This window comes from Arenimonas daejeonensis (assembly GCF_007993735.1).
Taxonomy (GTDB): Bacteria; Pseudomonadota; Gammaproteobacteria; order Xanthomonadales; family Xanthomonadaceae; genus Arenimonas; species Arenimonas daejeonensis.
In genome coordinates this window covers 226,642-339,065 of record NZ_CP042453.1, presented here as the reverse complement: position 1 = coordinate 339,065, position 112,424 = coordinate 226,642, and the positions used below count along the sequence as shown (strand labels likewise).

Annotated in this window: 101 protein-coding genes, 2 tRNA genes and 14 pseudogenes; 58 read left to right on the top strand and 59 right to left on the bottom strand. The window is 68.5% G+C overall.

Annotation, left to right across the window (positions count from 1 at the left end; translation table 11 throughout):
• Positions 1-786 precede the first annotated feature (786 nt).
• Both FRZ33_RS01670 and FRZ33_RS01665 read left to right on the top strand, forming a co-directional pair.
• A complete protein-coding gene (locus tag FRZ33_RS01670) occupies positions 787-1,587 on the top strand; it encodes a sulfite exporter TauE/SafE family protein (protein ID WP_146907197.1) in 801 nt (266 codons plus the stop codon).
• Positions 1,588-1,717: 130 nt separating this feature from the next.
• Positions 1,718-4,615, top strand: coding sequence for a TonB-dependent receptor (locus FRZ33_RS01665; protein ID WP_146907195.1), 2,898 nt, complete (start codon positions 1,718-1,720; stop codon positions 4,613-4,615).
• 400 nt (positions 4,616-5,015) lie between these two features.
• Here the strand turns inward: FRZ33_RS01665 and FRZ33_RS01660 are convergent.
• From FRZ33_RS01660 to FRZ33_RS01650, 3 genes and pseudogenes are all read right to left on the bottom strand, one after another.
• Positions 5,016-5,731, bottom strand: a pseudogene (locus FRZ33_RS01660) (endonuclease/exonuclease/phosphatase family protein).
• 120 nt (positions 5,732-5,851) lie between these two features.
• Positions 5,852-6,688, bottom strand: a complete 837-nt coding sequence (locus FRZ33_RS01655) for a thiol:disulfide interchange protein DsbA/DsbL (protein ID WP_146907193.1) — start codon at positions 6,686-6,688, stop codon at positions 5,852-5,854.
• A gap of 112 nt (positions 6,689-6,800) precedes the next feature.
• Positions 6,801-7,631 (bottom strand): c-type cytochrome, encoded by an 831-nt coding sequence (locus FRZ33_RS01650; protein ID WP_146907191.1) that lies wholly within the window; start codon positions 7,629-7,631, stop codon positions 6,801-6,803.
• A 193-nt stretch (positions 7,632-7,824) separates the two neighbouring features.
• On the opposite strand from FRZ33_RS01650, the gene yihA reads away from it, so the two are divergent.
• Positions 7,825-8,409: a ribosome biogenesis GTP-binding protein YihA/YsxC gene (yihA, locus tag FRZ33_RS01645; protein ID WP_227978236.1), complete on the top strand. Its 585-nt coding sequence runs from the start codon at positions 7,825-7,827 to the stop codon at positions 8,407-8,409.
• A 64-nt stretch (positions 8,410-8,473) separates the two neighbouring features.
• On the opposite strand, the gene FRZ33_RS01640 is transcribed toward yihA, so the two are convergent.
• Both FRZ33_RS01640 and FRZ33_RS01635 read right to left on the bottom strand, forming a co-directional pair.
• On the bottom strand, positions 8,474-9,424 hold the full coding sequence (locus FRZ33_RS01640; protein ID WP_146907189.1) for an ABC transporter permease: 951 nt from the start codon (positions 9,422-9,424) through the stop codon (positions 8,474-8,476).
• Positions 9,421-10,770 (bottom strand): peptide ABC transporter substrate-binding protein, encoded by a 1,350-nt coding sequence (locus tag FRZ33_RS01635; RefSeq protein WP_227977999.1) that lies wholly within the window; start codon positions 10,768-10,770, stop codon positions 9,421-9,423. Before FRZ33_RS01635 ends, FRZ33_RS01640 begins: the two co-directional genes overlap by 4 nt.
• A 294-nt stretch (positions 10,771-11,064) precedes the next feature.
• On the opposite strand from FRZ33_RS01635, the gene FRZ33_RS01630 reads away from it, so the two are divergent.
• The 3 genes from FRZ33_RS01630 (at position 11,065) to ppc (ending at position 16,495) form a co-directional block, all read left to right on the top strand.
• Positions 11,065-12,429: a glutamate--cysteine ligase gene (locus FRZ33_RS01630; protein WP_146907185.1), complete on the top strand. Its 1,365-nt coding sequence runs from the start codon at positions 11,065-11,067 to the stop codon at positions 12,427-12,429.
• A 1-nt stretch (position 12,430) separates the two neighbouring features.
• Entirely contained in the window at positions 12,431-13,153 is a 723-nt protein-coding gene (locus FRZ33_RS01625) for a UPF0149 family protein (RefSeq protein ID WP_146910542.1), read from the top strand.
• 594 nt (positions 13,154-13,747) lie between these two features.
• Complete coding sequence (gene ppc / locus FRZ33_RS01620) at positions 13,748-16,495, top strand: phosphoenolpyruvate carboxylase (protein WP_146907183.1); 2,748 nt, start codon at positions 13,748-13,750, stop codon at positions 16,493-16,495.
• Positions 16,496-16,511: 16 nt separating this feature from the next.
• On the opposite strand, the gene FRZ33_RS01615 is transcribed toward ppc, so the two are convergent.
• From FRZ33_RS01615 to FRZ33_RS01605, 3 genes are read right to left on the bottom strand one after another with little or no spacing between them, the layout of a single operon-like run.
• The gene (locus tag FRZ33_RS01615) at positions 16,512-16,748 is read right to left on the bottom strand and encodes a hypothetical protein (protein ID WP_146907181.1); all 237 of its coding nucleotides are present in this window, start codon (positions 16,746-16,748) and stop codon (positions 16,512-16,514) included.
• Positions 16,749-16,762: 14 nt separating this feature from the next.
• A complete protein-coding gene (locus tag FRZ33_RS01610; RefSeq protein WP_146907180.1) occupies positions 16,763-17,254 on the bottom strand; it encodes a tetratricopeptide repeat protein in 492 nt (163 codons plus the stop codon).
• Between the two features lie 53 nt (positions 17,255-17,307).
• Entirely contained in the window at positions 17,308-17,652 is a 345-nt protein-coding gene (locus tag FRZ33_RS01605; protein WP_146907178.1) for a hypothetical protein, read from the bottom strand.
• Positions 17,653-17,728: 76 nt separating this feature from the next.
• Between FRZ33_RS01605 and FRZ33_RS16650 the strand changes: the two genes are divergently transcribed.
• From FRZ33_RS16650 to FRZ33_RS01590, 5 genes are all read left to right on the top strand, one after another.
• Entirely contained in the window at positions 17,729-17,863 is a 135-nt protein-coding gene (locus FRZ33_RS16650; protein WP_265468662.1) for a hypothetical protein, read from the top strand.
• Positions 17,824-18,327, top strand: coding sequence for an amidohydrolase family protein (locus FRZ33_RS15760; RefSeq protein WP_227977997.1), 504 nt, complete (start codon positions 17,824-17,826; stop codon positions 18,325-18,327). The genes FRZ33_RS16650 and FRZ33_RS15760 overlap by 40 nt, the downstream gene beginning before the upstream one ends.
• Positions 18,255-19,064 (top strand): amidohydrolase family protein, encoded by an 810-nt coding sequence (locus FRZ33_RS15755; protein WP_227977994.1) that lies wholly within the window; start codon positions 18,255-18,257, stop codon positions 19,062-19,064. Before FRZ33_RS15760 ends, FRZ33_RS15755 begins: the two co-directional genes overlap by 73 nt.
• A gap of 88 nt (positions 19,065-19,152) precedes the next feature.
• The gene (locus tag FRZ33_RS15750; protein WP_146907176.1) at positions 19,153-19,572 is read left to right on the top strand and encodes a hypothetical protein; all 420 of its coding nucleotides are present in this window, start codon (positions 19,153-19,155) and stop codon (positions 19,570-19,572) included.
• The gene (locus tag FRZ33_RS01590) at positions 19,491-20,075 is read left to right on the top strand and encodes a GGDEF domain-containing protein (protein ID WP_146907174.1); all 585 of its coding nucleotides are present in this window, start codon (positions 19,491-19,493) and stop codon (positions 20,073-20,075) included. Before FRZ33_RS15750 ends, FRZ33_RS01590 begins: the two co-directional genes overlap by 82 nt.
• 124 nt (positions 20,076-20,199) lie before the next feature.
• Here FRZ33_RS01590 and FRZ33_RS01585 read toward each other — a convergent pair.
• Positions 20,200-21,467 (bottom strand): annotated as a pseudogene (locus FRZ33_RS01585) (amidohydrolase family protein).
• Positions 21,464-22,832: pseudogene (locus FRZ33_RS01580) on the bottom strand (amidohydrolase). Before FRZ33_RS01580 ends, FRZ33_RS01585 begins: the two co-directional pseudogenes overlap by 4 nt.
• Positions 22,833-22,964: 132 nt before the next feature.
• Between FRZ33_RS01580 and FRZ33_RS01575 the strand changes: the two are divergent.
• Positions 22,965-23,741: an AMP nucleosidase gene (locus FRZ33_RS01575; RefSeq protein ID WP_146907172.1), complete on the top strand. Its 777-nt coding sequence runs from the start codon at positions 22,965-22,967 to the stop codon at positions 23,739-23,741.
• Between the two features lie 24 nt (positions 23,742-23,765).
• Here the strand turns inward: FRZ33_RS01575 and FRZ33_RS01570 are convergent.
• The 5 genes and pseudogenes from FRZ33_RS01570 to FRZ33_RS01550 form a co-directional block, all read right to left on the bottom strand.
• A pseudogene (locus FRZ33_RS01570) lies at positions 23,766-24,703 on the bottom strand (cation diffusion facilitator family transporter).
• A gap of 126 nt (positions 24,704-24,829) precedes the next feature.
• Positions 24,830-25,162, bottom strand: coding sequence for a hypothetical protein (locus FRZ33_RS01565; RefSeq protein WP_146907170.1), 333 nt, complete (start codon positions 25,160-25,162; stop codon positions 24,830-24,832).
• A gap of 132 nt (positions 25,163-25,294) precedes the next feature.
• Positions 25,295-26,223 (bottom strand): annotated as a pseudogene (gene grxD / locus FRZ33_RS01560) (Grx4 family monothiol glutaredoxin).
• A 142-nt stretch (positions 26,224-26,365) separates the two neighbouring features.
• Positions 26,366-27,001 (bottom strand): SGNH/GDSL hydrolase family protein, encoded by a 636-nt coding sequence (locus tag FRZ33_RS01555; protein ID WP_146907168.1) that lies wholly within the window; start codon positions 26,999-27,001, stop codon positions 26,366-26,368.
• Positions 27,002-27,014: 13 nt separating this feature from the next.
• The gene (locus FRZ33_RS01550) at positions 27,015-28,259 is read right to left on the bottom strand and encodes an aminotransferase class I/II-fold pyridoxal phosphate-dependent enzyme (protein WP_146907166.1); all 1,245 of its coding nucleotides are present in this window, start codon (positions 28,257-28,259) and stop codon (positions 27,015-27,017) included.
• A gap of 96 nt (positions 28,260-28,355) precedes the next feature.
• On the opposite strand from FRZ33_RS01550, the pseudogene rsgA reads away from it, so the two are divergent.
• Together rsgA and FRZ33_RS01540 are read left to right on the top strand one after the other, a co-directional pair.
• Positions 28,356-29,431, top strand: a pseudogene (gene rsgA, locus FRZ33_RS01545) (ribosome small subunit-dependent GTPase A).
• A pseudogene (locus FRZ33_RS01540) lies at positions 29,428-30,689 on the top strand (peptidase MATCAP family protein). The pseudogenes rsgA and FRZ33_RS01540 overlap by 4 nt, the downstream one beginning before the upstream one ends.
• Here FRZ33_RS01540 and FRZ33_RS01535 read toward each other — a convergent pair.
• From FRZ33_RS01535 to FRZ33_RS15740, 8 genes and pseudogenes are all read right to left on the bottom strand, one after another.
• Complete coding sequence (locus FRZ33_RS01535; protein ID WP_146907165.1) at positions 30,686-31,564, bottom strand: alpha/beta fold hydrolase; 879 nt, start codon at positions 31,562-31,564, stop codon at positions 30,686-30,688. The pseudogene FRZ33_RS01540 and the gene FRZ33_RS01535 overlap by 4 nt on opposite strands.
• Positions 31,561-31,983, bottom strand: a complete 423-nt coding sequence (locus tag FRZ33_RS01530) for a glutaredoxin family protein (protein WP_146907163.1) — start codon at positions 31,981-31,983, stop codon at positions 31,561-31,563. Before FRZ33_RS01530 ends, FRZ33_RS01535 begins: the two co-directional genes overlap by 4 nt.
• Before the next feature lie 71 nt (positions 31,984-32,054).
• Positions 32,055-33,049: pseudogene (locus FRZ33_RS01525) on the bottom strand (PLP-dependent cysteine synthase family protein); the annotation flags it as partial.
• Positions 33,050-33,117: 68 nt separating this feature from the next.
• A complete protein-coding gene (gene mddA / locus FRZ33_RS01520) occupies positions 33,118-33,876 on the bottom strand; it encodes a methanethiol S-methyltransferase (protein ID WP_146907161.1) in 759 nt (252 codons plus the stop codon).
• Between the two features lie 16 nt (positions 33,877-33,892).
• Positions 33,893-34,486, bottom strand: coding sequence for a GNAT family N-acetyltransferase (locus FRZ33_RS01515; protein ID WP_158637045.1), 594 nt, complete (start codon positions 34,484-34,486; stop codon positions 33,893-33,895).
• A gap of 162 nt (positions 34,487-34,648) precedes the next feature.
• Complete coding sequence (locus FRZ33_RS01510) at positions 34,649-35,233, bottom strand: hypothetical protein (RefSeq protein WP_146907158.1); 585 nt, start codon at positions 35,231-35,233, stop codon at positions 34,649-34,651.
• The gene (locus FRZ33_RS15745) at positions 35,176-36,051 is read right to left on the bottom strand and encodes a tetratricopeptide repeat protein (RefSeq protein ID WP_343195854.1); all 876 of its coding nucleotides are present in this window, start codon (positions 36,049-36,051) and stop codon (positions 35,176-35,178) included. The genes FRZ33_RS01510 and FRZ33_RS15745 overlap by 58 nt, the downstream gene beginning before the upstream one ends.
• Positions 36,052-36,422: 371 nt before the next feature.
• On the bottom strand, positions 36,423-37,088 hold the full coding sequence (locus FRZ33_RS15740) for a winged helix-turn-helix domain-containing protein (RefSeq protein ID WP_227977992.1): 666 nt from the start codon (positions 37,086-37,088) through the stop codon (positions 36,423-36,425).
• Between the two features lie 167 nt (positions 37,089-37,255).
• Here FRZ33_RS15740 and FRZ33_RS01495 point away from each other — a divergent pair.
• Positions 37,256-39,549 (top strand): annotated as a pseudogene (locus tag FRZ33_RS01495) (NADP-dependent malic enzyme).
• Positions 39,550-39,552: 3 nt separating this feature from the next.
• Positions 39,553-40,167 (top strand): annotated as a pseudogene (locus FRZ33_RS15735) (glycosyltransferase family 2 protein); the annotation flags it as partial.
• A 422-nt stretch (positions 40,168-40,589) separates the two neighbouring features.
• Here FRZ33_RS15735 and FRZ33_RS01485 read toward each other — a convergent pair.
• The 3 genes from FRZ33_RS01485 to FRZ33_RS01475 form a co-directional block, all read right to left on the bottom strand.
• Positions 40,590-42,449, bottom strand: a complete 1,860-nt coding sequence (locus tag FRZ33_RS01485) for a SpoIIE family protein phosphatase (RefSeq protein WP_146907150.1) — start codon at positions 42,447-42,449, stop codon at positions 40,590-40,592.
• 110 nt (positions 42,450-42,559) lie between these two features.
• Entirely contained in the window at positions 42,560-42,946 is a 387-nt protein-coding gene (locus FRZ33_RS01480) for an STAS domain-containing protein (RefSeq protein WP_146907148.1), read from the bottom strand.
• Positions 42,943-44,961 carry a SpoIIE family protein phosphatase gene (locus FRZ33_RS01475; RefSeq protein WP_227977991.1) on the bottom strand — a complete coding sequence of 673 codons (2,019 nt, stop codon included), beginning with the start codon at positions 44,959-44,961 and terminating at the stop codon, positions 42,943-42,945. Before FRZ33_RS01475 ends, FRZ33_RS01480 begins: the two co-directional genes overlap by 4 nt.
• A 23-nt stretch (positions 44,962-44,984) precedes the next feature.
• Here FRZ33_RS01475 and FRZ33_RS15730 point away from each other — a divergent pair, with 23 nt between their 5' ends.
• The 4 genes from FRZ33_RS15730 (at position 44,985) to nadS (ending at position 49,163) form a co-directional block, all read left to right on the top strand.
• Complete coding sequence (locus FRZ33_RS15730) at positions 44,985-45,251, top strand: hypothetical protein (RefSeq protein ID WP_227977986.1); 267 nt, start codon at positions 44,985-44,987, stop codon at positions 45,249-45,251.
• Between the two features lie 319 nt (positions 45,252-45,570).
• The gene (aceE, locus tag FRZ33_RS01470; RefSeq protein ID WP_146907146.1) at positions 45,571-48,246 is read left to right on the top strand and encodes a pyruvate dehydrogenase (acetyl-transferring), homodimeric type; all 2,676 of its coding nucleotides are present in this window, start codon (positions 45,571-45,573) and stop codon (positions 48,244-48,246) included.
• 303 nt (positions 48,247-48,549) lie between these two features.
• Positions 48,550-48,864 (top strand): type II toxin-antitoxin system RelE/ParE family toxin, encoded by a 315-nt coding sequence (locus FRZ33_RS01465; protein WP_146907144.1) that lies wholly within the window; start codon positions 48,550-48,552, stop codon positions 48,862-48,864.
• Positions 48,864-49,163 (top strand): NadS family protein, encoded by a 300-nt coding sequence (gene nadS / locus FRZ33_RS01460; protein WP_146907143.1) that lies wholly within the window; start codon positions 48,864-48,866, stop codon positions 49,161-49,163. The genes FRZ33_RS01465 and nadS overlap by 1 nt, the downstream gene beginning before the upstream one ends.
• Positions 49,164-49,304: 141 nt before the next feature.
• Here the strand turns inward: nadS and FRZ33_RS01455 are convergent, their stop codons facing one another.
• The 4 genes from FRZ33_RS01455 to FRZ33_RS01440 form a co-directional block, all read right to left on the bottom strand.
• Positions 49,305-50,666, bottom strand: a complete 1,362-nt coding sequence (locus FRZ33_RS01455; protein WP_146907141.1) for a transposase — start codon at positions 50,664-50,666, stop codon at positions 49,305-49,307.
• A 119-nt stretch (positions 50,667-50,785) separates the two neighbouring features.
• The gene (locus tag FRZ33_RS15725) at positions 50,786-51,001 is read right to left on the bottom strand and encodes a GDCCVxC domain-containing (seleno)protein (RefSeq protein WP_146907140.1); all 216 of its coding nucleotides are present in this window, start codon (positions 50,999-51,001) and stop codon (positions 50,786-50,788) included.
• Positions 50,991-51,281, bottom strand: a complete 291-nt coding sequence (locus FRZ33_RS01445; protein ID WP_146907139.1) for a heavy-metal-associated domain-containing protein — start codon at positions 51,279-51,281, stop codon at positions 50,991-50,993. Before FRZ33_RS01445 ends, FRZ33_RS15725 begins: the two co-directional genes overlap by 11 nt.
• A gap of 10 nt (positions 51,282-51,291) precedes the next feature.
• A complete protein-coding gene (locus tag FRZ33_RS01440; RefSeq protein WP_146907137.1) occupies positions 51,292-51,648 on the bottom strand; it encodes a mercuric transporter MerT family protein in 357 nt (118 codons plus the stop codon).
• A gap of 42 nt (positions 51,649-51,690) precedes the next feature.
• Here FRZ33_RS01440 and FRZ33_RS01435 point away from each other — a divergent pair, with 42 nt between their 5' ends.
• From FRZ33_RS01435 to FRZ33_RS17190, 5 genes are all read left to right on the top strand, one after another.
• Positions 51,691-52,140 carry a MerR family transcriptional regulator gene (locus FRZ33_RS01435; protein WP_146907135.1) on the top strand — a complete coding sequence of 150 codons (450 nt, stop codon included), beginning with the start codon at positions 51,691-51,693 and terminating at the stop codon, positions 52,138-52,140.
• A gap of 516 nt (positions 52,141-52,656) precedes the next feature.
• Complete coding sequence (locus FRZ33_RS17510; RefSeq protein ID WP_425480607.1) at positions 52,657-53,157, top strand: PGN_0703 family putative restriction endonuclease; 501 nt, start codon at positions 52,657-52,659, stop codon at positions 53,155-53,157.
• 241 nt (positions 53,158-53,398) lie between these two features.
• Positions 53,399-54,103 carry a UDP-2,3-diacylglucosamine diphosphatase gene (locus tag FRZ33_RS01430; protein WP_227977983.1) on the top strand — a complete coding sequence of 235 codons (705 nt, stop codon included), beginning with the start codon at positions 53,399-53,401 and terminating at the stop codon, positions 54,101-54,103.
• Entirely contained in the window at positions 54,100-54,300 is a 201-nt protein-coding gene (locus tag FRZ33_RS15720; RefSeq protein ID WP_227977982.1) for a hypothetical protein, read from the top strand. The genes FRZ33_RS01430 and FRZ33_RS15720 overlap by 4 nt, the downstream gene beginning before the upstream one ends.
• Entirely contained in the window at positions 54,297-55,319 is a 1,023-nt protein-coding gene (locus FRZ33_RS17190; RefSeq protein WP_146907134.1) for a glycosyltransferase, read from the top strand. Before FRZ33_RS15720 ends, FRZ33_RS17190 begins: the two co-directional genes overlap by 4 nt.
• On the opposite strand, the gene FRZ33_RS01420 is transcribed toward FRZ33_RS17190, so the two are convergent.
• Entirely contained in the window at positions 55,304-55,495 is a 192-nt protein-coding gene (locus tag FRZ33_RS01420) for a hypothetical protein (RefSeq protein WP_146907132.1), read from the bottom strand. The genes FRZ33_RS17190 and FRZ33_RS01420 overlap by 16 nt on opposite strands.
• Before the next feature lie 314 nt (positions 55,496-55,809).
• On the opposite strand from FRZ33_RS01420, the gene FRZ33_RS15705 reads away from it, so the two are divergent.
• The 3 genes from FRZ33_RS15705 to FRZ33_RS01405 all read left to right on the top strand — a co-directional run bounded on the left by FRZ33_RS15705 (position 55,810) and on the right by FRZ33_RS01405 (position 57,557).
• Positions 55,810-56,001, top strand: a complete 192-nt coding sequence (locus FRZ33_RS15705) for a hypothetical protein (protein ID WP_227977980.1) — start codon at positions 55,810-55,812, stop codon at positions 55,999-56,001.
• A gap of 36 nt (positions 56,002-56,037) precedes the next feature.
• Entirely contained in the window at positions 56,038-56,706 is a 669-nt protein-coding gene (locus tag FRZ33_RS01410) for a nitroreductase family protein (protein WP_146907131.1), read from the top strand.
• Positions 56,707-56,825: 119 nt separating this feature from the next.
• Positions 56,826-57,557 (top strand): hypothetical protein, encoded by a 732-nt coding sequence (locus FRZ33_RS01405; RefSeq protein WP_146907129.1) that lies wholly within the window; start codon positions 56,826-56,828, stop codon positions 57,555-57,557.
• Positions 57,558-57,590: 33 nt separating this feature from the next.
• Here FRZ33_RS01405 and FRZ33_RS01400 read toward each other — a convergent pair whose 3' ends face one another.
• Together FRZ33_RS01400 and FRZ33_RS01395 are read right to left on the bottom strand one after the other, a co-directional pair.
• Positions 57,591-57,926 (bottom strand): helix-turn-helix domain-containing protein, encoded by a 336-nt coding sequence (locus FRZ33_RS01400; RefSeq protein WP_146907128.1) that lies wholly within the window; start codon positions 57,924-57,926, stop codon positions 57,591-57,593.
• Positions 57,892-58,227 carry a type II toxin-antitoxin system RelE/ParE family toxin gene (locus tag FRZ33_RS01395; RefSeq protein WP_265468661.1) on the bottom strand — a complete coding sequence of 112 codons (336 nt, stop codon included), beginning with the start codon at positions 58,225-58,227 and terminating at the stop codon, positions 57,892-57,894. Before FRZ33_RS01395 ends, FRZ33_RS01400 begins: the two co-directional genes overlap by 35 nt.
• A gap of 215 nt (positions 58,228-58,442) precedes the next feature.
• Here FRZ33_RS01395 and FRZ33_RS01390 point away from each other — a divergent pair, with 215 nt between their 5' ends.
• Entirely contained in the window at positions 58,443-59,420 is a 978-nt protein-coding gene (locus tag FRZ33_RS01390; RefSeq protein WP_146907126.1) for an HNH endonuclease, read from the top strand.
• A gap of 137 nt (positions 59,421-59,557) precedes the next feature.
• Here FRZ33_RS01390 and FRZ33_RS17505 read toward each other — a convergent pair whose 3' ends face one another.
• The 3 genes from FRZ33_RS17505 to FRZ33_RS01370 all read right to left on the bottom strand — a co-directional run bounded on the left by FRZ33_RS17505 (position 59,558) and on the right by FRZ33_RS01370 (position 62,030).
• Complete coding sequence (locus FRZ33_RS17505; protein ID WP_265468660.1) at positions 59,558-60,754, bottom strand: hypothetical protein; 1,197 nt, start codon at positions 60,752-60,754, stop codon at positions 59,558-59,560.
• 42 nt (positions 60,755-60,796) lie between these two features.
• Entirely contained in the window at positions 60,797-60,919 is a 123-nt protein-coding gene (locus FRZ33_RS16640; protein ID WP_265468659.1) for a hypothetical protein, read from the bottom strand.
• Positions 60,920-61,181: 262 nt separating this feature from the next.
• Positions 61,182-62,030 carry an AraC family transcriptional regulator gene (locus tag FRZ33_RS01370; protein WP_322619006.1) on the bottom strand — a complete coding sequence of 283 codons (849 nt, stop codon included), beginning with the start codon at positions 62,028-62,030 and terminating at the stop codon, positions 61,182-61,184.
• A 280-nt stretch (positions 62,031-62,310) separates the two neighbouring features.
• Here FRZ33_RS01370 and FRZ33_RS01365 point away from each other — a divergent pair, with 280 nt between their 5' ends.
• Entirely contained in the window at positions 62,311-62,685 is a 375-nt protein-coding gene (locus FRZ33_RS01365) for a carboxymuconolactone decarboxylase family protein (protein ID WP_265468658.1), read from the top strand.
• A gap of 64 nt (positions 62,686-62,749) precedes the next feature.
• Here the strand turns inward: FRZ33_RS01365 and FRZ33_RS01360 are convergent, their stop codons facing one another.
• Positions 62,750-63,190, bottom strand: coding sequence for a DUF2383 domain-containing protein (locus FRZ33_RS01360; protein WP_146907121.1), 441 nt, complete (start codon positions 63,188-63,190; stop codon positions 62,750-62,752).
• 185 nt (positions 63,191-63,375) lie between these two features.
• Here FRZ33_RS01360 and FRZ33_RS01355 point away from each other — a divergent pair, with 185 nt between their 5' ends.
• Genes FRZ33_RS01355 through FRZ33_RS01345 form a run of 3 tightly spaced genes read left to right on the top strand, consistent with a single transcriptional unit; the run spans position 63,376 to position 65,244 of the window.
• Complete coding sequence (locus tag FRZ33_RS01355) at positions 63,376-64,758, top strand: sigma-54-dependent transcriptional regulator (RefSeq protein ID WP_146907120.1); 1,383 nt, start codon at positions 63,376-63,378, stop codon at positions 64,756-64,758.
• A gap of 25 nt (positions 64,759-64,783) precedes the next feature.
• Positions 64,784-65,050: a hypothetical protein gene (locus tag FRZ33_RS01350; RefSeq protein ID WP_158637044.1), complete on the top strand. Its 267-nt coding sequence runs from the start codon at positions 64,784-64,786 to the stop codon at positions 65,048-65,050.
• Positions 65,047-65,244 carry a hypothetical protein gene (locus FRZ33_RS01345; RefSeq protein WP_146907118.1) on the top strand — a complete coding sequence of 66 codons (198 nt, stop codon included), beginning with the start codon at positions 65,047-65,049 and terminating at the stop codon, positions 65,242-65,244. Before FRZ33_RS01350 ends, FRZ33_RS01345 begins: the two co-directional genes overlap by 4 nt.
• Before the next feature lie 9 nt (positions 65,245-65,253).
• Here FRZ33_RS01345 and FRZ33_RS01340 read toward each other — a convergent pair whose 3' ends face one another.
• Positions 65,254-66,255 carry an RES family NAD+ phosphorylase gene (locus FRZ33_RS01340; RefSeq protein WP_158637043.1) on the bottom strand — a complete coding sequence of 334 codons (1,002 nt, stop codon included), beginning with the start codon at positions 66,253-66,255 and terminating at the stop codon, positions 65,254-65,256.
• A 242-nt stretch (positions 66,256-66,497) separates the two neighbouring features.
• Here FRZ33_RS01340 and FRZ33_RS01335 point away from each other — a divergent pair, with 242 nt between their 5' ends.
• A complete protein-coding gene (locus tag FRZ33_RS01335) occupies positions 66,498-67,631 on the top strand; it encodes an alpha/beta hydrolase family protein (protein WP_146907116.1) in 1,134 nt (377 codons plus the stop codon).
• A gap of 23 nt (positions 67,632-67,654) precedes the next feature.
• On the opposite strand, the gene FRZ33_RS01330 is transcribed toward FRZ33_RS01335, so the two are convergent.
• The gene (locus FRZ33_RS01330; protein WP_158637042.1) at positions 67,655-68,680 is read right to left on the bottom strand and encodes a serine hydrolase domain-containing protein; all 1,026 of its coding nucleotides are present in this window, start codon (positions 68,678-68,680) and stop codon (positions 67,655-67,657) included.
• Between the two features lie 192 nt (positions 68,681-68,872).
• On the opposite strand from FRZ33_RS01330, the gene FRZ33_RS17500 reads away from it, so the two are divergent.
• Both FRZ33_RS17500 and FRZ33_RS01320 read left to right on the top strand, forming a co-directional pair.
• A complete protein-coding gene (locus tag FRZ33_RS17500) occupies positions 68,873-69,067 on the top strand; it encodes a type II toxin-antitoxin system HicA family toxin (protein ID WP_146907114.1) in 195 nt (64 codons plus the stop codon).
• 5 nt (positions 69,068-69,072) lie between these two features.
• Positions 69,073-69,285 carry a type II toxin-antitoxin system HicB family antitoxin gene (locus FRZ33_RS01320; protein WP_146907113.1) on the top strand — a complete coding sequence of 71 codons (213 nt, stop codon included), beginning with the start codon at positions 69,073-69,075 and terminating at the stop codon, positions 69,283-69,285.
• A 1-nt stretch (position 69,286) separates the two neighbouring features.
• Here FRZ33_RS01320 and FRZ33_RS01315 read toward each other — a convergent pair whose 3' ends face one another.
• Together FRZ33_RS01315 and FRZ33_RS01310 are read right to left on the bottom strand one after the other, a co-directional pair.
• Positions 69,287-69,877 carry an acyl carrier protein phosphodiesterase gene (locus FRZ33_RS01315; protein ID WP_146907112.1) on the bottom strand — a complete coding sequence of 197 codons (591 nt, stop codon included), beginning with the start codon at positions 69,875-69,877 and terminating at the stop codon, positions 69,287-69,289.
• Entirely contained in the window at positions 69,874-70,842 is a 969-nt protein-coding gene (locus tag FRZ33_RS01310; RefSeq protein WP_146907111.1) for a helix-turn-helix transcriptional regulator, read from the bottom strand. The genes FRZ33_RS01315 and FRZ33_RS01310 overlap by 4 nt, the downstream gene beginning before the upstream one ends.
• 76 nt (positions 70,843-70,918) lie before the next feature.
• On the opposite strand from FRZ33_RS01310, the gene FRZ33_RS01305 reads away from it, so the two are divergent.
• On the top strand, positions 70,919-71,545 hold the full coding sequence (locus tag FRZ33_RS01305; RefSeq protein ID WP_146907110.1) for a glutathione S-transferase family protein: 627 nt from the start codon (positions 70,919-70,921) through the stop codon (positions 71,543-71,545).
• A 71-nt stretch (positions 71,546-71,616) separates the two neighbouring features.
• Positions 71,617-73,239: a long-chain-fatty-acid--CoA ligase gene (locus tag FRZ33_RS01300; protein WP_146907109.1), complete on the top strand. Its 1,623-nt coding sequence runs from the start codon at positions 71,617-71,619 to the stop codon at positions 73,237-73,239.
• Between the two features lie 10 nt (positions 73,240-73,249).
• On the opposite strand, the gene FRZ33_RS01295 is transcribed toward FRZ33_RS01300, so the two are convergent.
• On the bottom strand, positions 73,250-73,726 hold the full coding sequence (locus FRZ33_RS01295) for a YehS family protein (protein WP_146907108.1): 477 nt from the start codon (positions 73,724-73,726) through the stop codon (positions 73,250-73,252).
• Between the two features lie 165 nt (positions 73,727-73,891).
• On the opposite strand from FRZ33_RS01295, the gene FRZ33_RS01290 reads away from it, so the two are divergent.
• The gene (locus tag FRZ33_RS01290) at positions 73,892-75,364 is read left to right on the top strand and encodes a protein adenylyltransferase SelO (RefSeq protein WP_146907107.1); all 1,473 of its coding nucleotides are present in this window, start codon (positions 73,892-73,894) and stop codon (positions 75,362-75,364) included.
• A gap of 24 nt (positions 75,365-75,388) precedes the next feature.
• Here the strand turns inward: FRZ33_RS01290 and FRZ33_RS01285 are convergent, their stop codons facing one another.
• From FRZ33_RS01285 to FRZ33_RS15695, 6 genes and pseudogenes are all read right to left on the bottom strand, one after another.
• Positions 75,389-77,056 (bottom strand): mechanosensitive ion channel family protein, encoded by a 1,668-nt coding sequence (locus FRZ33_RS01285; RefSeq protein WP_146907106.1) that lies wholly within the window; start codon positions 77,054-77,056, stop codon positions 75,389-75,391.
• Between the two features lie 15 nt (positions 77,057-77,071).
• Positions 77,072-78,595 (bottom strand): phospholipase D family protein, encoded by a 1,524-nt coding sequence (locus tag FRZ33_RS01280; RefSeq protein ID WP_146907105.1) that lies wholly within the window; start codon positions 78,593-78,595, stop codon positions 77,072-77,074.
• A gap of 101 nt (positions 78,596-78,696) precedes the next feature.
• The gene (locus FRZ33_RS01275; protein ID WP_146907104.1) at positions 78,697-79,458 is read right to left on the bottom strand and encodes an ABC transporter permease; all 762 of its coding nucleotides are present in this window, start codon (positions 79,456-79,458) and stop codon (positions 78,697-78,699) included.
• On the bottom strand, positions 79,455-80,390 hold the full coding sequence (locus FRZ33_RS01270) for an ABC transporter ATP-binding protein (RefSeq protein ID WP_146907103.1): 936 nt from the start codon (positions 80,388-80,390) through the stop codon (positions 79,455-79,457). The genes FRZ33_RS01275 and FRZ33_RS01270 overlap by 4 nt, the downstream gene beginning before the upstream one ends.
• 150 nt (positions 80,391-80,540) lie before the next feature.
• A pseudogene (locus tag FRZ33_RS15700) lies at positions 80,541-82,336 on the bottom strand (phytase).
• Positions 82,306-82,455 (bottom strand): hypothetical protein, encoded by a 150-nt coding sequence (locus tag FRZ33_RS15695; protein ID WP_227977974.1) that lies wholly within the window; start codon positions 82,453-82,455, stop codon positions 82,306-82,308. The pseudogene FRZ33_RS15700 and the gene FRZ33_RS15695 overlap by 31 nt, the downstream one beginning before the upstream one ends.
• Positions 82,456-82,847: 392 nt before the next feature.
• Here FRZ33_RS15695 and FRZ33_RS01255 point away from each other — a divergent pair, with 392 nt between their 5' ends.
• Positions 82,848-85,241 carry a TonB-dependent receptor plug domain-containing protein gene (locus FRZ33_RS01255; protein WP_146907100.1) on the top strand — a complete coding sequence of 798 codons (2,394 nt, stop codon included), beginning with the start codon at positions 82,848-82,850 and terminating at the stop codon, positions 85,239-85,241.
• 853 nt (positions 85,242-86,094) lie between these two features.
• On the opposite strand, the gene iolG (FRZ33_RS01250) is transcribed toward FRZ33_RS01255, so the two are convergent.
• Both iolG (FRZ33_RS01250) and iolG (FRZ33_RS01245) read right to left on the bottom strand, forming a co-directional pair.
• Positions 86,095-87,072 carry an inositol 2-dehydrogenase gene (iolG, locus tag FRZ33_RS01250; RefSeq protein ID WP_146907099.1) on the bottom strand — a complete coding sequence of 326 codons (978 nt, stop codon included), beginning with the start codon at positions 87,070-87,072 and terminating at the stop codon, positions 86,095-86,097.
• A gap of 10 nt (positions 87,073-87,082) precedes the next feature.
• On the bottom strand, positions 87,083-88,069 hold the full coding sequence (gene iolG, locus FRZ33_RS01245; protein ID WP_227977972.1) for an inositol 2-dehydrogenase: 987 nt from the start codon (positions 88,067-88,069) through the stop codon (positions 87,083-87,085).
• 125 nt (positions 88,070-88,194) lie between these two features.
• On the opposite strand from iolG (FRZ33_RS01245), the gene FRZ33_RS01240 reads away from it, so the two are divergent.
• The 9 genes and pseudogenes from FRZ33_RS01240 (at position 88,195) to FRZ33_RS01200 (ending at position 99,795) form a co-directional block, all read left to right on the top strand.
• Positions 88,195-89,232 (top strand): MurR/RpiR family transcriptional regulator, encoded by a 1,038-nt coding sequence (locus FRZ33_RS01240; RefSeq protein ID WP_227977971.1) that lies wholly within the window; start codon positions 88,195-88,197, stop codon positions 89,230-89,232.
• Entirely contained in the window at positions 89,165-91,099 is a 1,935-nt protein-coding gene (locus FRZ33_RS01235; protein ID WP_146907097.1) for a bifunctional 5-dehydro-2-deoxygluconokinase/5-dehydro-2-deoxyphosphogluconate aldolase, read from the top strand. The genes FRZ33_RS01240 and FRZ33_RS01235 overlap by 68 nt, the downstream gene beginning before the upstream one ends.
• Before the next feature lies 1 nt (position 91,100).
• On the top strand, positions 91,101-92,945 hold the full coding sequence (iolD, locus tag FRZ33_RS01230; RefSeq protein ID WP_146907096.1) for a 3D-(3,5/4)-trihydroxycyclohexane-1,2-dione acylhydrolase (decyclizing): 1,845 nt from the start codon (positions 91,101-91,103) through the stop codon (positions 92,943-92,945).
• Positions 92,942-93,832, top strand: coding sequence for a myo-inosose-2 dehydratase (iolE, locus tag FRZ33_RS01225; RefSeq protein WP_146907095.1), 891 nt, complete (start codon positions 92,942-92,944; stop codon positions 93,830-93,832). Before iolD ends, iolE begins: the two co-directional genes overlap by 4 nt.
• A complete protein-coding gene (gene iolB / locus FRZ33_RS01220) occupies positions 93,832-94,644 on the top strand; it encodes a 5-deoxy-glucuronate isomerase (protein WP_146907094.1) in 813 nt (270 codons plus the stop codon). Before iolE ends, iolB begins: the two co-directional genes overlap by 1 nt.
• 2 nt (positions 94,645-94,646) lie before the next feature.
• A pseudogene (locus FRZ33_RS01215) lies at positions 94,647-96,145 on the top strand (CoA-acylating methylmalonate-semialdehyde dehydrogenase).
• A 30-nt stretch (positions 96,146-96,175) separates the two neighbouring features.
• On the top strand, positions 96,176-97,522 hold the full coding sequence (locus FRZ33_RS01210) for an MFS transporter (RefSeq protein ID WP_146907093.1): 1,347 nt from the start codon (positions 96,176-96,178) through the stop codon (positions 97,520-97,522).
• A gap of 3 nt (positions 97,523-97,525) precedes the next feature.
• A complete protein-coding gene (locus FRZ33_RS01205; RefSeq protein ID WP_146907092.1) occupies positions 97,526-98,338 on the top strand; it encodes an inositol monophosphatase family protein in 813 nt (270 codons plus the stop codon).
• Complete coding sequence (locus tag FRZ33_RS01200) at positions 98,338-99,795, top strand: alkaline phosphatase D family protein (protein WP_146907091.1); 1,458 nt, start codon at positions 98,338-98,340, stop codon at positions 99,793-99,795. Before FRZ33_RS01205 ends, FRZ33_RS01200 begins: the two co-directional genes overlap by 1 nt.
• Here FRZ33_RS01200 and FRZ33_RS01195 read toward each other — a convergent pair.
• Positions 99,767-101,812: a TonB-dependent receptor plug domain-containing protein gene (locus tag FRZ33_RS01195; RefSeq protein ID WP_146907090.1), complete on the bottom strand. Its 2,046-nt coding sequence runs from the start codon at positions 101,810-101,812 to the stop codon at positions 99,767-99,769. The two genes, FRZ33_RS01200 and FRZ33_RS01195, sit on opposite strands and share 29 nt — an antisense overlap.
• A 107-nt stretch (positions 101,813-101,919) precedes the next feature.
• Between FRZ33_RS01195 and FRZ33_RS01190 the strand changes: the two genes are divergently transcribed.
• The 9 genes and pseudogenes from FRZ33_RS01190 (at position 101,920) to FRZ33_RS01160 (ending at position 106,826) form a co-directional block, all read left to right on the top strand.
• Positions 101,920-102,246: a PepSY domain-containing protein gene (locus tag FRZ33_RS01190; protein ID WP_146907089.1), complete on the top strand. Its 327-nt coding sequence runs from the start codon at positions 101,920-101,922 to the stop codon at positions 102,244-102,246.
• Positions 102,246-102,908, top strand: a complete 663-nt coding sequence (locus FRZ33_RS01185; protein ID WP_146907088.1) for a response regulator transcription factor — start codon at positions 102,246-102,248, stop codon at positions 102,906-102,908. The genes FRZ33_RS01190 and FRZ33_RS01185 overlap by 1 nt, the downstream gene beginning before the upstream one ends.
• Positions 102,874-103,650, top strand: coding sequence for a hypothetical protein (locus FRZ33_RS15690; protein ID WP_227977970.1), 777 nt, complete (start codon positions 102,874-102,876; stop codon positions 103,648-103,650). The genes FRZ33_RS01185 and FRZ33_RS15690 overlap by 35 nt, the downstream gene beginning before the upstream one ends.
• A 74-nt stretch (positions 103,651-103,724) precedes the next feature.
• Entirely contained in the window at positions 103,725-104,249 is a 525-nt protein-coding gene (locus FRZ33_RS17185) for an ATP-binding protein (protein WP_322619027.1), read from the top strand.
• Positions 104,250-104,469: 220 nt separating this feature from the next.
• Complete coding sequence (locus FRZ33_RS01175; protein ID WP_265468657.1) at positions 104,470-104,928, top strand: NADPH-dependent FMN reductase; 459 nt, start codon at positions 104,470-104,472, stop codon at positions 104,926-104,928.
• Between the two features lie 145 nt (positions 104,929-105,073).
• A complete protein-coding gene (locus FRZ33_RS01170; RefSeq protein WP_146907086.1) occupies positions 105,074-105,604 on the top strand; it encodes a GAF domain-containing protein in 531 nt (176 codons plus the stop codon).
• Positions 105,601-105,690, top strand: a pseudogene (locus tag FRZ33_RS17495) (hypothetical protein); the annotation flags it as partial. The gene FRZ33_RS01170 and the pseudogene FRZ33_RS17495, both read left to right, overlap by 4 nt.
• 82 nt (positions 105,691-105,772) lie before the next feature.
• Positions 105,773-106,129: a diguanylate cyclase domain-containing protein gene (locus FRZ33_RS16630; protein ID WP_322619026.1), complete on the top strand. Its 357-nt coding sequence runs from the start codon at positions 105,773-105,775 to the stop codon at positions 106,127-106,129.
• A 247-nt stretch (positions 106,130-106,376) separates the two neighbouring features.
• Complete coding sequence (locus tag FRZ33_RS01160; protein ID WP_146907084.1) at positions 106,377-106,826, top strand: fasciclin domain-containing protein; 450 nt, start codon at positions 106,377-106,379, stop codon at positions 106,824-106,826.
• Positions 106,827-106,897: 71 nt separating this feature from the next.
• On the opposite strand, the gene FRZ33_RS16625 is transcribed toward FRZ33_RS01160, so the two are convergent.
• From FRZ33_RS16625 to FRZ33_RS01125, 8 genes and pseudogenes are all read right to left on the bottom strand, one after another.
• A complete protein-coding gene (locus FRZ33_RS16625) occupies positions 106,898-107,029 on the bottom strand; it encodes a hypothetical protein (RefSeq protein WP_265468656.1) in 132 nt (43 codons plus the stop codon).
• Between the two features lie 64 nt (positions 107,030-107,093).
• Positions 107,094-107,291: pseudogene (locus tag FRZ33_RS01155) on the bottom strand (DoxX family protein); the annotation flags it as partial.
• Between the two features lie 45 nt (positions 107,292-107,336).
• Positions 107,337-107,573 carry a DUF3297 family protein gene (locus tag FRZ33_RS01150; protein WP_146907083.1) on the bottom strand — a complete coding sequence of 79 codons (237 nt, stop codon included), beginning with the start codon at positions 107,571-107,573 and terminating at the stop codon, positions 107,337-107,339.
• Positions 107,574-107,685: 112 nt separating this feature from the next.
• Positions 107,686-109,149 carry a hypothetical protein gene (locus FRZ33_RS01145; RefSeq protein WP_146907082.1) on the bottom strand — a complete coding sequence of 488 codons (1,464 nt, stop codon included), beginning with the start codon at positions 109,147-109,149 and terminating at the stop codon, positions 107,686-107,688.
• Positions 109,150-109,237: 88 nt separating this feature from the next.
• Entirely contained in the window at positions 109,238-110,458 is a 1,221-nt protein-coding gene (locus tag FRZ33_RS01140) for an RtcB family protein (RefSeq protein WP_146907081.1), read from the bottom strand.
• Positions 110,459-110,514: 56 nt separating this feature from the next.
• Complete coding sequence (locus tag FRZ33_RS01135; RefSeq protein WP_146907080.1) at positions 110,515-111,633, bottom strand: slipin family protein; 1,119 nt, start codon at positions 111,631-111,633, stop codon at positions 110,515-110,517.
• Between the two features lie 360 nt (positions 111,634-111,993).
• A tRNA-His gene (locus tag FRZ33_RS01130) sits at positions 111,994-112,068 on the bottom strand.
• Positions 112,068-112,139 (bottom strand) — tRNA-OTHER (locus FRZ33_RS01125). Before FRZ33_RS01125 ends, FRZ33_RS01130 begins: the two co-directional genes overlap by 1 nt.
• Between the last annotated feature and the right edge of the window lie 285 nt (positions 112,140-112,424).

Below are 112,424 nucleotides of genomic sequence, written 5' to 3'. Positions count from 1 at the left end.
GCCAGGCCTTCGGCGGCCACCGCGCGGCTGCGCGCGTCCTTCGGCCAGCCCGAGGCGCGCGCATGCGGCGCATCAATGAAGTCGGCGTAGTCGCGCGCGCGGGCCGCCTCGGCGGTGGACAGGCCAGCGGCGAGGAAACGCATCAGCCCGGTCTGGCCCTCGGCCGCGGCGAGATCGATGCGCTGCCAGCGCAGGTCGTGTCCCAGCTTGCCCAGCCCTTCGAGCGACTTGAACGGCAGGTCGCAACTTGCCGGCAGCGCGCGCGGGCTGAGCCACAGCGCCTGGCCGTCGGCGATCCAGCCGGCATCGGTGGCGCCGGTGGCCAGGCGCGCGGCCAGGTCGGCGCAGCGCAGTTCCGGTGATTCGCCGCCGCGGTAGTCGGCGCGGAAATTGACCCAGTCGCGGCGCTTGGCCAGCTCCAGCAGCCAGGCCTCGCGCAGCCAGTCGGCGGCGGGCTCGCCGTCGTGGGCCTTCAGTACGTCGCGCACCTCGCGCACGCTGGCGGCGGCAAGGCGTCGGCGCAGCGCCGAGGCTTCGACCCAGCCGAGCAAGGGGTGGTCGGCGATGCGTGCGCGGTCCTGTACGCTCAAGGGGCCGTGCTCGGCGACGCGGAAGGCTTCCAGTATCGCCGTGCGCTGCCGCGACAGATCCGGGGGCGCGGGGTCGGCGCCGCTGGCGGACGACGACCCCAGCAACAGCAGCGAGGTGGTGAGGATGCGCAGCGACATGGCCCGGAGTTTAGCCCATGGCGATTGAGCCACCGGTCGGATATCGGCGGGGAAGGACATGAGCCTGGCCTGGGGCCTTTATCTCGCACTGGGCGCGGTGGCCGGGGTGCTGGCGGGACTGCTGGGCATCGGCGGCGGGCTGATCCTGGTGGCAGCGCTGGTCTGGCTGCTGCCCACGCAGGGCGTGCCGGCCGAGCTGGCGGTGCATGTCGCGTTGGCCACCGCGCTCGCCAGCATCATCCTGACCGGCCTGTCCTCGGCGCGCGCACACCATCAGCGCGGCGGCGTGCTGTGGCCGACCGTGGCCTGGCTGGTGCCGGGCCTGTTGCTGGGCGGCTGGTTGGGCAGCCTGGTGGCGACGCGGCTGGACGGGGAGTGGCTGCGGGGTTTCATCGCGGCTTATTGCTATCTGGCGGCGCTGCAGCTGGGGCTGGACTGGCCGAAAGCAAAACAGGAGCGTCCGGATGCGCCGCGGGGCCCCGGATATACGGCATCCGGCGGGTTCATCGGTGCGATTTCGGCGCTTGTTGGCATAGGCGGCGGCAGCATGACGGTGCCCTTGCTGGTCTGGCGCGGTGTCCGGCCGGTGCGTGCGGTCGGCACGTCCAGCGCCTGCGGCGTCGCCATCGCCCTGGCCAGCGCGGCGGGTTATGCCGCCCATGGCCCGGCCCCGGGCAGCCTGCCGGCCGGCAGTTGGGGCTATGTGTTCGTGCCGGCGGCGGTGGGCATCGCCCTGGCCTCGGTGTTGACCGCGCCCCTGGGCACCCGGTTGGCGCATCGGCTCAGCGGGCTGGCCCTCAGGCGGCTGTTCGCGGCCTTTCTGGTTCTGGTCGGTACCAGCCTCTGGATCGGAAACTGAACGAGGCGACCTAACTCGCTAACGGGGTTAGGAATTCCGACACTTGTCGGCTTTTGACGAATTCTTTACAACTGGCCTCAACCGGCGCATTGGGGGCAAGGCGCCGGCCCAATCAACCATGGGGAACGTCATGAAGACCATCCGTACCTCCCGCCTGAGCCAGGCGGTTCGAAGTGCTTTGCTGCTGGCCATGCTGCCGGCGGCCGTTTCGGCCCAGGAAGCTTCCGACGAAGGCATCACCACCCTCGATCGCATCGAGGTCACCGGCACCCGCATCAAGACCTCCGAGGCCGAAGGCCTGGTCCCGGTGCAGCGCATCACCCGCGAAGACATCGACCGCAGCGGCCTGACCTCGGTCGCCGATGTCGTGCAGGCGCTCTCCGGTTCGGGTTCGGCGCTCAACACCAAGTTCAACTCCAGCGGCAACTTCGGCTTCCCGCCGGACGGCAGTGGCGTTGGCGCGGGTTCCGCGCAGGCCGACCTGCGCCACCTCGGTGCCAAGCGCGTGCTGGTGCTGGTGGACGGCATCCGCTGGGTCAACGAGGCCTCGGCTTCGGGCGTCGGCGCGGCCACCGACCTCAATACCATCCCGCTGGCGATCATCGAGCGCATCGAGGTGCTGGAAGACGGCGCCTCCTCGCTTTACGGCTCCGACGCCATCGCCGGCGTGATCAACATCATCACCCGCAAGGATTTCGACGGCATCTCGATCAATGCCCAGTACGGCGAGTACGGCGAGGGCGACGGCGCCACCAGCACCATCGACTTCGCCTGGGGCGGCGGCAACGACCGCGTCAACTACTTCCTCGGCCTGAGCTACACCGACCAGGACGTGATCTATTCGCGCGACCGCGAGCAGTCCAGCTTCCCGGTGCCGGGTACCGGCGTGGCCTTCGGCAGCTCGGGCACGCCGACCGGCCGTTTCATCATCACCGATCCGAACACCGGCGTGACCTTCGACATCACGCCCAACGATGGCGCCAACGACCCCGTTTACGACCCGACCCAGACCGGCTGTGTGCGCACCGACGACTACCACTGCTTCGCCACCGCCGACCGCTTCAACTTCTCGCAGTACAACCTGCTGCTGACGCCGTCCGAACGCATGGGCGCCTTCGGCCAGGTGCGCTTCAACTTCACCGACACCGTCACCGGTTATGCCAAGGTGCTCTACAACAAGCGCGAGTCCACCAACCAGGCCGCGCCGGAACCGCTGTTCTTCGGTCCCGAGGCCGGCACCGGCAATCCGCAGGCCGACGGCATCTTCATCTCGGCGCTGAACCCGTTCAACCCGTTCGGTTTCGACCTGGTGTCGGCCGATGACCCGAATACGCCGGAGAACGAACTCACCCTGCTGCTGATCGGCCGTCGTCCGGTCGAGGGCGGTCCGCGCGTGTTCGAACAGGAAGTGGACACCTGGTACGTCGGCGGCGGCCTGGAAGGCGTGTTCGACGCGGGCAACAAGTCGCTGTTCTGGGACGTCAACGTCGCCTTCAGCGAAAACGAAGCCGAGCAGACCAACTACGGCAGCTACAACATCCGCAACATCGCCCTGGCCCTCGGTGACCCCGCGGCCTGTGCGGCGGTGGCCGGCTGCACGCCGCTCAACATCTTCGGCGGCCCGGGCACCATCACGCCGGAGATGCTGGCCTTCATCAGTCCGGTCGTGCGCGACCGCAGCCAGAACAAGCTGTCGCTGATCACCGCCAACCTCTCCGGCAGCCTGTTCGATATGCCGGCCGGTTCGGTCGATTTCGCCACCGGCCTGGAGTACCGCGAACTGGAAGGCTGGTACCAGCCCGACCCGATCACGGTCGCCGGCGACTACAACGGCGTGCCCTCGCTGCCGACGGCGGGCGAATACGACGTGACCGAGGCCTACTTCGAGGTCAATTTCCCGCTGATGGCCGACTCGGCCTGGGGCAAGAAGCTCGACTTCACCGTGGCCGGCCGTTATTCCGACTACAGCACCGGCATCGATGAGTTCACGCCGAAGTACGGCCTGCGCTGGCAGGTGGTGGACGAACTGGTGCTCCGCACCAGTTATGCCGAAGGTTTCCGCGCGCCGTCCATCGGCGAACTGTTCGGGTCCGACAGCCGCTTCGACGCCCAGCTTGACGACCCCTGCTCGACGCCGGTTGATCCGGCGCTGACCGGCAACTGCGCCGCGCTCGGTGTCCCGCCGGGTTATTCCCAGCCCAACCCGCAGATCTCGGTCACCACCGGCGGCAACGACCAGCTGGAACCGGAGTTCTCCGAGAGCTGGTCCACCGGCTTCATCTGGAGCCCGTCCTTCATGGAGAACACGGACATCGCCGACCGTGTCGACTTCGAAGTGACCTACTACCAGCATGAGATCGAGGGCGCCATCCAGGCCATCGACGCCCAGACCCAGCTGGACCTGTGCGTGGAGACGCTGGACCCGCTGTATTGCAGCGGCATCACCCGTGCGCCCACCGGCGGCATCAACGGCTTCAACAACCGGCTGACCAACCTGGGCGTCATCAACACCAGCGGCTGGGACGTGGACCTGTTCTGGAACTTCCCGGAAACCAAGGTCGGCCAGTTCGGTGTCTCCTGGCGCAACACGTTCGTGACCGAGTACGAGGCCTTCGGTGCGGCCGGCCAGCAGCAACCGCAGGGCCCGGGCATCGAGGTGGTGGACAGCGCGATCCCGGAGTGGACCTCGAACTTCACCACCGACTGGAGCCTGGGTGGCTGGACGGCGGCGTGGACGATGCGCCACATCAGTGAGCTGCGCGAGGACTGCGGCAATGCGGTGTCGTTCCCGGTCTGCAGCAATCCGGCCACGAGCACGAACATCCTCGAGGCCATCACGTACCACGATCTGCAGGTGTCGTACCGCTTCGCCGACCTCCACGACCTGCGCCTGACGCTGGGCGTGAACAACGTGGCCGACGAGGATCCGCCGATCTGCCTGTCGTGCTCGCTCAACGGTTACGACGCGTCCACATACGACATCCCGGGTGGCCGTTTCTTCTACCTGCGTGCGGACATGCGTTTCTAAGGGGAGCGCGTTTGCGCATCACCGGGGCCGGCGGGAAACCGCCGGCCCTTTTTCTTTGTCGAGATTGGCGGGGTCCGGTGCCGGGATCGTTCTTGGCGGTAGGCCGCCGTACGTGAGGTCGCTTTCCGGGGACGCCGTGAATCCATCCATGGAGTCTCTTCGAAAACGTCCATGTTTTCGAAGCCCCGGAAAGCGACCTCACGCACGACGACCTGCAGACCACCCGGGCCGGGATGTCGATTTGGGGCAAGAGCTCGCTCGGCCCAGCTTCTGGCAGGCGTTCAGTCCGGCAATGGACCTGGAATCACGCAGGGCGCGAAGCAACGGTCCCGGCACACGCCAAACCACCCGAATACGAGCAAGACAGTCCTTCTTGCGCCCCGAAGGGAGCGCAAGTCGATCAGGTGGGAGCGAGCTCGACGGAGACGGCCATGTGGTCGGAGCCGGCGGCCGGCAGCGCGTGGTACTGCAGTACTTCGAAACCGCCGACCAGCACATGGTCCAGGCAACGCTGCGGCGCCCAGCTGGGGAACGTGCAGATGCGCTCGGGCGGCGGCACCAGCGTCGTCTGCCGGTACAGCGGCCGCATTTCCGGCGCGTCCGAATCGCAGTTGAAGTCGCCCATCAGCACCAGCCGCGGGAATTCCGACAACAGGTCCGCCAGGAAACCGATCTGCAGCTGGCGCGACTTCGCCCCCAGCGACAGGTGCGTGATCGCCAGCTGCCACGCCTTCCTGCCCGTGCCGAAATGCGCCAGCAGCACCCGCGCCCGGCGATGCGGCCGGGCAGGGCGTAGTCCAGCGTTTCCGTCGGCTCCAGCCGGCTCAGCAGCGCATTGCCGCTGCCGGCGATGCGCGAGATGCGCCGGTTCGGCTGGTGGCTCCAGAACGGGAAATGCGCGCGCTCGGCCAGATAGTCGGCCTGGTTGGTGAAACCCGAGCGCAGGCTGCCGGGATCGCTTTCCTGCAGGCCGACCACGTCGTAGGGCTGCGCCAGCGTCGCCAGGCTGTCGAGGTTCAGGCGCTTGCCGTTGGGCAGCACGTGCGACCAGCTGCGCGTGACGTAGTCGCGGTAGGCGCGCGTGCTGGAGCCGGCCTGGATGTTGGCGCTCAGCAGGCGCAGGCGGTCGGGGGCGGTGACATGCAGGCATGGTGCGACCGGCGCGTGGCGTCGGCAAGGCTTGAAAATGAACGGGGCCGCCGAAGCGGCCCCGCGGTTCATGCGTGGAGGCGGCGATTACGGCGCGGCGGCCGCGGCGCGCTCGCGAGCGACCAGCCAGTCCACCGTGCGCAGCAGGCCTTCGGCTCCGCCGCCCTGGGTGGCCACGGCGCTGTACTTGCCGTTGATGATCATGGTCGGCGTGGAGTTCACGCCGGTGCGCAGCGAGAACTGGCGGGCGCGGTTGATCTTGGCGTTCACCGAGAAGCTCTGCATGGTCGACAGGAAGGCGTCGCGGTCGGCACCGTGGGTGGCGTAGAAATCGGCGATCTCCTCGACCGAACCGGTCTGGAACCTGCGCTCGATCAGCACCGCCTTGAAGGCATCGTCATGGGTCTTGTCCAGCAGGCCCATGGCCTCGGCGGCATAGAAGCCGCGGGCGAAGTTGTCGCTGACGCCGCCAAACGCACCCGGCACGTAGACGAAGCGCACGTCCGAGGGCAGGGCCGCCTTCCAGGTGTTGAGCAGCGGCTGCAGGTTGGCGCAGTGGATGCAGGTGTAGGCGAACACCTCGGCCACTTCGATGCCGCCCTGGCCATAGGTCGGCTGCGGCGTCGCCAGCACGGTGTAGTCGATGCCTTCGCGCGGGGCGTTGGCCATGTCCACGGCGGGGTCGGGCGTGGGCGCCGGGGCGGGCGCTTCCGGAGCGGCCGGGGCCGGGGTTTCGCCCTCGGCCGGGGTCTCGGCGCCGGCTTCGGTGCTGGCGGCTTCGACCGGTGCGTTTTCAACCGCTTCCGGGGCCGGGGTTTCGGTGTCGGGCGCGGCGGCAGGCGCCGGTTCGGCCGCCGGGGCCGGGGCGGTCGCGGTGCTGTCGGCCGGGGTCTCGCCGCAGGCGGCAAGGCCAAGGACCAGCATCAGGGGGAAAGACGCTTCATCGGGGACCGGCTCCTGGAAATTGACTGCAAGCCAGCTGGACAACATCCGGCCTGGAAGGTTCAACGCGGCGGCCGGCAGCCGCCGCGGGCGATCAGCCCTGCGGGGCGGTTTCTTCGGCGGCCGGCGGGGTTTCCACCGCCGGGGCGGCCGCGGCGGCTTCGGCCACGGCTTCGTCGGACGGCGCGTCGGCGACGTTGTGCAGGCCTTCGATGTAGGTGGCCAGGGCCTGGATCTCTTCGTCGCTCAGCTGTGCGGCGACACCGGCCATGATGGCGTTGGCATTGGCGTCCTTGCCCCAGACCTTGCCGTCACGGAAGGCGGTGAGCTGGGTCGCGGTGTAACCGGCGTGCTGGCCACCCACGGACGGCCAGGCCGGACCCGGGTTGCCGGCGCCGGCCGGGCCGTGGCAGGCCTGGCAGGCCGGCACGCTGCCGTCGGACTTGCCGGCGCGGAACAGCTTCTCGCCCACTTGGTAGAACTTGCGGCCCTGGTTCGGGCCTTCGGCGATCAGGCTGTCGTCGGCGACGCCCGGCACGACCTTCTGGCTGGCGAAATAGGCGCCGATGTCGCGCATGTCCTGCGCGCTCAGGGTGGCGGCGAAGCCCAGCATGATCGGGTTCTCGCGCTCGCCGCTCTTGTACAGCGCCAGCTGGCGCGCGATGTAGCGCTCGTGCTGGCCGGCCAGCTTCGGGTACTGCGGGTCGGACGAATTGCCGTCCAGGCCATGGCAGGCGGCGCAGGCGGCGGCCTTGCCGGCGCCGGCGGTGGCGTCGCCCCAGGTGGCCGGGGTGTTGTCGGCTTCCAGGGTGACGACCGGGGCCGGGGCCTGCTCGGGGGCGGGCGTCACGGTGGCGGCTTCCTGGGCCAGGGCCGTGACCGCGGCCAGCGCGGCGGCGACACCAAGGATGCGCGTGAACTTCATGGGCTGCTCCGGAACGCTGAAATCGAAGGGAATGGGGCCGGCGCGAGGGACGCGCGGGAAGGCGCGGATTATCCCAGCCGGCGCCCGGAACGGTCAATTGAAGTGGCGTCCGCAGGCCCCGATGCTGGTCAGGGCGGCCCGGGCAGGCCAAGCTAGGCGCCTTTCCCGCCCCGGCCGACCCGATGTCCAACCCCTGGCCCGCGCCAAATACACCTTTTCCGCCCATGCCCTGAAGCAGCTGCCGGCCGACACCTGCCGCGAGGTGGCCTTCGCCGGCCGCTCCAACGCCGGCAAGTCCAGCGCGCTCAACGCCATGACCAACCAGCATGGCCTGGCCCGTGTCTCCAAGACCCCGGGCCGCACCCAGGCGCTGAACTATTTCGAGGTCGCCCCCGACCGCCACCTGGTCGACCTGCCCGGCTACGGCTACGCCAAGGTGCCCGAGGAGATGCGCGAACGCTGGAAGCAGGTGATCAACACCTACTTCCACACCCGCGAATCCCTGGTCGGCCTGGTGGTGGTGATGGACATCCGCCATCCGCTGCGCGAATACGACCTGCAGATGCTCAACTACGCCTTCGAACGCAGCCTGCCCGCACACTGCCTGCTGACCAAGGCCGACAAGCTGGGCCGCGGCGAGCAGGGCAATACGCTGCTCAAGGTGCGCAAGGAACTGGGTGAGCGCGCGAGCGTGCAGGTTTTCTCCGCCGATGCGAAAACCGGCGTCGAAGAAGCCCGCGGCGTCGTCGCCAGGTGGCTCGAGCTCCGCCCCTTGTAGGAGGGACTTCAGTCCCGACCGCTTTCAAGGAAAAACCTCGGGACTGAAGTCCCTCCCACAGGGATCAGTCGGGACTGAAGTCCTTCCCACACGGATCAGGCGGTGTCGCGAAGGCGGGGTCCATCCAGGCGCGGGCCGCGTCCACCAGCGCATTGATCAGCACGATTGCCGCGCCGACCACCAGCACCACGCCCAGCACCAGGGTGTAGTCGCGGTTGAGCGCGCCCTGGACGAAATAACGGCCGATGCCGGGGATGCCGAACACCTGTTCGACCACGGCCGAGCCGCTGACCACGTTGATCAGCGCGGGGCTCAGCCAGGCCACCACCGGCAGCAGGCCCGGGCGCAGCGCGTGGAAAAACAGCAGCCGCCATTCCGACAGACCACGGCCGCGCGCCGCGCGCAGGTAGTCGGCGCCCAGCACCTCCAGCAGCGAGGCGCGCGTGAGTCGCGCGCAGTACGCCAGGTTCGGCAGGGCCAGCGCGACGATCGGCAGCACCGCGCTGCGCCAGCCACCGTCCCAGCCGCCGGCCGGCAGCCACTGCAGCATCACCGCGAACAGCAGGATCAGCAGCGGCGCCGCCACGAATTTCGGAATCGCCAGTCCCAGGCCCGCGACGAACATCAGCACACGATCCGTCCATCGCCCGGCCCGCAAGGCCGCCCACACACCCAGCGGAATGCCGATGCCCAGCGCCAGCAGCAGCGCCAGCCCACCGTTCACCAGCGAAATCGGCAGGCTCGCAGCCAGCAGCTGGTTCACGGTGTAGTCCGGGTACTGGAACGAGGGCCCGAGGTCGCCGCGCAGCACATCGCCCAGCCAGTGGCCGTACTGCGAGATCAGCGGCTGGTCGAGCCGGTATTGCGCCGCCAGCGCGGCCTCGACTTCCGGCGGCGCGGTCTTTTCGCTGTCGAACGGACCACCCGGCGCCGCGCGCAACAGCACGAAACACAGCGTGGCCAGCAGCCACAACGTCAACAGCGCCTCGAGGCCACGTCCGAGCCAGCGTTTCATCGCGCCGGCTCCAGGCGCAGGAACCGGCTGGGGTGGCGGTCGAGCGGGTTGGCCTCGAAGCCCTGCACCTCGGGCCGCACCAGGTGTTTGGAGGTGTAGAAATAGATCGGCAGGATGGCGTGCGCCGACAGCAGGTGGGCTTCGGCTTCGCGCAATTTCACGGAACGTTCGTCCAGGGTCGGCGCCTGATCGGCGGCATCCAGCAGCGCCTCGAAACGGACATCCGAGTAGCCGGTCCAGTTCGCCGGACTCTCCGTCCGGAAGTTGTCGAGGAAGTTGCGCGCATCGTCCACGTCGGCGATCCAGCCGCCGCGGAACACCTGGGTGATCACCCGCTGCCGCCGGTTGCCGACGAACACCTTCCATTCCTCGTTGCGCAGCCGAACCTTCGCGCCCAGCACTTCGCGCCACATCGCCGCCACCGCCAGCGCCAGGCGCCGGTGCGGGGTCGAGGTGTTGTAGCGCAGCTCGATCTCCACCGGATTCGTGGCCGAATAACCGGCCTCGGCATAACGGCGCTTGGCCAGCGCCTCGCGCTGGAACTGCTGCGCGCGGGCCCAGCCCAGCGTCGCCGGCGTGTAGTCGGCCACCCCCGGCGGCACCAAACCGAAGGCCGGTTGCTCGCCCAGTGCGGTCACATGCCGCGTCAGGATCCCGCGATCGATCGCCAGCGACAGCGCCTCGCGCAGCTTGGCGTCGTCCTTGAACGGCGGCTTCGTGAGATTGAATCCCAGCCAGAAGCTGCCCAGGTAGGGGCTGATGCGCAGCTGGTCACCGAAACGTTCGCGCAGTTGCGGCAGCGGCTGCGGCGGCACGGTTTCGGTGATGTGCAGCCCACCGGCCTCGTAACGCTTGAGTTCGCTGCTGGCGTCCTCGGTCACGTGGAAACGCACGCGCGGAATCGGCGCGATCGCACGGAAATACGGATTGCGTTCAAGCGTGATCACCGCCTGCGGCAGCCAGCCCGACAGCTGATAGGCGCCATTGCCCACCAGCTTGCCGGGTCGCGTGTGCTGCGCGCCGTGTTCGGCCAGGCCCGGCAGATGGACGGGGTAGGCGGTGGGCAGGGTGAGCAGGCGCGGCAGGTCCACGCTACGGGTCATGCGGAAGATGACCGTGCGCGCGTCGGGTGCCGTCACGCCCAGTGCCGCGGGCGGCTGCTCGCCCCGCTGCACGGCGGTGGCGTTCTCGATCGCATCGAAGTGGCCGGCGAAGGGCGCCGCCGTCGCCGGCGTGAACGCGCGCCTGAAACTGGCGACCACCTGCGCCGCGTCGAGACGCTCGCCATTGGACCACCGCAGGCCCGGGCGCAATACGAAGGTCCAGGTCTTTCCATCCCCCGACACCCCCACCGCTCGGCCATGCCCGGAATCAGTCCACCCTTCGCGTCTTCCGCCACCAGGCCTTCGTACAGGTCGCGCAGCACATTGGCGCAGGCCACTTCCGGGCAGCGGTGGGCATCCAGGGTCGAGGGTTCCGGGCCGTTGCCGCGCTCCAGGACCTGGGCACTGGCCAGGCCGGAACAGAGCAACCCCGCCAGCAGGACGCCGAACCTCACGGGGCAGGGGCTAAGATTCGCATCCTTGCGATCTTAAGCCAGCGGCCACAGATCGTTGCCACCCCTTCTCAAGGCGCCACCCGTGTCCGGACCCAGCAACGTCAAGGAAAGCCCGATCCAGGATCGGCATGAGCTGGTCGAGTACCTGGCCTCGGGCGCGCGCCCGGAAGCCGAATGGACCATCGGCACCGAACACGAGAAGTTCGGCTTCCGCCTCGACGACCTGCGCCCGCCCACCTGGGACGGCCCGCAGGGCATCGAGGCGATGCTGCGCGGCCTGACCCGCTTCGGCTGGGAGCCGTTCGAGGAGAAGGGAAAGCTCATCGCGCTGACCAAGGCCGGCGCTTCGGTGACGCTGGAACCCGCCGGCCAGCTGGAACTCTCGGGCGCCATGCTGGAGAACATCCACCAGACCTGCCGCGAGACCAACCAGCACCTGCGCGAGGTCAAGGCGGTCAGCGAAGAACTCGGGCTCGGTTTTATGGGCATGGGCTTCCAGCCCAAGTGGCGCCGCGACGAGATGCCGTGGATGCCCAAGGGCCGCTACAAGATCATGCGCGACTACATGCCCAAGCGCGGCAACCTGGGCCTGGACATGATGACGCGCACCTGCACGGTGCAGGTGAACCTTGACTTCGCCGACGAGGCGGACATGGTGAAGAAGTTCCGCGTCTCGCTGGCGCTGCAGCCGATCGCCACCGCGCTGTTCGCCGACTCGCCCTTCACCGAGGGCAAGCCCAACGGATACCTGAGCTACCGTTCGCACATCTGGACCGACACCGACCCCGACCGCACCGGCATGCTCGACTTCGTGTTCGAGGACGGTTTCGGCTTCGAGCGTTACGTGGACTACCTGCTCGACGTGCCGATGTACTTCAGTTACCGCGACGGCGAGTACGTGGACCTCAGCGGCCGCAGCTTCCGCAAGTTCCTGCGCGGCGAACTGGCCGAACTGCCGGGCGGGAAGCCGACCATGAAGGACTGGGCCGACCACATGACCACGGCCTTCCCGGAAGTGCGGCTGAAGAAATACCTGGAGATGCGCGGCGCCGACGGCGGCCCCTGGAACCGCCTGTGCGCGCTGCCGGCGTTCTGGGTCGGGCTGCTCTACGACAGCACAGCGCTCGACGCCGCCTGGGACCTGGTCAAGGACTTCAGCATGGAAGAACGCCACGCCCTGCGCGACGGCGTGCCCAGGCACGCACTCAAGCTGCCGTTCCGCGACGGCACCGTGCGCGACCTGGCGCTGGAGGCACTGAAGATCGCCGGCCAGGGCCTGGCCCGCCGCAATCGCCTGAACGCCGGCGGCGCCAGCGAGGCGGTGTTCCTCGAGCCACTGATCGAATTCGCGATGGCCAACGAGACCCCGGCCGAACGCAAGCTGGCGCTTTACCACGGGGCCTGGAAGGGCAGCGTGGATCCGGTCTTCCGCGAGTTCGCGTACTGACATGGGCACCGTCAAGACCGACTGGTTCCGCAGCGACGACGAGCGCATAGACGCACTCGACCGCCTGCTCGAACAACGCGCCGCGCCTTTCGGCGGCCTGGGCCTGGAGCCGCTGGACGGTTACCTGACGGCGCTGGTGCTGAGCCCGGGCGAAACGATCGAACCCGAAACCTGGATGCCACGTGTCTGGGGCAAGGCGCCGCCGCGCTGGGAAAGCGCCGCCGATGAAGCCAATGCCTGCGAGCTGTTGATGCTGGCCTGGCACACGGCCGCGCGCCGGGTGCGTTTCAACAGTGACGAGCTGACGGTGGACGGGGCGCTGTTCTGGTGGCTGCCGGACGACCCGGACGCCGAACACGGCGACGAGGTGGACATAGGTGCGGCCTGGGCGGGCGGTTTCCTCGAAGGCATGGACCTGCGCAGCGAGGCCTGGGACGAGTGGATCGCCAAGGACGACTGGATCGGCGAGGTCGAGGCCTACATCGAGGCCCTGGCCATCGGCAGTTATCCGCCGGAGGAAGAGGGCGGGGCACCGGTGCCCTTGACCTACCAGGAGCGGCTGGAAATCCACGCCGGTCTGCCGGACATGCTGCACGACCTGCACTGCCACCGCATCGAATCGCTGACCCCGCGCGAGCCGGTCCGCCGCGCCGCCACGCCCGAACGCAACGACCCGTGCCCCTGCGGCTCCGGCCGCAAATTCAAGAAGTGCTGCGGCGCCTGAACCGCGCTTGCTTGCGCAAGTAGATCAAGTGCTCGTGTTTGGTTGATCTGTTAAGCGCCGGGGTCGTTCATGGCGATAGGCCGCCGCACGAGGGAACTTTCCCGGACACGCCGCGAGTACGTCCATGTAGGCTCTTCAGCGACGTCCGTGTCGCTGAAGGTCCGGAAAAGTCCCCTCGCACGACGGCCTGTGGTCGATCGGGGCCGGACCATCGAATTCGAAGAGCCGCGCGAGCCCGTCGTTCCGCTGCCACTGTGCGCCGCTCCGGTGAATTCCTGCCAGAAGCCAAGGCAAGCGAGCTCTTGCCCCAAAACGACATCCCGGCCCGGGTGGTTCGCAGGTCGTCGTGCGTGAGGTCTCTTTCCGGGGCTTCGAAAACATGGACGTTTTCGAAGAGCCTCCATGGATGGATTCACGGCGTCCCCGGAAAGAGACCTCACGTACGGCGGCCTATCGCCAAAACCGATCCCGGCACACGCCAAGCCAGCCGAACATGAGCAAGACAGTCCTTCTTGCGCAGCAAGCCAGAAGATGTCCCGCAAGACAGCGCAAGGCGGGATCGCGGGAAGCGTTGGCACGCGCTAGGCTTGGGGCATGACCACGCCCAGCCCCGCCCGCGAGCCCGCGACCTTCGAGACCCTGCGCGACATCGACCTGCCGCCCACCGACGCCCTGCTGCGCGAAGACGTCAAACGCCTCGGTGCCCTGGTCGGCGAAATCCTGGCCGAACAGGTCTCGCCGGATTTCCTGGCCGAAGTCGAAGCCCTGCGCATCGCCGCCATCCGCCGCCGCGAAGCCGGCGCCCCGATCGAAGACCTGTCGCATCGCCTCGACGGCCTGCCGCTGGACCGCGCCGAACTGCTCGTGCGCGCCTTCGCCAGTTACTTCCAGGCCGTCAACCTGGCCGAACGCGTGCACCGCATCCGCCGCCGCCGCGACTACCAGCGCCTGGGCGAAGCGCCGCAGCCGGGTGGGCTGGAGGATTCGCTGCGCCAGCTGCGCGACGCCGGCGTCGATGCCGCCACGGTGTCGGCGCTGATCGCCCGCCTGCGCATCGAACCCGTGTTCACCGCCCACCCCACCGAAGCCGTGCGCCGCGCCCTGCTGGAGAAGGAAAGCGAAGTCGTGCGTTGCCTGGTCGAGGACATCGACCGCGGCCTGACCCCGCAGGAACGCCGCGCCGACATCGAACGCATGCGCCTGGCGCTCACGGCGAGCTGGCAGACCGACGAGACGCCGCCGGAAAAACCCAGCGTCGCCGACGAGTTCGAACACGTCGCCTTCTATCTTTCCGACGTACTCTACCGCGTGCTTCCGGTGTTCCACGAAGTGTTCGAGGACGCGCTGCAGGCCGTTTACGGCGACCAGGCGCCGCCGTTGCCGCCGCTGCTGGGTTTCGGCTCCTGGGTCGGTGGTGACATGGACGGCAATCCGAACGTGGGCGCCGCGACCATCGCTGCGACGCTGGCCGGCCAGCGCGCGCTGGCACTGCAGAACTACCGCCGGGACCTGGCGAAGCTGGGCGAGGTGCTCAGCCAGTCGTCCGGGCGCGTGCAGGTCTCGCCCGAGCTGCTGCGCCGCACCGACGACTACGCGCGACGCATTCCCAAGGCGGCGGAAAAGCTCAAGGCGCGCCACGCCGACATGCCCTATCGACGGTTCACCACGATGGTGTCGGCGCGGCTGGCCTCCACCGCGCAGGACAAGCGCGAAGGTTATGGCGACGCTTCCGAATTCGTCGCCGACCTGCGCCTGGTCGAAACCAGCCTGGCCGCGAACCGCGGCGAACATGCCGGCGGGTTCGCGGCGCGGCGCCTGCGTCGGCGCGCCGAGGCCTTCGGTTTCCACCTGGCCACGCTCGACCTGCGCCAGGAGTCCACGCGGCACGATGCCGCGCTGGCGGCCCTGCTGGGTGACACCGACTGGCCGGCCCGGCCCTGGCCCGAGCGTGCCGAACGCCTGCGCGACCTGATTTCCGGCGCCGATCCGGTGCCGGCGCCGTCGGCGGCGGACGCCGTGCCGGTGCTGGAAGTGTTCCGCACCGTCGCCACGGCGCTGCCGCTGTACGGCGCCCGCGCCTTCGGGCCCTACATCATCAGCATGAGCCGCAGCGCCGCCGATGCGCTGGCGGTGCTGGCGCTGGCGCGGTTCGCGGCCTGCACCGACGGCAACGGCGCGGTGCCGCTGGATGTCGCGCCGCTGTTCGAGACCGTGGACGACCTGCAGGCGGCCGCCGACACGCTGCGTTCGCTGTTCGCCGACCCGGTGTACCGCGAACACCTGCGCGAACGCGGCGACCGCCAGGTGGTGATGCTGGGTTATTCCGACAGCGCCAAGGACGGCGGCCTGGTCGCCTCGCGCTGGGCGCTGCAGCAGACCCAGGTGCAGCTGACCGCGCTGGCGGCCGAGGCCGGCGTGCGCATCGCGTTTTTCCACGGCCGCGGCGGTTCGCTGTCGCGCGGCGGCGGCAAGACCGAACGTGCCGTCATCGCCGCGCCGCGCGGTTCGGTGGACGGCTCGCTGCGCCTGACCGAACAGGGCGAGGTGATCCACCGAAAGTACGGCATCCGCGCCATCGCCCTGCGCAACCTCGAACAGATGACCGGTGCCGTGCTGCGCGCCAGCCTGCGGCCGCGGCCGCCGGAACCGCGCGAGGCGCACTGGCGCGAGATGGCGGCACACATCGCCGCCACCGCGCGCGCCCACTATCGCGGGCTGGTCTACGACACGCCGGGATTCGTGGACTATTTCCGCGCCGCCACGCCGATCGACGTGATCGAACGCCTGCGCATCGGCTCGCGCCCCAGCAAGCGCGGCAATGCCGGCGGCGTGTCCTCGCTGCGTGCCATTCCCTGGGTGTTCGCCTGGTCGCAGAACCGCTGCGGCCTGACCGCGTGGCTGGGCGTCGGCACCGGCCTGGCGCACGGCATCGAAAAATACGGCCACGCGGCGGTGGCGGAGATGGCGCGCGACTGGCCGTTCTTCGCGACCCTGGTGGACGATGTGGAGATGGTGCTGGCCAAGTCGGACCTGGGCATCTTCGAGCAGTACTCGAAGCTGGCGGGCGAGGCGCATCCGGTGTTTTTCCCCGGCATCGCCGCCGAATTCCAGCGCACCCGCGACGGCATCCTTGCGCTCAAGGGCAACGACGACCTGCTGGCGGGCGACTTCCGGCTGCGCCAGTCCATCCGCCTGCGCAATCCCTACGTGGACCCGATCAGCCTGCTGCAGGTGGACCTGCTGGCGCGCTGGCGCGCGGCGGACCGGCCCGAGGATGCGACCTTCCACGCGCTGGTGACCACGGTGAACGGCATCGCAGCGGGCATCCAGAACACCGGCTGATGCAAGGCCGGCGCGTTCAGCCGCGGTCGACCTTCTGCAGCAGCGCGATCCATTCGCGCTCGTTGCTGCGGGTGTGCGCGGGCAGGCGCTGGGAGTCGCGCAGGGTCTCGGCGGCCAGTTTCTGCGCGCTTTCGGTATCGCCCCATTCCTGCAGCAGGGCGGCGTAACGCGCGCGTGCCTCCAGGCCGGGGTAATAACCGGTCAGCACGCCGAACTCTTCGTGCGCCTTTTCGCGGTCGCCGCAGGCGGCCACGGCGCGGGCATAGGTCAGGTGCGCGGGGGCGACTTGAACTTCGGGTGTTCGGCGATCACGCGGTCCAGCAGGTCGCGGGCGTCGGCGGCGCGACCACTTTCCAGCAGCGCCTTGGCCAGGCGCGACTGGATGTCGGGGTCGCCGGCGTAAAGGCCCTGCAGCGCCAGCTGGTAATGCGCCACGGCCTCGCCGGGACGGCCGGCCTCCAGCAGGGCCTCGGCCAGGCGCAGCTGGTTGCCGACCGAGGGCGACAGTTCGTTCGCCTCGGTGGCCTCGCGCAGTTCGCGGCCCGGGTCGAGCAGCAGCTTGACCTTGGCGCCGGCGCGGCGCACGCCGCGGTGCGAACGCATCTCCGGTAACCAGACGGCGACGCCGTAAACCACGCTGCCCAGGCCGGGGAACAGGAACAGGATGAACAGCCAGTACAGCGGCTGCTGGGTGCGCACGGCATGGACCGCGAAAAAGATCGCGGCCAGCACATGAAGGCCGATTCCGAAGACGTACATGCGGGCTCCCGTCAGGTCGTCCGGATTATCGCGGAGTGCGGGCCATAGGGGAATCAGGCGCTCTTGATGTCGTGCAACTGCCAGTGCGTGCCGGCCAGCCAGCGCAGCCGCTGCTTGAACACACCGCCGGGCACCGAGGTGGTGGCCACCAGCAGCACGTCCAGATCGCTCTGTTCGCCGCTGACCGTGGCGGCGGGATCGGTGGCGCCCAGCGCCGGGTCCACTTCGTCCGGGTCTTCCTGCAGTGCCTTCCAGCGCTCGAACAGCGCCGGTGTACGCAGCGCGGCCTGCAGCTCCTCGGCGAAACCTTCGGCGCTTTCGGACCGGAATGACAGGCTGGGCTCGTTGCCGCGGGCCAGGGCGGGGTCGGGCAGGCGCAGGTAATAGCGGGTCGGCATCACGGTTTCTCCCGGGGGCGGTTCGGCGGCGGCGTGGCCACGCTACCATCGGCGGACCTTGGGAGAGAGTAGGCCGATGAAGATGAAGCAGACGTGGCTGGCGTTGGCGATCCTCGTGGCAGTGTCCCCGGCGGCCGGCGCGGCGAAGCTGGCGCTGGTGGGCGGCACCTGGTGGACGGCACGCTGCACGAACCGATCAGGGACAGCGTGATCCTGGTGGACGGCGAGCGCATCGTCGCGGTCGGCACCGTGGACACGCTGCCGGTGCCCGCGGGCACCGAGGTGATCTCGACCGAAGGCATGACCGTGATGCCTGGGCTGTGGGACATGCACGTGCACCTGATGATCAACGGCCACGCCGACTACGCCTACTGGGACAAGACCTACCTGCCGCAGCTGCGCGACGTGATCATGCCGGCCTCGGCCGAACAACTGCTGATGGCCGGCATCACCAGTGCGCGCGACCTGGGTGCACCGCTGGAGGACAGCATCGCGGTGCGCGACGCCATCAACGCCGGCAGGATCCCGGGCCCCACGATGTACATGTCGGGCCCCTTCATCCAGAAAAACCCTACCCGGGCACCGAAGCCTTCCGCTGGGGCGTGGATTCGCCCGCCGACGCCCGCGCGAAGATCCGCCGCCTGGCCGAGGCCGGCGTGGACGTGGTCAAGCTGATCGACCAGGACCAGATGAGCGAGGCCGAGATCGCCGCCATCGTGGACGAGGCGCACAAGCACAAGCTGCCGGTGATCGCCCACGCGCACCGGCCCGAGGAAGTGCGGCGCGGCCTGCGCCACGGCGTGGACGGCTTCGAGCACACCGGATTCGCCGCGGCGCCGGAATTCCCGGAGGACGTGATGGACCTGCTGGCCGAACGCACTGCCAACATGGCCGCCGGCCCGCTGTTCTGGACGCCGACCATCGAGGGCCTCTACAACTTCCCGTACACCGTGCGGAACCACGAGTTCATCGATTCCGACTCCTGGCACCGCGGGCTGACGCCGGCGATCGTCGCCGACATCCGCCAGTCGCTGGAACATCCCGAACACATCGGCTACTTCCAGCAGACGCCGCAGCGGCAGCCGACGCTGCGACGCAAGTTCGAGCAGCTGCGCCAGTCCGGCGTGGTGCTGCTGGTCGGCACCGACTCGGGCATCCCGATGAAGTTCCACAGCCAGAGCACCTGGAACGAACTGGACGTGTGGGTGAACCAGTTCGGCGTGCCGGCCGTGGACGCCATCCGCGCCGCCACCTACTGGCCGGCGGTGGCGATGAAGGTGGACAAGGACTACGGCACGGTCACCGAGGGCAAATACGCCGACATCGTGGCGGTGCGCGGCGACGCCCTGAAGCAGGTGGCCCTGCTGCAGCGCATCGACCTGGTGGTCAAACACGGCCGCCGGGTGAAATAAACCGGCAAAAAGCGTGAGCCGCTTGGCTAATACAAAGTCAGTGGCTGCAATTACTTGCAGCGACCCCGGGGTGCCGGAGAGTAGCCCGATGCCACGCACCCGCCCGCTGACGATCCGGATACTGGCCCTGGCGGCCACGGGCGCCAGTGCGCCGGTTTGCGCCGCCACCGGCCCGGGCCTGGCCCAGGGTGCGCTGTGGTTCACCCTGGGCGCGGCGGTGGCGGTGGCGGCGGTGATGCTGGTGTCGTCGCGGGTGCTGCGCGAGCGCGTGGCACCACGGTCGTCCTGGTTGCCGTACGCGGGCATCGCCGGCCTGGTGGTGATCGTGGGCGCGGCCCTGTCCTGTTCTCGCCCTGGCTGGGCCTGGCCCTGGCCTTGCCGGTGGCCGGCTGGGGCCTGTGGCTGGTGGACCACCTGGCGCGCCGCATGCGCCGCCTGCTTGATGAACGCGACCATGCCCGCGCCGAAGCCAAACGTGCGCAGCAGGATTCCGAACGCGACCCGCTGACCGGCGTGCTCAACCGCGGCGCCTGGCGCCGGCGCCTCGAGCAGCTGACCGAGAATCACCGCGAGGACAACGGCGTGGCCAAGCCGCTGTCGGTGCTGTTCTTCGACATCGACCTTTTCAAGCTGATCAACGACAGCCTGGGCCACGGTGTCGGCGACGACTGCCTGAAGGCGGTCGCGCGCACCGTCGCCGAGGAATTGCGCGGCGGCGACGTACTGGGCCGGGTCGGCGGCGAGGAGTTCGCCGTCGTGCTGCCGGGCGCGCGCCGCATCCACGCCATCGCGGTGGCCGAACGCATCCGCACCGCGGTGCAGACACGTTGCCAGACGGTGGGCGAGGAAGTGGTGGAACTGACCGTCAGCCTCGGCGCCGCCGAATATCTGGGCGGCGAAGAGTCGCTGGACGCGCTGGTCGAACGCGCCGACCGTTCGATGTACCAGGCCAAGGATTCCGGCCGGAACATGGTGGTGGCGGACGCCGCGGTGCCGGCCGCCGCGAACTGATCCGCCTGTCTCCCTCCCCTGCTCGCAGGGGAGGGCCGGGGTGGGGTAAGCCCTTGCCCGGAAGCCTCGGGCTTCGAAGTTCCACCCCTCCCAGCCTCCCCCTGCAAGCAGGGGAGGAGCCTGATCAGCGGCCGGTGTAGGCGCGCGGCAACGACCCGGCCGGCGCCAGGTAACGGTCGCGCAGTTCGGTCTGGCGTGAGCGCATGGATGCGGGTTTGCCGGCGAACCACACCTGCTCGGCCACCGTGTTCACTTCCAGCGGATCGCCGCTCCACAGCACCAGGTCGGCGACCTGGCCGACGTCGATGCGGCCGCGCTGCGCCGACAGGCCGAACACCTGCGCCGGCACCGAGGTCAGCCCGGCCAGGCCCGCTTCCCAGGGCAGCCCGTAGGACACCGCATTGCCCGCGACCTGGCGGATCTTGCGCGCGTTGTGGGTGGCGTCGCCGCCCTGCGAGAAGCCGACCGTGACGCCCGCCCGGTGCAGGCGCGCGGCGTTTTCCAGGCTGGAACCCAGCGCGTCGAACGAGGACGGCAGGCTGGCCAGCGTGTCCAGCAGCACCGGCGCGTTCGCCGCCTTCAGCTCGGCCGCCACGCGCCAGGCTTCGGCACCACCGACGATCACCGGCTTCATGCCGTGTTTTTCGCGAAGGCCAGCGCCTGGCGGATGTCGGCGGCCCGGTCGGCCTGGAACACCACGCGGCCGCCGGCCAGATAGGCCGACAGCGCCGAACGTCCCGCCCGCGTCAGCAGCTCGCCGCTGCCGGCGCGCGCTTCCGACACCGCCTGTTCCAGCAGCATCCACTGTCCGGCGCGGCTGCCGCCGGAAAGCGGCGACTGTGCGCCGCCCAGGTTCACGAACAGGCTGCGGCTGCCGGGCAGCACCGCGTCGTAGCTGCCGTCCAGTCGCACCGCGCTGCCCTGGCCGGCGACGAAACTGCCGCCGGGCAGGCTGCCGGGCGACAGCACCGTGTGCGTGAAGCCTTCGACCCGGGTGACGCCGATGACCGACGAATGCGGATTGAAGGCGACGTCCACGTCGAACTCGGGGCGCCACACCACGTGGTCCTGCGCTGGAACCATCGCGCCCAGCGCCAGGTTGGCGTCGGCGGTGGTCGGCTCGGCCGAGACCTCCTCGATGCCCAGGTGCGTGAGGCCGGCGAACAGGCCCGGCGTCAGCGGCCGGCCCTTGGCCTCGATCACGGTGGCCCCGGCCGGTGCGGCCAGGTCGGGCGCGATGGCGCGAACCACGCCGCCCTGCACCAGCACGTCGTGGTCCTTCAGGGTGCCGCGGGCGCCGGCGGTGTGCACCGTGGCGTCCTTGATCAGCACGTCCTGCGCGGCGGCCGGCAGTGCGGCGGCGAGTGCGAAAGCCAGGAGAAGGCGCTTCACGGCGACACCTCCTGGCCGAGCATGAAGTCGCTGACCGGCTGCCTCGACGGATCGGCGCGGTCGTAGAGAAGCGCACCGTCCACCCAGACTTTTTCGGCCTTGGCGTAGACGCTGAAGGGATTGCCGTTCCACAGCACCACGTCGGCCATCTTGCCTTCCTCGAGTGAACCGGTCTGTCCGTCGATGCCGATCGCACGCGCGGCGTTGGTGGTGAGCCAGCGGATCGCGTGTTCCGGTGGCAGCGACAGGCCGGCGCGCTCGCCGCGCACCATCACCTTGGCCGCTTCCTTGGTTCAGGCGCTGGATGCCTTCGGCGGAATCGGAGTGCACGATGGCACAGCTGTTCTTCGGGCGATCCACCAGGGCGATGTTTTCCTGGATGCCGTCGTAGGCCTCCATCTTGAAGCCCCACCAGTCGGCCCACAGCGCGCCGCACACGCCTTCTTCGGCCAGGCGGTCGGCCAGCTTGTAGGCCTCCACGCCGTGGTGGAAGGCGGCGATCCGGAAGTCGAACTCCTTGGCCAGGTCGAGCATCAGCGCCATCTCGTCGGCGCGGTAGCAGTGGATCTGCACGGTGATGTCGCCGCGCAGCACGCCGGCCAGGGTGTCCAGGCGCAGGTCGCGCGCGGGCGCATCGCCGGCGCCTTTCCTGCTGTCCTTGCCCGCTTCGTACTTGTCCCAGGCCGCGCGGTACTTCTGCGCTTCGGCGAAGGCGGCGCGGTAACCGGCGATATTGCCCATGCGAGTCATCGGCGCCTGGCCGCGGCCGCCGTACACGCGTTTGGGGTTTTCGCCGCAGGCCATCTTCAGGCCGTGCGGGGCGTCGGGGAACTTCATCTCCTGCATGGTGGTGGCGGCGACGTTCTTCAGCACCACGCCACGGCCACCGATCAGGTTGGCTGAACCGGGCAGGATCATCATCGAGGTCACGCCACCGGCGAGCGCCGCGCCGAAGCCCGGGTCCTGCGGCCAGACGCCGTGTTCGGCCCAGACCTGGGCAGTGACCGGCGCGGTCATCTCGTTGCCGTCGTTGTGCGCATTGGCACCCGGGCTCGGGTACACGCCCAGGTGCGAATGCACGTCGATGATGCCGGGCGTGACCCATTTGCCGCTGCCGTCGACCACGGCGGCATTGCCAGCGTCCAGGCCGCTGCCGACCGCGACGATGCGGCCATCGCGCATCAGCACGTCGGCGCCGTCCAGGCGCTGGCCGGTGCCGGTCAGCACGGTGGCATTGCGTACCAGCACCGGGCCGGAAGCGACCGGCGCGTAGGTGCTGGCATAGGCCGGTTCCGCCGCCGGCGCCAGGGCCGGCAGGGCGAACAGGGCGGCGACCAGCAGGCTGGCCTTCACGGGTATTGGCATGGTGGTTTTCCCCTGGAGAGCGCCAACCCTAGCCGCGGCCACGGGGATTGCCAAGTGCGCCGGTCACGGTTCACGGGTCGCGTGGCAGAATGCCCGGGCAAGGCTGAGAAAAACAAAAACAAAGGAAAAACGATGAAAGACAAGAACGAGATCGTCAGCAACTGGCTTCCGCGATACACCGGCGTGCCCCCGGAGGCCTTCGGCGAGCACGTGCTGCTCACCAACTTCGGCGGTTACCTCAACACCTTCTCCCGCCTCACGGGTGCGCCCATCGTCGGCCTGGACCGGCCGATGCCCAGCGCCACCGCCGACGGCATCACCCTGATCAACTTCGGCATGGGCAGCGCCAACGCCGCCACGGTGATGGACCTGCTGTCGGCCATCGGCCCCAAGGCGGTGCTGTTCCTGGGCAAGTGTGGCGGCCTGAAGAAAAAGAACGAGCTGGGCGACCTGGTGCTGCCGATCGCCGCCATCCGCGGCGAGGGCACCAGCAACGACTACCTGCTGCCCGAGGTCCCCGCCCTGCCGGCCTTCGCCCTGCAGCGCGCGGTGTCCACCATGATCCGCGACCTCGGCCACGACTACTGGACCGGCACGGTGTACACCACCAACCGCCGCGTCTGGGAACACGACGAGGCTTTCAAGGACTACCTGCGCAAGCTGCGCTGCATGGCCATCGACATGGAGACGGCGACGGTGTTCGCGGCAGGTTTCGCCAACTCGATCCCGTCCGGTGCGCTGCTGCTGGTCTCGGACCAGCCGATGATCCCGGAAGGCATCAAGACCGAGGCATCCGACAGGAAGGTGTCGGAGAACTTCGTCGAACGCCACATCCAGATCGGCATCGAGGCCCTGCGCCTGATCCGCCGCCACGGCAAGTCGGTGAAGCACCTGCGCTTCGACGAGTAGGCACGGGGCCGCTTCCCGGCCCGGTCAGTCGTGCAGATGCCGCGGATCGTGGCCGGGCGGATGCTCGTGCGCGGGGCCACAGGGGGCGTGGCACACGGCGCGGACTCCATTTGCAGGGTCGAATGATGGATGCCGAAGCGTTGATCGAGCATGCCGGCGACGCGCACGCACAGCGCATCGGTGTCGCCGCCCGGTATCACCACCACGTGCGCGCTCAACAGCGGCTGCCGGCTGCTGAGCGACCACAGGTGCAGGTCATGCACCGAGTCCACGCCGGCTTCGGTCTCGATCGCGGCGCGCACCTGCGCCAGCTCGAGCCCACGCGGCACGCCTTCCAGCAGCAGGTGCACGGCTTCGCGCAGCAGCCGCCAGGTGCGCGGCAGCACCCACAGGCCGATGCCCACCGCCAGCAGCGGATCTATCAGCGTCCAGCCGGTCAGCAGCATGATTCCCGCGCCAACCAGCACCGCCACCGAGCCCAGCATGTCGCTCCAGACCTCCAGGTAGGCGCCCTTCATGTTCAGGCTCTCGCCGCTGCCGGCCTTCAGCAGGCGCATCGCGATCAGGTTCACGATCAAGCCGGCGGTCGCGACGACCATCATCGTGGTCGTGGCGACTTCCGGCGGCTGGCGGAAACGCTGCACGGCTTCGAACAGGATCCAGGCCGCAAGCAGGACCAGCAGGCTGCCGTTGAACAGCGCGCCCAGCGCTTCCATGCGTGCGTAACCGTAGGTGCGGCGGGCATCGGGCGGGCGCCGCGCCAGGTGCACCGCGGCCAGCGCGACCGCCAGCGCGAAGGTGTCGGTGGCCATGTGCGCGGCGTCGGACAACAGCGCCAGACTGTTGCTGAGCCACGCGCCCACCAGTTCGATCGCGAGGAAAACGACCGTCAGCGCCAGCGCCCAGCGCAGCGGACGCTCGTGCCGGATCGTGTCCAGGGCGTGGTCGTGGTCGTGGGACATCGGGGCGCTCGCGGCAGGGGGCGTGGCCAGCCTAGCGAGGCGATGCGGCGATACACAATTGCAGCGGGCGGGTCCGGTGTGGCCGTGCCCGGAAACGAAGCGGGCGGCCCTGGGCCGCCCGCGGAATCACCAGTTGAAGACGAAGCCGACCACGTCGGGTGCTGGCTTGCCGTCGCTGAAACGCACCGTGCATTCGACGATCTGCTTGACCTCGGAGGTCAGGCCGGGCTCGATCACGATCGGTGCGGTCAGGAATTTTTCGCCGTTCGGGGCGTCTTTCATGCTGGCGCCGAGCGCGGCCAGGTCCAGCGTGTAGAGCTTGCCTTCCAGCCGCGACTTGGCGGCGGCTTCGCAGGCCTGTGCGGCCAGGTCGTTGGGTGTTCCGCCACCACCGGCTTCACCGCTGCCACCACAGGCGGACAGGGCCAGGGCCATCGACACCACGAGCCAGTTGCGCATTCCGTCCCCTCCTCGGTCGCGGCCTGGCCCGTTCGGAGGGGTCATCCGGCCGGGCGGGGCCTGATGCCGACAAATTAGCGTAATTGCTCTATCGGCGCCAATGGCGCTTACCGCCCGGGATGGGGTAGGGGTTCAGTAACGCGGCACCGAAGCATCGATTTCCGTGGACCAGGCATCGATTCCGCCCTCGACGTTGTACAGGTCGTGGAATCCCAGGCCGCGGAAATATTCGGCCGCCTGCCGGCTGGAGTTGCCGTGGTGGCAGAGGAAGGCCAGCGGCACGTCGTGCGGAAGGGCTTCCAGGCGTTCGCGGCTGTCCTCGTCCAGTACTTCGTGCGGGTGCGGGAACGGCGCCAGGGCACGGGCATGCGCCGGGCGCACGTCCACCACGTCGATGGTGCCGGCGATGATGTGGTCGTGCAGCTGCTGCACGGTCATGGACTTCACCGCGGCCGGCGCGTTCGGGTTGTGGATGGCCAGGCCGGCGCCGCGGCCGTCCTCGACCCAGTCGATGCGCAGGCCGCGGGCGCGCGGCACGCTGGCCAGGTCCAGGTGGATGCGGATGCCGGCCGCTTCGGCCACCACTTCCTGGCCGCTGGCCGGTTTGAGTTCGAAGCGGGCGTTGAAGCGCGGGTCCACGCCCAGGTGCAGCACGTAGCCCGCCTCGGCATTGTCCAGGGCGTTGTTGATGGCCTGGGCGGCGCGTTCGCTGATCTCGATCTGCGGCGGGGTGCGGTCCGGCGCGGGCAGGCCCAGGGCTTCGTGCAGTTCGCCGCTGTTGAGCATCTGTTCGATGATGTCGCTGCCGCCCAGCAGTTCGCCGCCGACATAGAGCTGGGGGATGGTCGGCCACTGGCCGTAGAGCTTGATGCCTTCGCGGATCTCGGGGTCGGCCAGCACGTCCACGTGGCCGAAGCCCGGCGCCAGGCCGTTGAGGATGCCGGCGGCCTTGGCGGAGAAGCCGCACTGGGGGCGTCGGGGTTGCCCTTCATGAACAGGACGACTTTGTGGGCGCCTAGGATCTGTTCGATGCGCGTACGGGTTTCAGGGGTGAGGGACATGGGCGGCTCCTGGGGATGGCGGCATTTTACGCCTCCGCGGTGGACTTAATCCTGCCCTTGGCTGAAGCGCCTTGCTTCGCAAGCAGGGCGCGGGTCTGGCGCTGATGGCGGCCTATCGCCAGTAACGCTCCCGGCAAAAGAACTACTTGCGAAGCAAGCGCTCGGCGACGGGCAGGGCGAGGGCGGTCCAGTCGGTGTAGGCGAGGGCCGAGGGGTGCAGGCCGTCTTCGGCGATGCGGTCTGGTTGCGAACCGGGCGAACGGCTGGCCGCCGTGATGTCCACGAAGGCCACGCCCCGCACCGAACATTCCTCCGCCGCGGCGGCGTTGTAGGCGTCGAGCTCGCGCGCGATCTGCGCCGTGTCGCGGCCACTGCCCTGGCCGAAGGGCGTCACGCCCCAGTCGGGGATCGACAGCACCAGCACCCGGTCCTCGCGGCCGGCGACCAGGCCGATGGCGCGGTCGAGCAGGGTGGCGAACTCCGCGCGGTAGTTGTCGACATCGCGGCCGCGGTACTGGTTGTTCACGCCGATCAGAAGGGACGCGAAAGCAAACGTGCCGATCGGCTCCGCCGCATCCATCGCCGCCGAAAGCTCGTCCGTGGTCCAGCCGGTGGTGGCGATGATGCGCGGGTCGGCGATCGCGATGCCGCGTGCGCGCAGGGCGGCCGCCAACTGCATCGGCCAGCGCCCGGCTTCGGGCACGGCCTCGCCGATGGTGTAGGAATCACCGAGCGCGAGATAACCCAGCGGTTCGCCGGAACCGGTGCCCACCGTCATCGCCCGCCGTCGCTCAGGCCACGTGCCGCGAGCGCGCCTGCGCCGCGTGCCGGCCCAGGGCGCGTTCGATGCGCACGAACACTTCCCGGATCAGGCCCGCCTCCGGCAGCAGCGTGATGCGGAAGTGGCGCGAGTCCGGCACGTTGAAGCCGCTGCCCGGCACCACCAGCACGTCCTCGGTCTCCAGCAGCTCCAGCGCGAAGGCCTGGTCGTCGAAGCCCTTGGCGGCGTCGCCGATCACGCGCGGGAAGGCGTACAGCGCGCCCGACGGCGCCACCAGGTCCAGGTGTTCGCTGGCGGCGCAGCTTTCGATCACCGCGCGGCGCGATTCGTGCAGGCGGCCGCCCGGGTCGGTGAGTTCGCGGATGGTTTCCGGGCCGGTCAGCGCCGCCGGCACCGCGAACTGCGCCGGCACGTTCGCGCACAGGCGCAGCGCGCTCAGCAGGTCCATCGCGTGGTGGTAGTCGCCGACCTTCACCGGATCGCCCGACAGCACCGCCCAGCCCACGCGCCAGCCGCAGGCGCGCCAGACCTTCGACAGGCCGCCGAAGCTCAGGCAGGGCACGTCGCCGGCCAGCGGCGCCAGCGGGGTGAACACCGCCTCGTCGTAGAGGATGCCGTCGTAGATCTCGTCGGCCATCAACAGCAGCTTGTGTTTCGCGGCCAGCTGGACCAGCTGCTGCAGCAGCTCGCGCGGATAGTTCGCGCCGGTCGGGTTGTTCGGGTTGATCACCACCAGCGCGCGGGTGCGCGGCGTGATCAGCTTTTCGATCTGCTCGGGATCGGGCAGGAAACCATCCTCCGGCGCGCAGCGGTAATACACCGGCCGGCCCTGGTTGAGGATGGTGGCGGCGCTCCACAGCGGATAGTCGGGCGAGGGCAGCAGCACTTCCTCGCCGGGATTGAGCAGGGCGCGCAGGGCGATGTCGATCAGCTCGCTGACGCCGTTGCCGACGAACACGCGTTCGGCGGTGGCGTTCGGCGTGCCGCGGTGGCGGTGGAATTCGGCGATGGCCTCGCGCGCCAGCGGCAGGCCCTGCTGGTGCGTGTAGGGGTCGGACTCGTGCACGTTGCCGGCGATCGCGGCCTGCAGGTGGTCCGGGGCGCGGAAACCGAAGGCGCCGGGGTTGCCGATGTTCAGGCGGATCAGGTGGCGGCCCTGGCCCTCCAGCTCGCGGGCGCGACGGGAAAGCTCACCGCGGATGTCGTAACGGACCTCGCGCAGGCTTTCGCGGGTCGGCAGGGGCGTATGGGGCATGTCGCAGTGGCTCGAAACAGGGGTCTGGCCCGAGATTAACGGAACTTTGACGGGCTTTCAGCCGAATTCTCCAGCCGGGCGCTATCATCCGGCCCAATGCAGCCCACACCCGAAGCCCTCGACCGCCTGCGCGCCATCGGTTGGCCCGACGACGACGCCTGGCGCGAGGCCCTGGCCGCGGCCGAGGGCGCCCGCCTGGCCCGCGTGGTCGGCCAGCACCGCAGCGCCTACGACGTCGCCACCCAGGCCGACGAGATCCTGAAGGTGCAGCCACCCCTGCCCTGGACCCGCCCGCGTTTCCCGCCGGAACAGCGCGCCGCGGTCGGCGACTGGGTCACCTGGACGCCGCCGGCAGGAACATCCTGGCCCTGCTGCCGCGCCGCTCCATCCTCAAACGCGGCGCTGCCGGCGAGCACCACCGCCAGCAGCTGATCGCCGCGAATGTTGATCATGTGCTGGTGGTCGTCGGCCTGGACCAGGACTTCAACCCGCGCCGGATCGAACGTTACCTGGTGCTGATCCGCGCCAGCGGCGCCGACCCGGTGCTGGTGCTGACCAAGGCCGACGAGTGCGAAATCGTGCAGGACTGCATTGACCTGCTGCTGGAAGTGGAAGAGAGCGGCGTGCCGATCCATGCGATCAACGCCAAGGACAAGGCCTCGGTGGCGGAACTGGCGCCCTACCTCGGGCCGGGCCACACGGTGGTGCTGGTCGGCAGTTCGGGTGCGGGCAAGTCCACGCTCACCAATACGCTGCTGGGCCGCGAGAAGATGAAGACCAATACCGTGCGCAGCAACGATTCGCGCGGCCGCCACACCACCACCAGCCGCGTGCTGACGCCGCTGCCGCAGGGCGGCTGCCTGATCGACACGCCGGGCATGCGCGAAGTGAAGTTCAGCGGCGACGAGGACATCGTCGATGCCTTCGAGGACATCGAAGCCCTGGCCACCGGCTGCCGCTTCCGCGACTGCGTGCACGGCAACGAACCGGGCTGTGCGGTGCAGGCCGCGATCGAAGAAGGCACGCTGGACGAAGCGCGCTTCATGCATTTCGTGAAACTGCGCGACGAACTCGAGGCCGCCGCCGTGACCCAGGCCCAGCGGCGCGCCGAGGAAGCGCTGCTGCAGAAGGCCGCGCACAAGCGCAACAAGGACAAACTGGGCCGGCGATGAAGGGCAACGCCGACCCGTCCCTGGCCCACCACGCCGCGCTCGACGCCCGCCTGGTTGTCGCGGTCCGCAACCTGCGCCTGCTGCAGTCGGTCAGCTGGCCGCAGCACCTGCAACAGGAATTCCTGTCCGCCTGGCACAGCGGCCGCGCCGCACTGCCGGTGGTCGACTACGCGATCCAGGACCTGTCCGGCGTGCGCCGCGAACTGGAGGCGATCACCGCCGCGGCCGATGCGGCGCACCCGATCGGCATCTACCTGCAGCGCACCGCCGAAAGCTGGATCGTCGCCACCCAGCTGCTCGAAACGCTGGGCACGCCGGCGGTGACCGAACATTCGGTGCGCCTGTTCGGCCGCCCCGGCGAAGCCTTGCCTGGCGGCGGCACCAGCAACCTCGACGCCGCACGCCACTTCATCGATCTGGCCGACGAACTCGACCAGGAGCTCTCGCACGAGGCCGACTACGTGCTGTCGGCGCAGACCGTGCAGGAAGAACTGCAGCTCGCGCTCGACCGTTTTTCACCGGCCACAAGGTCACGGTCGAACTCGACCCGGAACTGATTGCCAAGGCCGCCGCCGGCCCGACCCGCATCCGACTGCGCAGCAGCACCGGCTTCAGCGAGTACGACCGCCACCAGCTGCTCGAACACGAAGCCTTCGTGCACACGCTGACCGCGCTGAACGGCCGCGAGCAGCCACATTTCAAGTCGCTGGCACGCAATTCGCCGCGGGTCACCGCCACCCAGGAGGGGCTGGCCACCTTCGCCGAACTGATCACCGGCTCGATCGACATCGAGCGCATGAAGCGCATCAGCCTGCGCATCGTCGCCATCCACATGGCCCTGCATGGCGCGGATTTCATCGAGGTGTTCCGTTACTTCCTGGCGTCCGGGCAGACCGAGATCGAGAGCTTCGCCTCGACCCAGCGCGTGTTCCGCGGCGTGCCGGTCACCGGCGGCGCCGCCTTCACCAAGGACACCGTTTACCTGCACGGCCTGCTGAGCGTGCACACCTTCTTCCGCTGGTGCCTGCGCCACCGCCGGCTGCGGCTGACCCGGCTGCTGTTCGCCGGCAAGATGACTCTGCAGGACGCGTTCGCGTTCGAACCGCTGTTCGACCAGGGCCTGCTGGCCGAGCCGCTGTACCAGCCGCCCTGGATCCAGCGCGCCAACGGCCTGGCCGGCATGCTGGCGTTTTCGCTGTTCGCCAACCGCATCCACCTCGACCGCGTGGACGCCGACGACCTGGTGCTGGGCCTCTAGCCGGCACGTCCGCAGAGGAAGTCCACGACTTCACGCACGACCCCGGTTTCGGTAAGTGCGCGGTTGTGGCGCAGTCCGCGGGTGATCAGCAGGCGTGAGCCCGGCAGGGCGCGCGACAGGCGCACCGCTTCACCGACGGGCACCACGCGGTCGTCGCTGTCGTGCACCAGCAGTGCAGTGGCCGCCAGCCCCTGCACACGCCGCGCCACGTCCACCTGCTGAGCCGGCACGCCCAGGCGCTGGTCCACCAGGCGCCGGAAGCGGCGGTAGGCGCGCCGCGACAACTGCAGTCCGCGCGAGCTGCGGTTCAGCGCCCCGGCCAGGGCCGAAGGTGCCGCCAGCGTGGCCACCCGCTGCGCGGCCAGGCCTTCGTGCATCGCCATCAGCGCCGCCGCGCCGCCCATCGAATGACCGACCACGGCCTCGACGCCGCGCAGTTCCGCGGCGGCCTCCAGCAGCGCCTGCTTGAACTGCAGCACGTTCGAATCGCCGCCACTGCCCGGCAGGTGCGCCGGGGCATAGAGCGCGATCACCTGCCGCCCCGACCGCAACAGCTCCGGCAGCAGTCGCGCGAACTGGCTGGGGCGTCCTTCCCAGCCGTGCATCGCCAGCACCACCGGGCCCGAGTGGCCCCAGCGCAGCGCACGCTGGCCGAACCGGAAGGTGATCGGCTCGGCGCAGGCCAGCGCCGCCTTTTCCCAGTCCTGCGGCGCGGGCGGCTGCGGCCACAGCACCAGCCGTCGTGCCAGGCGTGCACTCAGCGCCGGCACCACGTGTCCCAGCCACCGGTGCAGGGTGGGAAGGGCGGCCCAGCGGCGCCACCACGCGGGCGCCGACGGGAAGTGCCCGGACGCTCCGGTCAGGGACGCGTTCATGCCGCGGATCCCGCCGGCTGCCGCCAGCGTGGCAACAGGCTTCCGGCGTCGAGCACCGGCCACTGCGCCGTCACCAGTCCGGCCTGCGCCATCTGCTGCGCCAGCCTGCCTTCGGTGTAGGCCTGCAGCGTTTCGCTGCAGCCACCGATGTGTTCGCCAGCGACGAACACCTGCGGCACCGTGGCCTGGCCGATGCGCGCGCGCATCGCGGCACGCACCCGGTTGCCCAGGTCGCCGGCCTGCAGTGCGGGCGTGTCCAGGTCGATACGGCGTACCGGCACGTCGAGGCGTTCGAACAGCCGGCTCAGCGTCCAGGTGAACTCGCACCAGGCCAGCCCCAGCATCACGACCGGCGTTTCCGGGTCGGCCAGCGCCGCCGACAGCCAGGCCTCGGCTTCGACGTCCACCGCCGCCGGCACGGGCGTCGCCGGCGGCGGTGCCGCGGGGGCGGTGCATCGAAGCGCGCGGTGGGCGAGGAACGCGAGATGTCCCATTCCTGCGCATCCATGTCCTGGCCGATGCCCTCGAACAGCGGCGTGCTCAGGTAGCGCTCGCCGGTGTCGGGCAGCAGGCACAGCACGTGCGCGCCGGGGTGTTCGCGCAGCAGCTGAAGCGCGCCCGCGACCGTGGCGCCGCTGGTGATGCCGGCCAGCACACCCTCGCGGCGCGCCAGTTCACGCGCGCAGCGGATCGCCTCGTCGCCGGACACCGGCAGCACGCGGTCCAGCGAACCTTCGCTGCGTGCCAGCTCGGTGTGCAGCGCGATGAAATCGGGCGTCCAGCCCTGCATCGGATGCGGGCGGAAGTCCGGATGACTGTCGCGTGCGCTGCCATCTTCGGCGCGGTCCTGGTGACGGCCGGCCGCCAGCAGCGGCGCGTTGTCGGGTTCGCAGACCACCAGGCGCGTGTCCGGGCGGAACTTGCGCAGCACCGGGCCGATGCCGCGCAGCGTGCCGCCGGTGCCGGCGCCCAGCACCACGAAGTCCAGCGGCTTGCCGTTGAAGGCCTCGACGATCTCGGGCCCGGTCGTGCGCGCGTGCGCCTGGGCATTGGCCTCGTTCTCGAACTGCCGGCACCAGAACCAGCCGTGCCGCTGCGCCAGTTCGCGCGCCTTCGCGACCATGCCGCTGCCCTTGAGGTGGGCCGGCGTCAGCACCACGCGCGCGCCGAGGAAACGCATCAGCCGCCGGCGTTCGACGCTGAACTGCTCGGCCATCACGATCACCAGCGGATAGCCCTTGGCGGCGCACACCATCGCCAGCGCGATGCCGGTGTTGCCGCTGCTGGCCTCGACCACCGTCTGGCCGGGGCGCAGTTCGCCGCTGCGTTCGGCGGCTTCGATCATGGCCAGGGCCATGCGGTCCTGACCGAACCGCCGGGGTTGGCGGATTCGAGTTTGGCGTAAAGCGAACCGCCGACGGGGGCGAGGCGGTTCAGGCGCAGCACGGGCGTGCCGCCTATCAGATCGGTTACAGAATCGAACATGGGGAACTCCGGGAATCAGGGGAACGCGGCGGTGCCTCGCACCGCCGCGTGGATCGTCCGTCCCACCTTCAGGTGTGGGACGTCGCCGGGCGGCGGGACTTGCCGGACAGCCGCGGCAGGATCATCGGCACGCGTTTGCGGTAGTCCTCGTACTCGGGCAGTGCGTCCACCAGATCGCGTTCCTCGAACTGGATCGCCACGAAGATGTAGGCCGTGGTCATCAGTGCGAACACCATAAGGTGCGCCACCGTCATGGTCGGCGTGGCCCAGAACGCGAACAGCCAACCCAGGTACAGCGGATGCCGCACCAGCCGGTACGGGCCGGGCGTGCCGAACTTCAGCGGCTTGTAGGGGATGCCGCGGAAGTTCAGCCAGACCTGGCGCAGGCCGAACAGGTCGAAGTGGTTGATCAGGAAGGTGCTGACCAGCACCAGCAGCCAGCCGAACGCGAACAGGCCGTGCATCACGCCACGCGCGAACGGTTCGTCGATGTCCCAGACCACGCCGCCCATCGGCTGCCAGAACCAGAACAGCGCGATCAGCGCCAGGCTCGAGAACAGCACATAGGTGCTGCGCTCCGCCGCCTCGGGCACGAACTGCGTCCACCAGCGCTTGAACGCCGGCCGCGCCATCACGCTGTGCTGCACGGCGAACGCGGCCAGCAGGCCCAGGTTCACCAGCAGCGCCTGGCCCAGCGGCACGATCGCCGCCGAGTCCATCGAACGCGGCACGAAAAGGTTGCCGACGAAACCGGCGGCATAGCAGAAGGTCGCGAAGAAGATGGCGTAGCTCACCACGCCGTAAAGCAGGATCAGGAAACGTTGCATGAAGGTTCTCCTCGGGTCAGCCCAGGTCGAGCGACAGGGACAGGTAATGGCGGTCGATCTCCGCCGGGCGTTCGCGGTAGGACGGCACGGTGCGGAAGCCGGCCAGGCGGTACAGGCGCAGCGCGTCGCCCATGCGTTCGCTGGTTTCCAGGCGGATTTCGCGATAGCCCAGGCGCCGGGCATCGCCGATCGCGCGCGCCAGCAGCTGGCGGGCGAAACCTTCGCCGCGGAATCCGCGGTGCACGTACAGCCGCTTGAGTTCGGCCGTGTCCGGCATGCCAGGCAGTGCCTGGATGCCGACGATGCCGATCGGCTGGCCCAGGCAGCGTGCCAGCAGCAGGGCGCCGTCCGGGTCGCGGTATTCAGGCAAGACGGCGCCGTCGGCGTTTCCCCAGCTGTCCGTGCGCAGGATCTGCGCCGCCAACCCGGGGACGTCGGCGAACAGCGTGGCCAGGCCACGGGCGAAGTCGCCCAGCAGGTGGTCGGCGGCCATCAGGGCCGCGCCGCCGGTGACGACTTCGATCAGCGCGCCCCGGCGGTCAGGGGCGACCGTGCCGAAGCGGGAAAGGGGCCGGCGCTCGGACACGCGGGGCCGGACTGCGGTGAACATGAGGAGGACTCCAGGACTGACGCGGGACATTCCGCGGGGCGCAGTCTCGGGAGTGGCCCGGCGGCGGTCTTGACCGCGCGCGGACCGGTTTCTGACCAGTTTGTGACCCGGGCCGGGCCGGTCTGGAAATCCTGCAGGATCAGCGGGTTGGAGACTCCGCTTTCAGCGCGTGGCGGCCTTGCGGGCGTCCAGCCGGGCCTGGTCGCTGGCCTGCCAGCGCTGTCCGGAGGCGATCCGGCCGGCTTCTTCGCGTGCCAGGGCGCCGGCGGCATCGCCGCGTGCGGCCAGCAGCGCCGCCTCGACCTGGAACTGCAGCGGGTCGCCCGCCAGTTCCGGGGCCGACAGCGCCAGCTCGCGCTCCGCCGCCGCCAGGTCGCCGCTGTCCACCCAGGTCTGGGCCAGCCAGGCGTGCAGCTGGGCGCTGCGGCGCGGGTCGTCCATGGCCTGCGCCACGGCCAGCGCCTGTTCGAACCAGGCCCGGGCCCCGGCGGCGTCGCCGGCTTCCAGCCGGAACATGCCCAGGTTGCGCATCACGTCCAGCCGCATCGTGTCCGAGCCTTCCGGCGGGATCGAAGCCAGCAGCGCCTTCGCTTCCCGTTCGGCGCGCGGCCGGTCGCCTTCGGCCGCGGCCAGGCGCGCCAGCCACAGGCGCTGGCGCTGCACGCCGATCGGGTCCTCGCTTACCGCCATCAGTTCCATGGCCTGCGTGAGGTAACGCCGCGCATCCGCATGGCGGCCCAGGTCCACGCTGTATTGCCCCAGCAGCGACGCGGCGGACGCCTGCCGCGGTCCTGCTTGAGCTCCGTGGCCAGCGCCAGTGCTTCGCGCGCCGTCTCCGAAGCGGTTTCCAGGTCGCCCAGCTGCGCCTGCGACGTGGACAGCGCGATCAGCGCGGCCACTTCGCTGGTCGGGTTCCGCAGCGCGCGGTGCAGGCTCACCGTTTCCTGCGCCAGGTCGCGCGCTTCCTCGAACCAGCCCTGGCGCCGCCGCAGGTTGGCCAGCGAATTTAGCGCCACCGCTTCGCTGCGGCGGTTGCCCTGCAGCCGGAACCCGGCCACCGCCGCTTCGATGTGCGCACTGGCGCTGACCAGGTCACCCTCGCGCAGGGCCAGCTGGCCCTGCGAATGGCGCAGTTCCGGCGACGGCGTCTCCATGCCGGTGCGCCGCTGCACTTCGATCGCAGCCGTCAGGTGTCCGCGCGCCGCGGCGAAACTTTCCGAGTACGTTTCCAGGATGCCCAGGCGCGACAGCACCGACACTTCGGCATCCGGGTCGCCCAGTTCGCGCGCCAGCGCCAGGGCCTGTTCCAGCAGCGGGCGTGCCAGTGCGTTGTCGCCGGCGCGCCAGTGCAGCGTGGCCAGCTGGTTGCGCGCCGACAGCCGCTGCAGCGTGTCGCCGCCCTGGTCGGCTTCCGCCAGCAGCATTTCCAGCTGTTCGCGCGCGGTCGCGATGTCGCCCAGTTCCAGCAGGCCGTTGGCCAGCTGCAGCCGTGGCCAGAACGCGTCCGGTGCCTGTTCCAGCGCCAGCTGGAAATAACGCTGCGCGCCGGGCATGTCGCCCTGCATCCGCAGCGCCAGCCCGCGCAAGTAGGCCTCGTTGGCGAAGCTGTCCTCGATCAGCGGCGCGGTGTCGCCGGACTGTCCCAGGCTCACCCCGAGGTCGGCCGCCGCCGCGCGCGCCAGCGCCGGCACGTCCGGTGCCACCACGCGGCGCCGGCGCAGCGTGCCTTCGGGTCCGGCGACGTCGAAGTCCAGCCGCAGCTGGCCGGGGCCGCGCGACAGGCTTGCCGACACGAGGTGGGTGGCGCCGTGGGCCTGGCGCAGGCGTGCGTTGCGTTCGTCCGGCGGCAGCGCCTGCAGCGCTTCGGTCAGGTCGAACACATCGCCGGGCGGCACCACCGGGACCTGGCTGCGCAGGGTCTCGGTCAGCGCCTCCATCAGGCCCAGCCGGGCCCAGTCGTAGCGTGATTCGCCGGTGGCGTTTTCGACCGGCAGTACCGCCACCCGGACCGGCCCGTCGGGCAGCGCGCTGTGCTCGGCCCGCTGCTGCATCCACCAGCCGCCGGCCAGCGCCAGCAGCAGCGCGGCCAGGCCGGCCAGCAGCCAGGTGCGGGCCCGCCGCCCGGACGATGCTGGCGGCAGGTCGGCGGGCGGGGGCGAATCCACGGGCTGCAGCGGCGGTTCGGGTGCTTCGGCTGCGGGCCTTGCGGGGTGTCGTCTGCCGCCGGTTCGCCGGCCTCGGGTTCCGGTGCGCTCCGGGCCGCGCCGCGGCGTTCCAGGATCGGTTCCACCGCGGCGATGAAGCGGTAGCCGCGGCCGTGCACGGTCAGGATCACCGCCGGGTCGTCGGCTTCGTCGTCCACCGCGCGCCGTGCCTTCATCACGCAGCGGCTCAGCGCCGCTTCGGTGACCACCTGGCGCGGCCACACCGCGTCCAGCAGCTCGTTCTTTTCCACCGCGCGACCGCGGTGCGCCAGCAGGTAGGCGATGAAGTCGAAGACCTTGGCCTGCAGTTCCACCGGCTGGCCGTCGCGCAGCAGCAGGCGCGCGGCCGGGTGCAGTTCGAAGCGGCCGAAGCGGAAGGCGCCGGTCGGGTCGGGCACCGGGGAATCGCTGGAGCCTGAGCCTGCGTTCATCTGGGGGCATCAAACGGCCATGGCCGGGGACGAGGATAACGCAAGCCCGGTACCCGTACGGCCGCGTCCGGCGGCCGGGGCCGCTACAATCGGGCTCCCTCCAGCCGGCCCTGCGCCGGTGACGAATCGAGCCCATGTCCGAACAAGAAGACTTCAACAAGGCCGCCCTCGACTACCACCGCCAGGCGCCCGCGGGAAAGATCCGCGTGATGCCGACCAAGGCGATGGTCACCCAGCGCGACCTGGCCCTGGCCTACTCGCCGGGTGTCGCCGCCGCCTGCGAGGCCATCGTCGCCGACCCGGGCGAGGTCAGCGCGCTCACGGCGCGCGGCAACCTCGTCGGCGTGATCACCAACGGCACCGCGGTGCTGGGCCTGGGCAACATCGGCCCGCTGGCGGGCAAACCGGTCATGGAAGGCAAGGGCGTACTGTTCCAGAAGTTCGCCGGCATCGACGTGTTCGACATCGAGATCAACGAAACCGACCCGGACAAGCTGGTCGAAATCATCGCCTCGCTCGAACCGACCTTCGGCGGCATCAACCTCGAGGACATCAAGGCGCCCGAGTGTTTCGTGGTCGAGAAGAAGCTGCGCGAGCGGCTGAAGATCCCCGTCTTCCACGACGACCAGCACGGCACCGCCATCATCGTCGGCGCCGGCGTGCTCAACGCGCTGCAGGTGGTGGGCAAGAAGATCGACGAAGTGAAGCTGGCCGTCAGCGGCGCCGGCGCCGCCGGCATCGCCTGCCTGGACATGCTGGTGGCGCTGGGCGTGAAGCCGGACAACATCCTGGTCAGCGACAAGGACGGCGTGCTGCACACCGGCCGCGCCGACCTGCAGCCCGGCGGCACCAATGCCGGCATCGTGCGCTACGCGCGCGACACCACGGCGCGGACGCTGGCCGAGATCGTCGCCGGCGCCGACGTTTTCGTCGGTGTGTCCGCGGGCGGCGTGCTCAAGCCCGAGATGGTCAAGACGATGGCCGACAAGCCCGTCATCTTCGCGCTGGCCAACCCGACCCCGGAGATATCGCCCGAACTGGCCAAGGCCGCGCGCCCGGACGCGATCATCGCCACCGGCCGCAGCGACTTCCCGAACCAGGTCAACAATGCCCTGTGTTTCCCGTACATCTTCCGCGGCGCACTGGACGTGGGCGCGACCACCATCAACGAAGAGATGAAGCTGGCCTGCGTGCGCGCCATCGCCGAGCTGGCGCGGCGCGAGGCCACCGACCTGGGCACCGCCTATGCCGGCGAGACCCCGCGTTTCGGCCCCGAATACCTGATCCCGCGCCCGTTCGATCCGCGCCTGCTGGTGTCGCTGGCCCCGGCCGTGGCGAAAGCGGCGATGGAGTCGGGCGTGGCCACGCGGCCGCTGGCCGACATCGCCGCCTACCGCGACCACCTGATCAGCTGGGTGTTCCGCACCGGCCTGCTGATGAAGCCGGTGTTCGACCGCGCCCGCGCCGACCGCAAGCGCGTGGTCTATGCCGAAGGCGAGGAAGAGCGGGTGCTGCGCGCGGTGCAGACCGTGGTGGACGAAGGCCTGGCGCGCCCGATCCTGATCGGCCGCCCGGCGGTGATCGAACGCCGCATCTCGCGCCTGAACCTGCGCCTGCGCATCGGCGTGGACGTGGACGTCACCAACATCGACGACGACCCGCGTTACAACGACTACTGGCAGCTTTACCACGAGATCATGCAGCGCAAGGGCATCACGCCGTCGGCGGCCAAGGCGCTGGTGCGTTCGCGCGACGTGGTCATCGCCGCGCTGATGGTGCGCCGGGGCGAGGCCGATGCGATGCTGTGCGGCCTGGTCGGGCGTTTCGTGCGCAACCTCAAGTACGTGCGCGAGATCCTGGGCCTGGAAAGCGAGTGCAAGCGCGTGTCGGCATTGAGCGCAGTGCTGAACGACAGCGGCGTGCTGTTCTTCACCGACACCCACGTCAATGTCGAGCCGACCGCGGCCGAGGTCGCCGAGTCGGTGGTGCAGGCGGCGTTCCGGCTCAAGCTGTTCGGCATCGTGCCCAAGGCGGCCCTGGTCAGCCATTCCAACTTCGGGTCCAGCGAATCGCTGAGCTCGCGCAAGATGCGCGACGCGCTGCAGCTGCTGCACGAACGCGCCCCCAGCTCGAGGTCGAAGGCGAGATGCACGCCGACCTGGCGCTCAACGAATCCGCGCGCAGGCTCATCTTCCCGAACTCCAGGCTTTCCGGCCGCGCCAACCTGCTGGTGTTCGCCAACCTGGACGCGGCCAACGCCGGCTACAACCTGGTGCGGTCCGTCACCGACGGCGTCGGCATCGGCCCGATCCTGATGGGCCTGGCCGCGTCGGCGCACGTGCTGACGCCCTCGGCCACCGTGCGGCGCGTGGTCAACATGACCGCGATCGCCGCCGTGGACGCCCAGATCCGGGCCGCGCGGGCCTGAAGCATGGCCACCACCGCCGTCGTCCAGCCCACGTTGTTCGGGTCGGTGGCGGTGGCGGATGTTCCACCGGTGGCCACGATCCTGCTGCTGGCCTACCGGATGCAGGACACGATCGTCGAATCGCTGCAGTCGGCGCTGGCCCAGACCGTGCCCTGCGAGATCATCGTTTCCGACGACTGTTCGGGTGACGAATCGCTGCAGCGCATCGCGCCGCTGGTGCGTGACTACCGCGGTCCGCACCGCATCCGCGTGCGCAGCACGGCGCAGAATCGCGGCCTGTGCGCCCACCTGGCCGAGCTCGCACCGTTGGCGGGCACCGGCATCCTGGTCTTCCAGGCCGGCGACGACATCGCCTATCCGCACCGGGTCGAGCGGCTGGTCGGACACCTGCGCCGGCATCCGCAGGCGATGATCGTCGGTTCCTCGGTGAACGACATCGATGCGCACGGCGAGATCATCAAGCCACGCAACCGCGGCCAGCAGGCGGTGCTGACCCAGCAGGCGCTGCGCCGCGCCGGCCGCATGATCACCGTGCTCGGCGCCTCGATGGCGGTGCGGCGCGAACTTTTCACCGGTTTCCCGCCGCTGCAGGGCCGGGTCGAGGACAACGCCCTGCAGCTGCGCGCCGTCCTGGTCGGTGAATGCCACTGCATTCCGGAGCCGCTGCTGGGTTACCGCCGGCACGCGGACAGCCTCGGCAACTGGGTGTTCGACCGCAGCGGCAATGACGCCGCCACCTGGGAGCGGCGCCAGCAACGCGTCGCGCAGATGTACCACGAGGTCGCCGACGACCAGGAGCGCTGCATCGCCGCCCGCCCCGACCTGCCGGCCGACCGCCGCGAGCAGGGCCGCGGACTGGCGACGATGTACCGCCTGGAAGCACGCATGCGCGAAGCCCTGCTCGAACCCGACCGGCGCAAGTGGCTGGCCCCGCTCTGGGCCGGCCTGAACTACCCCGGCCTGCGCCGCAAGGCCGCCGAACGTTCGCTCAAGCTGCTGCTGCCCGCCGCTGGATCCGCGGCTAGGCGCCAGGCCGCGCGTCAGCCGCGGCGTTCGAGCCTGAGCGTCAGCACCGTGATGTCGTCCGACTGCGGCGCCGTGCCGGCGAAGGCATGCGCGGCCGCGACCAGCGCTTCGGCCTGGGTGCGCGCATCCCGCCGTGGATCGAGCGTCTCGAGCAGACGCTGCTCGCCGAAGGGCTGATTGTCGGGGTCGAAGGCTTCGGTCACGCCGTCGGTGTAGAGCACCAAAGTGTCGCCCACGGCCAGGCGACCGGTCCACAGCGGGAACTCGCCCTCGGCCTCGAACCCCAGCGGCCCGCCGCCGGCAAAAGCCAGCAGTTCGCGCCGGCCGTCGGCCCGCAGCAGCACCGGCGGATCATGCCCGGCGCTGGCCAGCCACAGGTTGCCATTGCCCAGGTCCACGCGGCCGCACAGCACGGTGGCGAACATGCAGGTGTCGTTGCCGTCCACCAGGTGCCGCGCCGCTTCCGCCAGCGCCAGTTCGGGCGAACCGGCCCACTGCGCCGCCGCCTCCAGCACCGTCATCGTGCGTGCCATGAACAGCGCCGCCGGCACGCCCTTGTCCGACACGTCGCCGATCAGGAACCACAACCGGCCATCCCCCTGGTCGAAGTGGTTGTAGAAATCGCCGCCCACCGCCTTGGCCGGCTCCAGCGTGGCGTGCACGGCGGCACGCAGCCCCAGGCCGTCGTAGCTGCGGTCCGGCGGCAGCATGGCGCGCTGGATGTCGCGGGCGATGTCGAGTTCGCTCTCCAGCTTCTGGCGTTCGCTGGCAAGGGTGGCGATCTCGTCCAGCTGGAACCGGATCGAATCGCGTGCCCGTTCCGGCGCCCGCGCCATCACGCCGACCTCGTCGCCACGGGTGTCGTGCGGCACCGGCCAGTCGAACTCGCCGATGGCGAAATGGCCGGCCGAACCGGTGAGTTCACTCAGCGGCACCGTGATCCGGCGCGCCAGCCGCTGCACCAGCACCGCCACCACCAGGGTCGCCAGCAGGCCGCCCAGCGCCAGCCACAACGCCTGGCGGCGCAGCTCGCCCAGCACGATGTTGTGCGACAGCGCCAGCTGCAGGGTCCAGCCCGAACCGCCGATCGGCGCCAACACCGAGAACCGGCGCTCGCCGTTGGCCGGCACCACATGCGTCAGCTCGATCCGCTCGCCACGCGCACGCGCCGCTTCGATCGGCCGCAGGTCGCCGCGGCCCTCGGCCTCGATGTATTCGGCCAGCGTGTACTTGAGCGCCATGCCCGGGTCCGGATGTACCGCCAGCGTGCCTTCCGGCGCGATCAGCGTGGCGCGCTGGCCGGGAACCTGGCGCAGATTGTCCAGCAGCTCCGACAGGCGCCGCACCGGCACGTCCAGGCTGACCATGCCGATCGCGGTGCCGGCGTCGTTCCGCAGCGGCAGGTTCAGCGTCACCATCCAGACGCCGCCGGCGGTTTCGTTGAAGTACGGCTCCGACCACCACGGCGCGCTTGCGGCCAGCGTGCGCTGGTACCGGGGCTGGGCATGGGCGTCGTAATCCTCGGCCATCAGGTCGAGGTCGCGGCCTCCGCGTTTGGCCACGCCGACGTAATAGGCCATCGGCTTGCTGTCGGCCAGCACGTACGGTTCCAGCGCCACCAGCCCGCCGACCGCGTTGGCGTCGGCCTCCAGCAGGGTCCGCAGCGCCTGCACCAGGCCTTCGCGTTCCAGGCCCAGGTCATTGAACAGCCCCACCAGGCCTTCGCCGGTGATGCGCACCGAGCCCATCGCCGCTTCCAGCCGTTCGGCGGCCTGGCGCACTTCGAACCGCGTGCGGGCCTCGGCCTCGAAGCTCATCTGCCGCTGCACCACGAAATAGGCAAGGCCGAAGCCGGTCAGCAGCAGCCCTGCCACCGGGTGCCGAACCACAGCATCAGGCGCGTGCGCAGGCTGTTCCGCCAGGGAACCTGCAGCGCGTCGGACGGGTGGGGGCCGTTCATGGGCGGGGCGCGGCGGCGCCCGGCTCAGTCGTCGTCGTCGTTGCCGCGAAGCACCTTCTTCTGCATCGCGTCCAGGTAGGCGTCGGCTTCCTGCACCGAGGAGAAGATCTCGTCCAGCGGCACCGCCTTCACCACGTCGAACACCTTCTGGATCTGCGGCTTCGGGTTCACCACGACGACTTTGCCGCCGCGCGCGGACAGCGCCTTGCGCGCCTTGAAGATGGAACGCACGCCGGCCGAGCTGATGTAGTCCAGGCCGGCCAGGTCCAGCACCAGCGACTGGATGGACGACCCCAGCACCGGCGCCAGCTGCTGGTCCAGGTCTCCATAGGTATGCGTGTCCAGCCGGCCGGCCAGGGCCACGCGCTGGTTGCCGTTGCTGGCGGGGGCGATCTCGATGCTCAGGCTCATGCGGACGACTCCGGATAGGGGATGTGCAGGACGATGCGCAGGACGTTGTGGTGGTCGTCGCGAGTGTAGGCCACTTGTTCGGCCAGTTCCTTGATCAGGTGCACGCCCAGGCCGCCGATCGGGCGGTCGTCGATGTCGGCGTCCAGGTCGGGCGGCGGCTGCGACAGCGGGTCGTAGGCATGGCAGTTGTCGCGGAACTCGAGAGCCAGCCGGTTGCCCTCGACCGAGGCCAGCAGTTCCAGTGCCGGCTCGTGGCCGTCGGCGCAGCCGTGGCTGAGCACGTTGCAGGCCACTTCCTCGACCACCAGGTGCACGTCGTGCATCACGGTGGCCGGCAGGCCGTGCCCGGCCAGGCCGGCGTCGACCTGGGCGATCAGGTCGCGGACCGCATGTTCGGGCAGGGGCGGCTGCAGCTGCGCCTTCACCGCGAAACGCTCACGGGTGCGGGCATCGCGCTTGTAGCGGATGGCCAGCACGGTGATGTCGTCGGACTGCGGGGCGCCGTCCGCGAAGGCGTGCACGTGCCGCACCATCGACTGGCACTGGGCCCGCGTGTCCAGGTCGGGGTCGAGCGCGGCCAGCAGGCGGTCGGAGCCGAAGGGATTGTTGTCACGGTCGAAGGCCTCGGTGATGCCGTCGGTGTAGGTGAACAACGTATCGCCCGGCATCAGTCGGCCACGCCATGCCGGGTAACCCTCGGCCACGTCCACGCCCAGCGGGCCTTCGGTGGGCACCGGCACGAACTCGCGGCGGCCGTCGGCGCGCAGCAGCACCGGCGGCTCGTGGCCGGCGCTGGCCAGGGCCAGGGCACCGGTGCGCAGTTCGATCACGCCGCACAGCACGGTGGCGAACATGCAGGTGTCGTTGCCTTCCACGAGGTGCTTGGCGGCTTCCTGCAGCGCCTTGCCCGGCGAACCGCCCAGCTGCGCCGCCACTTCCAGCACCGTCATCGTGCGCGCCATGAACAGCGCCGCCGGCACACCCTTGTCCGACACGTCGCCGATCACGAACCACAGCGAATCGCCGTCGCGCTCGAACAGGTTGTAGAAATCGCCGCCCACCGCCTTCGCCGGCTCCAGCAGGCCGTGGAACTCCAGGTGCACCTCGCCGGCGTCGAACTGCGCGCCGGTCGGCAGCATCGCCTGCTGGATGTCGGCGGCGATGTTGAGTTCGCCCTCCAGCCGCGCCCGCGCCGCGCCCATGTCGGCGATCTCGCTCATCTGCCGCTTGATCGAACCGCGGGCGCTGTCGAAGGTGCGCGCCATCACGCCCACCTCGTCCTCGCGCTCGGTGTGGCTGATCGGGTAGTCGAACTCGCCGGCGGCGAAATGCCGCGCCGATTCGGTCAGGTCCTCGATCGGCTTGGCGATCAGCCCGGAATAGCGCCGCACCGCGCCCACGCACAGCGCCACGCCCAGCAGGCCACCCAGCAGGCCCCACAGGGTGATGCGGTTGAGCTGGGCCAGGATGTAGCGTTCGTCCACCGACAGGGTGAAGGTCCAGCCGGTGGTGCCGATCGGTTCGCCGAAGGTGTAGCGCACCATGCCGTCGCCCACGCCCGGGCCGTCGCCGACCACGACATGGCGCAGCTCGATCTTCTCGCGCCGCTTGATCTTGTCGGCCAGCGGCACCAGGTCGCTGCGGCCGTGTTTTTCGATCAGCGATTCCACGGTTTCCTTCATCATGAAGCGTGGGTCGGAATGCACCACCAGCCGGTACTCCGGTGAAATCAGCACCGGCACGATCTCCGGGTGGCCGGGCAGTTCGCCCAGGAGCGAGCGCAGGCGCTGCACGGGCACGTCCACGCTGACCATGCCGATCACCGCACCGTCCGGCCCGTCGCCGGTACGGCGCAGCGGCAGGTTGTAGGTGGTGAAGTACTGGTTGGCGGTGGCCTCGTTCACATAGGGCTCCGACCACCGGGGCGCCACGCCGGTGGCCGTGGTGCGCACGTACCAGGGCATGACCCGGTAGTCGTAGCCCAGGTCCTCGACCGACTGTTCGACAAAACCCATCGTGCCGCGGCGGATGTACCAAGGTGAAACCCGGGTCGTCCGGCGCCAGCCGGCCCGGTTCGATGATCAGCATGGCGCCGGCGATGTCCGGGTCGGACACCACGGTGGACATCAGCAGCGAACGCAGCGTGACCGGTGCACGCCCCACGGCGGTGGCGTTGCCGGCCAGGGTCTGGCCGCTGACCTGCACGCTGTCCAGGGTGGCCAGCAGGCCGCGTGAGGTCTGCTGGGTCAGGTTGCGGACTTCGGTCTTGGCGTTTTCGATCAGCACGCCGCGGATGGCCGCGTAGAACACCGCCGCCACGCCCAGCAGCAGCAGGATGCTGGTCAGGGACGACCAGAACATCAGCCGCGTGCGCAGGCTGTGGCGCCAGCCGAGGCGTCGCGCGGTGGATCCGGCGGTGGCGGTACGGATCGAGTCCATGGCTCCCCGGGGACAGGCCGGGACAAGGCCCGCCGGCCCCCAGCATAGCCTTGCCGGGCCCGGTTCCGTGAACACGTACGGGGGGCGTCGGGCCGGCCCCCTGCGTTAAACTCCGGGGCCTGCGCCATAAACAACAAGGGTCCGCCGGATCGCCGGGGGCGCCTCACGGAAGGGAAGGTTATGAACTGGCTCACCGACGTCCTGGAAACGATCTCGACCCCACCGAGACCCGCGAGTGGATCGAATCGCTCAAGGCCGTGCTCGACACCGACGGTCCCGAACGCGCCCACCAGCTGCTCGAGCGCATGGTCGAACTGACGCGCCGTGCCGGTGCCCACCTGCCGTTCCAGCCGACCACCGAATACATCAACACCATCCCGGCGCACCTGGAAGCCAAGTCCGACGGCGACGCCGACCTCGAGTGGCGCATCCGCAGCATCATCCGCTGGAACGCGATGGCGATGGTGGTGCGCGCCAACCGCAAGCCGGGCGACCTGGGCGGCCACATCGCCAGCTTCGCTTCGGGCGCCACGCTGTATGACGTGGGCTTCAACCACTTCTGGCGCGCGCCGAGTGAATCGCACCCGGGCGACATCCTCTACATCCAGGGCCACAGCTCGCCGGGCATCTACGCGCGCAGCTTCCTGGAAGGCCGCATCAGCGAAAACCAGCTCGACAACTTCCGCATGGAAGTCGACGGCAAGGGCATCTCCAGCTACCCGCACCCGTGGCTGATGCCGGACTACTGGCAGACCCCGACCGTTTCCATGGGCCTGGGCCCGATCAGCGCCATCTACCAGGCGCGCTTCCTGAAGTACCTTGAACACCGCGGCCTGATCGAACCCAGCGACCGCAAGGTCTGGTGCTTCCTGGGCGACGGCGAGACGGACGAGCCCGAGAGCCTGGGCGCGATCGGCGTCGCCGGCCGCGAAGGCCTGGACAACCTGGTCTTCGTCATCAACTGCAACCTGCAGCGCCTGGACGGCCCGGTGCGCGGCAACGGCAAGATCATCCAGGAACTGGAAGGCAGCTTCCGTGGCGCCGGCTGGAACGTGCTCAAGCTCGTCTGGGGCAGCTACTGGGATCCGCTGCTGGCCCGCGACACCGACGGCAGCCTGAAGAAGCTGATGATGGAAACCGTGGACGGCGAATACCAGAACTGCAAGGCCTTCGGCGGCGCCTACACGCGCGAGAACTTCTTCGGCAAATACCCGCAGACCAAGCAGCTGGTCAGCAGCCTGAGCGACCAGGACATCGCCCGCCTGAACCGCGGCGGCCACGACCCGCACAAGGTCTACGCCGCCTACCACCAGGCCGTGAACCACAAGGGCCAGCCCACCGTGATCCTGGCCAAGACGGTGAAGGGTTACGGCATGGGCAGCTGGGGCGAGAGCCTGAACCCCACCCACCAGACCAAGAAGCTGGACGACAGCGCGGTGAAGGCTTTCCGCGACCGCTTCCAGATCCCGGTCAGCGACGACAAGCTGGCCGAGGTGCCGTTCTACCACCCGGGCGAAAAGAGCCCGGAAGTGGAATACCTGCGCAGCCGCCGCGAGAAGCTGGGCGGGTTCCTGCCGCAGCGCCGCCGCAAGACGTCGCACGAACTCAAGGCGCCGAAGCTCGAAGTGTTCGACCGCCTGCTGAAATCAACGGGCGACCGCGAGAACAGCACCACCATGAGCTTCGTGCAGGCCCTGAACATCGTGCTGCGCGACAAGCAGGTGGGCCCGCGCTGCGTGCCGATCGTCGCCGACGAGGCGCGCACCTTCGGCATGGAAGGCCTGTTCCGCCAGATCGGCATCTACGCGCCGCACGGCCAGAAGTACAAGCCGGTCGACGCCGACCAGCTGATGTACTACCGCGAAGACATCACCGGCCAGGTGCTGGAAGAGGGCATCACCGAAGCCGGCGCCTTCAGCAGCTGGATGGCCGCGGCCACCAGCTACAGCAGCTCCGACCAGCCGATGCTGCCGTTCTACATCTACTACTCGATGTTCGGCTTCCAGCGCATCGGCGACAGCGCCTGGCAGGCGGCCGACATGCGCGCGCGCGGCTTCCTGCTGGGCGCCACCGCGGGCCGCACCACGCTCAACGGCGAAGGCCTGCAGCACGAAGACGGCCACAGCCACCTGCTGGCCGGCGCCATCCCCAACTGCAAGGCCTACGACCCGACCTTCGGCTTCGAAGTGGCGGTCATCCTGCAGCACGGCATGCAGCGCATGCTCGAAGACCAGGTGGACGAGTACTACTACCTGACCCTGATGAACGAAAGCTACACCCACCCGGACATGCCGGAAGGCGCGGCCGAGGGCATCCTCAAGGGCATGTACCTGCTCAAGGACGCCGGCAAGCCCAAGAAGGGCGAACTGCGCGTGCAGCTGCTGGGCAGCGGCACCATCCTGCGCGAGGCCATCGCCGCGGCCGAACTGCTGGACAAGGACTTCGGCGTCAGCGCCGACATCTGGAGCTGCCCCAGCTTCACCGAACTGCGCCGCGACGGCTTCGAGGCCGAACGCTGGAACCGCTTCCACCCGGAAGACAAGCCCAAGCAGGCCTACGTCACCACCTGCCTGGAAGGCCGCCAGGGCCCGGCCATCGCCGCCACCGACTACGTGCGCGCCTTCGCCGACCAGATCCGTGCGTTCGTGCCGATGAAGTACACCGTGCTGGGTACCGACGGCTTCGGCCGGTCCGATACCCGCGCCAATCTGCGCAGGTTCTTTGAGGTCGACCGGTACTACATCGCCCACGCGGCGATTGCGGCGCTGGCGGCGGAGGGGAAGATGAATGGGAAGGATGTGGCGCGGGCGATCAAGCAGTACAAGATCGACGTGGAGAAGGTGAATCCAGTTCTTGTTTGACTTCCCCGGAAGCAGGGCAAGAGGGGCGGCTTATGGCCGCCCCTTTTCTTTTGAGCTGCGAGATTTCCTGCCCCTGTTGGTGCCGCTTGGCTCGACGTTGGCAGCAGAACTCCTATGTGGAGGCCGGGGCAGATAGGACATTCCGCTGTGCGTTCCTGGCGCATGGTGCTGGCTTGGCGATACCCGTCCAGCAAGTCGCCGCCAGTGCCCGGAACGAAGATCCAGGATGCCTGCAATCAAGCCGAACCCCACGTCGGAAATGGGCGCCATTGACGCCTATCCGCATCAGGCGTAGATTCCCCGGTGATCTTCATCGAGACCAGCGTTTTCACGCAGGCCGTCGAGGTCCTTCTGGACGACGATGCCTACGCCCTGCTGCAGCAGCACCTGACCGAGTTCCCGGAAGCGGGCGACCTGCTGAAGAACACGGGCGGGTTGCGCAAGATCAGGTGGTCTTCCGGCGGCAAGGGAAAACGGAGCGGAGTACGGGTGATCTACTACCACCTCAGTTCCGACTTCCAGATCCGCATGCTGTTGATCTACCGCAAAGGCATCCAGGACAAACTCACGCCAAGGCAGGCCGCCTTGCTCCGGAAAATCAACGAGGAGTGGCAGTGATGGACAAGCGGCTGTTCAAGAAGCTGGCCGCCAGCATGCGGGAAATGGGCGAGATCACCCGCGGCGAGCGCGCGCCTTCGCGCCGGTTCGAGATCACCGCTATGGACGTGCAGGAGATCCGCAAGTCCACCGGCCTGTCGCAGGCGAACTTCGCGCGCATCATCCACGTGCAGCTGGGCACCCTGAAGAACTGGGAACAGGGCCGCCGCGACCCGACGGGGCCCGCCAAGGCCCTGCTGCAGGTCATCCGCAAGGACCCCGCGCACGTGCTGAAGGCACTGTCGGACGCCGACGGCTAAGCTAGTTCGGTGCGTCCGCTTTCGAACTATTCCGTTGAAAAACTCGCTTTCTGACTGGCGGCTGGGTCTGGCGGTTTGACCGGATCAGTGATTACTTCGCCAGGGGAGACGGAAAAATGGGCGCGCAAGCGCCCATAGTCCTCAAAGGGCCGTTGCCATTGCCGCTTCGGGGCTTTTCGGCATCAACCATGCTGCCATTCTTCGTAAATTCTGCGCCGTGGCGGCCAGCAGGAACTCATCTCGAGCACCCTTCAGGCCGCGCAGTCGTAACCGGTCCAACTTCAAGATGCGTTTCAGGTGCGCGAACAGCATCTCGACCTTCTTCCGGTGCCGCCGTGATTGTTCGTATCGTTTCGTCTTTGCCAGCTGGCGCGCCACGTCTCGCGCGGCCTCGTTCACCTGGCGAGCGATCTTCCGGTGCGTCGTGTTGGGGCAGCACCTCGACTTCAGTTCGCAGCCGGCGCATTCGTGAACATTGCTGCGATAGATCAGCGTGTTGTCCGCGGTTGGATTGCCGCTGGATCGCAGCGGCTTACCTTGAGGGCAGTGATATTCGGCCGCGGCCGCGTCCCAAGTGAAGTCGGATCGCCCCAGCGTCCCATCCTTGCGCTCAGCTTTGTCCCAGACCGGCACGTGGGGCTCGATATTCTTCTCATCCACCATCCAGCCCAGCATTTCCGAGGTGCCGTAGGCGGTGTCGCCGATCAGCCGGTTCGGCTTGATGTCGAAGCGCTCCTCGACCCGATCGACCATCGTCCGGGTGGCTTCAACCTCGTCGCTTCGGTAGGCCGGCGTCGCTTCCACATCGACGATGACGCCGGCTTTGACGTCGATCAGGTAGTTGGTCGAGTAGGCGTAGAAGGCCGGGCCACCCGGCGCCGCTGTCCACTGCGCCGCGGGGTCGGTGAGCGACACGTTCTTGGGTGGCGTGCGCGGCGCCTCCGCGTCGTCCAGCGCCTCCAGGTACTCGCGGACCGGGCGCGTGAGCGGCGACTCCCGGTCCCAGGCCGCGTCGGCGCCAGGCACGCCCTTCTGCCGATTGGCATCTGCCTTGATCACGCTGGCGTCGATAGCGAAACCCTCGCCGCCGACAAGACCTTCGGCCAGGCAGCGCTCGAGCACCTTCTCGAACACGAAGCGCAGAGTGTCGTTGTCCCGGAAGCGACCGTGGCGGTTCTTGGAGAACGTCGAGTGGTCCGGCACGGCATCTTCCAAGCCCAGCCGGCAGAACCACCGATAGGCCAGGTTCAAGTGGACCTCTTCGCACAGCCGACGCTCGGAGCGGATGCCGAAGCAGTAACCGACGATCAGCATCCGGATCAGCAAGGCCGGATCAATCGAGGGGCGCCCGGTGTGGCTGTAGTGCGGGGCCAGGTGCTGGTGCAGCTCACCCAGGTCCAGGAACTGGTCTATGCCGCGGAGTAGGTGGTTCGCAGGGACGTGGTCTTCGAGGTTGAAGGCGTAGAACAGGGGCGCTTGCCCGGCTTCCTGACGTCCCATCATCGCTGCGATTTCCGCTGGATCGATGGGAAATTATTTGATCACTCCAGAAGCGCGTCATCAATAGCTTCGCGGAGCTACTGGCTAAGTACGGAGGCTGTCATATCAGTGCGTTTGACACGCTAGCTGCAGCAAGACTTTTGTTCCTGGATCGGCGGGCAGGCGACCGTGCCGTACGAGCAAAACACACAGCAGTCCCCCGACTTTGGGCGCAGCAGTTCACTGCAGCCTAGGCACTCGTAAAAGTACTGGCAGGCGTTGGTCGGCATCGTCTCTGTCGCCTGATGGCCACAATGGGGGCAGGTCAACGTACTTTCCAGCTGCAGCTCAGCCGCCATCTGCGCGCACCTTGGCGGGGAAGCCCGCGTCGGTAATCGCCTGGATTACCGTCTCCACCGAAGTGCTGCCCGGATCGAAGACGACCGTCACCGTCGCCGCCTTGGCATCCACTTGCTTGCCTTGTACGCCGGGCACTTTGTCGAGTGCCTTGCCGATGGTGATGCTGCACGCGGCACACGTCAGGTTCTCCACATCAAGCACCACTTCCTTCGGCGCCACTGCGGTTGCCAGGCCCGCGGACAACGCAAAGAGGAGGCCAGTCATCCATTTGATGCTCATACGCTCTCTCCTAGAAGAACCAGCCGACGTAGTACGGAAACAACAACAGTATTGCGATGCCGATGGTGGCCAGCCACAACCAGCGCCGCCGGCGAGCGAGCGTATTGGGGCTGATGCAGACACCGTCACTCCGGCATCGCGACGAGGGGCCGTAGACAGTCCAGAACGCCACCGCCAAGCACAGGAGCGTCGCGGCACTGAACCAGGGCCGCCAGGCGTCCAATGCCGTCAGGTTTGCAATCCACGCGCCGCTTATGCCCATCAAGACCAGCGCCAACGGCACCACGCAGCATATCGAAGCGCCTATGGCCGCCAGGGAGGCGAGGAGGATGGACGGCGTGGTCAGCTTGGTGGGTTGGGCAGCCATGGGCGCATACTACCTTCCGTACCCGGGTACGGAGTCAAGTCGATGGAAGAGCATGACCTCACGATCGGCCAGCTGGCCGCCTCGGCCGAAGTGAACGTAGAGACGGTGCGCTACTACCAACGGCGCGGGCTGTTGTCCGAGCCCGAACGTCCTGTTGGCGGCATCCGGCGTTATGCGTCAGCCGACCTCGCCCGCCTCCGGTACATCCGCCGAGCACAATCGATGGGATTCAGCCTCGATGAGATTATTGGCTTGCTGGAGCTCAAGGGCGGACGCGCTTGCGCGGAAACCAGAACACTCACCGAACACAAGCTGCTGGAGGTTCGAAAGCGGCTCAGCGCACTGCGCAGGTTGGAGCGGGAGCTTTTGCGCCTGGTCGCAAGCTGCGGCCAAGCCCGTGCAGGTGCATGTTGCCCCACGCTTGAGCTACTTGAGCACGGCGAGTCCAAGCCGCTGCGGCGGTCGCGGTCCAAAAAAGCTGCTTCGAACTGAATTCACGCCCCTACAATGAGGCGTTTTTCAACGGAATAGAACCAAAGCGGTCGTTCTGTAGTGCCAAGTTCTGGCCTCAGGGAACTCAAATCACCTGGAATTGATCGGCCCATCGTTGTCCGGACTTGCTAGGGGTTGTTCAACGGACAGTTGCCCCCTGGACTCGCATTGATTCGATCAGTTGCGACCGCAAGGAGGTTTCGTGGCCCTTAAGCCAATACTCCAACAACAACGCGAATGGGCCCAAAGCCAATGGCCCGGACACAATTCTGTTTGCGCTCCGAGCATAGACGCGAATCTGTTTCGCCCGCTCCAAGGCGCTGCATGGAAGGAGTTCGCAGAAGCGAGTGGGAATGAACTCGGATTGGGCGGCGGCACGCCCAAGATGAGCTCCTTACGATCATCATCTGCGCTCGCCTACAACGTGTTTCACGCGTGGCGGAATGAAGGATTAGCCTCGCTGGCCAAAGGCCTTTCGCTAAAAGGCGCATTCTCTGCGTTGCGCTTCGAAGAAAAGTGCCCACACGGTTTGGGGAGCTTCCTCCCAACCTTGATGTGGTCCTGTGCTCAAGCAAAGGTACGGTGGGCATTGAAAGCAAATTCACGGAGCCTTATGGGAATAAGAAGAATCACCCGCCCCTGGATCATAAGTATTTTGAGAACCACCCTGGAAGATGGAAGGAGTGGCAGTTAACGATCTGCCAAGAGATCGCAGAGTCGGTCGAGCATGGCCGCTATAAACGCCTTGCCGTGGGCCAACTCCTGAAGCACGTCTTGGGCCTGGCGCACCTACATAACTCAGGGAAAGGTCTTTGCCTTCTCTACATTTGGTACGACGCCGGCACTTCGGAGGCCGACGAGCATCGTGACGAGGTGGTGCGTTTCAGTGCTGCCCTTGGGCAAGAAATAGATTTCCGATCTATGACGTATCAAGACCTCTACCAAAGACTGCGTAATGAGCCTGAGCCAATGGAGGGCTATCTTGCCTACTTGGGGAGCAGATACTTTTCGAACTAACAAGTAATTCAACTCTATTGCCGGGCCCGGGCCAATAGCTTCCAACCACTCTCGTCCGGCCGCGAGTTAATTCCAGAGTTGAATGATCGCCATTGGCCGAAAGCGGACCCCAATAGCCGTCCTGTCTTGGCCGCAATCTAAACAAGCGCCCTGCGGAGAGCCGCACCCAGCCATCGTCCCGGTTCGATCGAACGGAACTTCATCGTCCTGTCATCTCCCACGTCAAAACTGTCTTCCCAGCATGAACGCCCCGCTGCTGCCGCCGCGCGCTTCGCTGGTTGTTCCGTCGCTTCCGGGCGATGGGGCGGACGATCCGCCGTCGAATCGGCACCGGACGATCTGGATCTCCGACGTGCACCTGGGCACGTCCGGCTGCAAGGCGGCCTTCCTGCTGGACTTCCTGAAATGGAATGACGCCGACACCCTCTACCTGGTCGGCGACATCGTGGACGGCTGGCGGCTGCGCAAGGGCTGGCACTGGCCGCAGGCGCACAACGACGTGGTGCAGAAGCTGCTGCGCAAGGCGCGCAAGGGCACGCGGGTGGTGTATGTGCCGGGCAACCACGACGAGTTCGCGCGCGACTTCTTCGGCCATGCCTTCGGTGGCATCGAGCTGGTGCCCGAGGCCGTGCACCGCACCGCCGATGGCCGCCGGCTGCTGGTGACGCACGGCGACCTGTTCGACGCGGTGGTGCAGCACGCGCGCTGGCTGGCCGTGCTCGGCGACACGATGTACACGGTGATCCTGGCGCTGAACCATCAGTTCAACCGGGTCCGGGCGCGGCTGGGTTTCGGCTACTGGTCGCTGTCGCAGTACCTCAAGCACCGCGCCAAGGCAGCGCGCGCCTTCATCACCGACTTCGAAATGGCGCTGGCGCGCGCGCGCGCGAGCGCGGCCTGGACGGGGTCGTCTGCGGGCACATCCACAAGGCGGAGATACGCATGATCGACGGCATCCTGTACTGCAACGACGGCGACTGGGTGGAAAGCCTGACGGCCCTGGTCGAAGACGAACACGGGCAGCTGCGGCTGGTGCAGTGGAGCGAGATCCGGGCGGATGAGACGCCGTTGCTGGCCGGTCCGCCTTCGGATGCGAAGCCGCTGGCGCTGGCCGCGCCACCCGTCGCCGGGGTGGGCGGATGAAGATCCTGATCGTCACCGACGCCTGGGACCCCCAGGTCAACGGCGTCGTGCGCACGCTCAAGTCGACCAAGCGCGAATTGGAGCGGATGGGCCACACGGTCAACTTCCTTACCCCGCTGGAATTCCGCACCATGCCGTGCCCGACCTACCCGGACATCCGGCTGTCGCTGCTGCCCGGCCGCAAGGTGCGCGAGCGCATTGACGAATTCGCGCCGCAGGCGCTGCATATCGCCACCGAGGGGCCGCTGGGTATGGCGGCGCGTTCGTATGCGCTGCGGCACAAGTTGCCGTACACCACGGCTTACCACACCCGTTTCCCCGAATATGTTCGCGCACGAACGGCCTTGCCGCTGTCCGTGACCTACCGGTTTCTCCTTTGGTTCCATGGTCCCGCCGAAGCCGTGATGGTGCCGACGGAAGTCGTGCGCCGCGACCTGGTGGCCGCCGGTTTCGCGCCGGACAAGGTGGTGCTGTGGTCCCGCGGCGTGGACCTGGACGTGTTCAAACCCGGCCCGCCGATGCCGCACGACCTGGCCAAGCCCATCTTCCTCTGCGTTGGCCGCGTCGCCGTCGAGAAGAACATCGAAGCCTTCCTGCGCCTGGACCTGCCCGGCACCCAATGGGTGGCCGGCGACGGCCCGGCGCTGGCCAAGCTCAAGGCGCAGTTCCCCGAGGCCCATTTCACCGGTGTGCTGACCCAGCCCGAGCTGGCCACGCTGTACAACGCCGCCGACGTCTTCGTCTTCCCCAGCCTCACCGACACCTTCGGCCTGGTGCTGCTGGAGGCCATGGCCTGCGGCTGCCCGGTGGCGGCCTATCCGGTCACCGGCCCGGTGGACGTGATCGGTGATTCGCCGGCCGGCGCGCTGGACGAGGACCTGCGCGCGGCGGCGCTGCGTGCGCTGCACATCCCGCGCGACGTCGCCCGCGCGCATGCCGAGCGCTATTCGTGGGAAGCCTGCACCCGTCAGTTCCTGTCCTACCTGCAGCCGATCGGCGGCCTTCAGCAGTTTCCGTAACTGTCGCCGTGACTGAGGTGTGCGTCCGCGGCCGAGCTGGGCACTTCCATGGTCCGCTTGCCCTTGTGGCAGACCAGCACCGTGTCGCCGCCGGCCTTGGTGCCGTAACCGTCGTAATTGAAGACACCGCAGCCACTGAGCGAAAGCGTGAAGAGAAGGGCGATGACGAGTTTCATTGCGGCTCCCTGCGTGCATGTGATGTCCGGCGGTACCGGGCTTTCGCACCGGACGGGACCAGGCCAAGTTAGGCGCGCCCGGGCGGGGATGCAAGCCCGGCGGGGCCCGCCGGCCATGCGCTACCATGGCCTTCCATCCCGCTTCCGGAGCGCCCCATGAACCTCGGAAACTTCTCCATCAGCCTGGCCGTCAAGGACATCAAGGCCTCGCGCGCGTTCTACGAAGCGCTGGGTTTCACCGCCTTCCACGACCAGATGCAGCACAACTGGCTGATCATGAAAAACGGCGACACGGTGATCGGCCTGTTCCAGGCATGTTCGACAAGAACATCCTCACCTTCAATCCGGGCTGGGACAACAACGGCCAGAACGTGGACCCCTTCACCGACGTGCGCGAGATCCAGCGCCGGCTCAAGGCCCAGGCATCACCCCGGTCACCGAAGTGGACGAATCCGGCACCGGCATCGGCCATTTCGTCGTCGTCGATCCCGATGGCAATCCGGTGATGATGGACCAGCACCGCTGACGGAAGTGGATCCGCGATGAACGACCACGACACCGTGCCCTTTCCGGCACAGCCCACCCTGTCCGACGACGGCCGCCTGGCGCAGGCGCGCGCATTCGCGGAACAGATGGCGCGCCGCCGCACGGTGCGCGATTTTGCGCCCACGCCGGTGCCGCGCGCGGTCATCGAAGCCTGCCTGCAGGCCGCGGGCACCGCGCCCAGCGGCGCCAACCAGCAGCCCTGGCACTTCGTGGCGGTTTCCGATCCGGTACTCAAGCAGCGCATCCGCATTGCCGCAGAAGCCGAAGAAAAAGAGTTCTACACACGCCGCGCCCCCGACGAATGGCTGCAGGCTTTGGCGCCGCTGGGGACCGATGCCCAAAAGCCCTTCCTCGAAACCGCGCCCTGGCTGATCGCCGTCTTCTACGAACGCACCGGGCCGGAAGTGGAAGGCCGCAAGGCCAAGCGTTATTACCCGCACGAATCCACCGGCATCGCCTGCGGCCTGCTGATCGCGGCGCTGCACCAGGCGGGCCTGGCCACCCTGACGCACACGCCCAGCCCGATGGCCTTCCTCAACGAACTGCTGGATCGGCCCCGCCACGAAGTGCCTTACCTGCTGCTGGTGGTCGGGCATCCCGCGCCGGGCTGCCGCGTGCCGGACATCCAGCGCAAGTCGCTGGCGGAGTTCACCAGTTTCCGCTGAGGCCGCGGCACCGGCACCATTGGCCCAGCCCGCCTGGCCGGAATGCACGGGGCCCGGTTATTGCCAGCGCCGCGACGGCCGTGCCTAGAATGCGCGCCACTGCCACCCGGAACGAGCCCATGCGAATGATGTCCCTGCTGTTGCTGTCCGCCCTTGCCACCACCGCGTCGGCCGCCACGCAGGAACGGGTCTTCGACATCGTGCCGCCGGAAGGCCGCGAGGTGCAGACGGTGGATGGTTATTCCGTGCTGCGGCAGGCAGGCACCAAGTTCGGTGCGGTGCTCACCTTCATGCCCGAAACCGAAACCAGCGCCTGGATCCCGACGGCGGTGCTCAACACGTCCGACGAGCGTTTGAAGGTCGGCACCCACGGCGTCAGCGCGCGTTACGGTGATACGGAACTGAAAGTGTGGTCCACCAGCGGCCTGATCCGCCTGGCCAAGGAAGGGCGCATCAGCGCGCCGGCGGAACTGGTCGCGTCCGCACCCGCCAGCGGCACGGTCACCGGCCCGGCCACGGATGCGCCGATCGCACCGTCGGGGCCGGACACCATCGGCCCGGCCACGCCGGGCGGACAGAGCCAGACCCTGGACCGCGGCGGTTCCAAGGCCCGCCGCAACAACGCACAGGAACGCGAGCACGACCTCGCCGTCGCCCAGGTCAGCGCGCTGCGCGAACGCCTGTTCCGCGACGAGACCATCGCCCCGCGCACCGTCGGCCGCGGCGACGTCCGCATCGACCTGCCGCCGCGCCGCAACGACGGCCAGCCCGCCGAGTTCGTGCTGACGCTGACCTTCGGCGGCGAGAGCATGGACGTGCGGTATCGGGAGCGGGTGGCGGCGGCGCCGTAGCAGGCGCCTGTTCGCCAGGCGTCGCGGCGCTTTCTAGAGCACCGCCTCCAGCCCCTTCCGGTCCAGCAGGTCCAGCAGCTTCAGCGACGGCCCGCTGGGCTGTTTGTCGCCCTGTTCCCACTTGCGCACGGTGGACACGCTGGTGTTCAGCACACTGGCCATGACCGCCTGGCTGAGCTGCAGGCGCCGGCGCAGGGCGACGATGCGCGTACGGGTGTACTTGGGCACCGGTGGCAGGCACAGGGCGTCGAATTCGGCCATTCGCCGCTTGTCTATGAAGCCCAGCTTGTGCAGATCCCTGGCGCCTTCGTGCACCGCCTCCAGGATCGGGCTTTTAGTGCGGGTTCGTGGGCGAGTGGTCGATTTCATGGAGTTGTCCTTCGTAGCGTGCGGCATCAAGCTGGTGATCATTCAGGGCCAGTAGCTCTGTGGCCCAGCTTTTGAGTGCCGCCAGCTCGTTGGTGCTGAGGTTGGCCTGTCCGCTCTTCAGGAATCCGAACAGGAAGAACCATCGGTCTCCGCGATTGCTGGCGACGATCATCCGGGCGCCACCCTGCTTGCCGCCACCGGGCATTGCCATGCGCTTCTTGACCAGACCGCCGCCGAGATCGGCATCGACCAAGCCGGCGCGCATCTCGGCTACGGCAATCGCCAGCGTCCGATCGGACAACCCGGTCTTGTGTTGCCATCGCCGGAAGGCCCTGGAGGCAAAGATTCGGAGTGGGGAAAGTGTGCCACTAGGTGGCATAGAAGAAAAGTCCGTTGTCGACCCCGTTCACGGTGTCGAGCGCGGACCTCGAGAGCCAGCGAGGTTGGCGTCATTACGGGCAGGGATCGAGGCTCATTTCTGTCCGAAGTCCACCCGCCCCGACGTATGATTCCGGCATGCGCTACTGGTGGGTCAACCAGAACCAGACCTATCGCCACGAGGTGGCGGGCGGTTACCTGTGGTCGCCAAAGCGCAACGCCAATGGCCATCGCAACCAGTTTTACGACTTCATGCGGGAGGTCGCGCCCGGTGACATCGTCTTTTCCTTCTGCGATGGCTTCATCAAGGGCATCGGTGTAGCGGTATCGAACGCGTACGAAGCGCCCAAACCCCTGGAGTTCGGCAAGGCGGGCGCTTACTGGGACAGGATCGGTTGGCGTGTGGATGTGGGCTTCATCGAACTCAAGACCCGTATCCGCCCCGTTGATCACATGGGTCAACTGGGGCCGAAACTGCCGCCCCGTTACTCGCCCCTGCAGTCCAATGGCCATGGGCTGCAAGGCGTCTATCTGACTTACCTGCCGGATCCGCTTGCGGCTACATTGATTGACCTGATCGGCCGTGAGGCGCGGAACATCATCGAGGGCAGCCTGGTCGCCGACAAACTGGTGCCCATGGCGGCGATTGGCCTGCTCCAATGGGAAGAGCACGAACTGCAGAAGGTCGCCACCGACAGGACGCTTGAGGAAACCACCCGGCAGGCAGTGGTGCAGGCACGGCGGGGGCAGGGGCTTTTCAAGCAGAACGTGATGAAGCGTGAGGCGTTCTGCCGGCTGACCCGGGTGGACCGGGTCGAGCATCTCAGGGCGAGCCATTGCAAACCCTGGCGCGACGCCAGCAACCGCGAACGGCTAGATGGCGAGAACGGGCTGCTGCTCACACCGGACGCAGACCACCTGTTCGACCGGGGTTTCCTCAGCTTCGACGGAAACGGCGATGTGCTGTGGTCGCCGGTCGCGCACATCCCTTCACTGGTTAAAATGGGCCTGGATCCGAAGGCGCTGAAGAACGTGGGAAGTTTCAGCGAGTCGCAGAAGGGTTACCTCGCCTTCCATCGCGAGAACGTGTTCCTGCAGACCTCGTACAAGTTCTAGAGGTTCAATGGCAGACGGGATTCTTACGTTCTGCTGATCAGTTACCTGACTCTGTGGCTGAAACTGTCGTCTGAAGATTCAGCCGATGGCTTGCCGTACGTGTCCGATCTGCATGCATACAAGTGCTTGCATAGTATCTAACTAACTATATACTCCCGCATGAAGTCGCTGCACTGGCTGGGCACATCGCTTGATGACCTGCGTGCCTTTCCGGAAGGCGCCCGGGTTGAAGCAGGCACCGACCTGCGCCTGGTGCAGCAGGGCGTCGAGCCCCGCGACTGGAAGCCCATGCCCGACGTAGGGCGTGGGGTTCGGGAAATCGGAATCGCACTCCATACGCCGCACAGGGACATCGAGGAGGGCAGGGCGCGATACAGGCTGGTTTCTTGAAACGAGGGTGGGCAAGCCATGAACGCACGTGAAAAGAAGATCACGTCCTCCAGCGGCAACGTTTTCATCGACCTCGGTTTCGATGAGGCGCAGGCGCAGGTCCTGACGCTGCGCGCCGATCTCATGGTCCAGCTTGAAAGGCAGCTCAAGGCGCGCAAGCTGACCCAGGTCGAGGCCTCACGGTTGCTGGGTGTCAGCCAGAGCCGGATTTCCGATCTTGTGCGCGGCAAGACCGACAAGTTCAGCCTGGACATGCTGGTGCTGTTCGCTGCGAAGCTGGGCAAGCCTGCGAAGATCAAACTGGCGGGCTGAGGCCGCTCAACTCCCCACAACACCGCAGGCGCCGCCGGGCACTGCTTCACCGGCGCGGCTTCGTCCTCGCGGCTGTCCAGCAGCCAGCAGTCGTCCAGCACCGAGCAGTAACAGGCACGCAGGCGCACCTTGTGGCGCGCTTCGTCCAAGGCCTGCCACAGGGTTTCGGACTGGTCTTCGCGCGGAATGCGCACCAGCTGGATCCATTCGTCGGCGCCCAGCACGCGCTGGCGCAGGCCGCTGGTGAAGCCGTAACTTTCGCCCTCGTGGCCGCAGCATGCCTTCAGGAACGCGCGCAGGCCCTGCACCGGCGTGCCGTCATAAGACAGCTCGGCCCAGCGGATGCGCGCCGGGCCGATGCCGCGGTTCAGCAGGTCGAAGGCGATCTGCGGTTCGCCTTCGGGCGTGATGTTGCTGGTGCCAAACTGCAGCGACGGCCACACGCTGGCCGCCAGCATCTTTTCCTGCGTGCGGTTGGCGCTGACCGCCACCCACAGCGAGATGGCAGAGATCAGCAGCACGCCCAGGCCCATCAGCAGGTCGAAGCTGCGGCCGCCGAGGAAAGGTTTGTCGGCGGCGGGCGGGCCAGGTTCCGGCGGCGGCGCGTGGGGCGGCGAACGGTCGTGTTCCATGACCGGATGATAACGAGGCCCGCGCCGCGCACAAACTCCCGATCAGCAGTTGCCGTACCAGTCGCCGTGGTTGAGGTGCGCGTCGGCGGCGTGATGCGGGACCACAAGCGTCTTCTTGCCCTTGTGGCAGACCACCACGGTGGTGTCGTCGGGCGGGGCGCTCATGCGGATGGCGCTGCAGGCACCAAGCGGGACAACGAGCAGAAGGGCAATAAGGAATTTCATGCGGGGGCTCCAGAGCAATGTAGTCGGTCCAGCCAGGTCGGCCACCGCCCCCTGCGATGGCCATGGCGTCCGTGACGGAACGCCTCCTGGGTTTTGCCTGCCGTGGGCGCATGGCGCACGCCGGTGACAGCGCCACGCTAAGCGTGATGGCACGCGGCTGCAAGCAAATGCGGCCATACAGCGACGCCAGGACAGTTCGCAGTCAGGTTGCAGCGGCCGCCGCGGCCTGCCGCCACTCGCGCGGCGACAGGCCGGCCACGGCCGTGAACGCGCGCGACAGCGCCGCGGCGCTGCCATAGCCCACGTCCTGGGCGATGCGGTCGAGCTTGTCGCCACGCAGCAGCGCATCCTGCGCCAGCGTGATGCGGTAGCTGGCCAGGTAGGTCGCGGGCGGCATGCCCACCACCTGCGCGAACACTTCGGCGAAGCGGCTGCGTGACATGCCCGCCTGCGTGGCCAGCGATTCCAGCGTCCACGGTTTCGCGGGTTCGTCGTGCAGCGCCACCAGCGCCTTCGCCAGCTGCGGGTGGCCCAGCCCCGCCAGCGGCCCGGCCTGGATGCGGCCGCTGTCCAGCAAGTGCCGCAGCAACAGCACCAGCACCACGTCGAACAGGCGGTCCACCACCGCCTGGCGTCCGCAGCGCTGCGCGAAGGCTTCGTCGAACAGCAGCTCCAGCACCGCTTCGGCGCCGCGCAGTTCCGACAGCGGCAGGCAGGTGAAGGCGGGCAGGGCACGGCTGATCGGATTGCCGCCGCCGGCCACGCGCGCCGTGGCGACGCCACCGAACGCCAGGTTGGCGCAGGCCATGTCGGCGCCGGTGTCGGGGTCGGACACGAAGCGGTGCGCCATCGGCCGCGGATAGAACAGCAGGCTGGGTTCGGTGATGAGGTGCGACTCGCCGGCGTGCCGCACTTCCAGCGGCCCGCGCCGCACCAGGTGCAGCTGGCCCTGGCCGTTGACTTCGAAATCGTTGATGCCGCACAGCGCCCCGCTATGGAACATCTGCGCGCTGACGGAAAAACGCTGGAGCAGGCCTTGCAGGCGGTCCACGGCCATCTCGGACGATCCGGTAAGTAATGGGGACGAATCGCCACCTTACGCCCGGTCCTGGGGGCGAATCTAGCCCGGCGCAATTCGCGCCCACTTTCCAGGAGTTCCGCCATGTCCCGTCTTCCGCTTGTCACTGCGGCCAACGCCCCCGCCGCCAGCCAGCCGCTGCTGGCGCAGATCCAGGTGCCTTCGGCGCGACCCCGAACATGTTCCGCGCCGCCGCCAATTCGCCGGCCGCGCTGGCCGCGCTGTGGGGCAGCTTCGGCGCCCCGGCGGCGGCGTGCTGCCGGCCAAGCTGGGCGAACAGATCGCCGTCGCCGTCGCCGACCGCAACGCCTGCAATTATTGCCTGGCCGCGCACACCATGCTGGGCCGCAAGGCCGGCGCCAGCGCCGAGGAAATGACCGAAGCCCAGGCCGGCCGCAGCGCCGACCCGCAGACCGCGGCCGCGCTCACGTTCGCGCTCAAGGTGGTCGAGAACCGCGCCGACGTCGGCGAGTCCGATGTGAACGCGCTGCGCGAAGCGGGCTTCAGCGACGAGGCCATCGTCGAGATCCTGGCGCACGTCGCGCTGAACCTGTTCACCAACTACCTCAACGTCGCCTTCGACGTGCCGGTCGATTTCCCGGGCGTGAAGCTGCGCAAGGCGGCGTGACCGTTGCAGGCCGTCCGGGCCGTGGGTCCGGACGGCCTGCGCTGCGCCCGCCGACTGCCGGGGATCAGTGCGCCACGTGCCGGTGCAGCGCGTGCAGGCAGTCGCGCGCCTGTTCGACTTCCGGCAGGTAGGTCGCCGCCAGTTCGCGCAGGTGTGGGGGCCGGTCGCGGCCGACCGCGTCACGGAAGGCGCGCGCGAGGCGGGTTTCCTGCGCTTCCAGGGCGGCGATGATCTCCGGCTCCAGCCCGCTCGCCAGCCGGTCGCTCAGGCCGGCGCAGGCCTGGCGGTAGGTCGCCAGCCACGAGCCGGTGCCTTCGGGCTGCAGGTCGGCCACGCACAGGTCGGCGATCAGTCCGGTGGCGATGTCGGCCTTCAGCCGGCGGATCTGGTGGAACAGCTGGATGCAGGCCGCCTGGCGGCTGTGTTCCGCGGCCAGGTCGAAATAACCCATGCCGTCGATCAGGGCTTCTAGCAGTTCGGTGAGGCTGGCGCTGGGTCGGTCCATGGGGTCGCTCCGCGGGGGACGGGGGCTGCGGTCGATCTGGCCGTGGCAGTGGCAGGGTCGGCCGGCGCCGGAGCGGAAAATATTTCACGCTCCGGGAAGGAATTTTCTGCATACGGATTCTGTGATCGGCTAAGCGCTGCGAACCATGCGACTGAGGCAGACTCGGGCCTGCGGAGGTCGGAAACATGGCCGGAAACCCAGCACTCCTGATCGTCGATGACGACGTAGGGTTCGTGCGGGCGGCCGCGGACATCGCCCGTGCGCTGGGCTTCGACGTGGACGTGGCGGGCAGCGTCGCACAGGCGCTGGCGCGGCTGAAGGCGGCTGAGTTCGACCTCGCGTTGATCGATCTCTCCCTGCCTGATGGCAGCGGCCTGGAACTGCTCGAACACATCGACCTCGGCGGCCGCACCCAGGCGATCCTGATCACCGGACACCCGACGGTCGAATCCGCGCTCAAGGCGATGCGCCTGCCGATCGTGGACTACGTGGTCAAGCCGATGCAGGTCGCGCGTTTCCGCCAGCTGCTGGAAACCGCCGCGCGCCAGCGCCGCGTCGAGGCCGGGCCGGCGACGGATCCGTGGCATGGCATCGCCGGCCAGTCGCCGGCGATGGCGGGCGTGCGCCAGCAGGTGGCGCGGGTGGCGCCGACCGAAGCCTCGGTGTTCATCGAGGGCGAAAGCGGCGTCGGCAAGGAACTGGTGGCGGCGGCGATCCACGCCGAAAGCGGACGCAGCGGGCCCTTCGTCGCGCTCAACTGCGGCGCGGTGCCGGAGGACCTGTTGACCAGTCAGCTGTTCGGCCACGAGCGCGGCAGCTTCACGGGCGCGAACGCGCGCCACATCGGCCTGTTCGAGCAGGCGCAGGGCGGCACGCTGTTCCTGGACGAGATCGGCGAGATGCCGCAGCACCTGCAGGTGCATCTGCTGCGCGCGCTGGAGACCCGGCAGATCCGCCGCATCGGCGGCAGCGAGGACGTGCACGTGGACGTGCGCATCGTCTCGGCCACCAACCGCCCGCAGGCCGAATCGATCGCCTCGGGCCAACTGCGCGAGGACCTGTATTACCGCCTCGCCGAATTCCCGATGCGGCTGCCGCCGCTGCGCGAACGCCCCGGCGACATCCTGCCGATCGCCAACCTGTTCCTGGCGCGCCTGAACGAGCGATACCAGACCCGGCGCGCGCTCTCGCGCGAAGGGGCCGAACGCCTGCAGCGCTACCGCTGGCCGGGCAACATCCGCGAGTTGAAGAACCTGGTCCAGCGCGCCTACATCCTGGCCGAAGGCGACCTGATCACGCCCACGCTGCCGGTGGAGGCGCTGCGCCCGCCGTCGGAAACCGCCAGCAGCATCACCTTCATGGTGGGCACGCCGCTGGAGGAGATCGAGCGGCGCATGCTGTTCAAGACCCTGGCCTATTACGACAACAACAAGGTGCGCACCGCACAGGCGTTGGGCATCACCACGCGCACGATCTACAACCGCTTGAGCAACTACGAGTCGCTCCGGCAGGGGGCAGGCGAGGACACCGATGAAGATACCGGCACCGGACCCGAACCCGGGCGCTGACCTGTCGCGGCTGCTGGCGCCGCCCGTGCTCGCCTGGCTGGCGCAGCAGGGCTGCGGGCAGGCGACCTGGCGCACCGCGGCCGACCTTCCGACGAGCGCCGACCTGGCCATGCCGTCACTGGATTTCGATTTCGACATCGGCCCGGCTCCGGGGCACAGGGTGGGATTGCGCCTCGTGTTCGGAACGGCCATCGCACTGACGGAAGCGGACAAGGCCGCCGTTTCCGCCTACCTCGCCGCCTTGGGGCCCTTCCTGCGCGAGTCCGCCCCAGGGAGGCGGAGCGCGTGGTGACCCTGCCGCGGGAACTGCTGCTGGCCGTGGAGCACCAGCTGAGGAACCACCTGAACTCGCTGCTGATGAATGCCGCCGTGGTGAGCCTCAGATGCGGGGACCAGGGCGGCCTGGACCCGTACCTCGACCAGATGGAGTGCGACGGCCAGAACTGCCTGGAACTGCTGCGCTGGATCTCGGACCGCGTGGCCTGAGCGCGGCCTTCAATGACGACGCTGGCGGCGGTCCATGCTCAGCGGCATCGCATCGAGTTTCTGCACCTGGGCGAAGTCCGGATGCGCCAGGTTCGCCAGCACGTTGAACTCACCGGGACACAGGGCGCTGGGAACCTGCAGCAGCGCCGAACGCCGTTCGCGTGCCCAGCGGTCGCCCTGGCGCGGTGCGTCGGCGCGGCGGTCGTTGGCGCGGCGTTCGCCGGGCGTGGTGCGGCGTTCCGGCTCGGCGTCCAGCGTGGGATCGAGCGCGCGCAAAAGGCTGTACGGGAAGGCCACGCGCACCAGGAAACGCGGTTCGTCGTCGAGGAAACCCTGCCAGGTCACCGCTTCCAGCGCCGCCAGCGCCGGACTCAGCGCCAGGCAGATCGCCGGCACGTCGGCCGACAGCCAGCGCTCCTGGCCGCGCGTGCGCCAGGTGTCCGGCGCCTTGGCGGCCAGCGATTCGCGCAGCACGACGTAGGCCGGCACCATTTCGGTGTCGAGCCGGGCGCCGGGCTCCTCGTCTTCGTCTTCGAACGGGTAGGGCGGTTCGTGGCGGGCGGAGCCGTCGGCCAGCATCGCCACGACACCGCGGTCCACGTCGGCGAAGCCATCCTTGCCGGAAAGGAATTCCCAGCCCGCCCGGATCAGCGGCTGCGCCTTTTCCCACGGCAGCTTCGACAGGCGCCGCAGGTCGCCCCACTGCAGTTCCAGCTCCCATTCCACGCTCGGGTCGAGCTCGGCGCCGTAGGCCGAATGCGACAGGCAGGCCAGCGCATACGCCGGCGCCGCGTCCTGCCAGCGCAGGCCGTCGGCTTCGAGGCGGCGGAAATGCCACTGCGCGAACTCCTCGTAGCCTCGCGGCATGCGGGTCATCGCCTGGTAGGGAAGGAACTTCGCCACGAAGTCGGATTCGACCGACAGCACGTCCTGCATCGAACGCTCGAGGCTGATCGGCGCCGGCGGCTCGGCACGCGGGGGAGGATTCATCACGGCTGCGGAACTCTGCATGGGGGACTCCAGGGGCGGGCTTGCGGTGCCGGCCATGAGTCATCTGCTGCACGAACCTTGCCAAGCGGAAAACCGCGGTTTTTCAGGGGGTACGGGCGGCCATGGCCTGAAATCGCTTCCATTTGTGTGCATGGCTTGCGTAGCCGGCAAGGTCGGCCCTCGCGGCATCCACGGATGCCGCGGGGGCTGCGGAACGGGGCCGTCTGGCATATCGTGGGGCCCCCAACGGCACGGAGTCTCGGATGGCCTTCCTGCGATTGACCGGTCTTTCCCTGTTGGTCCTGCTGCTGGCGGCCTGCGCCTCCGCACCGGCGCCGCAACCCGCGCCATGGACCGCCCGAACCACGGCGCCAGTCTTTGACACGGGCGAAATCGCCGGGGCGACCTACCGCATAGACGTGCCGGCGGAATGGAAAGGCGACCTGGTCGTTTACCTGCACGGTTACGAACCCGCCGGCATGCCGCGCGAGGGTCAGAACGACCAGAACGACTACGACCGCTGGCTGCTTGGCCAGGGATTCGCCGTGGCGCGCAGCGATTATTCCGCCCAGGGCTGGGCGGTGGCCGAAGCACTGGTGGACACCGAGGCGCTGCGCCAGCATTTCGTCGCACAGCACGGTCCGCCGCGGCGCAGCTTCCTGCTGGGTCATTCGCTGGGCGGACACCTGGTGCTGGCCACGCTCGAGCGTCATCCGGAACACTACGACGGTGCGTTGGCGCTGTGCGGTGCCAATGCGCCCGCGGCGGAAATGTTCGGCGACGCGGTCCTGTCGCCGCTGGTGGTTTTCGATCACTACTTCCCCGGCGGCGCGCTCGGGCTGGCGCCGGGCGGGCTGGCCGATCCGGCCTCGCCGCCGTGGCCGGATCCCGAGGCCATCGAAAAAGCGCTGCAGGGCGACGAGGGCAAGGCGCAGCGGATCGCCGATCACTTCGACATTCCGCGCGCGGGCCTGGCCGGCGGCCTGATGATCCGCTACGCGGCGCTGTACGAGATGATGCAGCGTGCCGGCGGCTTCCCGGCCGACAACCGCAAGATGCGTTACACCGGGCTGGGCGACGACGAGGCGCTCAACGCCGGCGTGCGCCGCTACACCGGCGACCCCGCCGCCATGGCCTATGCCGCGTCCCATGCCGCGCTCACCGGCGATGCGCGCAAGCCGGTGGTGCTGATGGCCAACCACGGCGACCCGACCATTCCCATGCGGATTTCAGGGCGTTATGCCGAACTGGCGGCCGCAGCGGGCCGTTCGGACCAGGTACTGGCCTTGCCGCCGCAGGGCGAGGGCCACTGCGGTTTCTCGCTGGAAGCGCAGGCCCAGGCGCTGGACACGCTGGTGCAGTGGGTGACCAGCGGCGAACGGCCCGCGCCGGACTGATGCCTGGGGCCTGCGGGTAGGCTTCAGTCGCGATCGGGTGCCGTGGTGCCAAGCGCCGGCAGCACCCGGTCGCGCAGCCAGTGCAGCGGCGCCAGGGCGTCGGGCTGGTTGTAGCGTTCGCCGGCGGTGACGTACACCGCGTCCAGTTCCGGCATCACCACGATGAAGTTGCCGCCGTTGCCCCAGGCCATCAGCAGCCGCGTGCGTGGCAGGTCGTCGCGACGGGTGTGGTCCAGCCACCACAGGTAGCCGTACTGTTGCGGCCGGTCCGGTATGTCCGTGTGTGCGGTGATCATGTCCTGCACATAGGCGGCGCTGACCAGCTGCCGGCCCTGCCACTGGCCACCGGCCAGCACCAGTTGGCCCAGGCGCAGCATGTCCTGCGGCGGTATTTCCAGGTGGCCGCCGGTGTCGGTGTCGCGGCCGTCGTTCCAGGTCGCCCAGCGCGCGCGGGTGATGCCCAGCGGAGCGAACAGGGCTTCCTGCGCGAAGTCGGGCACCGACTGCCCGGTGGCGTGCGCCAGGATGCGACCGAGCGCGACGACGTTGCCGGTGCAGTAGGAAAAGCGGGTGCCGGGCTCGTCGCGCAGGGGCACGGCGGCCCAGAAGGCCAGCCAGTCGCGCTGTTCGTACATGGTGTCTTCGTGCCCGGGCGAACCGGGCGTCCAGTCGTCGCAATCCAGGCCGCTGCGCATGGTCAGCAGGTCGCGCAGGCGCATGCGGGCGCGACGCGGATCGCTGAAGTGCGGGGCGAGTTCCGGCAGCAGGTCGATGACGCGCGTGTCCAGCGACGGGATCAGGCCACGGTCCAGGGCGATGCCCACCAGCAGCGCGGTCACCGACTTGGTCGCCGAGCGGATGTCCATGCCGCCCGGCGGCAGCGCATCGGTCCGGGCCGAGGCCAGCATCCGGTCGTGCTGCATCAACAGCATCGCGTGCATGCCGGGATGCCGGCCGGCCGCCACTTCGGTGGCCAGCGTGGACGGGTCGGCCTGCGCCAGCACGGGCGCGGCCAACAGGCACAGCAGCCAACGCCACGATCCACGCATTGCGTCTTCTCCCCATTGCGGTCCCGGTGTGATGCGATCTGGCCTGCAAAGGTTTAGGCCATCCAGGCGTTGAATCCGCGGGCGTGAAGCTGCGCAAGGCGGCCTGATCTCCGACAGCCCACTGCGGCATCCGCGGATACCGCAGGACCGGCGCGTACACGATTGTGGAGCGGTTCCCGAGGGAGCCGCCGAATGCCTCCAAAAGTGCGCGACATGCTTGAAATATTGCGAAGGGATGGATGGGTCCAGGTCGGTCAGAGAGGAAGCCACCGCCAGTTCCGGCATCCCGTGAAGCCAGGGCGGGTTACCGTGAACGGTCATCCGGGTGATGATTTGCAGCAGGACCTGCACCGGAGCATTCTTCGACAGGCCGGCCTCAAGAGGTGAACGCCATGCGGTATGCCATCGTCATCGAGAAGACCGAGAACAACTTCGGGGCATGGGTCCCCGATCTGCCTGGGTGTGTCGCGACGGGGAAAACCATCGATGTCGTCGAGAAGCGCATCCGTGAGGCCATCGAAATGCACCTGGCCGGCATGCGCGAAGACGGCGACCCGATCCCGCCGCCCACCGCGCAGGTGAACTACGTGGACGTCGCGGCCTGAGTCAGGTGCCGTCACCGGCCCGCTGGCCAGATACGTAGTCGACCAGTTCCGGGAAGAACGCCTCGAAGCGTGCCTCCACCTCGCGCTCGTGCTCGCGCAGGATCGGGATGCACTGCACCAGCTTGTCGCCGTTGCGCGAGAGCCGAGTGGCGATGCGGCGCACGGCGTGATCGATGCCGTCGCGGTCGCGGTACGCGCCCAGCCAGTCGTGCTGCACGAAGCTGGGCAGGATCCTGCGCAGGCGTTCGGGCAGTTCCGGCTGCGCCAGCAGCACGTCGTAGAAATGGCGGGTGAAGCGGTCCAGGTCCACCGCGTGGTACCGCGGCCAGTCGCGTGCGATCAGGTGGTCGAAATAGACGTCGAGCAGGATGCCCGCATAGCGGCGCCGGCCTTCGGGGAAGTGGCTCTTGGCGGCGAGCACCGCCGGGTGCCGGTCGGTGTAGCTGTCGATCTTCCGGTGCAGCAGGATCTCGCGTTGCACTTCGGCGTTGTAGCGGTGCATTTCCGCACTGCCGACAAAATCGCCCAGCAGCGCGCCCAGCATCGCGTCATCGCTGTGCCGGGCCAGGTAGAGATGGGCGAGGAAGTTCATGGCGGCCAGTCTAGCCGCGTGACATGAACAGCTTCCCCATCCGCCCGACCACCTGCTGCAGGGCCGGCTGCAGGTCGTGGCCTTCGACCCACTCGGCGTCGCGCCCGATCATCAGCACCTGGGCCAGCAGCGCTTCCGGGCTGTCCGCACCGACCCGCAGCAGGCAGTGTGTCGCTTTCCGGTTCCAGCAGGCCGCACCACACCGGGATCTGCGTTTCCAGCGCCTGCACGCTGCCTTCCAGCCGCAGCGTCACCCGGCAGCTGAAGGGCGCGTAGGCGATGCCACGTTCGATGCGCGCGGCGACGTCGGCCGGTGGCTGCCGCGGCGTGAAGTGCTCGCCGGGTTTGGGCGCGCCCTCGATGCGGTCCACGCGGAAGCTGCGCCAGTCGCTGCGCGACGTGTCCCAGGCGATCAGATACCAGCGGCGGCCGTAGTTGGCCAGGCGCAGCGGTTCGACCGCGCGCTGGCTGGTCTCGCCGGCGTGGTTGCGATAGGCGAAACGCAGGCCGCGGCTGTCGCGGCAGGCGGTGGCCAGGACGCTCAGCAGGCCGGCATCCACCAGCGGCGGCCCGGTGCGCAGTGAGAGCGTGACCGCATGAAGCGCCGTGGCGCGCCGGCGCAGGCGCGTGGGCATCAGCTGGTCGAGCTTGCCCAGCAGCTGCAGCGCCGTGGATTCGATGCCGGCGATGCTGGCGCTGGCGGTGCGCAGGGCGATCGCCAGCGTCACCGCCTCTTCGTCGTCCAGCACCAGCGGCGGCAGCGCGGCGCCGCGGCCGAGCGCGTAACCGCCGCCGACGCCGGACGAGGCTTCGACCGGATAACCGAGTTCACGCAATCGGTCGATGTCGCGGCGTACGGTGCGTGTGTCCACGCCCAGTTCGTCGGCCAGGGTCGCGCCGGGCCAGTGCCGCCGCGATTGCAGCAGGCTGGCCAGGCGCAGCAGGCGGGCGGAGGTGGACAGCATGACCGCAGCCTATCGAGGACAGAAAATGTCCGCAATGGCCGATACATTGCCTGACACCAGAGACCGAGGATCCGCCATGTCCGCACCCGCCCTGACCCTGTACCACAACCCGCAGTCGCGCTCGTCCGGCGCCCGCATCCTGTTGGAGGCGCTGGGCGTGCCCTACGACGTGAAGTTGATCGACTTCGCCAGCGGCCAGAACCGCACGCCGGAATTCCTGGCGCTCAATCCGCTGGGCAAGCTGCCGACGCTGACGCATGGTGACGCCGTGATCACCGAACAGGTCGCCGTGACGATCTATCTGGCGGATCGTTTCCCCGCGGCCGGCCTTGCGCCCGCGTTCGACGATCCGCAGCGCGGACCCTACCTGCGCTGGCTGGCCTTCTACGGCGCCTGTTTCGAACCGGCGGTGGTGGACCACGCCTTCAAGCGCACGGAACTGGACCCGTCCACCTCGCCCTACCGCGATTACGACACCGTCATCGCCACGCTCGTCGCGCAGCTCGAACGCGGACCCTACCTGCTGGGCGAGCGGCTCACCGCCGCCGACATCCTCTGGGGCACGGCGCTGCGCTGGACCACCGGTTTCGGCATCGTGCCGAAGCTGCCGGCGATCACCGCCTATATCGAACGGGTCGGCGCTCACCCGGCCTTCACGCGCGCGGCGGAGCGGGATGCGGCCCTGAGTGCCGCGTCGGCCTGAGCCGTCCGTCGCATTGCCCCGCGGCCGGGCGCGGGGCATGCTCTGGCGGACGGCCCACGGAGATCCGCCCCATGCTGCAACCCGGTCTGATGATGGATCGCCCGCTGTTGATCTCCGACATCATCGAACACGCGGCCGCGCAGTACGGCGATGTGGACGTGGTGTCCCGCGAAACCCATGGGCCGCTGTTCCGCTACAACTACGCGCGGTGCGCACGCCGCGCGCGGCAGCTGGCGAATGCGCTGGCGGGCCTGGGGCTGAAGCCCGGCAGCGCGGTCGGGTCCATCGCCTGGAACAACCACCGGCACCTCGAGGCCTATTTCGCGGTCTCCGGCAGCGGCATGGTGATGCACACCTGCAATCCGCGCCTGGCGCCGCCGCAGCTGATCTACGTCATCAACCATGCCGAAGACGAGGTCGTGCTGTTCGACGCCACCTTCGCGCCGCTGGTCAAGGGCATCGCCGAGCACTGCCCGAGGGTCAGGCACTGGGTCTGCCTGGCGGATGCGGAGAACACGCCCGCAATCGAGGGCGTGGCGAACGTGGTCGCGTACGAGGACCTGATCGCGCCGCAACCCGACAGCTTCGACTGGCCGGTGTTCGACGAGCGCACCGGCGCCGCGCTTTGTTACACCTCGGGCACCACCGGACATCCCAAGGGCGTGCTGTATTCGCACCGCGCCATCGTGCTCAACGCCATGGCCGGCACGGTGCCGCATGTGATCGGGCTGTCGCCCTCGGAAACGGTGTTGCCGGTCGTGCCCATGTTCCACATCAACGCCTGGTGCATCCCCTACGCCGCGCCGATGGTGGGCGCGCGCCTGGTGCTGCCCGGGCCGCGGCTGGACGGTGCGGGCCTGCACGGCCTGCTCGAGTCCGAAAAGGTGACGGTGAGTGCGGGCGTGCCGACCATCTGGCTGGGCCTGATGCAGTACGTCGAGCAGAACGGCCTGCGCTTCACCACCATGCGCCGCACGATCGTCGGTGGCACGGCGATGCCCGCCGCGCTGATCGCCCGTTTTGCCGAGGGCTACGACGTGGAGGTGCGCCACGGCTGGGGCATGACCGAAACCACGGCGGTGGCGACCTTCGGCGCGCTGACGCCGGCCGATCGCGAAAAACCGGCCGCCGAACAGCATGCGGTGGTCGCCAGGCAGGGCAAGTCGCTCTACGGCGTGGACATCAAGGTCGTGGACGAGCAGGGCAACACCCTGCCGCGCGACGGCGTGTCCCAGGGTGAACTGATGGTGCGCGGCCACTGGATCGTGGACCGCTACTACAAGGCCGAATCGTCGGCGCTGCGCGACGGCTGGTTCCCGACCGGCGACATCGCCACCATCGAACCCGGCGGCCGCATGCAGATCCGCGACCGCACCAAGGACGTGATCAAGTCCGGCGGCGAGTGGATCAGCTCCATTGATTTGGAGAATGCCGCACTCGGCCACCCGGCGGTGGCGATGGCGGCGGTGGTGGGCATCAAACACCCCAAGTGGGACGAACGGCCGCTGCTGATCCTGGTGCGCAAGCCGGGACAGGCGCTGGAGAAGGATCAGATCCTGGCCTTCCTGTCCGAACGCGTGGCCAAGTGGTGGGTGCCCGACGACGTCGTGTTCGTGGACTCGCTGCCGGTCGGCGGCACCGGCAAGGTGCAGAAGACGCCGCTGCGCGAGCAGTACGGCAACCTGTTCCGCTGAAACGCCCGGCTCAGCCCTGCGCGCCGCGCAGGCGCATGGTCAGGCCCTTGAGGAAATTGCGCAGCATCTGGTCGCCGCAGGCGCGGTAGTTCTTGTGGCCGGGCTGGCGGAACAGGGCCGACAGTTCCGGTTTGGTCACCGGGAAACCGGCGTCCTTGAAACACTGGGCCATGTCCAGGTCCTTGAGCTCGAAGGCCACGCGCAGCTTCTTCAGCACCAGGTTGTTGGTGACGCGTTTTTCCACCGGGCGCGGCGGCAGGCTTTCGTCGCGGCCGCGGTAATGCAGCACCAGGCCGTCGAGGAAATGCGCCAGCACACGGTCGGGGCATTCGGCGTAACCCTCGTCGCCTTCCTTCTTCAGGTAGGCCTGCACCTCGGCCTTGTCCAGCACCAGGGTCTCGTCCGCCAGCCGGGCGATCTCGACGATGCGGGCATCGCCGAGGTCGAGCATGTAACGGATGCTGCGCAGTACGTCGTTGTTGATCATGGTCGGTTCCGCGGGGGCGGCGTCGAGGGCCGGAGCGCCACTTTACGCTCCTTGCCGGCGTTTCCCCATCGCCGGCCCGCCGGGATGAACGCAGCGTTCTCCGGCGCGGCCCGCCAGCGCTGGTAGTCTGGCCGCCTGTACGCCAGCCGATCCGACACCGGGCCGATGACCGATCCGACTCCCCTCCCGTTCGAACACACCTACGCCGCGTTGCCAGATCCGTTCTGGCGCGCCGTGGCGCCCACGCCGGTGGCGGCGCCGCGGCTGCTGGCCTACAACCGCGCATTGGCGCGCGAGCTGGGTCTGGACGAGGGCTTCGAGCACGAGGCGGAGGTGGTGCTGTCGGGCAACGACGTGCCGGCGAATGCACGCCCGATCGCCATGGCCTACGCCGGCCATCAGTTCGGCCATTTCGTGCCGCAGCTGGGGGATGGCCGCGCCATCCTGCTGGGCGAAGTGATCGATCGCCACGGCCAGCGCCGTGACCTCCAGCTCAAGGGTCCGGGTCCGACGCCGTTCTCGCGCAATGGCGACGGCCGTGCCGCGATCGGACCGGTGCTGCGCGAATTCCTGGTCAGCGAGGCGATGTTTGCGCTGGGCATTCCCACCACGCGTTCGCTCGCCGCGGTGGCGACCGGCGAAGCGGTGTTCCGCGATGGCGGCCCGGTGCCGGGCGCGGTGCTGACGCGGGTGGCGGCCAGCCATGTGCGCATCGGGACGTTCCAGTATTTCGCGGCGCGCGAGGATTGGCAGGCGGTGCGGGTGGTGGCGGACCATGTGATCGCGCGGCATTACCCGGAACTCCAGTCCGTCCAGCGGCCCTGGCTTTCCCTGCTGCACGCCATTGCCGAACGTCAGGCGGAACTGATCGCGCGCTGGATGTCCGTTGGTTTCATCCACGGCGTGATGAACACCGACAACACCGCCGTCTCCGGCGAAACCATCGACTACGGCCCCTGCGCTTTCCTGGACGAATACGACCCGGCCAAGGTCTTCAGCTCGATCGACCGCCAAGGCCGTTATGCCTTCGGCCACCAGGCGCCAGTGGTGCGCTGGAACCTGGCGCGCCTGGCCGAGTGCCTGCTGCCACTGATCGCCGACGACCCGGCGGATGCGCTTCCGGAAGCAACGGCGGTGATCGATGCGTTTCCCGCGCGTTTCCAGCACCACTGGCTGGCCGTCATGCGCAGCAAGCTCGGCCTGTCGTCCGCGGAAGACGGCGACGAAGCGTTGGCGCACGAATTCCTCGAGGCGCTGCAGGCGGTCGCCGCGGACTACACGCTGGGCTTCCGCGCCTTGTGCGGGCTGGCCGATGACCACGAACCCGAAGCCCTGCTGGCGCTGCCGAAAACGCCGGCGATGGAAACCTGGCGTCTTCGCTGGCACGAACGCCTGGCGCGTGATCCACGATCGGTGCAGGAACGGGTGGCGGCAATGAAGGCCACCAACCCGGCCGTGATCCCCCGCAACCATCTCGTGCACGAAGCGCTGCTTGCGGCGGAGCAGGGCGACCTGGCGCCTTTCGAAGCCCTGCTGGCGGCGGTCCGTCGCCCCTGGGACGACGGACCGGAGGCGGCGAAATTCATGACGCCGCCGGAACCGGAGCAGCGTGTGCTGCAGACGTTCTGCGGCACCTGACCCGACCGCGTCGAAGCCTTGCCGTCAGCGCGCGCCCTGCGTACCGTCAGGTGCCGGCAGTCCTTCCCAGTGTTCCCTCGGCACCAGCTTGGGCGTTTCCGGGTCGGCCTCGTAGTTGGGCGACATGATCTGCACGCCTTCGGCATTGAAGGCGTCCTGGATGTTGGCGTGCAGCGCACTGAGCACCTGCCCGCGCGTCTCCAGGTCGAGCACCCGTGCGCGCAGTACGTATTCGACGTAGAAGTCGCCCAGCGCGCGCTGGATCACGAACGGCGCCGGCTGTTTCTCCACGCCCGGGGTGGTCTCGGCAGCGCTGGTAAGCAAACGGTGCACCTGCCGCCAGGGCGTGTCGTAGCCGATGGTGACGCCGGTTTCGAGCCACATGCCCGGACCGTCCGGATTGCGCGAGAAGTTCTGCAGCTTGTCACCCAGCACCACGCTGCTCGGGAAGTTAACGTCCACGCCGGTCACGGTGCGGATGCGGGTAGAGAACAGGCCGATCTGCTGCACGAAGCCCTCGGTGTCCTGGATGCGCACCAGGTCACCGACCTGCATCGTGCGCGAATAGAGGATGGTGAAACCGCTCGCCGCCTGGCCGACGATGCTGGACGCGCCGATCGAGATCATCAGGCCCACCAGCACGCTCAGTCCCTTGAAGGCCTCGGTCTGCGCGCCGGGCAGGTAGGGATAGGCCATGGCGATGGCGAACAGCCACACCACCGCGACCACCAGCTTGCGGGTCGGTTCGGCCAGCGGCGCATCCACGCCGAACAGCGCGAAGCGGCCGCTCTGCACGCCGCGGAAGGTCAGCGAGATCGCCTGCGCCAGCAGCTTTCCGCCGAACAGGATCAGCGCTGCCGCCAGCAGGCCGGGAATCGCCTCGACGATGCCCATGCCCCAGTCCGACAGCAGCGACCATAGCCAGCCGGTCATCGCCTCGGCCCAGGGCCGGGTGTAGGGAAAGCGGCCGAGGATGAAGCGCACCATCTCTTCCAGGATCAGCAGCGCGATCAGCCAGCCGATGATCTTGATCACGCCGCTGCCGGCCATCTTCAGCGCTTCGATGAAGTGTCGCGCCGATTCGCTGTGCAGTCCGCTGACGCGCCGGTTCACCCAGCGGTCGAAGCGATCGCGCCAGCGTCCGCCCATGCGCACCAGAAGATAGAGCAGCCCGGCCGTGACCAGCACCGCCAGCAGCGACCAGCCCACGCCGATCGCCAGGTCGCGCGGGCCACTCTGCGTCTCGTAGATCCGGATGGCGGCGCCGAGGTTCTTTTCGACCTGGGCCCGCGCCTGGGCCATGGTCTGGTGGTTGAGCGTGTCCAGGTCGGCGGGTGTGATGATGGTCGCCGCTTCGCCGTTGATGGTGATCACCAGGCCGGAGGGGATTTCATTGAATCCAAGTTTGGCGACGCCGGGCTGGAACACCACGCGGGTGATGTTGTTGCGGGCCGCCTCGACCCGCGTCGCCGGCGAATGCCCGAGGAAGCGGCTGCGGAAGGTGATGATGTCGCGGTTGTAGAACCGCAGCGTGGCCGGTTCTTCGCTGGGTTCGGCTTCCAGCGTCGTCGCCGGGAGTGCGGCCGGTGCGGTGGCGGGAACGGTGCCGGCCGCGGGGCCGGCAAGCAGGCCCATCACGAGCAGGGTGGCGAAATGGAAGCCGCGCAGGCGCAGCAGGTGTTTCGAAGGCATGGCGCGAACCCTTGGCTAGAGTTGTGATTCCACCGGCAGCACTTTCATCAGCCAGGCCAGCACCCGCTGGCTGGCCTTGGATTGTGGTTCCTTGTCCCAGGTCGTGCGGCCGTCCGACCAGCTCAGCTGGCCATCGACCAGCGTCACCTGCCAGGAGAGGTCGCCCGTGAGCTGGCGTTCGAACAGCGCCGTGAGTTCGGCGGCCAGCGCCGGGTGGCTGGCCAGCACGCCCTGTTCGTTGTTGAGCGAGGTCGAGCGCGGGTCGATGTTGTAGGAGCCGACGAAGACCTGGCGATCGTCGATGATCATCGCCTTGGTGTGCAGGCTCGACCCCGAGGAGCCGGCCAGGCTGAAGTTCGCGGTGCCGGCGCCGGTGGGCTTGAGTTCCCACAGCCGCACGCCGTTCTCGAGCAGGGTCGGGCGATAACGCATGTAGCCGCCATGCACCGCGGCGACGTCGGTGGCCGCCAGCGAGTTGGTGAGGATGCGCACGTCCAGTCCGCGCGCGGCCAGGCCCTGGAGGTAGGCGCTGCCGCTTTCGCCGGGCACGAAGTAGGGCGAGATCAGCGCGACTTCGTGCTGCGCGCCGTCGAGCGCCGGCTTCAGGGCCTTGAGCACGCCGGAACGCTGTTCGACCGGCAGCTCCGACTTTTTCGGGTCGTCGCTGACGAAGCCCCAGTCGGCGGTCCAGTGCAGCGTTGTCTCGCCGTCGATCAGGTTGGCCACGTCCGGGTCTTCGCGCAGCACCTGAAGATAGGGGCCGGAGCGGTGTTCGGCCGCGGCGGTGTCGAGGAAGGTGCGCAGCCGCTGCAGTGCGTCGTCGTCGATCTGGTCGGGGGCCAGCTGCGCGATCGGATAGTTGCTGTCGGAGTTCCAGTAGCGGTCGAAGTTGGCGCTGGCCGCGCGCACCACCGGACCGGCCATCAGGAAATCCAGGTCCATGAAATTGGTGCCGTCGTGCGCGTCGAAGTATTCGTCGCCCAGGTTGCGGCCGCCGACCAGGGCCACCAGGTTGTCGGCGATCCAGGTCTTGTTGTGCATGCGGTGGTTGAGCCGGCTGAACCCGGCGCTGAACTCGCCGGCCTTGCGCAGGCTGCCGTGGCGGCTGGCCAGCGGGTTGTACAGGCGCACTTCGATGCGCGGATGGGCGTCGAGCGCGGCGAAGCCGTCGTTCTTCGCCCGTGCGTCGAGATCGTCCACCAGGATGCGCACGTTCACGCCGCGGTCGGCCGCCAGCAGCGCATGCCGGGCCAGCAGCCGGCCGGTGAGGTCGTTGTGCCAGATGTAGGTCTGGATATCGAGGCTGCGGCTGGCGGACTGCGCCGAGAACGCACGCAGGGCGTAGGCCTCGGTGCCGGTGGCGACCAGGCGGAAGCCGGACTGGCCGGGATGGCGGAGTTCGGCCGGTGCCACGCGTTCAGCCAGGGTGCCGGTGGTGGCGGGCGGCGACGCGGTCTGTTCGGGAACCGCGAGCCGCGGCGGCAACTGCGCGCAGGCGACCAGCCCGAGGGTTAACGCCAGCGACCAGACCAGACGCATCGACCGGTTCCCCTTCCCGTCGTGATGCGTTCCGTCTTAACACGCCCCCGGAGGGGCCGCAATGCGGCTTCGGGCCAGTGCGCCCGCCGGAAGCTCCGGGCTCAGGACTTGAGCCGCCAGCCGGTGCGGAAGATCCACCAGACAGCGGCCAGGCAGGCGGCGAGGAAGGCGATGATGGCGGCGAAACTCACCACCACGTTCACGTCGGCCACGCCGTAGAAGCTCCAGCGGAAGCCGCTGATCAGGTACACGACCGGATTGAACAGGGCGATCTTCTGCCAGACCGGCGGCAGCATGTCGATCGAATAGAAGGCGCCGCCCAGGAAGGTCAGCGGCGTCACGACCATCAGCGGGATCACCTGCAGCTTCTGGAAGTCGGTGGCCCACAGTCCGATGATGAAACCGGCGAGGCTGAAGCTGAGCGCGGTCAGCAGCAGGAACAGCAGCATCCACACCGGGTGCGCGATCTCGTAGGGCACGAACAGCCGCGCCGTGGCCAGGATCAGGATGCCCAGCATCATCGACTTGCTGGCCGCCGCGCCGACGTAGCCGAGCACCGCCTCGCCCCAGCCCACCGGCGCCGACAGCAGCTCGTAGATGGTGCCGGCCCACTTGGGCATGTAGATGCCGAACGAGGCGTTGGACAGGCTCTCGTTGAGGATCGACAGCATGATCAGGCCCGGGATGATGAAGGCGCCGTAGCTGACGCCGTCCACCTCGCCCATGCGCGAGCCGATGGCGGCGCCGAACACGACGAAATACAGCGACGTGGACAGCACCGGCGAGGCGATGGACTGGGTGATGGTGCGGAAGGTACGGGCCATCTCGAAACGGTAGATGGCGCGGACGGCATACCAGTTCATGCCGCGGCCCTCCCGCCGTGCACCAGGCTGACGAAGATGTCCTCGAGCGAACTCTCGCTCGAATGCAGGTCCTTGAAGTCGATGCCCAGCTCGTTGAGCTGGCGCAGCAGGGCGGCGATGCCGGTCTCTTCGCTCTGCACGTCGAAGGTGTAGACCAGGGCGTGGCCGTCATCGGCCAGCTCCAGCGGCAGCGACGCCAGCGCCGGCGGAATGGCCGCCAGCGGGTTCTGCAGCTGCAGCGTCAGCTGCTTCTTGCCCAGCTTGCGCATCAGCACGTGCTTGTCCTCGACGACCACCAGCTCGCCCTTGTTGATCACGCCGATGCGGTCGGCCATCTCCTCGGCCTCCTCGATGTAATGCGTGGTCAGGATGATGGTGACGCCGCGGTCGCGCAGCTCGCGCACCATCTGCCACATGTCTCGGCGCAGCTCCACGTCCACGCCGGCGGTGGGTTCGTCCAGGAAGAGGATCGTGGGTTCGTGCGAAAGCGCCTTGGCGATCATCACCCGGCGCTTCATGCCGCCCGAGAGCGTCATGATCTTGCTGTCGCGCTTGTCCCAGAGCGACAGGTCGCGCAGCACCTTCTCCAGGTGCGCGGCGTCGGGCGCCCGGCCGAACAGGCCGCGGCTGAACTTCATGGTCGCCCACACGGTCTCGAAGGCGTCGGTGGAGATTTCCTGCGGCACCAGGCCGATCTTGCGGCGCGCGCCGCGCGGGTCGGCGACGATGTCGTGGCCATCGGCCACCACGCTGCCGGTGCTGGCGTTGACGATGCCGCAGATGATGCTGATCAGCGTGGTCTTGCCGGCGCCATTGGGGCCGAGCAGGGCGAAGATCTCGCCGCGGCGGATGTCGAGGTCGACGTCGTCCAGCGCCTGGAAGCCGGAGGCGTAGGTCTTGCCGACGCCGCGGATGGAAAGGATCGGGTCCATGGAAAAGCCTGGCGGAAAACCGCAGACATCCTAGCCGAGCACGCCGCCGCGGCCCATGGGTTTTTCAGGGACAGTGTTTCCCGGAATGCGACCCGCGCGGCGGATCCGGCCCGGGCCTGGCGCCATCATCACCAAGCCCGGGCGTCCGTGTCAGTGCTCGCGCACGTCCAGTTCCAGCGCCTCGGCGATCGCCGACCAGGCCACGATCTTGTAGTTCTGGTTCTGCACCGGCAGCACGTTGCGGCCGTCCTGGGCAACCATCGCGCCGTGTTCGAAGCCGGGGCCGAGGTTGGCGCTGCTCACGTCCAGGCCGTCGGTTTCGCTGATGCCGTCCACGCCGCGCACGCCGTCGGCCGCCACTGCGAACGAGCCCAGGTATTCGCGGTCGCCCTCGCGCCGGTACACGGCATAGGTGTCGTTGCCCTGGCTGGACACCACCAGGTAGCCGCGGCCGCCGCCCAGGTCGTACAGGCCCACGCCTTCCAGGTCGTCCTTGATCGCCGGGTTGGCGTCCACGCGGTCCACCGCGGTCTTCGTGTCGCCGCCCTCGGGTTCGGCGTCCAAACGCCACAGCGCCACGTCCTCTTCGCCGATGAACAGCGTGCCGCTGTGGTCGTCGGCGACGCAGCCTTCGGTCTGCGATTCGAACGTGGTCTCGCGCACGAGCACGGACTTCACCTTGCCGTTGCCCGCGTCCACGAGTTCCCATTGGTTCAGCGGGCCGTCGCCGCTGTTGATGAAGACGAAGGTCTTGCCAGTCTTCGGGCTGCGGTACATGCACAGGCCGTAGGGATCCTCCAGGCCGGTCGCCTGCACGCCGTCGGCCACCGGCACCAGCTGGCGCTTGCCGGGGTCGAGCACGTACAGCGCGATCGCCTTGCGGGTGCGGTCGCTGGCGGCCACCAGGTCACCTTGTTCCCGCCCAGTTCGAAGCCGTTGCGGAAGTCCACGTTGTTCATCTTGCCGTCGGCCAGGAACTGCACTTCCTGCCCCTGCATGTCGTACAGGTACAGGCCGGCCTTCTTGTCGGTGGCGATGATCAGGCTGGCGGCGGGGTCGCCGGGATGCGCCCAGATCGCGGGGTCGTCCGCGGCGTCACCGTAGCTGTGCACCGGCACGGACTCGTAGCTCGGGCGCACCACCGGCACTTCGGCGGCCACGCGCTGGCGCGGGTCCTGCGCGGTGCCGGGCGCGAGATCGAGTTCGGCCGCGATGTCGGCGAACGAAAGCAGCTTGAAGTCCGGACCTTCCTCGTCGGTCACCAGCAGCAGGCCCTGCGGGAAGGTTTCGCCGAAGGCCATCGAGCTCGCGAACAGCGGGCCCGGTTCTTCCACGGCCTCGTTTTCGCCGGTGGCGGACAGCGCGAAGGAGCCGACATAGGCGTCGTCCTGGTCGCGGTTGTAGACGTTCAGGCGGCTGCCGTTGGCGTCGGAGGCGATCAGCCAGCGGGCGCCTTCGCCGCCGTCGTGGATGGCCAGGCCGCCGATCTCCTCGGCGAAACGGCCGCTGCGCGGTGAGTCGATCAGGGCGGCGGCCACGTCGGCCTCCGGGTCGGCACTGAAACGCCAGATGCCGACGGTCTCTTCGGCGGCATAGACCTGGCCGTCGGCCGCGGCCACGCACTGCTTGAGCGGCGAGGGCACCGAGATGCGGCGCACCTGGCGCGCATCGAGCTTGCCGTCGGCGGTCGGGAAGATCAGCTGCTGGTCGATCTCGCCGCCGTCGCCGACGATGAAGGCGTGCAGGCCCTCGTCCAGCGGGTTGCGGTACAGGCAGACGCCTTCGCCGGCGAAACCCAGCGGCAAGGGCCGGGCGCCGACCTCGGTCAGTACTTCGGCGTCCATGCGGTACAGGCGCAGATGGTTGTCGGTGGTGTCGATCGCGACCAGCACGGTGCTGGGCTGGCCGCCCAGCATCACCTTGTAACCCGCGTCCACCGCGGCCACTTCGCCGGCCTCGGCGGTGGCCAGGCGCTTGCCGGCCAGGTCGTAGACCTCCAGGCCGCCCAGGCGGTGGCGGCGACGATGCGGCTCTGGCCGGCGTCGGCCGGGTCGAGCACCAGCACGCCCGCGGCGGTTTCGCCGCTGGCGGGGCTTCGGTCTGGACGCGGGCGGCGATGACCGGAGCGGCCGGGGCCGGGGCGTCGGCCGTGGGGGTGGAGGTGGCCGCGGAGCAGCCCACCAGGCTCAGGGCGGTGGCGGCCAGCCAGCCGGCGGGGATCCAGGTTTTCATCGTCGGGGTCCTCTGTAACGGGGGCGCGTCATGGGCGGGGGTCGACCACCCTGCACGAGCCCGGAGTGGATTTCGTGACAGCGACGATCCCACAGCCGGGGGTCGTCTGCAAGAAATTTTCCAAGTTGGTTGCAAATTGGAATCTTTGTTCGTAATCTGCGGGTCAGCCACCCCTGCGAGGTGGTACAGCCGATCCAGTGGGGAGTCCTCGGGAGGGACTGGGCCATGCGTAAGTTCAAGCGCAACGTATTAGCGGCACTCATCAGCAGCCACCTGCTTTCCGCCGGCCTGGCGATGGCGCAGGAAACGCCGGCGGCGACGACACCCGAGGGGGAGGAAGACATCACCCAGCTCGAGGAGATCGTGGTCAGCGGCACCATCCAGTACCGCAACCGCACCGAGACCACCTCGCCGTCGCTGGTGTACGACCAGCAGTTCTTCGAGGAATTCGAGCCGGTGTCGGTGGGCGACCAGCTTCGGCGCGTGCCCGGCGTGGCCTTCACCAGCGACATCGGCGAGTCCGACTCGCCGCAGTTGCGTGGCCTCGGCCAGGGTTACACCCAGGTGCTGGTGAATGGCCGCCCGATCCCCGGTGCAGGCAACGACCGCACGGTGTTCGTGGACCGCATCCCGGCCGAGATCGTCGACCGCATCGAGATCATCCGTTCGCCCGGTGCCGACATCGACAGCCAGGGTGTCGGCGGCACCATCAACATCATCCTCAAGGACGGCGCCAGCCTGCCGCCGGGCGTGATCCTGCGCATGGGCGTCACCCACGACATGGACCAGGGCAAGAGCCGCGGCAGTTTCGCCGCCTCGAGCTCGGGCAGCAACAAGGACGAGACGGTCTTCTACTCGCTCACCGTGGACGCGCAGGAGCGCTACAACAACAAGGAAGTGGTCGAGGAGGTATTCGAGAGCGACTCGGTCGGCTTCGACGACGAAGTCGCCCGCGGCGGCATCGGGCGTGGCCTGGAGCAGTGGGACAATCCCGGGCAGTCCTCGGCGGTCGAGCGCGTCGAGGAGATGGACAGCCGCGACACCCGCGACCTGTCCTTCAACGGCGACGTGACCTGGCGCATCTCGGACGATTCCACCCTGCGCGTGGACGGCTTCCTGCTGACCACCTCGCGCGACGAGCACCAGGACACCTGGATCTACGAGGGCGACGGCAGCGTCGGTGGCCTGGACCTGGACAACCCGGAGCTGGAGTTCCAGGACGCCGACTTCAACCAGGACAGCTACGGCTTCTCGGCGGTGTTCGACCATTACCTCAGCGACGTTTCGAGCTTTTCGCTGGACCTGAGCTACAACGACTTCACCGACGACAGCGTCGAGCTGAGCTACGAGGAGACCAACGACAACCTGGTCTCCCGCGAGGACATCGACGCCGACGACAGCGAGTGGCTGGTCGGCGGTTCCTACACCCGCAGCCTGCCGACGTGGGCGCCGCAGGGCGCCGAGCTGAAGGTCGGCGTGGCGGCGAAGTGGAAGGAGCGCGACTTCCGCCTGCTGGTCGAGGACGACCTGGGCGAGCCGGACTATTCCACCAGCGACGGCCGCTTCAACTACCAGGAAGACCGCCTGGACGGTTACGCGCGCATCAAGTGGGGCCTGTCCGAGACTGTAGAACTGGAAACCGGCATCCGCGCGGAAAGCACCGACACCGAGCAGCAGTACGTCACCGACCTGTCCGAAGGCGGCGTGCTGGATTCCACCGAAGCCGGCAGCGCCGACGGCAGCGAGTTCCACCTCAACCCGTCGGTGCACCTGCTGTGGAAGATGACCGAGCAGGACCAGTTCCGCTTCAGCGTCGCGCGCACGGTGCGCCGTCCCAGCATCGACCAGCTGATCCCGGCCTACACGCTGGAATCGCCGGGTGACGAGGACGTGACCATCGGCAACCCGGAGGTCGAGTTCGAGACCTCGCTGGGCTTCGACGTCGGCTACGAGCGCCGGTTCGGGCGGCAGGGCGTGATGGGCTTCAACGTGTTCTACCGCGACATCAGCGACCTGATCGCGCTGGTGAACACGGGCGAGCCGGTGGACACCATCGGCCTGGATCCGGACGACTTCCCGGGCGGTCTGTACAGCTACGAGAACATCGGCGACGCCAAGACGCATGGATTCGAGTTCGACCTGTCCACGCCGCTCGACATGTTCGGCTGGGAGGAGACGGGTGTGTTCGCGAACTACACGCGGCTGTGGTCCGACCGCGCCGACCCGGCCACCGGCCGGGACATTGCGATCGATTTCCAGCCGACCTATGTCTACAACGTCGGCATCACGCAGAACATCCCGAGCTGGGAGACCAGTTTCGGCGTGAGTTACCAGAAGCAGGGTGAGTCGCGGTTCGTCACGTACGGGGAGATCGAGAGCCAGTTGTACGACGGCAATCTGGAGTTCTTCCTGGAGAAGCGCATCGGCGAGAACATGGTGTTGCGTCTGACCGGCAACAATCTGCTGGATGCCGACAGTGAGCAGGCGGAGGCGGGTTTCGACGGCGACAACGGTGCGGAGATCCTGGCCAACCAGGCGGCCTACGACGTGGATGCGTTCGAGGTGGAGCGGGAATCCTCTTCGCAGCGCTGGACGTTGACGTTCCGCATCGTGTTCTGAGTTGCAAGCCGGCTCCGGGGATGGTCCGGAGCCTGGTCCCGAAAGCGGCGGCCCTCAGGGTCGCCGTTTTTTTGTGCGTGTTGATCTGGCGCCATCAGCACCGCGGGGCGACACCCTCTTTCTGCTCAGTGAAGCCTTTTATTTCGCAGAAAGAGGGTGTCGCTCCCACGGCACTGCCGGTTCCACCCGCGCGGTTCTGTGAGGGGAGTTCCTGGTGGTATAGGCGTTTTGCTTGCGCGTGTGGGTTCGCGGGCTTCCGCGTGCGAGATCTTTCTTGCGCCACGCGGTTTGCTAAGTGGGAGCACGTTCAAAATCGGGGCTGCGTGGCCTATCGTGGGGCGCGTTCCCCTGAACGCGTCCGGTGCCATTTTGGCGAGGTTGTTGCGAGTACCCGCCGCTGCGCGGCGTAGAGCAGAAGCGGGGCTTCAGTAGCTGTTTCAGTTGACGATTTGCTTTCATTGGCGTTGCCGCTGCCGCTGCCGCGCTGCCCTCGCTCTTGCCCTTCGCCGCGGTAGCGGCGAGCACTTCTTTCCAGTTCGCAGAAATGGCACCGGACGCGTTCAGGGAACGCGCCCCACGGGAGGCGCGCTGCCGACAAGGGACGCGAGCGCATTAGCAAACGACAAGGCGCAAGAAAAATCGCACATGCGGAAGCCCGCGAACCCACACGCGCAAGCAAAGCGCCGATGCCGCGCAGGAACTCCAATCAGCCACCCGGACGATACGTACCGGAAGTGCCGGGGAAGTGAAGGGCTCTTTTCGCGAAATAAAAGGCTTCACTGAGCGAAAAGAGCCCTTCACTTCCCCGGTACTTGCCGGCGCCAGCTCCCCGACGCCGGCCGTTCTGATGAAATCAGAGCTTCACAGGCTGCCCGGTGCGCAGGGACTCGGCCGCGGCTTCCGCAAGGGCCAGGGCCGCGACACCATCGGCGTAACCAACGGAAGCGGGCTTTCCGTCGAGCATGTCGGCGAAGTGGTCCATTTCCCGGCGATAGGCTTCCGCGTAACGGTCGAGGAAGAAATTCTGGAAACGGTCCGCGGCGGCGCCGCCCTCGCTCCAGACCTGCACACTGGATTCCACCACATTGTCCGCCCGCACCATGCCGGCCGACGCATACGCCTCGATGCGCTGGTCATAACCGAAACCCGAACGCCGGCTGTTGGAGATCACGCAAAGCCGCCCACTGGCAGTCGTCAGCACCGTGCGCGCCGTGTCGATGTCGCCCAGCTTGCCGATCTCCGGATCCACCAGACAGCTACCGGCCGCGTACACCGTCACCGGCTCCTCGCCCAACAGCCAGCGTGCCATGTCGAAATCGTGGATCGCCATGTCCTTGAACAGCCCGCCCGACACCGCCACGTACGACGGCGGCGGTGGCGACGGATCGTTCGACGTGATCTGCAGCGACTCCAGCGTGCCGATCGCACCGCTGTCGAGCTGCGCCTTCAGCGCCTGGAAATGCGGATCGAACCGCCGGTTGAACGCCAGCAACATCCGCGCCATCGCCAACGGCGCTCCGGCCGTGCGCGCCCGCGCCAGGTCCTGGTCGATGGGCTTCTCGCAGAAGATCGCCTTGCCCGCGGCCGCGGCACGCAGGCTGTAGTCCAGGTGCGTGTCGGTGGAGCTGGCGATGATCACGCCGGCGATGCCGGGATCGGCAAGCGCCGCCTCCAGCGTGGTCACGGTGCAGCCGTGCTCCTGCGCCAGCGACTGCGCGGAATCGGCGACCGGGTCCACGACGCCGGCCAACTGCAGGCGCGGGTGCAGGGCGGCGTTGCGGGCGTGGATCCGGCCGATGCGGCCGGCGCCGATGATGACGACCTTTTTCATTTCTTCTTCCTCAGGGTTCGACAGCCGCGCCACTGCGCAGCGAACGGTCGCAGGCTTCGGCCAGCACCAGCGCTGCGACGCCGTCGGCGTAACCCACGCGCGGCTGCGCGCGGCCGTGCAGCACGTCGGCGAAGTGTTCGATCTGGGCGCGGTAGGCGTGCGCGTAACGCGTGGCGAAACCCGGGTGGATCGGCGTGCCGGTGACGCCGGCTTCGGTCAGCACCTGCAGCGTGTCGGGCGCGACGTTGCCGGCGGTGGCCATGCCGGCCGAGCCGAAGGCCTCGATGCGCTGGTCGTAGCCGTAACCGCTGCGGCGCGTGTTCGAGATCACGCACAGTCGGCCCGAAGCGGTGCGCAGCACCGTGCGCGCCGTGTCCACGTCGCCCTGACGCCCGATCTCCGGGTCCACCAGGCAACTGGCCGTGCTGTACACCGACACCGGCTCCTCGCCCAGCAGCCAGCGCGCCAGGTCCAGGTCGTGGATGGTGAAGTCCTTGAACAGCCCGCCGCTGGTCGGCACGAAACCCGGCGGCGGAGCGGCCGGGTCGTGGTTCACCAGGTGCAGGCTTTCGAGCTGGCCGATCGCGCCGCTGTCCAGCTTCGCCTTCAGCGCCTGGAAATGCGGGTCGAAACGCCGGTTGAAACCGAGCAGGAAACGGGCGCCGGTGAACCTGGATTCCGCGGCGCGCACCTTGGCCAGGTCCAGGTCGATGGGCTTCTCGCAGAAGACCGTCTTGCCCGCGGCCACCGCCGCCAGGGCGTGACCCAGGTGCTGGTCGGTCGAGCTGCAGACCAGCACGCCGCCCACCGCCGGGTCGGCCAGGGCCTGCTCAAGCCCGGCGACCTGGGCGCCGAAGCGTTCGGCCATCGCCCGGGCCGCCTCGGGCCGCGGATCCACGACATATCTGAGCTGCAGCCCCGGATGCCGGGCTGCGTTCGGCCCGTGTACCTGGCCCATGCGCCCGGCACCGATCAAGGCAAGCTGGATTCGTTCCACAATGGCTCCGCGCGGCCCGGCCGCAGAATGGAATACTTGTTCCGTTTCAGGATTGTAATAGAATTTCCAAAACTTGAAAGGCCCGCGACACCCCGTCCCGGCCCTGACCCCATAGGAGCGGCTGCATGGCCGAACTGAGCACCCCGCCCGCCACCGCCGAAGAACTGCGCGCCGCCATCCTCGAGCGCTACGAATCGCTCAGCAAGCGCCTGCAGCAGATCGCCCGCTACGTGCTGGACGAACCCAACGCGGTGGCGCTGGAAACGTTGGCGGTGCTGTCCGAGCGCATCGGCGTGCAGCCTTCGGCGATCGTGCGCTTCGCCAAGTCCTTCGGCTTCGACGGCGCCACCCAGATGCAGCGGCTGTTCCGCGACGGCCTGCTGCTGGGCGCGCATTCGCTGGGTTACAGCGAACGGGTGCGCGAGTTCGCCGAGACCGTGGACGGCAAGGCGGTCGGCGACCCGGCGCAGGTGCTGTCGGAGTTCGTCGAAGGCAATGTGATGGCGTTGCAGAACCTGGGCGCGATGATCGGCCGCGAGGCCCTGGCCCAGGCCGTGCGCCTGATCGGGCAGGCGCAGACGGTGTACGTGGCCGGCTTCCGGCGCTCGTTCCCGGTGGCCGCCTATCTGGCCTATTCGCTGCACCAGGTCGACAAGAAGGCCGTGTTCATCGACAGCCTGGGCGGCATGGCCCGGCAGCAGGTGCACGGTATCGGCAAGGACGACCTGCTGATCGTGGTCAGCTACCACCCGTACGCCGAAGAGGCGGTGCACCTGATCGACGCCGCGGTGGACCGCCAGTGCAAGGTGCTGTCGATCAGCGACAGCCTGGTCAGCCCGGTGGCCAAGCCGGCCAGCCTGGTGCTGCAGGTGCGCGAAGCGGAGATCCGCAAATTCCGCTCGCTGTCGGTGTCGATGTGCCTGGCCCAGGCCCCATCATCGCCTACGCCTTTTCGACCGCCGAGCCGGCCCGCAACCCGTCGAAACTGGGTGCCCGGACCAAGAAATGAAACGAATGTTGCCGACGTTCTGAAAATAGAATATATTTTACATCGGCCGGGCGGTGGGCGCCCCAGGCAGAGCAGAGGCGGGCCGAATGGCGGCGAGCAAACACCGGCTGGACCTGATCACCCTCGGCCGGTCGGGCATCGATCTTTACGGTGAACAGGTCGGCGGCCGGCTGGAGGACATGTTGTCCTTTGCCAAGTACATCGGCGGCAGCCCCACCAACACCAGCGTCGGCGCTTCGCGGCTCGGGCTGCGCACGGGCCTGGTGACCCGGGTCGGCGCCGACCACTTCGGTCGTTTCATCCGCGAACAGCTGCAGCGCGAAGGCGTGGACGTGCAGGGCGTGCTGACCGACCCCGCGCGCCTGACCGCCCTGGTTTTCCTCGGCATCCGCGACCCCGACACTTTTCCGCTGATCTTCTACCGCGAGGACTGCGCCGACATGGCGCTGGCCGCGGACGACCTGGATCCCGCCTTCATCGCCTCGGCGTCGGCGGTGCTGGTCAACGGCACCCATCTGTCCACGCCATCCGTGTTCGCGGCTTCGGTGCGCGCCTGCGAGATCGCGCGCGCCAGCGGCGGCCGCGTGGTGTTCGACATCGACTACCGGCCGGTGCTGTGGGGCCTGGCTGGCAAGGACCGCGGCGAGGACCGCTTCGTCGCCGCCGCCGCGGTCACCGAACGCCTGCAGCAGGTGCTGCCGCTGTGCGACCTGGTGGTGGGCACGGAAGAAGAGATCCACATTCTCGGCGGCAGCACCGACACGACCACCGCGCTGCGCGCCATCCGCGCGCGCACGCCGGCGCTGCTGGTCTGCAAGCGGGGTGCGCTGGGCTGTTCGGCCTTCCCCGGCGACATTCCGGACAGCCTCGACCAGGGCGTGGTCGGACGCGGATTCGAAGTGGAAGTGTTCAACGTGCTGGGTGCGGGCGACGCCTTCATGGCCGGTTTCCTGCGCGGCTGGCTGCGCGGCGAGCCGCTGGAAACCAGCTGCGGCTATGCCAATGCCTGCGGCGCGATCGTGGTCTCGCGCCACGGCTGTTCGCCGGCGATGCCGACCTGGGACGAGCTGCAGGCCTTCCTGGTCGCGGAGCAGCGTCCGTACCTGCTGCGCGACGATGCCGCGCTGGAACAGCTGCACTGGGCCTCGACCCGCAGCGGCCAGTGGGACGAACTGACCGTGCTGGCGATGGACCACCGCAGCCAGTTCGAGACCCTGTGCGAACAGCTGGGCGCCGATCCGGCGCGCATCCAGGCCTTCAAGGCGCTGGCGCTGCAGGCCGTGCACCAGCTGGCGGAGGGCGATCCGCGCTTCGGCGTGTTGCTGGACGGGCGTTTCGGCATGCGCGGGCTGGAAGCCGCGGCCGATACGCCGTACTGGATCGGCCGGCCGATCGAACGCCCTGGTTCACGCCCGCTGGAATTCGAATGTTCCGCCGACGTCGCCACCGAGCTGGCGACCTGGCCCGCGAACCACGTGGTGAAGTGCCTCGCGTTCTATCACCCGGATGATCCGCAGGACCTGCGCGAGCGCCAGGAGCGCCAGCTGCTGCGCCTGCAGGACGCCGCGCGCAAGACCCGGCACGAACTGCTGGTGGAGATCATCGCCACCCGCCACGGGCCGGTGGACGAAACCACGGTGTCGCGCGTGCTGCAGCGGCTCTATGATCTGGGCATGCGTCCCGACTGGTGGAAGCTCGAACCCAGCGACAGCCTCGCGGCCTGGGATCGCGTGCAGGCCACCATCGAAGCCAACGACCCGCGCTGCCGCGGCGTGGTGCTGCTGGGCCTGTCGGCGCCGGAAGACGAACTGGTGGCGGGTTTCGCGGTCGCCGCGCGCTCGCCGATCATCAAGGGCTTCGCGGTCGGCCGCACGATCTGGGCCGACGCGGCCGAGCAGTGGCTGGCGGGCCGCATCGACGACGAAGCCGCGATCGCCGACCTGGTGCGCCGCTTCGGCGTCCTCGTGGATGCCTGGCGCGACGCCCGGGCCGAGCAACCGCTGCAGCGTGGAACCGCCTGAGATGAAGACGACCCGCCTCACCGCCGCCCAGGCCATGGTGCGCTGGCTCACCGCGCAGAACGTGGTGGTGGATGGCGAAACCGTGAACTACTTCGCCGGCGCCTGGGCCATCTTCGGCCATGGCAATGTCGCCGGGCTGGGCGAGGCGCTGTATGCCGAGCGCGAACGATTCCCGACCTGGCGCGCGCACAACGAGCAGGGCATGGCGCATGCCGCCATCGCCTATGCCAAGCAGCTGCGGCGCCAGCGCGCGATGGTCTGCACCACCTCGATCGGTCCGGGCGCGACCAACATGGTCACCGCCGCGGCGCTGGCGCACGTCAACCGCCTGCCGGTGCTGCTGGTGCCGGGCGATGTCTACGCCAGCCGCCGGCCCGATCCGGTGCTGCAGCAGATCGAGGATTTCGGCGACGGCACGGTCTCGGCCAACGACTGCTTCCGTCCGGTGTCGCGTTATTTCGACCGCATCACCCGCCCCGAACAACTGCTCGACGCGCTGCCGCGCGCCATGGCCGTGCTTCGTGATCCCGCCGGCTGCGGCCCGGTGACCCTGGCCTTCTGCCAGGACGTGCAGGCCGAGGCCTTCGACTATCCGGAAGACTTCTTCGCGCCGCGCCTGTGGCCCGAGCGGCGCCAGCCCGCCGATGCCGGTGAACTGGACGCGCTGGTGCAGGCCCTGCGCGGGGCGAAGCGCCCACTGCTGATCGCCGGCGGCGGCGTGCGTTACAGCCTGGCCGAAGGCGCGCTGGCCGCGCTGGCGGAAAGCACCGGCCTGTCGGTGGCGGAAACGCAGGCGGGCAAGGGCGTGCTGCGCTGGGACCATGCGCAGTCGCTGGGTTCGATCGGCGTCACCGGTTCCAGCGCCGCCAATGCCGCGGCGCGTGCCGCCGACGTGGTCGTGGCGGTGGGCACGCGCCTGCAGGACTTCACCACCGGCTCGCGCAGCCTGTTCCCGGATGCGCGGCTGTTCCAGGTCAACGTGCAGGTCGCAGATGCGCACAAGCACGGCGCCTCGCCAGTGCTCGGCGATGCGCGGCTCGTGCTGGAAGCGCTGGCCACGCGCCTGGCCGACTGGATGGTGCCCGATGAAGTGCACACGGCCGACATCGCAGCGATGAGGGAATGGAACGCCGCCGTCACCGCCGCCACCGCCGGCACGCGCGACACCGCGCGGCCCAGCGATGCCCAGGTGATCGGCGCCGTGCAGCGTGGCGTGGCCGATGACGCCGTCGTGGTCTGCGCCGCCGGCGGACTGCCGGGCGAGCTGCACAAGCTCTGGCGCACTTCGGCGCCGGGCGGCTACCACCTCGAATACGGCTACTCCTGCATGGGCTACGAGATCGCCGGCGGCCTGGGCGTGAAGTTCGCCGAACCCGCGCGCGAGGTCGTGGTGATGGTCGGCGACGGCAGCTACCTGATGATGAACTCGGAGCTGGCCACCTCGGTGATGCTGGGACGCAAGCTCATCGTAGTGCTGCTCGACAACCGCGGCTTCGGTTGCATCAACCGCCTGCAGCAGGCCACCGGCACGCCCGGTTTCAACAATCTGCTGGCCGACAGCCGGCAGGAACGGCCGGCAGAAATCGACTTCGTGGCACACGCGCGCAGCCTCGGCGCACTGGCCGAATACGCCACCCATCTCGGCGAACTGGAAGAGGCGCTCAGGCACGCACGGGCCGCCGACCGCAGCACCGTGATCGTGATCGAGACCGACCCGCGCAAGACCACCGAAGCCGGCGGCTGGTGGTGGGACGTGGCCGTGCCCGAAGTATCCGAACGCCCCGAAGTCAGGGCGGCTCGCCAGGCCTACGAGGCCGGCGTGAAAATGAAAAGAGACCTGTCATGAGCATCCGTTTCGGCGTCAGCCCCATCGCCTGGGCCAATGACGACATGCCCGAGCTGGGCGGCGACACGCCGCTGGCCGACATCCTGGCCGACATCCGCGACGTCGGTTTCGCCGGCGTCGAACTGGGCGGCAAGTTCCCGCGCGATCCGGCAACGCTGGCGCCGTTGCTGAAAAGCTACGGCCTGGACCTGATCGGCGGCTGGTACAGCGGCTCGCTGCTGCACCAGGACGCCACCGCCGAGATCGCCGCGCTGCAGCCGCACCTGCGCCTGCTCAAGGCCATGGGCAGCACGGTGTTCGTGTTCGCGGAAACCTCCAACGCCGTGCATGGCGACAAGGCGACGCCAATGACCGGCACGCCGCGCCTGGCCGCCGAGGAATGGGCCGAGTTCGGCCGGCGTTTGACCGAAGTGGCCGACTACATCCGGTCCAGCGGCCTGCGCTTCGCCTACCACCATCATCTGGGCACCGTGGTCGAGACCGCCGACGACCTGAAGCATTTCCTCGCGCACACCGGCCCCAGCGTCGGCCTGACGCTGGACACCGGCCACGCCGCGCTCGGCGGCATCGACCCGGTGCAGGTGATCCGCGAGCAGCCGGCGCGCATCGCCCACGTTCACTGCAAGGACATCCGCCGCGACGTGCACACCGAGGCGCGCGGCAAGGGCGCGAGTTTCCTCGAGGGTGTGCTGGCCGGCATGTTCACCGTGCCCGGCGACGGCAGCCTGGATTACGCGGCGGTGATGCAGGCGCTGAAGGCGATCGGCTACAGCGGCTGGATCGTGATCGAAGCCGAGCAGGATCCGGTGCTGGCCGATCCGCGCGCCTACGCCGACCTCGGCCTGGCGACCCTGAAAACCCGCGCGGCCGAGGCGGGCCTGGCCTGATGGCCACGCTGCGTGTCCGCCCGCATACCCGCGACGCCACCGGCACCGTGCTGGAGGTGACGCCACAGAGCGCCGGCTGGTCGCATGTCGGGTTCCGGCTGGTGAAGCTTGCGGACGGCGAACGTTTTTCCGGCGGTGAACCGGCTCGCGAAACCTGCCTGGTGCTGGTGTCCGGCGCGGCCGACGTGCAGGCGGGCGACGTGCGTTTCGACGGCATCGGCGGCCGCGCCACGCCGTTCGAGGACCGTGCGCCCGGTGCCGTGTACGTGCCGGCCGGCACCGATTACACCGTGATCGCCCGCGGCCCGGTCGAACTGGCGGTCTGCAGCGCGCCCGGCCGTGGCGCCGGCGAACCGCGCCTGATCGCCGATGCCGACATGTCGCGCGAAACCCGCGGCACCGGCACCAACACCCGCCACGTGCGCAACATCCTGCCGCAGACCCAGCCGGCCGACAGCCTGCTGGTGGTGGAGGTGATCACGCCGGGCGGCCACTGGTCGAGTTACCCGCCGCACAAACACGACACCGCCACCACGGCCGAAGAGACCGCGCTGGAGGAAACCTATTACCACCGGCTGCAGCCACCACAGGGTTTCGCCTTCCAGCGCGTCTATACCGACGACCGTTCGCTGGACGAAACCGTCTGCGTCGAGGACGGTGACCTGGTGATGGTGCCGCGTGGTTACCACCCGGTCGGCGCGCCGCACGGCTACGACCTCTATTACCTCAACGTCATGGCCGGCCCGACGCGCGAGTGGATCTTCCGAAACGATCCGGCGCACGACTGGATCGTCCGCAAACCCAAGGGCTGAACATGCGCAAGGTGGGACATTTCATCGCAGGCCGACACATGGCCGGCGAACCGCAACGCTGGAGTGAGGTGTTCGATCCGAATACCGGTGCCGTGCAGGCGGAACTTGCCCTGGCGACACAGGCGGAACTCGAACATGCCATCGCCGATGCCGTGGCCGCGCAGCGCGGCTGGGCCCAGGTCAATCCGCAGCGCCGCGCGCGGGTGATGTTCGAGTTCAAGCGCCTGCTGGAAGTGCACATGGACGAACTGGCCGCGCTGCTGTCGAGCGAACACGGCAAGGTGCACGCCGACAGCCGCGGCGACATCCAGCGCGGGCTGGAAGTGATCGAGTTCGCCTGCGGCATCCCGCACCTGACCAAGGGTGAATACACCCAGGGCGCCGGCCCGGGCATCGACGTGTACTCCGCGCGCCAGCCGCTGGGCGTGGTCGCCGGCATCACGCCGTTCAATTTCCCGGCCATGATCCCGATGTGGATGTTCGGCCCGGCCATCGCCTGTGGCAACGCCTTCATCCTCAAGCCGTCCGAGCGCGATCCGTCGGTGCCGGTGCGGCTGGCGGAACTGATGATCGAAGCCGGCCTGCCGCCGGGCGTTCTGAACGTGGTGCAGGGCGACAAGGAGATCGTCGAGGCGATCCTGCGCCACCGCGACATCAAGGCCGTGAGTTTCGTCGGTTCCTCCGACATCGCGCAGTCGGTGTACGCGATGGGCGCCGCTCACGGCAAGCGCGTGCAGGCCATGGGCGGCGCCAAGAACCACGGCATCGTCATGCCCGACGCCGACCTGGACCAGACCGTGGCCGACATCATCGGCGCCGCCTACGGGTCCGCGGGCGAGCGCTGCATGGCGCTGCCGGTGGTCGTGCCGGTGGGCGAGGCGACCGCGGTGGCACTGCGGGAAAAACTGCTGGCGGCGATCGCGAAACTTCGCATCGGCGTGTCCAGCGACGATCAGGCGCACTACGGCCCGGTGGTGACCGCCGCGCACAAGGCGCGCATCGAAAGTCACATCCAGACCGGCGTGGACGAGGGTGCCGAACTGGTGCTCGACGGCCGCGGCTTCAAGCTGCCCGGCCACGAGAACGGATTTTCCTGGGGCCCACGCTGTTCGACCACGTGCGCGAAGGCATGGCCAGCTACCACGAGGAGATCTTCGGGCCGGTGCTGCAGATCGTGCGCGCCGACAGCCTGGAGCAGGCGTTGGGCCTGGCCTCGCGGCACCAGTACGGCAACGGCGTGGCCATCTTCACCCGCAACGGCGATGCCGCGCGCGAGTTCGCCGACCAGGTCGAAGTCGGCATGGTCGGCATCAACGTGCCGATCCCGGTGCCGGTCGCGTACCACAGCTTCGGCGGCTGGAAACGTTCCGGTTTTTCCGACCTCAACCAGTACGGCCAGGACGGCGTGCGTTTCTACACCCGCACCAAGACCGTCACCCAGCGCTGGCCAAAAGGCGGGGCGGTTTCCGACCAGAGTTTCGTCATCCCGACGATGCGCTGACACCCGCTGATTCCTGGGAGGGAATGCAACGTGGCCAATGCCATCCTGAAGTTCTTCAGCACCGGACCGGACCTGCCCGAAATCACCGATCAATCCCGCATCAACGAACTTTTCCGCAAACACCGCCTGCGCGTGATGCTGGCGATCACCCTGGGTTACGGCCTGATCTACACCTGCCGGCTGGCGCTGGGCGTGGTGAAGAAGCCGCTGATCGACGCGGGTGTGTTCTCGCCGACGGAACTGGGGCTGATCGGTTCCGCGCTGTTCTACACCTATGCCATCGGCAAGCTGACCAACGGCTTCCTGTCCGACCACGCCAACATGCGCGTGTTCCTGGCCTTCAGCTTCACCCTGACCGCGCTGTGCAACCTGGCGATGGGCTTCAACACCGTGCTGTGGGCGGCGGTGCTGCTGTGGGGCCTGAACGGTTGGTTCCAGAGTTTCGGTGCGCCCGGCGGCGTGGTGGCGATGACGGCCTGGTTCTCGAACAAGGAACGTGGCCGCGCCTACGGCATCTGGAGCACCGCGCATTCGCTCGGCGAAGGCCTGACCTTCCTCGGCGTTGGCACGCTGGTTGCGGTGCTGGGCTGGCGCTGGGGGTTCTGGGGTCCGGGCCTGATCGGCCTGCTCACCGCCGCCGGCGTGTACTGGCTGCTGCAGGACCGGCCGCAGACGCTGGGCCTGCCCTCGGTCAATGCGTGGAAACAGGACTTCTACAATGAAGCGCCACGCCCGGCGGCCGAAACGGTGCTGGGCCTGCAGCTGTCCATCCTGAAGCTGCCGGCGATCTGGATCCTGTGCCTGGCCAGTGCGACCACCTATGTCACGCGTTACGCCATCAACTCCTGGGGCATCCTCTACCTGCAGGAAGAGCGCGGCTTCAGCCTGCCGATGGCCGGCACGCTGCTGATGACCAGCACCCTGGCTGGCATCGCCGGCGCCGTCGCCTTCGGTTTCATTTCCGACAAGTTCTTCGATGCGCGCCGTCCGCCGGCCAACCTGATCTTCGCGCTGGTCGAACTGCTGGGCCTGGGCATCATCTTCTTCGGGCCCACCAGCGTGCCCTGGCTGATCACCGGCATGCTGCTGTTCGGCATGGGCCTGACCGGACTGGTGACTTCGCTCGGCGGCCTGTTCGCGGTGGATATCGCGCCCAAGCGCGTGGCCGGCGCGGCGATGGGCGTGATCGGCATCTTCAGCTACATCGGCGCCGGCATCCAGGAACAGGTGTCGGGCGCGCTGATCGAACGTGGCATGACCGTGGTCGGCGACGTGCGCAGCTATGATTTCGGCCCGGTGATCTGGTTCTGGATCGGTTCGTCGGTACTTTCCATGCTGCTGGCCGCGAGCCTGTGGCGCACGCGCCTGAGGGACTGAACCATGTTTTCGCCATCGCAGGACCTCGCGTCCATGATCGACGCCGCCCGCGCCGCCGGCAAAGGGCTGCAGGCGCGTTTCGGCGAGATCGCCGAACTCTCCATCCGGGCCAAGAGCGGGCCGGCCGACCTGGTCTCGATCGCCGACGAAGAGGCGGAGCAGACCTGTCGCACGATGCTCGCGGCGGCACGGCCCGACTACGCCTTCCTCGGTGAAGAAGGCGGGGTCTCGGGTGGACGGGACAGCACGCGGCAATGGATCGTGGACCCGCTCGACGGCACCACCAACTTCCTGTTCGGCTCGCCGCTGTGGGGTGTGAACGTGGCGCTGGCCCAGGACGGCAAGGTCATCGCCGGCGTCACCTTCCTGCCGATGCTCGATGAGCTGTATGTCGCGGAAACCGGCAAGGGCACCTGGCTCAACGGTCGCCGCATCCATGTGTCTTCGCGTTCGACGCTGAAGGAATCGGTGCTGGCCTGCGGCATCCCGTTCAACGGCAAACCCGACCACCCGGTGTTCGCACGCGAGATGGCCCGGCTGACCGACCACGTCTCCGGCATCCGCCGCACCGGTGCCTGCGCGGTGGACATGGCCTGGGTCGCGGCCGGCCGCTGGGACGCGTACTGGGAACGCATGCTCAACGCCTGGGACATGGCGCCGGGCGTGATCCTGGTGCAGGAAGCGGGTGGTCGCGCGACTTCGGTCACCGGCAGCGACCTGGTGCTGGAGAACAACAACGTCTGCGTCAGCAACGGCGTGCTGCACGATGCCCTCATCGGGCAGCTCAACGCCGCGCTGGCAGGGCAGGGCGCCTGATGAAGATCCCACGCAGGACTTTCCTCGCCACCGGCATCTTCGCCGCGCTGGCCTCGGCCATGCCGCGCCTGGTCGCCGCCGCGCTCGGCTATCCGCGCGCGCTGCAGGGCCCGATGGTGGGTGCGCCAGGGCCGGAGCACATCACGGTGTGGGTGCGCGCCAGCGGCGCGTTCGAGGTGAAGCTGGAGGTGTCGGAACATCGTGATTTCGACACCGTCATCCCCGGTTCCAGCGCAATGGCGCAAGCGGCGGACCAGTGCTGCATCGTGCTGCGCGCCGAGGGCCTGAAACCCGGCACCGACTACTGGTACCGCCTGGTCTATGACGGCCAGTACGACCGCTACCAGACCCTGCCGCACCGCACCCGCACCGCGCCGGCCGGCAATGCCGACTTCCGCATCGGTTTCGGTTCCTGCTGCCGCATCCAGTACGACCCGGACCAGAAGATCTGGAACGCCGTGCGCACGCTCGAACCGGACCTGTTCTTCTGGCTCGGCGACAACATCTACGCCGACAGCGACAACGTGGAGGCGCTGGTGGACCTGTACGGCCGCGGCCGCGCGGTCGAACGGCTGGAGCCTTTCCTGCGTTCGACCCCGCAGCTGGCCACCTGGGACGATCACGATTTCGGCTACAACGATTCCGACGGGGACAATCCGTTCAAGGCGGAGTCGTTGCGGGTCTTCAGGAACTTCTGGGCCAACCCGTCCTACGGCGAAAGCAACAATCCCGGCGTCTATTTCAAGCAGCACTACGGCGGCGTGGACTTCTTCGTGCTCGACGGACGTTACCACCGCGACCCGACCCGCCGGCCCGACACCGCCGCCAAGACCATGCTCGGCGCCGCGCAGAAGGCCTGGCTCAAGCGCGAACTGCTGGCGAGCACCACGCCCTTCAAGGTGCTGGCGATCGGCGGCGGCTGGTCGTCGGCCGAAAACGAATCCGGCGGCGACTCCTGGGCGGTGTACGCCACCGAGCGCGACGAGATCTTCGACTTCATCCGCGACAACGGCATTTCCGGCGTGGTCTGCATCTCCGGCGACTCGCACATGGGCGAACTCAACTGCATCCCGCGTTCGGATGCCGGCGGTTACGACATCTACGATTTCTGTTCCTCGCCGCTGGCGCAGATGCCGGCCGCAAAGAACACCCGGCAGGCCCCGGAAGTGCGCATCCGCGACACCTGGACCCGCAGCGTGAATGTCGGCGTGATGCGTTTCGACCTCACCGGCGACACACCGACTTTGACTTACACCCTGCACGACATCCTGGGCGAAGCGGTGTGGGACCCGCTGGTGCTGACGCCGGCCGACCTGCGCAACGGCGTGCGCACCTGGGACAGGAAGGCTGATCCGGTCGAACTCGAGCGCCTGCAGCGTTTCAAGGACGGCAAGGGGTATTACGGCTTCGACCAGGCATCCGGCTGGCCTAAGCGCCGATATCCCGGCGAAGGCTGAACATCAGCAGGCCCGGCGCGCGGTGCCGCCGGGTTTCGATCTCGTCGGCGGGGCCGGTGCCGCGCAGGTCGTCGTAGCGGTCGCGGCGTTCGCGGATCGTGCGGCCGTCCAGGTCGCTCAGTTCGGCGCGCAGGCGCCATTGGCTGCCGAAGCGCCGTTCCGCGAACAGTTGCCAGGACCGGCCCTCGGTCTCGCTGGCGATCTCGTCGTAGCGGTACGAGGTTTCGGATTCGGCCAGGTCCACGCTCAGGCCCCAGCTCAGCCGCCACGCCGGCAGCGTCTGAACCAGCGACAGTTCGCCCTCCAGCGGTTTGTCTTCGGAGATTTCGCGGTGCTGGCCGGTGCTGGGGTCGCGCACGCGGCTGCGCTGCCACAGCACGGTGGCGTTGAAGCGCAGGCTCGGCCAGCCGAAGGCGTGCAGCGAACTGCCCAGTTCCAGCGCCAGGCCGTCGCGCGTGCCGTCGCCGATGTTGCCGGGGGCGTCGTAGAGGTCGCCGTCGTCGGCGAGCACCGGTACGCGGTCGATCACGTCGCTGATGCGGTCGTGGGTCCAGGCCAGCACCAGCGCACCGTCTTCGCCGAACCCGAATTTCCACGCCAGTTCGCTGCGCCAGGTCTTGTCGGGTTCCAGGCTGGCGTTGCCGGCACTGACGTCGCCGCTGTCGAGCGAGGCCGAGGCCACGAAGTCGCCGAAGTCCAGCTGGCCAACTTCGCGCGACAGCGACACGCGCAGTTCGTGCCGGTCGCCGATGTCGTGGGTGAGGCTGAGCTGCGGCTTGGGATAGCTGAAACGGCGGGTCAGGGTGCTGTCGCCGGTCTGCTGCAGGCGCGAGGCTTCCAGGCGCAGGCCGCCCTCGACCTGCCAGTCGTCCGCGGGTTGCCAGGTGGCCAGCAGGGCGCCCTCGATGCGCTGCTCCTCGACCCGCACGTCCGAACCGGGCAGGTCCACCGCGACGCCGTTCTCGACCAGCTCGGTGCGGCTGTCGATCAGGTTCCAGGCCAGCTCCAGGCTGGCGTTGAACGACAGCCGCGGCGCCTGCTGCCAGGCCAGGCCGATGCCGGCGAGGGTTTCGCCCAGGCGCGTGTCTTCGCGGAAGTGCTCCTCGTCGTCGCCTTCGCGCGACGACTCGCGGATGTCCAGCCAGCCCGACTGCTGGCTGGCCATCACGCTCAGGGTCGAATTGCCGGCCAGCAGGCGCGAATACCGCGCGCCGACTTCCGCGCGGCGCAGGTCCTCGTCTTCCTCGACACGTTCCTCGGCCGGTGCGGGCTCGCTGAAACGCAGGCGGCCGTCGAAGTCCAGCACTTCCTGCAGCGCGTTCGCATGCAGGTTGAGCCGCCCGCCCGCCCAGGGCTGGCGCCAGTGCAGCGAGGCGTCGTGCTGCCGGGTGATGCTGTGGTCGTCGCTGTGCGCGCGCTCCAGTACCTGGCCATCCGGTGCCGTGGTGAGCCGTTCGCCTTCGCCGCCATCCTCGTCGGGTTCGGCGCGGGTGGAAAAGGCCAGCTCCAGCGCACGGTCGTCGCGGTGGCGACCGTATTCGAATTCACCGCCTGGCGCGGCCCAGCCGTCGGTGGCCAGGGCCAGGCCGAACTCCACCGCCATCTCGGGCGCGGGATCGGCACGGCGCACCACGTTGGCCAGCAGTGCGTGGCCAGCCATGTCGATGCCGTCTTCGCCGGTGCGCAGCAGTTCGATGTATTGCACGGCACCCGCCGGGATGCGCCGCAGCAGCGTGGACAGCTCGTCGTGTTTGCTAGCCGGCCTCACGCCGTCCACCAGCACGTTGCCCAGTGCGCCGGCGTAGCCGCGCACGTCGGGATCGGCATCCACCAGGGTGAAGCCGGGCAGGCGCTGCACCATGTCGTAGGCATTGGCGGGCGCGGACGCCGCGAAAAAGTCGGGCTCGTAGCGGCGCTGGCCCGGGCCGGCCTCGTCCTGTGCGTGGGCAGGCCCGGCCGGATGGACGGCCAGGGCCAGACCGAGGCAGAGCAGTAGTGGCGTGGCGCGAGCCCGCATGGTGGTGTTACCCCTGTTCGATGCGCCAAGGCTAGACTGGCCGTGCTGACATCCCGGCCCGGGCCGGTGTCAGCTCCCTGTCAGGTCGGTCCTCGCATGCTCGCCGCATGAACACATCCCGCACCCGCCGCTGGTCTGTCCTTCCGCTCGCCCTCGTGGCGGTTTTCCTGTTCGTTTCCGCGCCGGCCGTACTGGCCGACGACGACGACCACGAGGAAGCCCGCGCCCTGCTTCAGCGCGGCGAGATCCTGCCCCTGGCCCAGGTGCTGGAACTGGTGCAGCGCATCGAACCCGGCGACGTCATCGAAGTCGAACTCGACCGCGACGACGGCGTCTGGGAATACCAGGTCAAGGTGCTCACGCCCACCGGCCGTGTGCGCGAAGTCACCCTGGACGCGCGTGACGGCAGGCTGATCAAACTCAAGGACGACTGATGCGTTGCCTGGTGGTCGAGGACGATGCCGACATCCGGGCCGACCTGCAGCGTGCATTGGAAGCCGCCGGATTTTCGGTGGACGCGGTCGCCGACGGTGAAACCGCCTGGTACCAGGGCGACGTCGAGGACTACGACGCCGCCATCCTCGACCTGGGCCTGCCGCGGCTCGACGGCCTGAGCGTGCTGCGCCGCTGGCGCGCCGCCGGCCGCGCCTTCCCGGTGATCGTGGTGTCGGCGCGCGGCGACTGGACCGAAAAGGTCGAGGGCATCGAATCGGGCGCCGACGACTACCTGGCCAAACCCTTCCAGATGGGCGAACTGGTCGCGCGCGTGCGCGGCCTGGTGCGCCGTGGTGCCGGCCGCGCCAGCAACGTGGTCACGGTCGGGCGCCTGCGCCTGGACACGGTGCGCATGACTGCCGCCTGCGACGGCGCACCCGCGCGGCTGTCGCCGCTGGAATTCCGCCTGCTCGATTACCTCGCGCACCAGCCGGGCCGCCCGGTGTCGGCGGGCGAGCTGGCCGATCATCTGTACGGCACCAGCGACGGCGGCGACGCCAACGCGATCGAGGCGATCGTGGCGCGGCTGCGGCGCAAGTTCGGCGCCGACATCGTCGCCACCCGGCGTGGTTTCGGTTACCTGCTGGAGCCGGGCGAGTGATCACCCCTCGCTGCGCTGGCGCCTGCTGCTGGGCGCCACCGGTGCGATCCTGCTGGCGCTGGGCGTGGCCTGGGTGTTCATGACCCTGCTGTTCGAACGGCACCTGGAGCGCCGGCTGGAAGACGAACTGGTCCGCGACGCGCTGGCCCTGGTCGCCGACCTGTCGCTGTCGGCCACCGGTACCGCGGTGATCGAAGGCGGCCTGTCCGACCCGCGGCTGCAGACGCCGGCCGGCGGCGTGTATTGGCAGGTGTCGACGCCATCGGGCGAGCTTCGTTCGCGCTCGCTCTGGGACGCCGCGCTGCCGGTCACCATGGATGTGCCCGGCGACGACTGGCGGCTGCGGCACATCGATGGACCCTTCGACCAGACGCTGGCGGTGGTCGAACGACGGTTGAGCTGGATCCGGATTCGACCGCGGTCATCGTGCAGCTGGCGCAGGATACCCGGCCGCTGCGCACGGCACGCGCGGAATTCGGACGCGAGATCGCGGCTTTCCTTGCGATCCTCTGGCTGGTGCTGTCGGCCGCGGCCTGGGTGCAGGTGGCGCTGGGCCTGCGTCCGCTCGGCGGCGTGCGCGGCGAACTGGCCACGCTGCGCGCCAGTGCGCGCCAGCGCCTGCCCGAAGCCAGCCTGCGCGAAGTGCAGCCGCTGGTGGACGCGATCAATGCCCTGGCCGATGCGCGCGAACAGGATCTCGAACGCGCACGCCGCCGCGCCGCCGACCTGGCGCATGGCCTGAAGACGCCGCTGGCCGCCATCGCCGCGCAGAGCCGGCGCGCCCGCGAGGCCGGCGCCCAGGCCGCGGCCGACGGCATGGACCGCGCCATTGCCGCCATCGCCGGCACCATTGATGCCGAACTCGCGCGCGCACGGCTGGCCGCAGTGGACAGCGGCCGCGACGTCCGCACCGGACTGCGCGAAACGGTCGAGCGACTGGTCACCGTGCTCGAGCACACCGAGCGCGGCGGTGAACTGGCGTTTTCGATCGACATGCCCGCCACCTTGACGGTGGCCATGCCGGCGGAACACCTGTCGGAACTGCTCGGCGCCGTGCTGGAGAACGCCGTGCGCCATGCCCGTCGCCAGGTGCGCGTCAGCGCGGCGACCGAAGACGGCACCCTGGTCGTGGCGGTCGAGGACGACGGCCCCGGCATCGCCAGCGAACAGATGCGCGCCGCCCTGGCGCGCGGCGGCCGCCTGGACGAATCGGGCAGCGGCACCGGCCTGGGTCTGGCGATCGCGCGCGAACTCGCCGAAGCCACCGGTGGCAGCATCGAGCTCGGCGGCTCGACGCTGGGAGGTTTGTTGGTGACGTTCCGCTGGCCCACCAGCGGCTGAAGGCCGCAGCTTCCGAAGCGGGCGCTCCGCGTGGTGGCAAGGGTTCGAGTGGCAGCGCCACGCGAAACGGCCAGAAAACCACGGTTTGCACGTTAAAGTGACCCGTACCCGCCCCCGGAGACCCCCATGACCCGACTGCTCGGAATTTCCGGAAGCCTGCGCCAGGGCTCGTTCAACACCGCGCTGCTGCGCGCCCGCCGCGCGGGCGGTGCCCGACGGCGTGACCCTGGAGGTCGCGACCCTGCACGGCATCCCGCTCTACGACGCCGACCTGGAAACCGCCCAGGGCCTGCCGGAAACGGTGCAGGCGCTGAAGGAAAAGGTGGTCGCCTGCGACGGCCTGCTGCTGGTGACGCCGGAATACAACAACGGCATCCCGGGCGTGTTCAAGAACGGCATCGACTGGCTGTCGCGCCCGAACGAAGACGCCATGCGCGTGTTCGGCGGCCGCGCGGTGGCGGTGATCGGCGCCTCGCCCGGCGGTTTCGGCACCATCCTGGCGCAGAACGCCTGGTGGCCGGTGCTGCGCACGCTCCGCACGCGGCCGTTTTTCGGTGGCCGGCTGATGGTGTCGCGCGCGGCCAAGGCCTTCGATGCCGAAGGCAATCTTGTGGACGACGCCGTCCGGGAAAACCTGCGCGGGTTCCTCGACGATTTCGCCCGCTTCGCGGCTGGCTGATCCCGCCATCGTGCCGGCCCGGTCACGGCGCTAGACTGCCCGCCCAAGAGAGTTTCCCGATGGCGACCCCGACGCCCATCCCGTACCGATCCCCGACGACACCGGCCTGCCCTGGGCCCAGCGCGACGCGCACGCGCGCCAAGCCATGCTGACCGGGATCCTGGCCCAGGTGTCGCGCGAGGCGCTGCAGGGCGAGGGCCTGGACGCCGTGCTGCAGGCCATCGTGGACTGCCTGCTGCGGCGGCTGCCGGTGGCGCTGGCCAGCATCATCCTGCTCGACGACGAAGCCGCGTTTTTCGTGCACGAAGTCTGGGCCGGCAAGCTGGACCTGGACCAGCCCGCAGGCGCACCCGGCAGCGAGCCCTGGCCGGTGAGCAAGGGTGCCGCCGGCCGCTGCGCCCGCACCGGCCAGGCCCAGCTGCTGACCGACGTGGACGACGACCCGGACTACGTGCCCGGGCACGATTCGGTGCGCGCGGAATACCTTATGCCGATCCGCCACCACGGCCGCCTGCTCGGCGTGCTGAACCTGGAAAGCACCGAGTCGGATTTTTCGTCGCCGAGGCGCGCACGGTGTTCGATGCGGTCGCCGCCCAGATCGGCGGCGCCATCCATCTTGCGCGCGTGGTTAACGAGCTGGGCGAGGCCAACCGCCGGCTGGAGCAGCTGTCGATGATCGACGGCCTGACCGGCATCGCCAACCGCCGCCGCTTCGACCAGCAGCTGCAGGACGACTGGCGGCGCCTGGCCGGCGAGGGCCGGCCGCTGGCCCTGTTGCTGCTCGACGCCGACTGTTTCAAGCCGCTCAACGACGCCCCCGGGCCACCAGCACGGCGACGAATGCCTGCGCGAGCTGGCGCGCCTGTGTGCCGATGCCGCCGAAACCTCCGACGACCTGGCCGCACGATATGGTGGCGAGGAGCTGGCGCTGCTGCTGCCGGGGCGCGACCTGCGCCAGGCCAAGGCCGTGGCCGAGCGCCTGCGACGACAGGTGGAAGCGGCCGCCATGGCGCACCCGGCGTCCACCGTGGCCACGCACGTCACCATCAGCATCGGCGTGGCAACGGCCTGGCCGGACGCGGCGGCGGGGCCGGAGCGGCTGGTCGCCGCCGCCGACCGCGCGCTTTATGCCGCCAAGGCGCATGGCCGCAATCGCGTCGTCGGGCGCAAGGTGGCACTCGCGAAGGCACGGCGCCACTGAGGATCTGCCCGCGCCTCTTGGAACGCGTGGCTGCCTGAACCTGCGCTGCGGCGTCCGGTACCGGATAACACAATGATCACGCCGGAGGGCGCACTGTCCACGGGCACTGCGACGCAATGTCGTGACGGCGACTCAGCCGCGAACCTCCTCCCACCCGCACTGAGCATCTTGCCCCCGCCCCCTGCGGGGGTCTGGCTACGGCCATCTGCGCGCCGATCCCTTGGCGCGCTCCAGAGAAGGAATCTCCATGAACACCCCCACCAACAACACCTCCGTTGCCACCAAGAACGTCGTGGACAACGCCGCCGCCAACGGCTCGTTCAAGACCTTCGGCAAGGCGCTGCGTGAGTCCGGCCTGGCCGACACCCTGCGTGGCGCGGGTCCGTTCACCCTGTTCGCGCCGACCGACGCGGCCTTTGAGCAGCTGCCCAGCGGCAGGCTCGAAAACCTGCTCAAGCCGGAGAACAAGAAGGAACTGATCTCGATCCTGAACTACCACGTGCTCGCCGGCCGCTCCAGCGCCGCCGAGATCGGCAAGATGACCGAAGCCAGGACGGCGAACGGCGCGATGGCGCCGATCAAGCTCGAGGCGGGCAAGATCACCTTCGGTGAGGCCGGCCTCGTGTCGACGGACATCGCGTCCAGCAACGGCGTGCTGCACGGCATCGACAAGGTCAACATCCCGACCAGGCAGTAAGCACCGCTGCAGGGACGCACGGTTGCGGCGGGGCGAAAGCCCCGCCGTTTTTCTTCCGGCTGCCGCCAGGGCTACTTGTTGTTGACGCTGAAGCGGCCCGGGCCCATCAGCGCGATCGCGATGGCGCCGAACAGGAACATGCCCTGCAGCTCCAGCGCCCAGCCGCCGGTCTGGCCCAGCGCGAACAGCTCGGCCGAATGCAATCCCGAAGATGGCGAACAGCATGTTCACCGCGACCACCGCCGCGCCGATGCGGGCATGCAGGCCGAGGATGACCAGGATCGGTGCGACGATCTCGCCGATATAGACGCCGTAGGCGACGAAACCCGGCAGGCCGGCGCCCTGCACGACCTGGGTGATGAAGCCGATGCCGCCGGTGATCTTGGCCACGCCGTGCAGCAGCACGAACAGGCCGAGCGAAAGACGCAGGATCAGCTTGCCGAGGTCCTGGTGGTTCTGGTTCATGGCCGCTCCGGTTTGAATGGTGACGACCCGATCATACGGTCCCGGTCAGGTCAGGAACCAGACCTCGACGGTGCCGTTGGCCTTCATGGTCATGGCGTTGCCATGCCGGTCGAGCGACTTGCCCACCGGCAGCCGCACCCAGCCTTCGCTGATGCAGTATTCCTCGACGTTGTGGCGCTCGGTGCCGTTGAAGCGCACGCCGATGCCACGTTCGAGCACTGCCGCGTCGTAGTGCGGGCTGCGCGGGTTGACGGAGAGGCGGTCGGGAGGGGTGTCACTCATGTTCGGATCCGGGTGTGGTCGGGGAGGCGAATGATAGCCCTTGCCTTACTCGAGGGAGTAGATGGGCACGGACAGCACCCGGCCCGCGCGGCGGATCGCGGCCTGCACGTCGTCACGGGCCAGCAGTTGCTCTAGATGGGCGTCGTGTTCGAACTCGCCGGGCAGCTTCGGGACGTCGCGGTAGTCCTGCACCGATGCCAGGGCTTCGCCACGGCGGTCGGTCGAGTCCAGCCAAGCGATCTGGACCTTGGCGGCTTCGTCCAGCCGGCCCACGCGCAGCAGGCCTTCCAGCAGCACGCCGGGAGACTCGGCGTATTCCCTGCGCAAGGTCGCCAATGCGGTATCGGCGGCCTGCCGGTCGTTCTTCTGGATCGCAGCGCATTGCTGCACGAGGGTCATCACCATGCGGCCGTAGCCGCTCATCGCGCCGGCGCGTTCCAGGGTGGAAAGCGCCTCGTCCGGCCGCTGCATCGCGCACTGCAGCACCCCCAGGGTTCAGCACCTGGCTGACGTTGGGCTGGCCGTACTCGGGCTGGCTGGCCGCCTCCACTAGCTGGGCAAGGGCTTCGTCGAAGCGGCCGAGCCGGAGCAACGCGATCGAGCGCGTGTTCAGCAGCCAGGGCAGATGTTCACCGGCGTCGCGATAGGGCGGCTTGCCTGCGGTCGCCTGCGCGAGCGTGGCCTTGACCTCGTCGACCATGGCGATCAGGTCTTCGTGGTCGCCCACCACCAGCATCGCATTGGCAAGCGCCGACACTGGTTCGAGCTGTTCCGGCGCCAGGATCGCCTCGGCACGCAGGTCCGACACGCGGCGCCGGGCCGCCGCGCCCACGTCCCAGCGCAGGTCCGAGACCTCGTACAACCCGTCGAAGCGCAGGTCGGCGCGCACCATCAAGAGGGAATCCGGGTCGTCCACTGCCTCCAGGGTCCGGCGTGCGGCATCGCGACGGCCGGCGATCACCTGCGCCAGTGCAAGCCGGTACGCCACGCTGCTCTCGCCCCCGACGTCGGGGGTCCAGCCGGCCTGCAGCATCGCCTCGATCATTTCGCCGCTGATGGCCGTGGAGGCCGACAGCCGATAGATCAACTGCCCGACCAGGACCTTGTTGGTGTCCCTGGCGGTTTCGGGCCAGCGGGTCGCCAGCGTGTGCAGTGCCTGGGCCGCTGGCTCCAGGCGGTCGTCCAGATATTCGAGAAGCACCAGATGCTGCCAGTCGTAGGCCGTGTTCGCGGGGCTTGCCGTGGCGGCGCGGAAATGGCGCAGGGCGACATCGTTGCGGTCCAGCTGCAAGGCGGCGGTTCCCGCGCCGGCGAGCACATCACGCTGCCAGTTGTCCGGTTGGGTCGCGAGGCGGGGATCGGCCAGGATGGTGTCGAAGGACGCCGCGGCGGCCGCGGCATCGCCACGATCGAGCGCACCCCAGGCTTCCACGATCGCATGCCGGAGCGGATCGCTTTCACTGTTCGGCAGTGGTTTTTCCCAGGGACTGAAGTTCGACAGCGTCTTTTCGCCGGCCTGGGCCCCGGTGCCCGCAATGGCAAGAAGGAGGACGAGCAAGGCGCGCGAAAGGGTCATGGCGGACTCCATGGGGATGGGCAGAGTGTGCCAGTCCACCTTGTCGCGTGAGAACAAAAAACGCCGCCCCTTCCGGGGCGGCGCCGGTTCAACCCTTGATGCAGACCACCTGCCGCAGCGTGTGCACCACCTCCACCAGGTCCGACTGCGCGGCCATGACCGCGTCGATGGACTTGTAGGCGGCGGGGGATTCGTCCACCACGCTGGCGTCCTTGCGGCACTCGACGTGGGCGGTTGCTTCCCGGTGCTCCTTCAGCGTGATCCGCTGCCTGGCCTCGGTACGGCTCATGACGCGGCCGGCCCCGTGGCTGCAGCTGTGGAAGCTGTCGGCATTGCCCTTGCCCCGCACGATGTAGCTGCGCGTGCCCATGCTGCCCGGGATGATGCCCAGCTCGCCGGCTTTCGCGCTGACGGCGCCCTTTCGGGTCACCAGAAGTTCCTGGCCGAAGTGGGTCTCGCGGTTGACATAGTTGTGGTGGCAATTGACCGCCATCTTCTCCAGCTGGAACTTCGGCAGCTTGTGCCGCAGGTCGTGCAGCACCCGCGCCATCATCGACTCACGGTTGTGGCGCGCGTAGTCCTGTGCCCACGACACCGCCTCCACGTAGTCCTCGAACAGCGGCTCGCCTTCCATGAAGAAGGCCAGGTCCTGGTCGGGCAGGTGGAAACCGAGCACGCGCTTTTCCAGCTGGCGACGCGCCAGCTCGATGAAGTACGTGCCGATCAGGTTGCCGGTGCCGCGCGAGCCCGAATGCAGCATCACCCACACCTGGTCGGCCTCGTCGAGGCAGAGTTCGATGAAGTGGTTGCCGCCGCCGAGCGTGCCCAGCTGCTTGTCCAGCTTGTCCGGGCGGATCTTCGGATGCTCCGCGCGGATGGCCTGCAGCCGCGCTTCCAGCCCCGAGTCCACCAGCCGCGTGCCGACGCTGTCCGGGATCTTCCAGTGTTCGCCGCCACGGCCGTTGCCGACCGGGATGGCGCGCTCGAGCGAGGCGCGGATCGGCGCCAGGTCGTCGGGCAGCTGGTTGGCGTGCAGCGTGGTCCGCACCGCGGCCATGCCGCAGCCGATGTCCACGCCGACCGCCGCCGGGATGATCGCGCCACGGGTCGGGATCACCGAACCCACGGTCGCGCCCTTGCCCAGGTGCACGTCGGGCATCACCGCCACCCACGGCCCCACGAAGGGAATGCCGGCGATGTTCTGCAGCTGGCGGTGCGCCTGCGCTTCCAGCGGCACGCCCTTCACCCAGCCCTTGATCGGGGTCGGGCTGCCTTCGGCGTGCAGCAGTTCGTAGTTGTGTCCGTTCATGTCCTCTTCCTTCCTTGAAAAAACCGGGAAGCGGCGTCCCTGCCGCCTCCCGGAGCTTACTGCTTCAACGACACCAGCTGCTTCAGCACGCCGTCCAGGCCGCCGAACACGGTGAGCTTGTCGATCTTCTCGGTGACCTTCTCCAGTGCCTCGAGTTCCTTGAGGCGCATGAGCGTGGGGCTCTCCTCCACCAGGCGTGCGGTGTTGAGCAGGGAACGCGTGGCGTTCGCCTCCTCGCGACGACGGATGACGTTGGCCTGGGCCGCCTTCTCCGCCTGCACCACCCCGTTGAGGATGTCCTTCATCTCACCCGGCAGGATCACGTCCTTGATGCCGACGCCGATCACCTCGACGCCGAAACCGGTCACCTGGCCACGCACGTACGCGAAGATGTCCGCGTCCAGCGAGGCCTTGTCGCCCAGCAGTTCGTCCAGCGACCTGGCGGAGACGATCTTGCGCAGGCCGTACTGCAGTTCGCGATAGACCTGGTCGGTGTACTTGGCCACCTTGCTGCGCGCGGCGACCGGGTCGGTCACGCGCACGCTGGCCGCCAGGTTCACGCGCAGCGACACCTTGTCGCGGGTCAGCAGTTCCTGGCCCGAAACTTCCATCGCCTGCACGCGCAGGTCCACCACATCCACCGCGACGTTCTTCCGGAGGTTCCAGAAGCTCGCCGCACCGGGCGCCAGCACGCGCGCGAACTTGCCGTCCACGAACAGCAGGCCGGCCGACTCCGACGGCACCGTCACCGCCACCGCCAGCTTGTCGAGCACGTTGAGCTGGCGCAGGCGGTGGGCGATGCCGGACTCGACCTCGAGGCCATCGGCCAGCGCGATGCGCTGCACGGTGATCTCGCTCAGGCCCTTCCAGTACAGCTTGCGGCTGCCCGGCGACAGCACATCCACCAGCTTGCCCTGCTTGTGCACCAGGCCGATCTCCTGCATGCCCAGGTCGACCAGCTGGAAGGTTTCCGCCAGCTTCGCGCCCAGGGCCTGCACCAGCGCCTCGGTGTCCTTGCCGGCGTATTCGGCGATGGCCAGGTCGTGCACGACCACCTGCAGGCCGAAGCCCCAGAGGCGGTACACGCCCGGGGCCAGCACACGCTGGAACCGACGGTTCCTGTAAACGAGGGCGCGCTCGGCATCGCCGACCACGACCTTGCGGATCATCAACATCGCGTCCTCCTTGATTGATTGATGGTTCGACCCGGTGTCTGCGCGCCGCGCCGTCGGGTCGCCCGGGCGCGTCGTGTTCGGAGCGGTTGCTCCGGAAAAAGTGGGAACGCCCCTGCGCCGGGTCCGCACGGAACCGGCCGCGTGCGCGTGGCGGCGGTCGGCGCTTTCCGCCGCGCATGCTGGCCGTCCTGGCCCGCGTGCGTGGCGTTCCGCGCGTCCCGGCGCCTGGCGAAGGCGGCCGCCCGGTGTGGGCGGCGTGCGTGTCGCTGTTCTCGCCGGTGTGCTGGTTCGAACCGCGTCACGCGCGGGGCGTTTCCCTTTGGGCTTTCGCCCGGTGTTGCTTCTCTGCTTTGCAAGCAGTGGTGTGGAGCGGGAATCGAACCCGCGACCGCAGCGTTCACAGCGCTGTGCTCTGACCGTCTGAGCTATCCATACAAGACGAGCCGGATTCGAACCGGCGTCACGGCGGTTTCCCGCCTGCTCTCCCTGGCTGAGCTATCGTCGTCGCGGAGCAGGATCCGACGGCCAGGGCATACGCCACGGCAGCGCCGCGCGCACCGGACGGGCTTGGGAACCCGTACCGCAGTGGTTCGTCCGTTCATTGCTCCGTTCTGCCGCCGGTCGCCCGGCGGCAAATCGTCCGGATCCTTCGATCCGATCCATTCGCGGTTTCCTTCCGTCTCCGCCCGTGCCGAAGCACCCAGGCACAGCGCTGCCAGCGCCGTCTTGCGGATCTCGCCGTTACCTCGGACCGCCGGTCCGGGTGCTTCGTGGCGGGAAGGGAATCGCCG

Coding starts and splice junctions, on each gene's coding strand:
- FRZ33_RS01670 (WP_146907197.1), top strand. CDS start 787: ATGAGCCTGGCCTGGGGCCTTTATCTCGCACTGGGCGCGGTGGCCGGG.
- FRZ33_RS01665 (WP_146907195.1), top strand. CDS start 1,718: ATGAAGACCATCCGTACCTCCCGCCTGAGCCAGGCGGTTCGAAGTGCT.
- FRZ33_RS01655 (WP_146907193.1), bottom strand. CDS start 6,688: ATGCTGGTCCTTGGCCTTGCCGCCTGCGGCGAGACCCCGGCCGACAGC.
- FRZ33_RS01650 (WP_146907191.1), bottom strand. CDS start 7,631: ATGAAGTTCACGCGCATCCTTGGTGTCGCCGCCGCGCTGGCCGCGGTC.
- FRZ33_RS01640 (WP_146907189.1), bottom strand. CDS start 9,424: ATGAAACGCTGGCTCGGACGTGGCCTCGAGGCGCTGTTGACGTTGTGG.
- FRZ33_RS01625 (WP_146910542.1), top strand. CDS start 12,431: ATGGGCACCGTCAAGACCGACTGGTTCCGCAGCGACGACGAGCGCATA.
- ppc (WP_146907183.1), top strand. CDS start 13,748: ATGACCACGCCCAGCCCCGCCCGCGAGCCCGCGACCTTCGAGACCCTG.
- FRZ33_RS01610 (WP_146907180.1), bottom strand. CDS start 17,254: ATGTACGTCTTCGGAATCGGCCTTCATGTGCTGGCCGCGATCTTTTTC.
- FRZ33_RS01605 (WP_146907178.1), bottom strand. CDS start 17,652: ATGCCGACCCGCTATTACCTGCGCCTGCCCGACCCCGCCCTGGCCCGC.
- FRZ33_RS16650 (WP_265468662.1), top strand. CDS start 17,729: ATGAAGATGAAGCAGACGTGGCTGGCGTTGGCGATCCTCGTGGCAGTG.
- FRZ33_RS15750 (WP_146907176.1), top strand. CDS start 19,153: ATGCCACGCACCCGCCCGCTGACGATCCGGATACTGGCCCTGGCGGCC.
- FRZ33_RS01590 (WP_146907174.1), top strand. CDS start 19,491: ATGCGCCGCCTGCTTGATGAACGCGACCATGCCCGCGCCGAAGCCAAA.
- FRZ33_RS01575 (WP_146907172.1), top strand. CDS start 22,965: ATGAAAGACAAGAACGAGATCGTCAGCAACTGGCTTCCGCGATACACC.
- FRZ33_RS01565 (WP_146907170.1), bottom strand. CDS start 25,162: ATGCGCAACTGGCTCGTGGTGTCGATGGCCCTGGCCCTGTCCGCCTGT.
- FRZ33_RS01555 (WP_146907168.1), bottom strand. CDS start 27,001: ATGACGGTGGGCACCGGTTCCGGCGAACCGCTGGGTTATCTCGCGCTC.
- FRZ33_RS01550 (WP_146907166.1), bottom strand. CDS start 28,259: ATGCCCCATACGCCCCTGCCGACCCGCGAAAGCCTGCGCGAGGTCCGT.
- FRZ33_RS01535 (WP_146907165.1), bottom strand. CDS start 31,564: ATGAACGCGTCCCTGACCGGAGCGTCCGGGCACTTCCCGTCGGCGCCC.
- mddA (WP_146907161.1), bottom strand. CDS start 33,876: ATGCAACGTTTCCTGATCCTGCTTTACGGCGTGGTGAGCTACGCCATC.
- FRZ33_RS01515 (WP_158637045.1), bottom strand. CDS start 34,486: ATGTTCACCGCAGTCCGGCCCCGCGTGTCCGAGCGCCGGCCCCTTTCC.
- FRZ33_RS15745 (WP_343195854.1), bottom strand. CDS start 36,051: ATGCAGGGCGACATGCCCGGCGCGCAGCGTTATTTCCAGCTGGCGCTG.
- FRZ33_RS01480 (WP_146907148.1), bottom strand. CDS start 42,946: ATGAGCCTGAGCATCGAGATCGCCCCCGCCAGCAACGGCAACCAGCGC.
- FRZ33_RS01475 (WP_227977991.1), bottom strand. CDS start 44,961: ATGGGTTTTGTCGAACAGTCGGTCGAGGACCTGGGCTACGACTACCGG.
- nadS (WP_146907143.1), top strand. CDS start 48,864: ATGGACAAGCGGCTGTTCAAGAAGCTGGCCGCCAGCATGCGGGAAATG.
- FRZ33_RS01455 (WP_146907141.1), bottom strand. CDS start 50,666: ATGATGGGACGTCAGGAAGCCGGGCAAGCGCCCCTGTTCTACGCCTTC.
- FRZ33_RS15725 (WP_146907140.1), bottom strand. CDS start 51,001: ATGGCGGCTGAGCTGCAGCTGGAAAGTACGTTGACCTGCCCCCATTGT.
- FRZ33_RS01445 (WP_146907139.1), bottom strand. CDS start 51,281: ATGAGCATCAAATGGATGACTGGCCTCCTCTTTGCGTTGTCCGCGGGC.
- FRZ33_RS01440 (WP_146907137.1), bottom strand. CDS start 51,648: ATGGCTGCCCAACCCACCAAGCTGACCACGCCGTCCATCCTCCTCGCC.
- FRZ33_RS01435 (WP_146907135.1), top strand. CDS start 51,691: ATGGAAGAGCATGACCTCACGATCGGCCAGCTGGCCGCCTCGGCCGAA.
- FRZ33_RS01430 (WP_227977983.1), top strand. CDS start 53,399: ATGAACGCCCCGCTGCTGCCGCCGCGCGCTTCGCTGGTTGTTCCGTCG.
- FRZ33_RS15720 (WP_227977982.1), top strand. CDS start 54,100: ATGATCGACGGCATCCTGTACTGCAACGACGGCGACTGGGTGGAAAGC.
- FRZ33_RS17190 (WP_146907134.1), top strand. CDS start 54,297: ATGAAGATCCTGATCGTCACCGACGCCTGGGACCCCCAGGTCAACGGC.
- FRZ33_RS01420 (WP_146907132.1), bottom strand. CDS start 55,495: ATGAAACTCGTCATCGCCCTTCTCTTCACGCTTTCGCTCAGTGGCTGC.
- FRZ33_RS15705 (WP_227977980.1), top strand. CDS start 55,810: ATGTTCGACAAGAACATCCTCACCTTCAATCCGGGCTGGGACAACAAC.
- FRZ33_RS01410 (WP_146907131.1), top strand. CDS start 56,038: ATGAACGACCACGACACCGTGCCCTTTCCGGCACAGCCCACCCTGTCC.
- FRZ33_RS01405 (WP_146907129.1), top strand. CDS start 56,826: ATGCGAATGATGTCCCTGCTGTTGCTGTCCGCCCTTGCCACCACCGCG.
- FRZ33_RS01400 (WP_146907128.1), bottom strand. CDS start 57,926: ATGAAATCGACCACTCGCCCACGAACCCGCACTAAAAGCCCGATCCTG.
- FRZ33_RS01390 (WP_146907126.1), top strand. CDS start 58,443: ATGCGCTACTGGTGGGTCAACCAGAACCAGACCTATCGCCACGAGGTG.
- FRZ33_RS17505 (WP_265468660.1), bottom strand. CDS start 60,754: ATGGAACACGACCGTTCGCCGCCCCACGCGCCGCCGCCGGAACCTGGC.
- FRZ33_RS16640 (WP_265468659.1), bottom strand. CDS start 60,919: ATGAGCGCCCCGCCCGACGACACCACCGTGGTGGTCTGCCACAAGGGC.
- FRZ33_RS01360 (WP_146907121.1), bottom strand. CDS start 63,190: ATGGACCGACCCAGCGCCAGCCTCACCGAACTGCTAGAAGCCCTGATC.
- FRZ33_RS01355 (WP_146907120.1), top strand. CDS start 63,376: ATGGCCGGAAACCCAGCACTCCTGATCGTCGATGACGACGTAGGGTTC.
- FRZ33_RS01340 (WP_158637043.1), bottom strand. CDS start 66,255: ATGCAGAGTTCCGCAGCCGTGATGAATCCTCCCCCGCGTGCCGAGCCG.
- FRZ33_RS01335 (WP_146907116.1), top strand. CDS start 66,498: ATGGCCTTCCTGCGATTGACCGGTCTTTCCCTGTTGGTCCTGCTGCTG.
- FRZ33_RS01330 (WP_158637042.1), bottom strand. CDS start 68,680: ATGCGTGGATCGTGGCGTTGGCTGCTGTGCCTGTTGGCCGCGCCCGTG.
- FRZ33_RS17500 (WP_146907114.1), top strand. CDS start 68,873: ATGCCTCCAAAAGTGCGCGACATGCTTGAAATATTGCGAAGGGATGGA.
- FRZ33_RS01320 (WP_146907113.1), top strand. CDS start 69,073: ATGCGGTATGCCATCGTCATCGAGAAGACCGAGAACAACTTCGGGGCA.
- FRZ33_RS01315 (WP_146907112.1), bottom strand. CDS start 69,877: ATGAACTTCCTCGCCCATCTCTACCTGGCCCGGCACAGCGATGACGCG.
- FRZ33_RS01310 (WP_146907111.1), bottom strand. CDS start 70,842: ATGCTGTCCACCTCCGCCCGCCTGCTGCGCCTGGCCAGCCTGCTGCAA.
- FRZ33_RS01305 (WP_146907110.1), top strand. CDS start 70,919: ATGTCCGCACCCGCCCTGACCCTGTACCACAACCCGCAGTCGCGCTCG.
- FRZ33_RS01300 (WP_146907109.1), top strand. CDS start 71,617: ATGCTGCAACCCGGTCTGATGATGGATCGCCCGCTGTTGATCTCCGAC.
- FRZ33_RS01295 (WP_146907108.1), bottom strand. CDS start 73,726: ATGATCAACAACGACGTACTGCGCAGCATCCGTTACATGCTCGACCTC.
- FRZ33_RS01290 (WP_146907107.1), top strand. CDS start 73,892: ATGACCGATCCGACTCCCCTCCCGTTCGAACACACCTACGCCGCGTTG.
- FRZ33_RS01285 (WP_146907106.1), bottom strand. CDS start 77,056: ATGCCTTCGAAACACCTGCTGCGCCTGCGCGGCTTCCATTTCGCCACC.
- FRZ33_RS01280 (WP_146907105.1), bottom strand. CDS start 78,595: ATGCGTCTGGTCTGGTCGCTGGCGTTAACCCTCGGGCTGGTCGCCTGC.
- FRZ33_RS01275 (WP_146907104.1), bottom strand. CDS start 79,458: ATGAACTGGTATGCCGTCCGCGCCATCTACCGTTTCGAGATGGCCCGT.
- FRZ33_RS01270 (WP_146907103.1), bottom strand. CDS start 80,390: ATGGACCCGATCCTTTCCATCCGCGGCGTCGGCAAGACCTACGCCTCC.
- FRZ33_RS01255 (WP_146907100.1), top strand. CDS start 82,848: ATGCGTAAGTTCAAGCGCAACGTATTAGCGGCACTCATCAGCAGCCAC.
- iolG (WP_146907099.1), bottom strand. CDS start 87,072: ATGAAAAAGGTCGTCATCATCGGCGCCGGCCGCATCGGCCGGATCCAC.
- FRZ33_RS01240 (WP_227977971.1), top strand. CDS start 88,195: ATGGCCGAACTGAGCACCCCGCCCGCCACCGCCGAAGAACTGCGCGCC.
- FRZ33_RS01235 (WP_146907097.1), top strand. CDS start 89,165: ATGGCGGCGAGCAAACACCGGCTGGACCTGATCACCCTCGGCCGGTCG.
- iolD (WP_146907096.1), top strand. CDS start 91,101: ATGAAGACGACCCGCCTCACCGCCGCCCAGGCCATGGTGCGCTGGCTC.
- iolE (WP_146907095.1), top strand. CDS start 92,942: ATGAGCATCCGTTTCGGCGTCAGCCCCATCGCCTGGGCCAATGACGAC.
- iolB (WP_146907094.1), top strand. CDS start 93,832: ATGGCCACGCTGCGTGTCCGCCCGCATACCCGCGACGCCACCGGCACC.
- FRZ33_RS01205 (WP_146907092.1), top strand. CDS start 97,526: ATGTTTTCGCCATCGCAGGACCTCGCGTCCATGATCGACGCCGCCCGC.
- FRZ33_RS01200 (WP_146907091.1), top strand. CDS start 98,338: ATGAAGATCCCACGCAGGACTTTCCTCGCCACCGGCATCTTCGCCGCG.
- FRZ33_RS01195 (WP_146907090.1), bottom strand. CDS start 101,812: ATGCGGGCTCGCGCCACGCCACTACTGCTCTGCCTCGGTCTGGCCCTG.
- FRZ33_RS01190 (WP_146907089.1), top strand. CDS start 101,920: ATGAACACATCCCGCACCCGCCGCTGGTCTGTCCTTCCGCTCGCCCTC.
- FRZ33_RS01185 (WP_146907088.1), top strand. CDS start 102,246: ATGCGTTGCCTGGTGGTCGAGGACGATGCCGACATCCGGGCCGACCTG.
- FRZ33_RS17185 (WP_322619027.1), top strand. CDS start 103,725: ATGGACCGCGCCATTGCCGCCATCGCCGGCACCATTGATGCCGAACTC.
- FRZ33_RS01170 (WP_146907086.1), top strand. CDS start 105,074: ATGCTGACCGGGATCCTGGCCCAGGTGTCGCGCGAGGCGCTGCAGGGC.
- FRZ33_RS01160 (WP_146907084.1), top strand. CDS start 106,377: ATGAACACCCCCACCAACAACACCTCCGTTGCCACCAAGAACGTCGTG.
- FRZ33_RS01150 (WP_146907083.1), bottom strand. CDS start 107,573: ATGAGTGACACCCCTCCCGACCGCCTCTCCGTCAACCCGCGCAGCCCG.
- FRZ33_RS01145 (WP_146907082.1), bottom strand. CDS start 109,149: ATGACCCTTTCGCGCGCCTTGCTCGTCCTCCTTCTTGCCATTGCGGGC.
- FRZ33_RS01140 (WP_146907081.1), bottom strand. CDS start 110,458: ATGAACGGACACAACTACGAACTGCTGCACGCCGAAGGCAGCCCGACC.
- FRZ33_RS01135 (WP_146907080.1), bottom strand. CDS start 111,633: ATGTTGATGATCCGCAAGGTCGTGGTCGGCGATGCCGAGCGCGCCCTC.